Source organism: Pseudomonas sp. FG1, assembly GCF_034313875.1.
Taxonomy (GTDB): Bacteria; Pseudomonadota; Gammaproteobacteria; order Pseudomonadales; family Pseudomonadaceae; genus Aquipseudomonas; species Aquipseudomonas veronii.
On record NZ_JAVIWP010000001.1, the window covers coordinates 1,264,979 to 1,377,951 of the forward strand.

Sequence of the window (112,973 nt, forward strand, 5' to 3'; positions counted from 1 at the left end):
GCCAGATAGTGCGCAAGAATGCCGACCGAGGCGGAAATGGTTCCGAGTTCGCCGACTGTCCAGTTACGTAGAATGCTGACGATCTCGTCGTCCGTCAGGGGCCTTCCCAAGGACTGGTCGCGTAGCAAGAGGGTCGTGATGTCATGCGACGCAGCAGCGCCAGCGGTACGGCGCACGTCCAGCAGATCCTTGATGTAACCGTCAAACTCAAGGGCCACGGCACTCAGGGCCGCCTCGTCTCTGGACAGCGTGGCCGAGTGATTCTTCAGCGTCCACAGGCGCAGCGGTTCATGAAAATCCGCCGGCCAACCCAGCCAGGCACACTGGATCTGCAACGCAAAGATCTGGGCAAATTCGCCGATCAGTTCTGCACGGCCTTCATCCGGTAATGCCTGCACCAGACGAACCGCTATGTCACGGCACGTCGGCGCAAAGGCATCCATATGCTCCGGGCTGAAATAACGCTCGATGAGGTTCCGGTACGCCGTATGTTCGGGCGGATCCATTCCGTTGGGGACCGCGGGGAAACGCGAGACGGCATTGCTGAAGGTTTCATGATCGTTAAGTACGCGCAGCACATCCGCATGCCTGAATAACGACGTATAGCCATATTGACTGTGTGCGACCGGGCAACGGTGGCGCATGTCGTCATAGGCTGTCGTCTGATCCTTTAATACGGCTTCAGACCTGGGATCCCAATCCGGTAGCGATTTCTTGTCCATCGTTTACTCCATAAACCCGTCCCGCTGAGAACCCGGAAACAAGGAAGCAAGGTTTGTCGGCCTACTTGTACTCGGTCGGGACATGTAGGAAATACCCGCTAGACTGAAACCATGCACGACGTCCCTACGTCGGCATCACTTGGGTGAAGTCTGTACGGGCTTATAGGGAAATCGGCTATTAGCTAGCCAGGGGGTTGTGATGAGTAAGCTTCAGCAGTGGGTAAACTCGCAGGGCAGCACTGCGCTGTGGGTGGTGTTCTGGCTCTATGGGGTGGTGCTCAGCAATGTACTGTTTGGCCTGATTCTGGTCGCCTTCAACAAAGTTGCACCCTCCCTGTTTGGTCTAATGCTGCTGGGTTTTGTGGCCTACACCGCGTGCATGCTCAATGCGGTATGGCGCAATGCGGATAATGTCAGTGACCCCCTCTACGGTCAGATCGCTCGTTTCCTCACGGTGGCCTGGTCGATCAACGCGGTATTGGTTTCGGGCTTTCTCTTCCTGGGCCATCTGAATGCCGTTGCCCTCCCCCTGCCGCTGCCTTTTTGATTCCAGATAACCTGGGCCCTCAATGTGGGGTTTGAACGTTAGAGCCCAGGTCATTGCGCCGTTGCGATTATCGCGCCAATTGATTGTCTGCATAGTTGATCAATATCAATTCCATTATTTCTGTCGATCGCCATCACCGTTTCAACGCTATCTCAAGTGCAACAACTCGATCTTCGCTCATGACGCATAGCGGCTCTGTAGAACGTTGAGCGCTGTTCAACCCCTCCCTTCAACAAATTGCCTCAACCGGCGATAGGAAGTCATATTGACTATTTCTTTGTCATTATGACCTTTTTCAATTTAGGTCATAATGACAGTGTTGTTATTTAACTAGTTGATATTAAACAATAAAATTGTTGGCCCGGTTTGTGTATTAGGTAATGAACTTAACGCAAACCCCAAAGGGACAATCTCATGACTCGTACCATCGCGCTCAGTTTCACCCTGTGTACACTGCTGTCTCCGCTATGCCAGGCAGACCAGATAATCCGTGTAGTCCCCGACACAACCGCCGGCAAGGGGGTCGGCGTTTTGACCGGAATGATGGTTGGCGCGGTAGGCGGCCCGATTGGAGCATTAGTCGGCGCAGCTGGCGGTTTTTTTGCCGGCAGTGCGGTGCAAGGAGGCATTGGCAAGTCTGAAACCGCTTATGAAGTGAAAAACGCGCAAGGCGAGATTAGTACGGTGCGCTCACCCAATGGGCGTTTTGAAGTCGGGCAACAGGTCACGCGTAAAGGTGTGCGACTGGTGGCATCTGAGGAGTAAGAGGCTCCCGTCTGCGTCTTCCCAAGCATTCCAGGCCCTCCGTGGAGTTGCACACATAGATGGTTCGGCTAATCCTCACCGATTAGCTGAACATCACGAAAAGAGCCCGCCAAATCGCGGGCTTTTTTTGCATTCGATCCGGGTTTTTATTACGTGACCTTCCCCACTCCAATCTGCCTGATTGGGGTGTTTTTCTGGATTATTCATCCAGTCATCCACGGTTTATCGCCGCGTTGAAGCGGCCTAATCTCGATTCTCCATCGATTCGTGAAGGAGATTCTCCATGGCAGACCATTCCATTAAAGGCAAAGTCGTTCTCATCGCGGGTGGCGCGAAGAACCTTGGCGGTCTCATCGCCCGTGATTTGGCCGCACAGGGTGCCAAGGCTGTCGCGATCCATTACAACAGCGCCGCGTCCAAGGTTGATGCCGATGCCACGGTTGCCGCCGTTCAGGCCAGCGGCGCACAGGCCGTCGCGCTGCAGGGGGATCTGACGACGGCCGGCGCCATCGAGAGGTTGTTCGCCGATACCATCGCCGCGGTCGGCAAACCCGACATCGCCATCAACACCGTTGGCAAGGTGCTCAAGAAGCCGATGGCCGAGGTGAGTGAAGCCGAATACGACGAGATGAGCGCGGTCAACTCCAAGACCGCTTTCTTCTTCCTCAAGGAGGCGGGCAAGCACCTCAACGACCATGGCAAGATCTGCACGATAGTGACGTCGCTGCTGGGCGCCTTCACGCCGTTCTATGCCGCTTATGCCGGCACCAAGGCGCCGGTCGAACACTACACCCGAGCGGCCTCCAAAGAATTGGGCGCCCGCGGCATTTCGGTGACAGCGGTCGGTCCGGGGCCGATGGATACGCCGTTCTTCTACCCGGCCGAAGGCGCCGACGCGGTGGCCTATCACAAGACCGCCGCCGCGCTCTCGCCGTTCAGCAAAACAGGCCTGACCGACATCGAGGACGTGGTGCCTTTCATTCGCCATCTGGTCAGTGACGGCTGGTGGATCACCGGCCAGACCATTCTCATCAATGGCGGGTACACCACCAAGTAAAACCATTATCCGCAGTGTGATCTTCGTCGCCATCCGCTGCTGGGGCGCCGTACAATCGACGCAGAGCAGGCGCCCCTGGGCAGGCTGACGTCGGGACCATCGGCAGGGCAGATCATGGACAGATTCGACCAGTACCGCGTATTCGCCAAAGTGGCCGAGATGGGCAGCTTCATCAAAGCTGCCAACGCGCTGGAGATGCCACGAGCGTCGGTGTCTGCGGCCATCCAGCAGTTAGAGGCTCAACTGGGCGTGCGCCTGCTGCATCGCACGACGCGGCAGGTACGGCTGACACCCGATGGGGAGCAATTGCTCAGCCGTGTGCGCCCGGTGTTGTGCAACGTCGAAGACATCGACCAGTTATTCCAGGCCAGCCAGCGGCAAGTCTCCGGCCGGCTGATCATCGATGTGCCCAGCCGCATTGCCCGCCGCGTCATCGCGCCAGCGCTGCCCGGCCTGTTGCGTTGTCATCCCCTGCTTCAATTGATTTTGGGTTCGACCGACCGGGCCATCGATCTGGTGCAGGAAGGTGTGGACTGTGCGGTGCGCGTTGGCGCGCTGCATGACAGCAGTCTTGTGGTGCGGCCGCTGGGTCAGATTGCCTTGATCAATTGTGCGAGCCCGGCCTATCTGCTTGAGCATGGAGAGCCTCAGCAGCCTGCGCAGCTACTCGACGGACATTGGACCATCGGCTATGCGTCGCCGAAGTCGGGCAAGGAACTGCCTTGGGAATACCTGTCCGGCGACGGCAGCGTGCAGCGGTTCGACGTGCCGAGCCGGGTGATCGTGAACAATGCCGAAAGCTATATCGCTTGCTGCCTTGCAGGGTTGGGGTTGATCCAGATCCCGCGCTTCGACGTCCAACACCTGCTGGACTCACGACAACTGGTGGAGGTCATGTCGAGTTACTGTGCCGCTTCGATGCCGGTATCCCTGCTCTACCCGCACCGCCGGCAGCGTTCGCAGCGACTGGATGTGTTCCACGAGTGGTTCGAGGCATTGATGCGGCCGTATTTGGATAGCCGCCACGTCCCTCTGCATCAATAAAGCCAAATGCTCCACGTGGAACATCGGCATTTTAACCCGCTGAGGCGGCCGCCACACTCTCCAACCGGTAGCCGTATCCATAGATCGTCAACAACTGCCAACCCCGATCCGCGGTTAACCCCAGCTTGTTCCGCAGCCGATAGATATGTGTGTCCAGCGGCCGCGACGAGACCATTTCTTCATGGCTCCAGAACCGCTCATACAGATACTCGCGAGACAGCGGCCGCGCCAGGTTGGCGAACAGGCAACTGGCCAGGCGGTATTCACGTTCGGTCAGGTTGATCGGTTTGCCCGCGCGGGTGACGGTCAGTTCGGCGTCGTCAAAGGTCAGGTCGTTGAAACTTTGCACTTCAGACGTCGCCGACTTTTGCAGACCGTGGCGGCGCAGGACGGCGTTGACCCGGGCTTTGAGTTCATTCGGGCGAAAGGGTTTACTGACGTAATCGTCGGCGCCGCTGTTCAGGGCGGTGACGATATCGCTCTCGGCATCGCGGCTGGTGAGCATGATCACCGCCGGAGGCGATTCCATGTGTTCACGGGTCCAGCGCAGCAAGGCGATGCCGCTGATGTCGGGCAGCTGCCAGTCGAGGATCAGTAGGTCGAAGGTTTCCCGGCGCAGTTGGCGCAGCAGGTCTTCACCGCGTTCGAAGCAATGCACAGACCAGGGCTGTTCCAGGTTGCTGGGGATCTGTCGCAGTGTCTGTTCCACCCGCTGCAATTCAGCGGGTTCGTCATCCAGTATTGCGACACGCATGGGTGGGTCCTTTCTACTTGGAAATATTTCAGCTGTCGGCCGGTCGAAGAGCGGGCGTCCTTGCTGCGCAGATGCCAGTCATTGAATCTGAAGAATTGTGCTCAGATTCAACGACCCTTTGGATCTCTCGGTACGCTGATATCAAAGGGCCGTTAACGCTTTGAAAAACCATGCGACTCAGGGGGAAAGATACCGACTCCCGCGCGTAAGGAAAAGGATCAGTGCCGCTGGCATTGCATAGCCGTGCGGGTAGCTGATACTGCGCCCCGATGTACGGTATGTTTCAACGAACGCACTCAGGAAAAACCCCGGGGCGATCAAAATGAGCTTCACTGGGTTCAGCACCACACCGCGCACCACCTGGAGGGAGAAACCGGGTCTATGACATCTTCAACTGTCCATTTTCAGCAGCGGTGCGGGTTCCTGGCGGTCGCCCTGTGATGCTGTGGCGCAAGGCCGAAAAACGCCAGCCCACCCAGGCGCAGTTGTTGTTCCATGGTCTGTTTCGGGAGTGGCTGTGGATTGGCCTGGTGTTGCTGCCCTTTACTGCATATTTGTCCTTAAGTGCGGGCCTGGCCTTCAATAACCCGCTGTATGACGACCTGCGCCGCCTGACCCCTCTGCCGGTCGATCCACGCATTTTGCTGGTGACCATCGATGACCAGAGCCTGAAAAAGCTCGGCCAATGGCCATGGCCGCGCAGCCTGCATGCCGACGTCATCAACCGTCTGAGCGCTGCCCAACCCGCGGGTATCTTGTTCGATGTGATCTTCAGTGAGCCGCGCAACGCCGCGGATGACCTGCGCCTGGCCAATGCCGTGTGCAACGCCGGGAATGTTTTGCTTCCCCTGGAACGTGATGGCGGCGCGAGCCAGCCGGGCGAACAACTGTTGCCGCTGCTCAATTGCGCCAAGGGGCTGGGCCATATCAACGTCGAAGCAGACAGCGACGGTGCCGTCCGCAGCCTGTATCTGCGTGAAGGCCCGCCTGGGAACACCCTGCCGCAGTTGGCATGGCTGGCGTATACGTTGAGCGGGCAAACCGCGCAAATGCCGGGACGCAGCGAACAACCCAACAGTCAGCGCTGGCATCGGGAATATAGAGTTCGCGTCCCGTCCACGTCTGAGCCGCATGGGTTTCCCAGTGTGTCCTACGCCAGCGTATTGCACGGCGAAGTGCCGGCCGAATTGCTGCGCGACCGCCTGATCCTGGTGGGCGCCAGCGCCTATGGGCTGGGGGACCGTTTTGTGACGCCGCTCTCCTCCACTCCGGATACCACCGCCGGTGTGGAAATCCAGGCCAATGTGCTCAACGGCTTGCTGCAGGAGCGCAGCATCGTCGACCTCCCCGGCTGGCTCGCGGCACTGATCGCCACTGCCTGGGTGGCGTTGTTGCTCGGCCTTTTGCTGTACCGCCCACGCTACGCGCTGTGGATGACCTTGGCTTGCATGGCCGGCGCGTTGCTCGGCGCGTGGGCGCTGTTACGCCTTGGCCATTGGTGGTCGCCCGCGGCCTGCCTGATCGGTATGTTGCTCAGCTACCTGATCTGGAACTGGCGCCGCCTGAGCGTGATCCTTGCCTACTTTGGCTGGGAACTGGCGCGCCTGGACAACGAACCCAAGGTGCTGCCCGAACGCCGCCGAGCGCCCGCGAACAAAGGCGATGTGTTGCAAGGGCGCATCTTTGCCCTGGAGCAGGCCGTCAGCCGCACCCGTGACACCCGACGCTTCATGGCCGATGGCCTTGAGTGCCTGCCGGTGGCGACCCTGATCACCGACCCGCGGGGCAACATCCTGTTGGCCAACCGCATTGCCCGTGAAGTATTCGGCAATGATCTGGTCAACCAAAACCTGCTCGAACAGCTCGCCGACCTGGGTTATCCACCCCTGCATAACGGCGTGCGCCCTGCCTTGTCCGCCCTGGAAATCGTCGAGTTCCGGGACATCCACCAACGCAGCCTGCGCATGGAAATCGCACCCTTGCTGCCCGCCGAAGGCGATGTCGCCCTCGGCTGGCTGCTCAGCCTGACCGACTTGAGCAAGGAGCGCGAAGCCCAGCAACACCGCGAAACCATGCTGCGCTTCCTGTCCCACGACCTGCGCGCGCCGCACTCGGCGATCCTCGCGTTACTGGATGTGCATAACGCGGAGTCGCCGGTGTTTGCCCAGATCGAGCAACAGGTTCGACGCGCCTTGAGCCTCACCGAATCGTTCGTACAACTGGCGAAAGCCGAGGCTGACGGCTACCACTTCCAGCCAAGCCTGTTTGCCATGCTGGTGATGGATGCGTTCGATCAGGTGGCGGTGATTGCGCAGCTCAAGGGTATCCAGTTGATCCACGACCTGGATGAAGCGGATGAAGGCATGGTGTCGGCCGATCAATCCCTGCTCACCCGCGCGTTGTTCAACGTGCTGGAGAACGCGATCAAATACTCGCCGGCCGGCACCACCGTGAGGTTGAGCCACGGCAGCGCGCAAGGTTGGCTGGAGTGTCGCATCAGCGACCAGGGCCCGGGCATTGCGGCAAAGGACTTGCCGGAACTGTTCAGCCAGTACCGCCGCTTCGATTCTGCCCAGGGCAGCGAAGGCCTTGGGTTGGGCCTGACCATGGTCAAGGCCGTTGTGGAGCGGCACGGTGGCCGTATCTGCTGCGAAAGCGTGGTGGGCAAAGGCACCACATTCACCCTGCAGCTGCCCCAGTTGGAAGACTGACTACACGTGCTTTTGCGCTGTGTATAAAAAACCGGTCTCAAGGACCGGTTTTTTTATCCAAAAAAAACTTATGCACGTTTTTAGTATTTTTATGAGTTCAGGAAATATCTAATAAAATCATCTTGTTATGAAGAGAAAATGCCATTTTGCCAACAAACCGTACACAGGTTATCCACAGATGATCAGGCCACCGGCGTGTCCACCGCCACCGGCTCCGGCGGCAGCGAACCCATGGCGCGTTGCTGGGCTTCATTCCAGGCGGCGGCGCGGTCATTCAGTGCGGCAATTGCACGCGGCCCTTCACCTTCGGCGTACATCGGTTCCCCGATCACCACGGTGATGGTGCCAGCACGTTTTGCCCAACCGGTTTTTGGCCAGTATTTGCCGGCATTATGTGCAATCGGCAACACGGGCAGGTGGGCGTTGACAGCCAATGCCGTGCCGCCACGTGAGAACTTGCCGACGGTGCCGTAGGGCACACGCGTACCTTCCGGAAAGATCAGCACCCAGACGCCGTCCTTGAGCAGCTCGTCGCCCTTTTTGGCCACATGCTTGAGCGCCGCCTTGGGGTTGTCGCGGTCGATGGCGATCGGGCGCAGCATCGCCATCGCCCAGCCGAAGAACGGCACATACAGCAGCTCGCGCTTGAGCACTTGGCTCAGGGGCGAGAAGTACGCCGAGAGGAAGAACGTCTCCCACGTGCTCTGGTGGTTCGACAGAATCACGCAGGGCTGATCCGGGACGTTTTCCGCGCCCTTGACCTCGAAGCGGATGTTCAGGAACACCTTGGTCAGCCACAGCGCGCAGCGGCACCAATAGACGTTGATGAAGCGATAGCGCGCCTTGAACGGCAGAAAAGGCGCGATAAAAAAGCTCAGGGTGCACCAGAGAAACGAACTGGTGCCCAACAGCAGGTAAAAGAAGAAGGTTCTGATGGCCTGCAAAATCGACATGGCGGCATTTACCGTTGCGGGACACAGCCCGCCTGTTGAAGGCGCACTCCCGAACAGTCCTTGGTCAGGCAGTCGAGGGCGGCTAGTTGTTGATAAGTTCTGCGGCAACCGCCGCCAGATCGTCAAAAATCAAGGTGCCTACCGGCAGGTTTTTCGCCTGGGTCTTTTCGCCTTTCCCGGTTTTTACCAAAACTGGCTGAGAGTCGACGGCTTTGGCCGCCTCCAGGTCACCGAGGCTATCCCCGACGAACCATAGCCCAGCCAGGGGCACGTTGTAATGTTCTGAAATGGTTTTCAACATGCCAGGCTTGGGTTTGCGGCAATCGCAGCCCTCATCCGGCCCGTGGGGGCAGTACACCACCAGCCCCACCTCACCGCCCTGCTCCGCCACCAACGTGCGCAAGCGCGCGTGCATGGCGTCCAGGGTAGCGATGTCGTAGTAGCCGCGGGCGATGCCGGACTGGTTGGTGGCGACGGCCACCGTCCAACCGGCCTTGCTCAACTGCGCGATGGCCTCGATCGCGCCGGGCAGTGGTATCCATTCCTCCACCGACTTGATGTAAGCGTCGGAGTCGTAATTGATCACCCCGTCCCGATCGAGAATCAGCAGTTTCAACATGATCAGCCCAATACGGAAATGTCAGCGATGTTGATGAACAGACCGCGCAAACGCGCCAGCATGGCGTAGCGGTTTTTCCGCACGCCGGCATCTTCGGCATTGATCATCACCGCTTCGAAGAACGCATCCACCGGCTCGCGCAAGGTGGCCAGGCGCGCCAGTGCTTCGGCGTAGTTGCGTTCGGCGATCAACGGTTTCACCGCATTTTCCGCCTTGGCGATGGCCGAGTTCAGCGAGAACTCCTTGGCATCGGCGAACAGGCCTGGGTCGACATCGGCATTGCCGAGGTTGTCGGCCTTGCTCAACAGGTTCGACACGCGCTTGTTCACGGCAGCCAGGGCGTCGGCTTCCGGCAGTTTGCGGAAGGCCTGCACGGCTTGCACGCGCTGGTCGAAGTCCAGCGCCGAACCCGGTTGCAGGGCACGTACCGACAGGTACACCGAAACGTCCACGCCTTCGTCTTCGTAACGCGCACGCAGGCGGTCGAACACGAACTCCAGCACTTGCTCGGCCAGGCCGGTTTGCTTGACCTTGCCGCCGAACTGGCCGACTGCGAACACCACGGCCTGGGTCAGGTCGAGGTCGAGCTTCTTGTCGATCAGGATCCGCAGCACGCCCAGGGCCGCACGGCGCAGGGCATACGGGTCTTTACTGCCGGTAGGCAGCATGCCGATGCCGAAGATCCCGACGAGGGTATCCAGCTTGTCGGCAATGGCCACGGCCGCACCGGTCAGGGTGGTCGGCAATTCGGCGCCAGCACCGCGCGGCATGTACTGCTCGTTCAGGGCCAGGGCGACATCGTCCGGCTCGCCGTCGTTGAGGGCGTAGTAGTAACCGGCAACGCCTTGCATTTCCGGGAACTCGCCGACCATCTCGGTGGCCAGGTCGCACTTGGACAGCAGGCCGGCGCGCGCAGCCCAGGCCGCGTCACCGCCAATGCGTGGGGCAATGTAGGCGGCCAGTTTGGAAACGCGCACAGCCTTGTCGTAGACGCTGCCGAGTTTTTCCTGGAACACCACGTTTTGCAGGCGCAGGTTGAAGTCTTCGAGCTTCTGCTTCTTGTCTTGCTTGAAGAAGAACTCGGCGTCGGTCAGGCGCGGGCGCACGACTTTTTCGTTACCTGCGATGATCTGCTGCGGGTCCTTGCTTTCGATGTTGGCCACGGTGATGAAGCGCGGCAGCAACTTACCGTCCACGTCCAGCAGGCAGAAGTACTTCTGGTTGTCCTGCATCGTGGTGATCAGCGCTTCTTGCGGCACATCGAGGAAGCGTTCTTCGAACGAGCACACCAGCGGCACCGGCCATTCAACCAGGGCGGTCACTTCGTCCAGCAGGCTTGGCGGCACGATGGCGGTGCCTTCCTGCAGGCGGGCCAGCTCTTCGGTGCGCTTGCTGATCAGCTCGCGACGCTCGTTGGCGTCGGCCAGCACATAGGCGGCGCGCAGGTCGTTGAGGTAGTTGGCCGGCGCGGTGATACGCACGCTTTGCGGGTGGTGGAAGCGGTGACCACGGGAATCGCGGCCGGCTTTCTGGGCAAGGATGGTGCAATCGATGACCTGGTCACCGAGCAGCATCACCAGCCACTGGGTCGGACGCACGAACTCTTCCTTGCGCGCGCCCCAGCGCATGCGCTTGGGGATCGGCAGGTCGTTCAGGGAGTCTTCGACGATGGTCGGCAACAGGCTGGCGGTCGGCTTGCCTTTGATGACCTGGCTGAAACGCAGTTTCGGGCCGCTCTGGTCGATCTCGCTCAGCTCGACGCCACACTTCTTGGCAAAGCCCAGCGCTGCTTGGGTCGGGTTGCCTTCGGCGTCGAAGGCGGCCTGGCGTGGCGGGCCGTCGAGGTTGATGCTGCGATCCGGCTGCTGGGTTTCCAGCGCGGTCAGCAACACCGCCAGGCGACGCGGCGCGGCGTAGACTTTTTTCGCCTCGAACTTCAAACCGGCGCTTTGCAGGCCTTTTTCGATACCGGCCAGGAACGCATCGGCCAGGGTGTTCAGTGCCTTGGGTGGCAGCTCTTCGGTGCCCAGTTCAACCAGAAAATCTTGAGCACTCATTGTGCAGCCTCCAGCTTAGCCAACACTTCATCACGCAGGTCCGGGGTTGCCATCGGGAAGCCCAGCTTGGCGCGAGCCAGCAGGTAGGCTTGGGCGACGGAACGCGCCAGGGTGCGAACACGCAGAATATATTGCTGGCGCGCGGTCACCGAGATGGCGCGGCGGGCGTCCAGCAGGTTGAAGGTATGGGACGCCTTCAACACCATTTCATAGCTCGGCAACGGCAGCGGCTGATCCAGTTCGATCAGGCGCTTGGCTTCGCTTTCATAGAAGTCGAACAGTTCGAACAGCTTCTCGACGTTGGCGTGTTCGAAGTTATAGGTCGACTGCTCCACTTCGTTCTGGTGGAACACATCGCCGTAGGTCACTTTGCCGAACGGGCCGTCTGCCCACACCAGGTCGTAGACCGAATCCACGCCTTGCAGGTACATGGCCAGGCGCTCGAGACCGTAGGTGATCTCGCCGGTCACCGGGTAGCACTCGATGCCGCCCGCTTGCTGGAAGTAGGTGAACTGCGTGACTTCCATGCCGTTCAGCCAGACTTCCCAGCCCAGGCCCCAGGCGCCCAGGGTCGGCGATTCCCAGTTGTCTTCGACGAAACGGATGTCGTGGACCAACGGGTCGAGGCCGACATGTTTCAGCGAGCCGAGGTACAGCTCCTGGAAGTTGTCCGGGTTCGGCTTCAATACCACCTGGAACTGGTAGTAATGCTGCAGACGGTTCGGGTTTTCGCCGTAGCGGCCGTCAGTCGGGCGCCGACTGGGCTGCACATAAGCGGCGTTCCAGGTTTCCGGGCCGATGGCCCGCAGGAATGTAGCGGTGTGGAAAGTGCCGGCGCCTACTTCCATATCGTAGGGCTGAAGTACCACACAACCTTGCTCGGCCCAGTACTGCTGGAGGGCGAGGATCAAGTCTTGGAAGGTACGCACGGCTGGCGTAGGCTGGCTCACGAAATTCACCTGTTACTTGGGCTGCGATTTAAAGAGCGGGAGTATACCCGATTCGGCCGCGCCACCATCCCCTGGAGCCTTATGCCACGCTGCTTTTGGTGTTCTGAAGATCCGCTGTACATGGCTTATCACGATCAGGAGTGGGGAACGCCGCTGCGCGATGCGCAGGGTTTGTTCGAGTTACTTTTGCTCGAAGGGTTCCAGGCGGGCCTGTCCTGGATCACCGTTTTACGCAAACGCGAGCATTATCGAAAGGTCTTGTTCGGTTTTGATGCACAGCGCCTGGCGCGGCTGAGCGATGCCGAGATCGAAGCGTTGATGCTCGACCCAGGCATCGTGCGCAATCGTCTGAAGCTCAACGCCACCCGCCGCAACGCCGCGGCCTGGTTGGCGCTGGAGGACCCGGTGGGGCTGCTGTGGTCGTTTGTCGGCGGCGTGCCCAAGGTCAATCACTTCAAGGACCGCAGCGAAGTCCCGGCGATTACCGCCGAAGCCGAGGCCATGAGCCGCGCGCTGAAAAAAGCCGGCTTCACCTTCGTCGGGCCGACCATTTGCTACGCGTTCATGCAGGCCTCGGGCATGGTCATGGACCACACCCAGGACTGCGACCGTTACGCGGACTTGGCCAACGCCGGTTAGAATGCGTGCTTTGCGCACCACACACGATCAGGAGTGACCTGTGGAAAAGTTTAAAGGCGCCTTGCTGGTAGGCGCTCTCCGGTTGTTTGCCCTGCTGCCCTGGCGCGCCGTGCAAGCCGTAGGTTCGGCGATTGGCTGGATCATGTGGAAAACCCCCAACCGCTCCCGCGACACGGTGCGGATCAACCTCTCGAAATGCTTCCCGGACATGGACCCGGCCGAGCGCGAGCGCCTGGTGGGCCGCAGCCTGATGGACATTGGCAAGTCCCTGACCGAAAGCGCCTGCGCCTGGATCTGGCCGGCCCAGCGCTCCATCGACCTGGTGCGCGAAGTCGAAGGCCTGGAAGTCCTCCACGAAGCCCTGGCCTCGGGCAAAGGCGTGGTCGGTATCACCAGCCACCTGGGCAACTGGGAGGTGTTGAACCACTTCTATTGCAGCCAGTGCAAACCGATCATTTTCTACCGCCCGCCGAAGCTCAAGGCGGTGGATGACCTGCTGCGCAAGCAACGCGTGCAACTGGGCAACCGCGTGGCGGCGTCCACCAAGGAAGGCATCCTCAGTGTCATCAAGGAAGTGCGCAAGGGCGGCCAGGTGGGCATTCCGGCCGACCCGGAGCCGGCCGAATCGGCGGGGATCTTCGTGCCGTTCTTCGCCACCCAGGCGCTGACCAGCAAGTTCGTGCCGAACATGCTCGCGGGCCACAAGGCGGTCGGCGTATTCCTGCATGCCCTGCGCCTGCCGGACGGTTCAGGCTACAAAGTGATCCTGGAAGCAGCGCCGGAAGACATGTACAGCACCGACACCGCCACCTCCTGCGCGGCGATGAGCAAGGTGGTGGAGCGTTATGTCGGCGCCTACCCGAGCCAGTACATGTGGAGCATGAAGCGCTTCAAGAAACGCCCGCCGGGTGAGGCGCGGTGGTACTGACTCAAAGGCAACACAAAACCAATGTGGGAGGGGGCTTGCCCCCGATAGCGGTGGTTCAGTCCAATATGCATTGGCTGACACACTGCTATCGGGGGCAAGTCGAATCGTCGCACCGCCCCTCTCACATTTGAGTTCCGCTCAAGCCTGGCGGTCGAGTTTTTTCAGGAACACCATCATTTCTTTCTCGGCCTGCTTGTCGCCATGGGCCTGGGCCGCTTCAATGCCCTTCCCCCAGGCCAATCGCGCGGCGGCCTGATCGCCCAGCCCGACGTGCGCCTTCCCCAACAACTTCCACGCCGCCGAATACTTCGGATCAAACTCGACACACTTGTGCAGATGCTCGGCGGCCTTGGCGTTGTCCTTCAGGTCCAGATAACCCTTGCCCAGCCCAAAGCGCAGCAGGGCGTTATCGACACCCTTGGCCAGCATTTTCTCCAGGGATTCGAGCATGTCGGTGTACTCCGTTTGATCAGAAAAAGCTCAACCCCACGTGGAACAGCTTCTCCACATCGCGGATATGTTTTTTATCCACCAGGAACAGGATCACATGGTCACCGGTGGCAATTACCGTGTCGTCGTGGGCAATGATCACTTCTTCATCGCGAATGATCGCACCGATGGTGGTACCCGGCGGCAAGCCGATGTCGCGGATGGCCTTGCCGATCACCTTGCTCGACTTCGAGTCGCCATGGGCGATCGCCTCGATGGCTTCCGCCGCGCCGCGGCGCAGGGAATGGACGCTGACGATATCGCCACGGCGCACGTGGGTGAGCAAGGTGCCGATAGTCGCCAACTGCGGGCTGATGGCGATGTCGATATCGCCGCCCTGGATCAGGTCGACATACGCCGGGTTATTGATGATGGTCATCACCTTCTTCGCCCCCAGCCGCTTGGCCAGCAGCGATGACATGATGTTGGCTTCGTCATCGTTGGTCAGGGCCAGGAAGATATCGGCGTCGGCGATGTTTTCTTCCATCAACAGGTCGCGGTCAGAGGCGCTGCCTTGCAGGACTACAGTGCTGTCGAGGGTGTCGGACAAATGCCGGCAGCGCGCCGGGCTCATCTCGATGATCTTCACTTGGTAGCGGCTTTCGATGGCCTCGGCCAAGCGTTCGCCGATCTGCCCGCCACCGGCGATGACGATGCGTTTATACGTCTCATCGAGACGGCGCATTTCGCTCATCACGGCACGAATATTCGCTTTGGCGGCGATGAAGAAGACTTCGTCGTCAGCCTCGATCACCGTGTCGCCCTGGGGCAGGATCGGCCGGTCACGCCGGAAAATCGCCGCGACGCGGGTTTCTACATTCGGCATGTGTTCGCGCAGTTGGCGCAGTTGCTGGCCGACCAACGGCCCGCCGTAATAGGCCTTCACGGCGACCAGTTGCGCTTTGCCGTCGGCGAAGTCGATCACCTGCAACGCGCCGGGAATCTCGATCAGGCGCTTGATGTAATGGGTGACCACCTGCTCCGGGCTGATCAGCACGTCCACCGGGATCGCGTCGTTGTCGAACAGGCCGGCGCGGGTCAGGTACGCGGCTTCACGCACCCGGGCGATCTTGGTCGGGGTGTGGAACAGCGTGTGGGCGACCTGGCACGCGACCATATTGGTCTCGTCGCTGTTGGTCACGGCCACCAGCATATCGGCATCGTCGGCACCCGCCTGACGCAGCACCGTAGGAAACGACGCACGACCCTGCACGGTACGAATGTCCAGGCGGTCGCCGAGGTTGCGCAGGCGCTCGGCATCGGTGTCGACCACGGTGATGTCGTTGGCTTCGCTGGCCAAATGCTCGGCCAGCGTGCCACCGACCTGCCCTGCCCCGAGGATGATGATTTTCATCCGGTTACTCCCTTTGAACCGTTCAGCCGCGTGCGGCGGCGATCTTGATCAGTTTGGCGTAGTAGAAGCCATCGTGTCCGCCTTCCTGTGCCAGCAATTGGCGCCCGTGGGGCTGCTTGATGCCGGCTGCCGTGGCGAGGTCCAGCTCGCGCGCGCCGCTGGTACGGGCGAGGAAGGCTTCGATGACCTCGGTGTTCTCGGTGGGCAAGGTGGAACAGGTGGCGTAGAGCAGGATGCCGCCGACTTCCAGGGTCGGCCACAACGCGTCGAGCAGTTCGCCTTGCAGCACGGCCAGGGCGGCGATGTCGTCGGGTTGGCGGGTCAGCTTGATGTCCGGATGGCGACGGATCACGCCGGTGGCGGAGCACGGCGCGTCGAGCAGGATGCGCTGGAACGGCTTGCCGTCCCACCAGGTGGCGGTGTCGCGGCCATCGGCGGCGATCAGCTCGGCGCTCAGGCCCAGGCGTGCGAGGTTTTCCCGCACGCGCACCAGGCGCTTGGCTTCCAGGTCGACGGCGACGACGCCGGCGAGGTCTTTTTCGACCTCCAGGATGTGACACGTCTTACCGCCGGGGGCGCAGCAGGCGTCCAGCACGCGCTGGCCTGGGGCCAGGTCGAGCAGGTCGGCCGCCAGTTGCGCGGCTTCATCCTGCACGCTGATCCAGCCCTCGGCGAAGCCCGGCAGGCTGCGCACGTCGGTGGCGGCTTCGAGCACGATGCCATCGGTGCTGTACACGCACGGCGCGGCCGCGATGCCCGCATCGGTCAGCAATTGCAGATAAGCATCGCGGCGGTGATGGCGACGGTTGACCCGCAGGATCATCGGCGGGTGTGCATTGTTGGCCGCGCAGATGGCTTCCCATTGCTCGGGCCAGAAGGCTTTCAGGGATTTTTGCAGCCAGCGCGGGTGAGCGGTACGCACCACCGGGTCATGTTCCAGCTCGGCCAGCAGCGCTTCGCTTTCGCGCTGGGCGCGGCGCAGCACGGCGTTGAGCAGGGCTTTGGCCCAGGGTTTTTTCAGCTTTTCGGCGCAGCCGACGGTTTCACCGATGGCGGCGTGGGCCGGCACGCGGGTGTAGAGCAATTGATAGAGGCCTACCAGCAGCAGCGCTTCCACATCGGCATCGGCCGCCTTGAACGGCTTTTGCAGCAGCTTGGCTGCCAGCGCCGACAGCCGTGGCTGCCAGCGCGCGGTGCCGAAGGCGAGGTCCTGGGTGAAGCCGCGATCACGGTCTTCGACCTTATCCAGCTGGGTCGGCAGCGAACTGTTCAGCGAAGCCTTGCCGTTGAGCACGGCGGCCAGGGCCTTGGCGGCGGCCAGACGCGGGTTCATTGGGCGGCCACCCCGAGAAGCGTGCCTACGGCAAATTTCTCACGACGGCTGTTGAACAAATCGCTGAAACTCAGCGCCTTGCCACCGGGCAATTGCAGACGCGTCAGACACAGCGCCTGTTCACCGCAGGCGACCAGCAGGCCGTCCTTGCTGGCACCGATGATTTCACCGGGGGCGCCCTTGCCGTCGGCCAGGGTGGCAGCCAAAACCTTCAAGGCTTCGCCGTTGAGGGTGCTGTGGCAGATCGGCCACGGGTTGAACGCGCGCACCAGGCGCTCCAGTTCCACGGCCGGGCGGTTCCAGTCGAGGCGTGCTTCGTCCTTGTTCAGTTTGTGCGCGTAGGTCGCCAGGCTGTCGTCCTGCACCTCGCCTTCGAGGGTGCCGGCAGCGAGCCCGGCAATCGCCTGGATCACGGCCGGCGGGCCCATCTCGGCCAAGCGATCGTGCAGGCTGCCGCCGGTGTCTTCGGCGGTGATCGGGGTGCTGACTTTCAACAGCATCGGGCCGGTATCCAGGCCCGCTTCCATACGCATCACGGTCACGCCGCTTTCGCTGTCGCCCGCTTCCACGGCGCGTTGGATCGGTGCCGCACCGCGCCAGCGTGGCAGCAGCGAGGCGTGGCTGTTGATGCAACCCAGGCGCGGGATGTCCAGGACGACTTGGGGCAGGATCAAGCCGTAGGCCACCACCACCAGCAGGTCCGGTTTCAGCGCTGCCAACTCGGCCTGGGCCTCGGCGTTGCGCAGGGTCGGCGGTTGCAGCACGGGAATGTGGTGCTCCAGCGCCAGTTGCTTGACCGGGCTCGGCATCAGTTTTTGCCCGCGACCGGCCGGGCGATCCGGCTGGGTGTACACCGCGACGATGTCATAAGGGCTGGCGAGCAGGGCCTTGAGGTGTTCGGCGGCAAATTCGGGTGTGCCGGCAAAAACAATGCGCAGTGGCTCGGTCATGGGCGTTCTCGGTTAAAAGCAGTCACAAAAGAAAAAGGCTTGCCGCAGCAAGCCTTTGGAAGAAGGGCATCAAGCTTGCTGGCGGTGCTTTTTTTCCAGCTTCTTCTTGATCCGGTCACGTTTGAGCGTGGACAGGTAATCGACAAACAGCTTGCCGTTGAGGTGGTCGCATTCGTGCTGGATACACACCGCCAGCAGGCCTTCGGCAACCTGCTCGAAGGGCTTGCCGTCGCGGTCCAGGGCCCTGATCTTCACGCGCACCGGGCGCTCGACGTTCTCGTAGAACTCCGGCACCGACAGGCAGCCTTCCTGGTATTCGCCCATTTCGTCGGTCAGCGCTTCGAACTCGGGGTTGATGAACACCCGTGGCTCGCTGCGATCTTCGGACAGGTCCATCACCACGACACGCTGATGCACGTTGACCTGGGTCGCGGCGAGGCCGATGCCCGGGGCTTCATACATTGTTTCAAACATGTCATCGACCAACTGACGAACCTTATCGTCCACTACGGCCACCGGTTTGGCGATCGTGCGCAGGCGCGAGTCGGGGAATTCGAGGATGTTCAAAATAGCCATAAGCGTAATTGCTGCACATGTGAGGTAAAGGCAAATCGGCGTAGGGATGGACCCGCACGGCCGGTGTGGAACGCTCGGAAGCCGCGAAGGCTATGGCGTTTCACGCGAACGTACATAATAAAGGAGATTCACCCCATGAGGAAATCGCTACTCGTCTTGCTGCTCTGGGCGCCGTTCGCCCAGGCCCTGCTTCCATCGCCCGGCCCGCGCCTGGATCAACCGACGCAACAGGCCATCCAGCGATTTTTGTTACACAATCGCATCCTCGATTCGCCCCTCGATCTCGATAACGCGCCCTACGTTGTCGCGGCAGAGGCCGGGCGCGTGCTGGGGGCCAATGGCGAGCACGTGCATGCCCGCGGCGTCCTGGACCCGGCCCAGCCAAGCTATGGGATTTTCCGCCGAGGCAAGGTCTACACCGACCCCAAAACCCAGGAGCTACTGGGTATCCACGCCGACGACATCGGCACCGCGCACTGGGTGATGGCCGGCGACCTGACCACCCTTGCCGTACAACGGGTCACCCAGGAAGTGCGCCCCGGCGACCGCTTGCTGCGTGCCGAACCGCCGGTTGCGCTGGCCAGCCTGGAAGGCCCGCAGGCCGCGCCGTTTATCGAAGGTCGCATCATCGACGTACCCAAGGGCGTGACGCAGATCGGCGTGCTGGATGCCGTGACCCTGAATAAAGGCCGCCGCGACGGCCTGGTCGACGGCCAACGGCTGAATGTGATCAAGACCGGCGCCACGGTACGCGACGCTCTCAGCGGCGCTCCGGTGAAGCTGGCCGATGAGTACGGCGGCATGCTGCTGGTGTTTCGCACCTACGAAAAACTCAGTTACGGCCTGGTCCTCAATGCCTCGCGGCCACTGGCGGTGATGGACCGTTTCGAGACGGCCCGTCAAACGCAATAAATAGGCTGCTAAATAAGTTACCAACAGAGTTATCCACAGCTTGTTCCGGTCAAGGATGATCAGATGTATCCGATAAACAGCAGTGAAATTTCCCCGGCAGAACTGGAAGCCCGGCTACGCTTGCACAGGCTGCCGGAACTGGGCCCGAAGCGTTTTCGCCGGTTGATCGACGCGTTCGGCTGCGCCTCGAAGGCGCTCAGCGCGCCGGCCAGCGCTTGGCGTTCGCTCGGCTTGCCCGCCGTCAGCGCCGAGGCCCGGCGCAGCCATGAAGTCCGCGAGGGCGCGAGTGTCGCATTGGCCTGGCTGGCGCGTCCGGCCCAGCATTTGCTGATGTGGGACCAGCCTGAGTACCCCGCACTGCTGGCCCAGATCGATGACGCACCGCCGTTGTTATTCGTCGCCGGCGACCCTGCGATCCTGGAAAAACCCCAGTTGGCCATAGTCGGCAGCCGCCGCGCATCGCGCCCCGGCATGGACACCGCCGCCGCCTTTTCCCGCAGCCTGGCGAGTGCTGGGTTTGTCATCACCAGCGGCCTGGCCCTGGGCATTGACGGCGCGGCGCATCAGGCGGCCCTGGAGGTCGGCGGGCAGACCATCGGCGTACTCGGCACCGGCCTGGAAAAGTTTTATCCACAGCGCCACCGACGCCTCGCGGCTGCGATGATTGCCCAGGGCAGCGCGGTGGTTTCCGAGTTTCCGCTGGACGCCGCGCCCCAGGCCGGCAATTTCCCCCGGCGCAACCGCATCATCAGTGGTCTGTCGCTGGGCGTGCTGGTGGTGGAAGCCGGCATCGCCAGCGGTTCGCTGATCACCGCGCGGCTCGCCGCCGAGCAAGGGCGCGAGGTGTACGCGATTCCCGGCTCGATCCATCATCCCGCGGCCAAGGGTTGTCATCAGCTGATCCGCGACGGCGCGGTGTTGGTGGAAACCATCGAGCACATTCTTGAAGGCTTGCGCGGCTGGCAGGCGCTGCCGTGTCCGGTGCCGCTGCCGGCGACTCATCCACTGGTCGCACTGCTGCATGCGGCGCCCCACACCAGCGAAGCCCTGGCGATTGCCAGCGGGCGGCCGTTGTCCCAGGTGCTGGCGAGCCTCACCGAGTTGGAGCTGGAAGGCCAGGTGATCTGCGAAAGCGGGCGTTGGCTCGCGCGCTGCTAGGTTTTGCAGGGAAGATCGGTAAACTGCGCAGAGCTTTAGTCCGGAGAGTGAGTAATGGTCAACAGGTGGCGTGTGCTGGAAGCCGCACGAGAAATTCGCGCAGGCGCGGTGATTGCCTATCCGACCGAGGCGGTCTGGGGCCTGGGCTGTGACCCGTGGAACGAAGCGGCGGTGGACCGGTTGCTGGCGATCAAGAACCGCTCGGTGGATAAGGGCCTGATCCTGGTCGCGGATACTATCCGCCAGTTCGATTTTCTCTTCGAAGACTTCCCGCAGGATTGGATCGACCGCATGGCCAGTACCTGGCCGGGGCCGAACACCTGGCTGGTGCCTCATCAGGACCTGTTGCCGGAATGGGTCACGGGGGAGCATGACACCGTGGCGCTGCGGGTCAGCGATCATCCGCTGGTGCGCGACTTGTGCTCATTGGTCGGGCCATTGATTTCCACCTCGGCCAACCCCCAGGGCCGCCCGGCCGCCCGCACGCGGATTCGCGTCGAGCAGTACTTCCGTGGCCAGGTCGATCTGGTGTTGGGTGGCGCCCTCGGTGGGCGCAAGAACCCGAGCCTGATTCGCGATCTGGTGACGGGTGAGGTTGTGCGGCCGTCCTGAGACCGTGGCGTGGCTATCGCGGGCAAGCCCGGCTCCCACATTCGATCGGTTCCGTCATGACAACACGGTCAAATGTAGGGGCCGGGCTTGCCCGCGATGGCGCCCCTAGCCACGCCAGAAACCCCAAGCCTTACGGCAACAGAATGGTCGACCCGGTCGTGCGCCGCGCCGACAGCTCGGTCTGCGCCTTGGCCGCTTCCGCCAGCGAGAAGCGCTGGTTGATATCGATGCGTACCTTGCCACTCTGGATCATCGAGAACAGATCATCGGCCATGGCCTGCAAGTCCTTGGGGTTGCTGGCGTAGGTCGCCAGGGTCGGCCGGGTGACATACAGCGAGCCCTTGGCCGCCAGAATCCCCAGGTTCACCCCGTCCACCGCGCCCGAGGCGTTACCGAAACTCACCACCAACCCCCGGGGCGCCGCGCAGTCCAGCGAGGTCAGCCAGGTGTCTTTGCCGACGCCGTCGTACACCACTGGGCATTTCTTGCCGTCGGTCAATTCCAGCACGCGCTGTGCGACGTTTTCCTTGCTGTAGTCGATGGTTGCCCAGGCGCCGTGGGATTTGGCCACGGCGGCTTTTTCCGGCGAACTGACCGTGCCGATCAGCTTCACGCCCAGGGCCTTGGCCCACTGGCAGGCCAGGGAGCCCACGCCACCGGCAGCGGCGTGGAACAGGATGGTTTCGCCGCCCTTCAACTCATAGGTCTGGCGCAGCAGGTATTGCACGGTCAGGCCCTTGAGCATCGCGCCGGCGGCTTGTTCGAAGCTGATGTCGTCCGGCAGGTGAACCAGGTTGGCCGCGGGCAATACGTGCAGTTCGCTGTAGGCACCCAACGGCCCGCTGCCGTAGGCCACGCGGTCGCCGACCTTGAATTGGCTGACCTCGCTGCCCACGGCGTCGACCACACCGGCACCTTCGGCGCCCAGGCCCGACGGCAAGGCCGGCGGCGCGTATAAGCCACTGCGGAAGTAGGTGTCGATGAAGTTCAGGCCAATGGCCGCGTTGCGCACGCGAACTTGCTGTGGGCCAGGTTCTGCTGGCGTGTAGTCCACGTACTCAAGCACCTCAGGGCCACCATGGACGCTGAACTGGATACGTTTGGCCATCTGCACTTCTCCTGGGTTCGAATTCGGGTAGCCCCCTATCGGACTCCTAAGCTTGATCTTCGTCAACTGCGACGGAGTTGAGTGCGGTGGTATCCTGTGCGCCCATTTGCCGCCGACGCCCAATGGCCTCGCGTAGCTTTGCCCGATTCAAGGTGATGCCATGACTACCCGCACCGAGGCTGTTAAAGCCTATCTGCTTGATCTGCAAGACCGTATTTGCAGCGCCCTGGAAACCTTCGAGACGGACACTCGCTTTATCGAAGACGCCTGGACCCGGCCAGCCGGTGGCGGCGGTCGCACCCGTGTGATTGAAAACGGTACGGTGATCGAAAAAGGCGGCGTCAACTTTTCCCACGTGTTTGGCAGCGGCCTGCCGCCGTCCGCCAGCGCGCATCGCCCCGAGCTGGCCGGGCGCGGGTTTGAAGCGCTGGGGGTGTCGCTGGTGATTCACCCGCACAACCCGCATGTACCGACTTCCCACGCCAACGTGCGCTTTTTCATCGCTGAAAAAGAAGGTGAAGAGCCGGTGTGGTGGTTCGGCGGCGGCTTCGACCTCACGCCCTATTACGCCAACGAAGAAGACTGCATCCACTGGCACCGCGTGGCCGAACAGGCCTGTGCGCCGTTCGGCGCCGACGTTTATGCGCGCTACAAGGCCTGGTGCGACACCTACTTCTACATCAAGCATCGCAACGAACCGCGCGGCATCGGCGGCCTGTTCTTCGATGACTTGAACGAGTGGGACTTCGACACCTGCTTCGCCTTCATCCGTGCCATCGGCGATGCGTACATCGACGCCTACCTGCCGATCGTGCAGCGCCGCAAGGCCCAGGCCTATACCGAACAGCAGCGCGAATTCCAGGAATTCCGCCGTGGTCGCTACGTTGAATTCAACCTGGTCTACGACCGTGGCACCTTGTTCGGCCTGCAGTCGGGCGGGCGTACCGAGTCGATCCTGATGTCGCTGCCGCCCCAGGTGCGCTGGAGCTACGACTGGAAAGCCGAGGCCGGCAGCGAAGAAGCGCGCCTCACCGACTACTTCCTGCAAGACCGCGACTGGCTCGGCGTGGCTGCGCCCAAGGCGGCGGTCTGATGGACCGTTATGTGGTGTTCGGCAACCCCATCGGCCACAGCAAGTCGCCGTTGATCCACCGCATGTTCGCCGAGCAGACCGGCGAGCAACTGGACTACAGCGCTCTGCTTGCGCCGCTCGAGGATTTCATCGGGTTTGCCCGTGAGTTTTTTCAACAAGGCCGTGGCGCCAACGTCACGGTGCCGTTCAAGGAAGACGCCTACCGCCTGGCCGACACCCTCACCGCACGCGCCGAGCGCGCCGGGGCGGTGAACACCCTGAGCAAGCTGGCCGATGGCAGCCTGCTGGGCGATAACACCGACGGCGCCGGCCTGGTGCGCGACCTGACGGTGAATGCCGGGCTGCACCTGCAAGGGCAACGCATCCTGTTGCTCGGCGCTGGCGGCGCAGTGCGCGGGGCGTTGGAGCCGTTGCTGGCCGAGCGGCCGGCGTCGCTGATCATCGCCAACCGCACCGTGGAAAAAGCCGAAATGCTCGCCGAGTTGTTCGACGATTTGGGCCCGGTGTCTGCCAGTGGTTTCGACTGGCTGTGTGAGCCGGTGGACGTGATCATCAATGCCACTTCCGCCAGCCTGTCAGGCGATGTACCGCCGATTGCGGGCAGCTTGATCGCGCCGGGCAAAACGTTTTGCTACGACATGATGTATGCCAAGGAACCGACCGCATTCTGCCGCTGGGCCACGGAACACGGCGCGGCGGTGGCGATGGATGGCCTCGGCATGCTGGTGGAGCAGGCGGCGGAAGCGTTCTTCCTGTGGCGCGGCGTGCGTCCGGATTCGGCGCCGGTGTTGGCTGAACTGCGCCGCCAATTGGCTTGAAGCAACTCGAAAGGTGGGAGGAGCAAGCCCCCTCCCACCTGTTTGACCGCATTCAGTCTTCGAAATGGATGGGGCAATTGTCGGCGCCTTCCAGCTTTTTCAACTCCTCGACGACCTGCGGCCTGGCCCGGCGCAAGGTCAAGCTACGGCCCATCGCCCTTAATCGCCGCGCTTCCTGGTGCAGCATCTCCACCCCGGAATAGTCGATAAAGTTGATCTGCTGCGCTTCGATTACCACCCGCTCACTCTGCAGGCTTTGCAGGCGAACCTGCAGGTAATGGCTGGCGCCGAAAAAGATCGAGCCACCGACCCGCAACACCTCTTCCTCGCCGTCGCGCCATTGCTGAACCCGCGGCTGCGAGGTGCGCTTGAGGTAGAAAAACAGCGAGGCCAGCACTCCGGCGTAAATCGCGGTTTGCAGCTCCAGCAGCAACGTGGCGATGCAGGTCAGGCTCATCACCACAAACTCGGCGCGACTGACCCGGAACAACGCGCGAATGCCCCGATGATCCACCAGGCCCCAACTGATCAGCAGGATGCTCGCGGCCATGCTCGGGATCGGTATATGTGCGATCAGCGCAGCACCAAACAGTGCGAACAACGCCACCCACAGGGCGGAAAACACCCCCGCCAGCGGCGAGCAGGCGCCTGCTTCATAGCTGAGGCCGGAGCGCGTGAAGGAACCGGCCGACAGGTAGCCGGAGAAAAATCCGCCGACGATATTGGACAAACCCTGCGCTCGAACTTCCTGGTTGGCGTCGAGCAATTGCTGCGAGCGCGCCGCCAGCGAGCGCGCGATCGACAGGCTGGTCACCAGCCCGAGCATGCCCACCGCCACGGCGCTGGGCAGCAGGCGCAAGAGCATGTCCAGGTCCAGCGGCAACGGGCTGAATGGCGGCAGCTTGCCGATAAACGCACTGACCAGCGCCACCTGCCCGAATATCGCCGGCCACAGCCAGGCGGCCAGGCTGCCCAGCGCCAGCGTGATCAACAGCGTCGGCCAGCGCGGCAGCAGGTACTTGAGCAGCGCGCCCGCCAGCAAGGTGCCGAGCCCCAGGGCGAGTGAGGCGTGGTCCCACTCGCCGCCGTGCTCGATCAGTGCCATCAGACTGTTGATCGCCGTGGCCTGGCTCGGCAAATCCAGGCCCAACAGGTTGGGCAGTTGGCCGAGGGCAATCACCACGGCGGCGCCGAGGGTGAACCCCAGCACCACCGAATGGGAGATGAAATTCACCAGCGCGCCGAAGCGCAGCAGGCCGAGCAACCACTGGAACACTCCGGCGAGGAAGGTCAGCAGCAGGATCAAGGTGATGTAGTCCTGTGAACCCGGCACGGCCAGGGGGCTGACGCTGGCGTAGAGCACGATGGATATCGCTGCCGTGGGGCCGCAGATCAGGTGCCAGGACGAACCCCAGAGGCACGCGATCAGCACCGGGATGATCGCGGCGTACAGGCCGTATTCCGGTGGGAGACCGGCGATGAGCGCGTAGGCAATCGACTGCGGCAAGGCCAGCACTGCGCCGCTGAGGCCGACGATCGCGTCCCGGCCGACGCTGGCGCGGGTTTGGCGCGGCAGCCAACTGAGGAAGGGGAAGAGTGTGTGGCGGTTGGGCCGGGGCATCGCAAACTCGGATTGAAAGGTTTGGCTCAGGGTATCAGTACACACCGGCTTTTTGTGGGAGGGGGCTTGCCCCCGATAGCGGACTGACAGTCAATGATGTAGTGACTGATCCGCCGCTATCGGGAGCAAGCTCCCTCCCACATTTGGATAGTGGTGGGCTTTAGAGCTTGGCTTTTACGGCCGCCAATGCATCCTGGCCGTCCACGGTTTTCACGCCGTCGAGCCACTGCACCAGTACCGCAGGGTTGGCCTTGATCCACGCCTTCGCCGCATCTGCGTTGCTGACCTTGTTGTTGACCACCGCGGCCATGATGCTGTTCTCCATCGCCTGGGTGAAACTCAGGTTGGTCAGCAGTTTTCCTACGTTCGGGCAGGCTTGTGCATAACCCTTGCGCGTCAGGGTATACACGCTGCCGGTGTCGCCGAAGTACTTCTCGCCGCCCTTGAGGTAGTGCATTTTCAACTGCACGTTCATCGGGTGCGGGGTCCAGCCGAGGAAGGTGATGAAGCGCTGTTTCTTCACCGCCCGTGAGACTTCGGCGAGCATCGCCTGTTCGCTGGACTCGATCAGCTTCCATTGGCCCAGGTCGAAGTCGTTCTTCTTGATGATCTCCTGCAGCGAGAGGTTTGCCGGCGCGCCGGAGCCGATGCCGTAGATCTTCTTGTCGAACTTGTCGGCGAATGAGTTGAGGTCGGCAAAGTCATGCACCCCGGCGTCCCACACATAGTCCGGCACAGCCAGGGTGAATTCGGTGCCGTCGAGGTTTTTCGCCAACTGCACCACATCGCCGTTGGCCACGAATTTGTCGTAGAAACCTTGCTGCGCCGGCATCCAGTTACCCAGGAACACATCCACCTGGCCGTCCTTGAGCCCGCCGAAGGTGATCGGCACCGCCAGGGTGTCGACCTTGGGCTTGTAACCCATGCCCGTCAGCAGAAAACCGGCGACGGCATTGGTGGCGGCAATATCACTCCAGCCAGGATCGGCCATCCTCACCGTCTCACAACCGGCGTCCGCGTACACGGTGGCGCTGCTCAACGCCGCCATGCCCATTACGCCCAGCACCACAGTCAATTTTTGCATGGCCTTCCCTCTGTTTTATTGGTTTTGGCAGGGTTGTGGATAACGTGCCTTGCGCTCCAGGTCGTCGAGGTCGATATGGTTGCGCATGTATTGCTGACTGGCGTCCACCAGCGGCTGGTGATCCCAGCTCTTCAGCTTGCCCTGGGTCAGCGCCTGGTAGACCAGGCGGCGACGGCGTTGACTGGCGAGCACCTGCTGGTGGATCGCCGGGATGTCCCATTTGGCCCGCGCCTCAAGCAGAAAGGCGGCAAACAGCGCCCGATGCTGCGGCGATTGGCTGAGTTCTTCCTGTTCGCGCGGGTCGTTGTGTATGTCGAACAGTAGGCAGGGGTCGTCTTCGCTGTAGATGAATTTGTAGGCGCCACGGCGAATCATCATCAGCGGGCTGAGGGTGCCTTCGGCCATGTATTCGCCGAATACTTCGTCGTGCCCGCCCTGCCCTTGCAGGTGCTGGACCAGCGAGCGGCCGTCCATGGGCAAGTGCGGTTCGAGTTCGCCGCCGGCCAGTTCCACCAGGGTCGGCAACAGGTCGGCGGTGGAGACCGCCTGGGTCACACGGCACGCCGCGAACTGCCCCGGCGCGCTGATCAGCAGCGGCACGCGGGCGGCCATTTCGAACCAGTGCATTTTGTACCAGAGGCCGCGCTCGCCGAGCATGTCGCCATGGTCGCCGGAGAAAACGATCAGGGTGTCGTCGGCCAGGCCGGTGTCTTCCAGGGTCTGCAGCAGCTTGCCGACATTGCTGTCGATGTAACTGCAGGCGCCGAAGTAGGCGCGGCGCGCATCGCGGATCTTGTCCACTGGCAGCGGCTTGTCCCACAGGTCGTAGACCTTGAGCAGGCGCTGGGAGTGCGGGTCGAGATCGCCCTGGGCCGGGGTTGTGGGCAACGGGATGTCGCTGTCGTCGTACAGATCCCAGAACGATTTGGGAATGGTGTACGGGTCGTGGGGATGGGTCATCGACACGGTGAGGCAGAACGGCTGGTCGCCGCCCTCGCGAATGTGGTCGAACAGGTACTGCTGGGCCTTGAACACCACCTCTTCGTCGAAATCCAGTTGGTTGGTCCGCACGCACGGCCCGGCTTGCAGCACCGAGGACATGTTGTGGTACCAGGTGGGGCGCACGTCCGGCTCATCCCAGTTCACCGCCCAGCCATAGTCGGCGGGGTAGATGTCGCTGGTCAGGCGCTCTTCGTAACCGTGCAACTGGTCTGGCCCGCAGAAATGCATCTTGCCCGACAGCGCGGTGCGGTAGCCAAGACGACGCAGGTAGTGGGCATACGTCGGCACATCGGCGGGGAAATCTGCCGCGTTGTCGTAGGCGCCGATCTTGCTCGGCAACTGGCCGCTGACCAGGGTAAAGCGCGACGGCGCACACAGCGGGCTGTTGCAGTAGGCGGCGTCGAACACCACGCCTTGTGCGGCGAGGCGACTGAGGTTCGGCAACTTGATCGGGGAAGGTCCGTAGAACGGCAGCATCGGCGCGGCCATTTGATCGGCCATGATGAAAAGAATGTTCTTGCGCTTCATGGGTCTTCGGCATTCCATAGGCGGTGTTTATGCGAATGAGCATGCAGCCCATGGAAAATGGGGTAAAGCCCATGAAAGGCAATGTCTAGGATAAGTACAGCTTATGTATAAAGCCTTCGGCGACGTATCCCTCGATCTGCTCCGGGCGTTCGAAGCGGCGGCGCGCCACCGCAGTTTTACCGCTGCGGCGATGGAGCTGGGCACCACCCAGCCGGCCATCAGCCAGCAGATCAAGCGCCTCGAAGAGCAATTGGCGATCCGCCTGTTTGATCGCATCTACCGTGGCATCGAGCTGACCGACGCCGGCGCGCTGCTGTTCGAACATGTCCAGGGCGGTTTGCAGACCATCAACCAGGGCCTGAGCGCGATCACCCAGCAGGACCAGCACGAAGTGCTGCAAGTGGCCACCGACTTCGCCTTCGCCGCCTACTGGCTGATGCCGCGCCTGCATCGCTTCCATGCGGCCAACCCCCAGGTCGACGTCAGCCTGGTGACCAGCGAGCGCAATCACGCCACGTTGCGCAGCGATATCGACGTGGCGGTGCTGTTTGGCGACGGCCGTTTCAAGCAGGGCGACAGCCTGTGGCTGTTCAATGAGGAAGTGTTCCCGGTGTGCAGTCCGCAATGGCTCAAGGACCAGGCCACGCCGCTGACCGTGCAGACCTTGCCCGACTGCCCCTTGCTGCACCTGCGCCAGGAACACACCAGCCAGTGGTTCGACTGGAGCGGCGTGTTCCGCGAACTGGGCATTACCAGCACGCCGACCCCCGGCCAACTGCGCTTCGATAACTACACCCTGTTGATCCAGGCCGCGATTGCCGGCCAGGGCGTGGCCATCGGCTGGCGCCACTTGGTGGACAACCTGCTGGAACAGAAGTGGCTGTGCCGGCCGATCAGCGACACGGTGATCTCACGCTTCGGCTACTACGTGGTGCAGCCGCAGCGCAAACGGCGGGGGCAGTTGGTCGAGCGGTTCGTCGACTGGCTGGTGGCGGAGCAGGCGCGCAGCGCACAGTCGCTGACCGGGCTGGCCCTGCCGTCGATTGCGGTCTAGGGGGGCGATGACCTGAAGGACCACACCGAGTACGCGATCTGGATGGGTGCGATACGCGAACTGAATCTGTCGGCTTTTTAACCTCTCTTATCAGATAAAGCCTGGCCGTTCCCGCAGTAAAAGGCGGAGTGGTTGTAGGATTTATCTCGATTTATTCCAATATATGGGATTGATATTTATATATTGAGATATCGCCGAGCATAGGTTTATATTTGCCCATCTGCTTTTTTCAGCACCCACTCATTTCAGGTGAAGCGATGCCGGCGCAATTGATCGCGCTCGATTGGGGAACCAGTTCCCTTCGTGCTTATAAACTCGGCCCCGCAGGCGTGGTGCTGGAACAACGTGCGTTGGCGTCGGGGATCATGCACCTGCCCAGCCAGCCCCGGGAGATTGCCGGCGTTTGCTGCAGCGATGGCTTCGAGTTGGCATTCGACGCGGCCTGTGGCGATTGGCTCGACGCGCAACCGGGCTTGCCGGTGATCGCCTGCGGCATGGTCGGCAGCGCCCAGGGCTGGAGCGAAGCGGCCTACCGCAACACCCCGGTCGACGTCGCCAGCCTCGGCCAAGCGTTGCACCGCGTGCGCAGTGTGCGCGGCGTCGATGTGCATATCGTGCCCGGCGTGATCGAGCAGGTCGGCTTGCCCAACGTGATGCGCGGCGAAGAAACCCAGGTACTCGGCGTGCTGCAAGGCCTCGGCACCGAGGTCTTGATCGGCCTGCCCGGCAGCCATTCCAAATGGGTCGAGGTGGTCGATGGCTGTATCACCCATTTCGACACCTTCATGACCGGCGAACTGTTCGCGGTGCTGAGCAAGCACAGCCTGCTCGGGCGCACCCAACAACCCGCCGAACACTTCCAGGCGGCGGCTTTCGACCGCGGCGTGCGCGTGGCGCTGTCGGCAGACGGCCAGCGCGGCGTGCTGTCGACGCTGTTCAGCGCACGCACCCTGGGCTTGACCGGCGAACTCGCCCCGGACCAGCAGCCCGACTACCTCTCCGGCCTGTTGATCGGCCATGAACTCGCCGGCTTGCCCGGTGCCGCCAAACATAAGCCGATCATCCTGGTCGGCGCCGCACCGCTCTGTACACGTTACCAGCGTGCCCTCGGCCTCTGCGGCTTCGCCCACGTCAGCCTGGCGCAAGAGGCCAGCGAACGCGGTCTCTGGCAGTTGGCCCTGGCCGCCGGGCTCATTCAACCAGCAATGGAGGCCTGACATGCTCAAGCAAGCACTCACGCAAAACGGTTTGATCGCGATCCTGCGCGGCGTGCGCCCGGACGAAGCCGAGGCGATTGGCCAGGTGCTGTACCGCGCCGGTTTTCGCGTGATCGAAGTCCCGCTCAATTCGCCGGACCCTTACACCAGCATCCGCACCCTGCGTGACAGCCTGCCCGCCGATTGCCTGATCGGCGCCGGCACGGTGTTGACGCCGGCGCAGGTCGAGCAGGTCAAGGCCGCCGGTGGCCAGGTGATCGTGATGCCCCACAGCGACGCCAAGGTCTTGCGTGCCGCGAAAGCCGCCGGCCTGTACCTGTCGCCAGGTGTAGCCACCCCGACCGAGGCGTTCGCCGCGCTGGCCGAAGGCGCCGACGTATTGAAACTGTTCCCCGCCGAGCAAATGGGCCCGGCGGTGATCAAGGCGTGGCTGGCGGTATTGCCGGCGGGCACGCTGTTGCTGCCGGTCGGCGGCGTGAGCCCGGCCAACATGCAGGTGTATTTCGACGCCGGCGCCAGGGGCTTCGGCCTGGGGTCCGGATTGTTCAAGCCGGGCATGTCCGTGGCCGAGGTGGCGAGCAGTGCCCAGGCGTATGTCGCGGCCTGGAATGCCCTGAACTGATCGCAAGCTTGGCGCCTTGGGCGCTGCATCGACAAGAGAGATAAGAAGATGAAAATCACCAAACTGACTACCTTCATCGTCCCACCGCGCTGGTGCTTCCTCAAAGTGGAGACCGACCAGGGCGTCACCGGCTGGGGCGAACCCGTGGTCGAAGGCCGCGCCCACACGGTGGCGGCTGCGGTCGAGGAACTGTCCGACTACCTGATCGGCAAAGACCCACGCAATATCGAAGACATCTGGACCGTGCTCTATCGCGGCGGTTTCTATCGCGGCGGCGCCGTGCACATGAGCGCGCTGGCCGGCATCGACCAGGCGCTGTGGGACATCAAGGGCAAGGCCCTGGGCGTGTCGGTCAGCGACCTGCTGGGCGGCCAGGTGCGTGACAAGATTCGCGTGTATTCGTGGATCGGCGGCGATCGCCCCGCCGACACCGCCCGCGCCGCCAAAGAGGCCGTGGCCCGTGGCTTCACTGCGGTGAAAATGAACGGCACGGAAGAATTGCAGTTCGTCGACAGCTTCGAAAAAGTCGACCTGGCGCTGGCCAACGTTGCCGCCGTGCGCGATGCCGTCGGCCCCAACGTGGGCATCGGCGTCGACTTCCATGGCCGCGTACACAAGCCCATGGCCAAGGTGCTGATGAAAGAGCTGGACCCCTACAAACTGATGTTCATCGAAGAGCCGGTACTCAGCGAAAACTACGAAGCGCTGAAGGAACTCGCACCGCTGACCAGCACCCCGATTGCCCTGGGCGAGCGCCTGTTCTCGCGCTGGGACTTCAAGCGCGTGCTCAGCGAAGGCTACGTCGACATCATCCAGCCGGACGCTTCCCACGCTGGCGGTATCACCGAAACCCGCAAGATCGCCAACATGGCCGAAGCCTACGACGTGGCCCTGGCGCTGCACTGCCCGCTGGGCCCGATCGCGCTGGCCGCCTGCCTGCAGCTGGACGCGGTCTGCTACAACGCGTTTATCCAGGAGCAAAGCCTGGGCATTCACTACAACGAGAGCAACGACCTGCTCGACTACGTGCGCGACCCGGGCGTGTTCGACTATGACCAGGGCTTCGTGAAGATCCCCAACGGGCCGGGCCTGGGCATCGAGATCAACGAGGAATACGTGATCGAACGCGCGGCCATCGGCCATCGCTGGCGCAACCCGATCTGGCGCCATGCCGACGGCAGTTTTGCCGAGTGGTGATGTCTGCCTGAAAAAATGTGGCAAAAAATGTGGGAGGGGCTTGCCCCCGATAGCTGAGTGTCAGTCGACATCTTCGGCGGCTGGTTCACCGCTATCGGGGGCAAGCCCCCTCCCACATTTGAGCCGGTTTGGTCAGTAAGTCCGTCCTCAATAAACATAAGAAGAGACAACCCCATGCACCCTGAATCCCTCACCGGGCAGGCTTCTTTAGTCACGCCTAGCAGAAAGCGCTACTTCATCATGGTGCTGCTGTTTATCACCGTGGTGATCAACTACCTCGACCGCAGCAACCTGTCGATCGCGGCCCCGGCCCTGACCAGTGACCTGGGCATCGACCCGGTGCATGTCGGGCTGATTTTCTCGGCGTTCGGCTGGACCTACGCCGCCATGCAAATCCCCGGTGGCTGGCTGGTCGACCGGGTGCCGCCGCGCATCCTCTACACCGTGGCCCTGCTGCTGTGGTCCATCGCCACTGTGATGCTCGGCTTTGCGGCCAGCTTCATCGCGCTGTTTGTCCTGCGCATGGCGGTGGGCGCCCTGGAAGCGCCGGCCTATCCGATCAACAGCCGCGTGGTCACCACATGGTTCCCCGAGCGTGAGCGCGCCACGGCGATTGGCTTCTACACCTCCGGGCAGTTCGTCGGGCTGGCGTTTCTCACCCCGGTGCTGGCCTGGTTGCAGCACCACTATGGCTGGCACATGGTGTTTGTCACCACCGGCGGTGTCGGCATCCTCTGGGCGCTGATCTGGTACGCGGTGTACCGCGAGCCGAAGGACTTCAAAGGCGCCAACGCCGCTGAAATCGAACTGATCCGTGCCGGCGGCGGGCTGGTGGACATGCAGGCGCAAACCACCAAGGCACCGTTCAGTTGGGTCGACCTGGGCATCGTGCTGAGCAAGCGCAAACTCTGGGGCATCTACCTGGGGCAGTTCTGCCTGAACTCCACGCTGTGGTTCTTCCTGACATGGTTCCCGACCTATCTGGTGAAATATCGCGGGATGGACTTCATCAAATCCGGCCTGCTCGCTTCCCTGCCCTTCCTCGCGGCGTTTGTCGGCGTGCTGTGCTCCGGGATTTTTTCCGACTGGTTGATTCGCCGTGGCGCGTCGGTGGGTTTTGCGCGCAAGTTGCCGATCATTGGCGGGCTGTTGATTTCCACCGCGATCATTGGCGCCAACTACGTGGATTCGACGGCCTGGGTGATTGCGTTCCTGGCGGTGGCGTTCTTCGGCAATGGCCTGGCGTCGATCACCTGGTCGCTGGTGTCGACCTTGGCACCCGCTCGCTTGCTCGGCTTGACCGGTGGCGTGTTCAACTTCATCGGCAACCTGGCGGCGATTGCCACGCCGATCGTGATTGGCTTCCTGGCCAGCGGCGATTCGTTCGCACCGGCGATCACCTATATCGCAGTGCTGGCGTTGCTCGGGGCGCTTTCCTACATCTTGTTGGTGGGCAAGGTCGAACGGATCGAGTTGTAAAAAAACGGGCGACCTTGGGGTCGCCCGTTTTTATTTGCGGCTTACGGCACCGACATTTCGTTGTGGAATATATTCAGCGGGTCCCAGCGCTGCTTGGTACGCCGCAGGCGGCTTTCGATGATCAGGTCGGGGAAGAAAACCGTGTACCACTGGGGGTTCTTGGCGTTCGCCGGGTTGCCGCCGAGGTGCGTCATGTCGAGGTCGGGGTAATTGATGTAGCAGCCCTCGAACTCCGCGTTGAGCGGCACGCCTTGATCGTTGGCGAAGGCGTTGAAAAACAGCCCCTGAATCCAATCGGCATGTGCCTTGTCGGTGGCGGCGCTGGCATCGCGCCAATAACACTGCGGTTGCCACTTGAGGAAAGAGCCGCGCTGGGCCGCGGACGATTCGCGCCGCACTGCCGGATCTGGCTGGTTGATGCGCCCGCCGAACGACTGGATCTGTATGAGACTTTGGGTCAACACGTTCGCCGGGTCGGGCCAGGTCAGCGTGGTCCAGATCGCGGATAACACCTGCGGCGTGAAAATGCCTTTCTGATAGGCCGACTTATAGCGGCCGCGCTGGTTGTCGCCGGAGCCGTTGAGGGTTTGCTGGCACGGCAGCCAGTCGAGACGGCGCACGACGGCCTGCGCCGTGCTCAAGGAGTTGATGACACGCCCGGTGGGGTTGCTTCGCGGCAGGTGGATCACGTGAAACGGTGTCACCGATTCGCTGGCGGCAATGCCGATGGCGTCCAGCATCGTCGTGACAAAATCGTCGAAGGGCGCCTGATCGTTCAACTCGCCGTCTTTGTCCACGTAGTGAATGCCCAGCGTGACGTTGCCGGTGTGCTGGTGGCGCATTTCCAGCTTGGTCGCCAGGCCCCAGGTGTCCGGGTCGGCCTGATGTTGGGCGAACCAGGCTTGATAGGCCACCAGCAATCGGTCGAGCGCCGGTTTGGTCAGCATCGCCCAGTCCCATTCCAGTACCAGCCAAAGCACCTCCTTGGGGGCGTCCGGCAGGTCCTTGAAGTAATAACTGGTGATGATCCCGAATTGCCCGCCGCCGGCACCGCAGCACGCGGCAAACAGGTCCAGTTCGTCCGGGTCGGTGCTCTCCCGGCAGACATGACGCGCTGTCAGGCCGTTGCCCTGGGCGTTGGGCACCAGAATATCGACACCGGACAGCCAGTCGCACACCAGGCCGTGTTTGCGCGAGAGCAGGCCGTAGCCGCCACCGCAGATGTGCCCGCCCAGGCCCACCGAATAACACGAACCCCCGGGCAGGGTCTTGTTGGCCAACGTGTACAGTGCGACGTAGGCGTCCCAGTTCTGCCCGCCGGCTTCCAGGCGAAAGCGGTAGCGATAGGGCAAGGTCGGCATCAACTGGGAGTGCAGTTGGCCGTCGGCGTCGTAGTCCAGTTGCTTCATTTGCCCGATATCCAGAATCGCCAATACCTCATTGGGGTTGTCGGGCATCTTGTTGGCGACGAAACCTTCGTAACAGTGGCCGCCGCTGCGCACGGTAATCCGGCCATTGGCAACGGCCAGGGCCTGCGCCGCGGCGTCGATGATGTCCTGGGGGCTGTAACAGAGGTAAATCAGGTTGGCGCCGTTGGGCGAGGATTGGCCCTGCACGTTGCCCAACGGCCAGCGCAGGTTGAAGCCTTTTTGCAAGGTGGCGTGACGGCGGTCCGATTCGGTGATGAGATCAAATGCCATGATGTACTCCATAGAGCCAAGAATGACTTCTGATGCGGCTAACTTAACGACCGGGAGCGCAAGAAATACCGGGGCTTGCTGAGGTGGTTAGACGGCAATAGGCATGAAGTGCGTTAAGGGGGAACGAACGGTTCGCCCCTTAAGCCTAGCGGAAGAAATCGCGGAACCGTGGCGTCAGTTCAACACGCCTTCCAGAATCTCATAGACGATGCCGGTGCCCACTGCGATCAGCACCACGTCCGGGCCCGAACGGCGCCATTCGTAACCCTCGTAGTACGGCAGGCGTGCCAGGGCACACATACAAAAAAAGGGATTGCGAACACGGTTCGAAATCCCTTGGTCTTGTTGTTTAGGCCACGGTGTTGCCGGTTGATTCCTGTGTATCAGGAACTTTACCTAGCGCATACGAGGCGCTTACTTACGTGCGTTACGGACACCTTCCGACAGCGCCGCGCACAGGCTCAGCACGCCGTCGATGGCTTGCTGGTCGTTGCTGGCGTTGGCGATGTGATCGATCAGCGCCGAACCCACCACCACACCATCGGCCAAGCGCGCGATGGCGGCCGCTTGTTCCGGCGTGCGGATACCGAAACCGATGCTGATCGGCAGGTCGGTATGGCGACGCAGGCGGGCCACGGCTTCTTCGACGTGTTCCAGGGTGGCGGCACCGGCACCGGTCACACCGGCTACCGACACGTAGTACACAAAGCCCGAGCTGCCATTGAGCACGGTCGGCAGGCGCACGTCGTCGGTGGTCGGCGTGGTCAGGCGGATAAAGTCGATGCCTGCCGCCTGGGCCGGGTCGCACAGCTCGCCGTTATGTTCGGGCGGCAGGTCGACCACGATCAGGCCGTCGACGCCGGCTTGCTTGGCGTCGGCAATAAAGGCCGGCACGCCGTATTTGTGGATCGGGTTGAAGTAACCCATCAGCACCAGCGGGGTGTCGCTGTTGTCCTTGCGGAACTCGCGCACCATCTGCAGGGTTTTCGCCAGGTTCTGCTTGGCGCTCAGCGCGCGGATGTTGGCCAGTTGAATAGCCGGGCCGTCGGCCATCGGGTCGGTGAAGGGCATGCCCAGCTCGATCACGTCGGCACCGGCGGCGGGCAAGCCCTTGAGGATCGCCAGCGAGGTGTCATAACCGGGGTCGCCGGCGGTGACGAAGGTCACCAGAGCGGCGCGGTTTTGTTGCTTGAGTTGCGCAAAGCGGGTTTGCAGGCGGCTCATTTAGTGTTTCTCCTGCTGGGACTGTTCCATGTGGTGCATCACGGTCTGCATGTCTTTGTCGCCACGGCCGGACAGGTTGACCACCATCAGGTGTTCCTTCGGCAGGGTCGGTGCGCGTTTGAACACTTCGGCCAGGGCGTGGGCGCTTTCCAGTGCAGGAATAATCCCTTCCAGGCGGCAGCATTTGTGAAAGGCATCAAGCGCTTCGTGGTCGGTCACCGAGGTGTACTGGACGCGGCCGATATCGTGCAACCAGGCGTGCTCAGGGCCGATGCCGGGGTAGTCGAGGCCGGCGGAAATCGAGTGGGCGTCGATGATCTGGCCATCGTCGTCCTGCAGCAGGAAGGTGCGGTTGCCGTGCAGTACGCCCGGTACGCCGCCGTTGAGGCTGGCGGCGTGCTTGCCGGTTTCGATGCCAAAGCCCGCGGCTTCCACGCCGATGATCTCGACGCTGCTGTCATCCAGGAACGGGTGAAACAGGCCCATGGCGTTGGACCCTCCGCCGATGCACGCCACCAGGCTGTCCGGCAGACGGCCTTCCTGGGCTTGCAGCTGGGTGCGGGTTTCCTTGCCGATCACGGACTGGAAGTCGCGCACCATCGCAGGATAAGGGTGCGGGCCGGCAACGGTGCCGATCAGGTAGAACGTGTCGTCGACGTTGGTCACCCAGTCGCGCAGGGCTTCGTTCATCGCGTCTTTGAGGGTGCCGGTGCCGGCGACCACCGGGATCACTTCAGCGCCCAGCAGCTTCATGCGAAATACGTTGGCCTGTTGGCGCTCGATGTCAGTGGTGCCCATGTAGATCACGCATTGCAGGCCGAAACGCGCGGCCACGGTGGCGGTGGCCACACCGTGCATGCCGGCGCCGGTCTCGGCGATGATGCGTTTCTTGCCCATGCGCCGCGCCAGCAGGATCTGGCCGATGCAGTTGTTGATCTTGTGCGCGCCGGTGTGGTTCAGCTCTTCGCGCTTGAGGTAAATCTTGGCGCCGCCGCAGAACTCCGTCAGGCGCTCAGCGAAATACAGCGGGCTTGGTCGACCGACGTAGTCGCGTTGGAAGTAGGCTAATTCCTCGTTGAACGCAGGATCAATCTTGGCCGCTTCGTACTCGCGGGCCAGGTCGAGGATCAACGGCATCAGGGTTTCGGCGACGTAGCGGCCGCCGAATGCGCCGAACAGGCCGTTGGCGTCAGGGCCGTTGCGTAGATCGGTCTGGGACTGAGTCATGGGACGCTCCAGGAAAAGAATTCGGGTGGGAAGCAATGACGCTCACTCTACCCCTGACGCTCAGGGCTGAAAACCGATAAGATCGCTGCAACCTGTCAGGAAAACTCACAGATGAGCCGAGACCTCCCGCCCCTTAACGCCCTGCGCGCCTTCGAAGCCACGGCCCGCCTCAACAGTGTGAGCCAGGCGGCTGAGCAGTTGCACGTCACCCATGGCGCCGTGAGCCGCCAACTTAAAGTGCTGGAAGAACATTTGGGGGTCAGCCTGTTCGTCAAGGAAGGGCGCGGCCTCAAACTCACAGATGCCGGCGTGCGTCTGCGCGATGCGAGTGCCGAGGCGTTCGAGCGGTTAAGGGAGGTGTGCGCGCAAATTACCCAAAGCAGCGCCGATGCACCGTTCGTCCTCGGCTGTTCGGGCAGTTTGCTGGCGCGCTGGTTCATTCCGCGCCTGGGCCGCTTGAATGCCGACCTGCCCGATCTGCGCTTGCACCTGTCGGCGGGTGAAGGTGATCTGGACCCGCGCCGCCCCGGCCTGGATGCCCTGCTGTTGTTCGCCGAACCGCCGTGGCCGGCGGATATGCAGGTGTACGAGCTGGCCAGCGAACGCATCGGCCCGGTCATGAGCCCGCGTTTCGCCGGTTACGAACGCCTGCGCGACGCCCCGGCCACGGCGCTGTGCGGCGAAGCGCTGTTGCACACCACGTCTCGCCCGCAGGCCTGGCCCAGCTGGGCGCAGCAACACGGGATCGAACCCGGTGCGTTAAAACTCGGCCAGGGGTTTGAGCATTTGTATTACTTGCTGGAAGCGGCGGTTGCGGGGCTGGGTGTGGCGATCGCGCCGGAGCCGCTGGTGGCGGAGGACGTGCGCGCCGGTCGCCTGGTGGCGCCGTGGGGTTTCACGCAAACCCCGGCGCACCTGGCGTTGTGGCTACCCAAGCGCGCCGCGGACGGGCGCGCTCGGCAATTGGCGCAATGGCTCAAGGCTGAGCTGTCGCGCCAGCCGGTATAGCCGGCAGATCAGTTACCGCGTTTGCACAAAAGGTAAGCCGCCAGCAGGCCCAGCGCGCCAACGGCAACGCCGGCGGTAGTCCATGGGTGTTCTTGTGCGTAGTCCCGGGTCGCCACGCCGGTTTCGCGGATTTTGACTTTGCTTTCTTCGTAGGCGTCGCTGATCAGGTGGCGAGAATGCTTGAGCGCGTTCTCGGCATTGCTTTTCAGGGCCTTCAGAGTCTTGAGCGACTCATCGGATGCGTCGTCCTTGAGGCTCTCAAGAGACTTGAGCAGGCTCGAAATCTCGGCTTCCATGCTTTCCAGCGACGCTTTGCGTAAAGAGGTGTTGGCCATGTGGACTCTCCTGAAGTGATTGGGTGGCGTGTGTAGATACCGACTACGGCCGTCTCAGAAAGTGCAGTAAATCTGAACTTTCGAGTAGGAACGGTCGCCAGAAGCAGTATGAGCTTTGACTGCTAGGCTTTATTGACGACCCTCAGGAGAAACGCCATGTCTGATCATCACACTTACAAGAAAGTCGAATTGGTGGGTTCGTCCACCACCAGCATCGAAGAGGCGATCAACAACGCCCTGGCTGAAGCCAGCAAGAGCATCAAGCATTTGGAGTGGTTCGAGGTGACCGAAACCCGTGGCCATATCAAGGACGGCAAGGCTGCGCACTTCCAGGTTACGTTGAAGGTGGGGTTCCGAATTGCCAGTAGTTGATCGAAACCGTTGAACTTGCCGGCTGGCCGATTGCCATAACCTGCGCTACAACCAATGGGGGCCGATGCGACCAGCGTCGGCCACGCTCGTTTCGATCAGCGCAAGGGAAGTGACGGATGAAAAAGTTCTTGTTAGCAGTAGGTTTGTTGAGCATGGCGGGCACCGTGCTGGCGGCGGGCAAGCCGTGTGAAGAGCTGAAAAGCGAAATTGCCGCGAAAATCGACGCCAAGGGTGCTTCGGGTTATTCGTTGGAAGTGGTGGCTAAAGGCGCTGCGGCTGACGGCAAGGTGGTTGGCACCTGCGAAGGCGGCACCAAGGAAATCGTCTACAAGCGCGGTTAATCGTGCGTTGCAGACATAAAAAACCGACGCGCGTGCGTCGGTTTTTTTTCGCCTGCCAGATTTAGCCCTTCATCAACTGCGCGAGCAGCTCGTAGGAATGAATCCGGTCGGCGTGTTCGTACAGGTCGCAGGTAAAGATCAGCTCGTCGGCGCCGGTCTGTTCGACCAGTACTTCCAGTTTGGCGCGGATCTTCGCCGGGCTGCCGACCATCGCCAGGCCGAGGAAGCTGCCCACCGCGTCTTTTTCATGGGGTAGCCACAGGCCGTCCATGCTTTCCACCGGCGGACGCTGCACCAGGCTCTGCCCGCGCATCAGCGCCAGGATGCGTTGGTAGACGGAAGTGGCCAGGTAATCGGCCTGTTCGTCGGTATCCGCCGCGACCAACGGAAGGCCGAGCATTACGTAAGGCTTGTCCAGAACGGCCGAAGGCTTGAAGTGATTGCGGTACACGCGAATCGCCTCATGCATCAAGCGCGGTGCGAAATGCGAGGCAAAGGCGTAGGGCAAGCCGCGCTCCCCCGCCAACTGTGCGCTGAACAGGCTGGACCCGAGCAGCCACACCGGGACGTTGGTGCCGGTGCCGGGAACCGCGATCACCCGCTGGTCGGGCGTGCGCGGGCCGAGGTAGGCCATCAATTCGGCCACGTCTTCGGGGAAGTCGTCGGCGCTGCCGGAGCGCTCACGGCGCAGGGCGCGGGCGGTCATCTGGTCGGAACCGGGCGCACGGCCCAGGCCCAGGTCGATCCGGCCGGGGTACAGGCTTTCCAGGGTGCCGAATTGTTCGGCGATCACCAGCGGTGCATGGTTGGGCAGCATCACGCCGCCGGAGCCGACGCGGATGGTCGAGGTGCCGCCGGCCAGGTAACCGAGCAATACCGAGGTGGCCGAGCTGGCGATGCCGTCCATATTGTGGTGTTCCGCCACCCAGAAGCGGTTGTAGCCAAACTTTTCCACATGCTGGGCCAGGTCCAGGGAATTGCGCAACGACTGCGCGGCGCTGCCGTTGGCCCGCACGGGCACCAGGTCGAGGGTCGAGAACTTCACGTCGGACAGCGATTTCATAAGCCTGCTTCTCCAATAAGGGCGCAGGTTTCTTAGACGAACCAAAACCTGCCGCTTCATGTGCATGTTCTATGCAATGAGGGCATATACCCGAGATTCAATAGGTCGTGCGAAATTTCCTACTTTGTTGCTAGGTTTCTCTTACAAGTGAACTTTGCCAAAGCATCTATCCTCAGAACCCTTACTGACGCAAAACCATCGTTTGAGGAGACTGCTATGAGTATCGTTAAAAAAGCATCCGCGCATTGGGAAGGTGATCTGAAGACAGGCCTGGGTTCCATCTCCACGGAAACCGGCGTGCTGCGCGAAGCGCCCTACGGCTTCAAGGCCCGTTTCGAGGGCGGCAAGGGCACCAACCCTGAAGAGTTGATCGGTGCGGCCCACGCTGGCTGTTTCTCCATGGCGTTTTCCATGATTCTCGGCGACGCCGGGCTCAAGGCTGACAGCATCGACACCCAGGCCGAAGTGACCCTGGACCAGGTCGACGGTGGTTTTGCGATCACCGCTGTACACCTGATCCTCAACGCCAAGATTCCCGGCGCGAGCCAGGCGCAGTTCGATGAGCTGAGCAAAAAGGCCAAGGAAGGGTGCCCAGTGTCCAAGGTGCTGAACGCGAAAATCAGCCTGGACGCCACCCTCGTCGACTGACACAGCCTTAGGTGAGAGGGGGCTTGCTCCCTCCCACATTCAGTTGTGCGTTAAATCAGAACTCGTGTTTCCCCGATGTGGTCCTATAGCCTATGCAGCCATAGGCGCACATTCGTGCGCGTGCATTCAGGGAGCTTCACACATGAAACGTTTTGTCTTGGCGATCATCTGCGGTGTATTGGCCACATCGGCTGTGGCCGCGCCCAAAGACTGCGAAGAACTCAGGAAAGAGATCGAAGTGAAGATCCAGGCCAAGGCGATTCCGTCCTACACCCTGGAAATCGTCAGCAAGGAAGAAGCCGACAAGCACGATGTCGCCATGGTCGTAGGCACGTGTGAGAACGGTACCAAGGCAATCATCTACCAGAAGAACAATGACTGATCAGATGCAGTTCACGCTGCGCTCCTGCGCCAATAACTGACGCGCGGCGTTGTACAGCCGGATATTCGGTGTGTAGGACAACGAGCGCCCCTCCAGGCGATAACGCTGGCCTGCCTCGAAGTGGTCGTACTGCAAGGTCATGAAACAGGTCCGGTCCTGGGTCTGCGACAACCCGCCAAAGCTGCCGCCGGTCGGCACTTCGAAATCAAACCGCACCATCAACTCGTGACTGCCCGGCGGGACCTGGAAGAAGCGCCCGTCGTTGAGGCTTTTCCCATCCAGACGTTGGGCCATCACCAGCTTGGCCCCCGGTGTCGGGGTGGCAAAATCGACCCAGGCCTGTTGCGCGTCCATCGGCGGGATGGGTGGTAAAGCACAGGCGCTGAGCAACAGGGCGGCGATGGGAAGCACTAGCTGGCGCATGGCGGGCACTCAACACAAGGAGAGCCTTGAGTATAAACGCGCTACGCCATGGAAAAACGCCGGGCAGTCACGATAGGCTGGCGAGCCAATTACCCAGGAGCAGTCGCGGCATGATCAGGCGTTTTCTTCCAGGGTTGTGGTGGGTGCTGCTCAGCGGTTGTTCCAGCGTCGATTACTACGGCCAATTGGCCAGCGGCCAGTGGCAGTTGCTGCAGGCTCGGGAGCCGGTGGCCAAGGTGATTGCCGACCCGGCGCGGCCGCAGCAGTTACGTGAGCACTTGGTGCAATCGCAAAAGGCGCGCACGTTCGCCAGCGAGCAGTTGCACCTGCCTGACAATCAGAGTTACCGGTTGTACGCCGATATTGGCCGGCCTTATGTGGTCTGGAATGTTTTTGCCACGCAGGAATTTTCCTTGTCGGCGCAAAATCACTGCTTTCCCATCGCTGGTTGTGTCGCCTATCGCGGTTATTACAGCCAGGGCGCGGCGCGGGGTGAGGCGGCGTTGCTCAAGCAACAAGGCATGGACGTGTCGATTGGCGGCGTCGAGGCCTATTCCACCTTGGGTTGGTTCAATGACCCGATCATGAGTTCGATGCTGGGCTGGGGCGATGAGCGCCTGGCCACGTTGATCTTTCACGAACTGGCGCACCAGCGCTTTTACGTGAAGGACGACACCGAGTTCAACGAGTCCTTTGCCACCTTCGTCGAGCAGGAAGGCACGCGCCAATGGCGCGCCGCCCGGGGCCTGGCGCCGATCGGCAGCGCGGCGCTGCAGCAGCGTGACCAATTTACCCAGTTGGTCCTCGATACTCGCAAACGTCTGGAAACACTCTACGCCCAGCCCTTGGCGGCCGATGCGATGCGGCGGGCCAAGGCGGCTGAATTCGAGCGTTTGCGCAGCGACTACCGGCGGGTGCGGGACAGTCAGTGGGGCGGCGACACGCGTTATGACGCCTGGATGAACCTGCCGATGAACAATGCGCGGCTTTTGCCGTTCGGGCTGTATGACCAGTGGGTGCCGGCATTTGCGGCGTTGTTCCGGCAGGAAGGCGGGGATTGGCTGAAGTTCTATGCGGCAGTGGAGCGGATGGGCCAACTGCCGGTGGCACAGCGTAAGGCGGCGTTGAGGCAGTTGGAAGGTGTTGGCCGGTAGGGCCTCATCGGGAGCAAGCCCCCTCCCACATTTGGCCTGCGTACACGGATCAAAATGTGGGAGGGAGCTTGCTCCCGATAGCGCGCTCAAGGCCGCTGCAAAAACGCCTGATGCATCTGCGCCAACGTCTCGAAATGCCAGGTCGGCGCTTCGGCACTCAGCTCTTCGAAACTGCCGAACCCATACCCGACCGCCGCCGAATCCAGCCCATTGCTGCGCGCCCCGATCAAGTCATGCTTGCGGTCGCCGATCATCAAGGTGGTGGCCGGGTCCAGGCGTTCTTCGCGCATCAAGTGGGCGATCAGCTCGACCTTGTTGGTGCGCGTGCCGTCCAGTTCGCTGCCGTAGATCACCTTGAAGTGCTTGGCAAAATCGAAATGACGGGCGATCTCGCGGGCAAATTCCCACGGCTTGGAGGTGGCCACGTACAGCTGGCGCCCTTGGCTGTTGAGGGCTTCGAGCAGCGGCATCACCCCGTCGAACACGCGGTTTTCATACAAACCGGTGACTTTGAAGCGTTCACGGTAGAAATTCACCGCTTCCCAGGCCTTGGCTTCGTCGAAGTCGTAGAACTGCATGAAGGCTTGCAGCAACGGGGGGCCGATGAAATGTTCCAGTTGGGTGATGTCCGGCTCGTCGATACCGAGTTTGCCCAGCGCGTACTGGATCGAACGGGTAATGCCCTCGCGCGGGTCGGTCAGGGTGCCGTCCAGATCGAACAGTACGGTTTGATGGTGCAGAGTCATTGATCGAATCCCTCGGCCAGGTGCAGGTCTTTGAGCTTCACGTAGTTCGCTGCGCTGTAGGTGAAAAACGCGCGTTCCTTGTCAGTCAGTTCGCGGATCTGTTTAACCGGGCTGCCGACGTACAAGAAGCCGCTTTCAAGTCTCTTGCCCGGCGGCACCAGGCTGCCGGCGCCGATGATCACGTCGTCTTCGACCACGGCGCCGTCCATCACGATGCTGCCCATGCCGATCAGGATGCGATTACCGACGGTGCAGCCGTGCAGCATGACTTTGTGCGCGATGGTCACGTCGTCGCCGATCAGCAGCGCAAAACCATCGGGATTGAACGGCCCGGCGTGGGTAATGTGCAGCACGCAGCCGTCCTGCACGCTGGTGCGCGCGCCGATGCGGATGCGGTGCATGTCGCCGCGGATCACCGTCAGCGGCCAAACCGAGCTGTCGTCGCCGATTTCGACATCGCCGATCACCACCGCCGAAATATCGACAAAAGCCCCGGCGCCCAGGGTTGGCGTGTGGTTCTGATAGGTGCGAAGGGTCACGATAGCCTCTCTCTCTTCTGCTGATAGCTGCGGTGGACGTTGATTGTAATTAAGATGGCCCCATCTTTGTTCTTACATGTTTCTTCAGCCAAGGTGCCAACCGTGAGCGCGAACAACCCTCTTCTGCAGCCCTACGACCTGCCGCCGTTCTCGGCGATCCGTGCCGAGCACGTTCAGCCGGCCATCGAACAGATCCTCGCCGACAACCGGCTTGCCATCGAAGGCATCCTGCAAAGCCAGGGGAAAAATCCGACGTGGGCCGGCCTGGTCCTCGCCATGGATGAGCTGAATGATCGCCTGGGTGCCGCCTGGAGCCCGGTCAGCCACCTCAATGCCGTGTGCAACAGCGCCGAACTGCGCGAGGCCTACGAGGCATGCCTGCCGGCGTTGAGCGCCTATTCCACCGAGATGGGCCAGAACCGCGAACTGTTCCAGGCCTTCGAAGCCCTGGCCAGCAGCCCGGAAGCCGGCGGTTTCGACGTGGCGCAAAAAACCATCCTGGAACACTCGCTGCGCGATTTCCGCCTGTCGGGTATCGACCTGCCGCCCGAACAGCAAAAACGCTACGCCGAAGTGCAAAGCAAGCTCTCCGAACTGGGCAGCAAGTTCTCCAACCAGTTGCTGGACGCGACCCAGGCCTGGACCAAACACGTCACCGATGAAGCCACCCTCGCCGGCCTGACCGACTCGGCCAAGGCGCAAATGGCCGCCGCAGCCCAGGCCAAAGGCCTCGACGGTTGGCTGATCACCCTGGAATTCCCCAGCTACTACGCGGTGATGACCTACGCCCAGGACCGCGCCCTGCGCGAAGAAATCTACGCAGCCTATTGCACCCGAGCGTCGGACCAAGGCCCGAATGCCGGTCAGAACGATAACGGCCCGGTCATGGAACAGATCCTCGACCTGCGTCAGGAACTCGCCCAACTGCTGGGCTATGCGTCCTTCTCGGAATTGAGCCTGGCCACGAAAATGGCCGACTCCAGCGACCAGGTGCTGAGCTTCCTGCGCGACCTGGCCAAGCGCAGCAAGCCGTTTGCCGCCCAGGACCTGCAGCAGCTCAAAGCCTACGCCGCCGAACAGGGCTGCGCCGACCTGCAAAGCTGGGACAGCGGTTTCTACGGTGAAAAACTGCGTGAGCAGCGCTACAGCGTGTCCCAGGAAGCCCTGCGCGCCTACTTCCCGATCGACAAGGTGCTTGGCGGCTTGTTTGCCATCGTGCAGCGTCTGTATGGCATCGAGATCGCCGAGCAGAAGGGCTTCGACACCTGGCACCCAGACGTGCGCCTGTTCGAAATCAAAGAAAACGGCCAGCACGTCGGGCGCTTCTTCTTCGACCTGTACGCCCGCGCCAACAAGCGTGGCGGCGCCTGGATGGACGGCGCTCGCGACCGTCGCCGCACCATCGACGGCGTGCTGCAAAGCCCGGTGGCCAACCTGGTGTGCAACTTCACCCCGGCCGACAGCGGCAAGCCTGCCCTGCTGACCCACGACGAAGTGACGACGCTGTTCCACGAATTCGGCCACGGCCTGCATCACCTGCTGACCCGTGTCGAGCATGCCGGCGTGTCCGGCATCAACGGCGTGGCCTGGGATGCGGTGGAATTGCCGAGCCAGTTCATGGAGAACTGGTGCTGGGAGCCGGAAGGCCTGGCACTGATCTCCGGCCATTATGAAACCGGCGAGCCGCTGCCTCAGGACCTGCTGGAAAAAATGCTCGCGGCGAAGAACTTCCAGTCCGGCCTGATGATGGTGCGCCAGTTGGAGTTCTCGCTGTTCGACTTTGAATTGCATGCCACCCATGGCGATGGCCGCAGTGTGGCGCAGGTACTTGAAAGCGTGCGCGACGAGGTGTCGGTGATGCGTCCGCCGGCCTATAACCGCTTCCCCAACAGCTTTGCGCATGTCTTTGCCGGTGGTTACGCTGCGGGTTACTACAGCTACAAGTGGGCTGAAGTGCTGTCGGCCGATGCGTTCTCCAAGTTCGAAGAAGACGGCGTGCTCAACGCCGAAACCGGACGTGCTTTCCGCGAGGCGATCCTGGCCCGTGGCGGTTCCCAGGCGCCGATGGTGTTGTTTGTCGATTTCCGCGGGCGTGCGCCGTCGATTGACGCACTCTTGCGCCACAGTGGCCTGAGTGAGGACGCAGCAGCATGAGTGAAGTACCTGTGAGTACCAAAAAGCAATTTATCGCCGGGGCCGTCTGCCCGGCGTGCAGCGAGCCGGACAAGTTGAAGATGTGGACCGAGGACAACGTGCCGCATCGCGAGTGCGTGGCCTGCGGCTATACCGACACGCTGAATGATCAGGGCTTGTCGGTGCCCAAGGAATTGGGCACGCGGGTCAACACCTCGGCGCTCAAAGCGCCGGACCCGACGGTGCAGTCGGTACAGTTTTTTCCTAATCCCAAGCTGAAGAAAGACTGAGACCCTGTCAGGGGGTTGTCAGCGTTAGCGTGCTTTTCAGAGGTTCGACATGGCTGTTGCCGGCCGTGTTGAACCAGCTTTTCACCGAGCACAGGGCAAACGCGCTGGTGCTGCAATCGCCATTGGCCAAGGCTGTGCGCAACTTGTCGATATCGGCCTTCATCATGTAGCGAACGCCGTCCTTGAAGCCCTTGCTGCTGCCGAAGCCGCCCAGGGTCATTTCGTTCAACGCCTCTTCCTTGCTCCAGCCCTGAACCACCACGCGATACATCGCCGCCATCAGGCCGGTGCGGTCTGAGCCATGCTTGCAGTGCATCAGCACTGCACCGTTGGCTTCGGAGTCGCGGATCGCCCTCAGTGCGGCCAGCACGTCAGCGTCATCGACATGATTTGTACGATAAATCAGCTGGATCTGTCGGATATCAGAATTTTTTAGCCAGCTGTCGTCGGACTCCGGCAGAAAGTTGATCACCGTGCCGACCTTGAGTTTTTCCAGCAGGGGCACGGCATTGCTGTCCGGCAGCGCGCTGCGGTAGAGGGTGGGCGTCATCTGGTGCAGGTTGTATTGATTGCCGACCGGCTGCGCCCATTCGGGGGAGCGAAGGGATGTGCTGTCGTCCGCCCAGGTGTGAGCGCTGGTGAACAGTGCCAGGAACGCAAGGCCGAGGGCCGGTAGCCATTGATGATTGAACATGGGCGACGTAACCGATAGGGGGTTGGCGGGTGATGCCAAGAGTCGGCCAGGCGCGGTCAATGGGGTGTGAGGGGCGCGTCAAAGAAATGTGAATCACCGTCGATGGTGCAGTTTTGACGCTGAATCGATTCTCTTTATACTTAGCCTGCTATCATTTGTAACTATTGATTGCCGCTACGTTCTATCTCCTTGGATCGGTGGGGTCCACCTTGCTGCTGCCAAACCACAAGCTGCTCCTAGAAGCGGCTGATAAACCCGTGACCACATGATGAGGTACACCCATGTCTGATCAAGATCAAGACAACCCCCGGCGCGACTTTTTGCGCAAATCCTTGACCTTGATCCCGGTGGTCACGGTTGCCAGCAGCGGCCTTGGCGGTTCGATGCTGATGGCCATGCCCGCACCGGCCAAAGCCAGCCCCGCTCCGCCGCCGGTCAGCGACAAGGCGTATGAGCCGAGCTATTTCAGCGCCGAAGAATGGGCATTCATCAACGCCGCCGTGGCGCGCCTGATCCCCGCCGATGCCCAAGGCCCTGGCGCCCTGGAAGCCGGTGCGGCGGAATACATCGACCGCCAGATGAACACGCCCTACGCCAGTGGCGCGCTGTGGTTCATGCAAGGTCCGTTCAACGCCGACGCCGCGCCGGAAATGGGCTGGCAGAGCAAGTTGGTACCCAAGGTCATCTATCGCCTGGGCATTGCCGCGACGGATGCCTGGTCGAAAGCGTTCAACGGCAAGGCTTTTGCTGCGCAAGACAGCGCTACCCAGGATGACATGCTGCGCCGCCTGGAGGCTGGCGGTAGTGAGGTGAGTGCCCATTTCGACGCGGTGCCGCCGAAGATGTTCTTCAATTTGCTGCTGCAAAACACCAAGGAAGGCTTCTTCTGCGATCCGATCCACGGCGGCAATAAAGGTCTGGTCGGCTGGACCATGATCGGCTTCCCCGGCGCCCGCGCCGACTTCATGGATTGGGTGGAGCGCAACGAGCAATACCCCTTCCCGGCGGTTTCCATTCGCGGCGAGAGGGCATAAACGTGGCGACCATCATGAAAAAAGTGGATGCGGTGATCGTCGGCTTCGGCTGGACTGGCGCGATCATGGCCAAGGAACTGACGGAAGCGGGCCTCAACGTGGTAGCGCTAGAGCGCGGCCCGATGCAGGACACTTACCCGGACGGCAACTATCCCCAGGTCATCGACGAATTGACCTACAGCGTGCGTAAAAAACTCTTCCAGGACATCTCCAAGGAGACGGTAACGATTCGCCATAGCGTGAATGACGTCGCCCTGCCCAACCGTCAGCTCGGCGCCTTTTTGCCGGGCAACGGCGTCGGCGGTGCGGGCCTGCACTGGTCGGGTGTGCATTTTCGCGTCGACCCTATCGAGTTGCGCATGCGCAGCCACTACGAAGAGCGCTACGGCAAACATTTCATTCCCAAGGACATGACTATCCAGGACTTCGGCGTCAGCTATGAAGAGCTGGAGCCGTTTTTCGACTACGCCGAAAAAGTCTTCGGCACCTCCGGCCAGGCCTGGACCGTCAACGGTCAGTTGGTCGGCGAAGGCCGTGGCGGCAACCCGTATGCGCCGGATCGTTCCAACCCGTTCCCGTTGGAGGCGCAGAAGAACACGGTGTCGGCGCAGCTGTTTCAGAAAGCAGCCACGGCAGTCGGTTACAAACCCTACAACCTGCCATCAGCCAATACCTCGGGGCCATACACCAACCCCTATGGCGCGCAGATGGGCCCGTGCAACTTCTGCGGTTTTTGCAGTGGCTACGTGTGCTACATGTACTCCAAGGCGTCGCCGAACGTGAACATCCTGCCAGCGTTGCGCCAGGTGCCGAACTTCGAGCTGCGGCCGAATTCCCACGTACTCAAGGTCAACCTCGACAGCACCAAGAGTAAGGCAACCGGCGTGACCTATATCGACGCCCAGGGGCGGGAATGCGAGCAGCCGGCCGATTTGGTGATTCTCGGCGCGTTCCAGTTCCATAACGTGCGCTTGATGCTGCTGTCGGGGATCGGCAAGCCCTACGACCCGATCAGCGGCGAAGGCGTGGTAGGCAAGAACTTCGCCTACCAGAACATGGCGACCATCAAGGCCTTCTTCGACAAGGACACCCACACCAACAACTTTATCGGTGCTGGCGGCAATGGCGTGGCCATCGATGACTTCAACGCCGACAACTTCGACCACGGGCCCCATGGCTTCGTCGGGGGCTCGCCGATGTGGGTCAACCAGGCCGGCAGTCGGCCGATCGCCGGCACCTCCAACCCACCCGGTACTCCGGCGTGGGGCAGCGCCTGGAAGCGTGCCACCGCTGATTACTACACCCATCAGGTGTCGATGGATGCCCACGGCGCGCATCAATCCTACCGCGGTAACTACCTCGATCTGGACCCGGTGTACCACGATGCCTACGGCCTGCCGCTGCTGCGCATGACCTTCGACTGGCAGGAAAACGACATCAAGATGAACCGCTTCATGGTCGAGAAAATGGGCAAGATCGCCGAAGCGATGAACCCCAAGGCCATTGCCGTGCTGGGCAAGAAGGTCGGTGAGCATTTCAATACCGCGTCCTATCAGACCACCCACCTCAACGGCGGCGCGATCATGGGCACCGACCCGAAAACCAGTGCGTTGAACCGCTACCTGCAGTGCTGGGATGTACACAACGTGTTTGTCCCCGGCGCGTCCGCTTTCCCACAAGGTCTAGGTTACAACCCTACCGGCCTGGTGGCGGCGTTGACCTACTGGTCGGCGCGAGCGATTCGCGAGCAGTACCTGAAAAATCCCGGCCCACTGGTTCAGGCATAAGGAACGATGACCATGAAAGCACGTGTTATCGCCTCCTTTGCGGCGTCCCTGGCGTTGCTCGGCAACTGCTCGGTGAGCGCCGCCGACACCGACCTGATCAAGCAAGGCGAATACCTGGCCCGCGCCGGCGACTGCGTCGCCTGCCACACAGCCAAGGGCGGCAAGCCGTTCGCTGGCGGCCTGCCGATGGAGACCCCCATCGGCGTGATCTATTCCACCAACATCACCCCGGACAAGACCGGCCTGGGCGCCTACAGCTTCGCGGACTTCGACAAGGCCGTGCGCCATGGCGTCGCCAAGAGCGGCAGTACGCTTTACCCAGCGATGCCCTATCCGTCTTACGCCCGCGTCAGTGAAAGCGACATGCAGGCGCTGTATGCGTACTTCATGAAGGGCGTGGAACCGGTCGCCCAGGAAAACCGGGCCAGTGACATTCCCTGGCCCTTGAGCATGCGTTCGCCGTTGGCGGCGTGGCGCTGGATGTTTGCCCCGCCCGTGGCGGATACCCCGGAAGTGGCGGGCGCCGATCCAGTGATCAGCCGTGGCGCTTACTTGGTCGAGGGCCTCGGCCACTGTGGCGCGTGCCATACGCCGCGGGCGCTGACCATGCAGGAAAAAGCCTTGAGTGCGGCCGACGGCAGCGCTTTTTTGTCCGGCAGTGCGCCGCTGGAAGGTTGGATCGCGAAAAGCCTGCGTGGCGACCACAAGGACGGCCTCGGCAGTTGGAGCGAAGAGCAACTGGTGCAATTCCTCAAGACCGGCCGCAGTGATCGCAGCGCGGTGTTCGGCGGCATGAGCGATGTGGTCGTCCACAGCATGCAGTACATGTCCCAGGACGACCTGACCGCGATCGCCCGCTACCTCAAGAGCCTGCCGGCGATGGACCCTCAAAACCCGCCGCACCAGTACGACAAGCAGGTGGCCGAAGCGCTGTGGAACGGCGATGACAGCCGGCCGGGCGCGTCGGTGTATATCGACAACTGCGCCGCCTGCCATCGCACCGACGGTCATGGCTACACGCGGGTGTTCCCGGCGCTGGCGGGCAACCCAGTGGTGCAGACGGCGGATGCCACGTCGCTGATCAACATCGTGTTGAACGGCGGCACATTGCCGGCCACCCACACTGCGCCGTCCACCTTCACCATGCCGGCGTTTGCCTGGCGCCTGTCGGACCAGGAAGTGGCGGATGTCGTCAGCTTCGTGCGCGGTAGTTGGGGTAACAAAGGTGCTGCGGTGAAGGCCAGTGACGTGGCCGACCTGCGCAAGAATGACATGCACACGACGTCAGGCGACGACCTGGGGCAAGTCACGCAACCGCACTGACCGCCAAACGGCACTGGTCATCCAGCTAGCGCCCCTATACTGTATATAAAAACAGTATAGGGGCGTTTTCATGTCTGCACCTCTGCCGCCCCGTGGCCGGGGCACGGCGACCAACCTGCACAATCGTTTCGCGCCCACCGTCAGCGTGGTCGAGGACGACGGCTGGTACCAGGAGGTGCCGCCGACCCAGGGCACCGAAGTGCGTATCGAAACGGCCAAGACCATCATCACGCGCAACAACTCGCCGGACTTGCCGTTCGATCGCTCGATCAATCCTTATCGCGGGTGTGAGCATGGCTGACTGTAGTGTCTGATTGGTACATATGAGTGCGGGGTGATTTTGCGACATATATAGAAGGGAGGTGAGCTGCCACGTGTAGAGGTGGTTTCTCCCTAGGAACATTTAGTGACAAACGGCGCAATCCAGCAGCAGTAAGGCCTACACGGATGTTCCGCGTTTCATACACATTTTACCCACAGCGTTATCCGCAGGTAGTGCGTTGATAAGCCCCCCAAAACGCATTATCTTGTGTTTCGCCTCTCTACGGGACCCTACATGTTGGGGTTCACGCACCCTTTCCCCCTAAAAACTACGGTTGAATCTCTTTTGTTGGAGCGGACAGCTGCGTCTGAACATATGCGTCGCAGTGCCTCCATAGGGCCTCTTGAGGGCCTCAGGAAACGTTAAAGCGTTAATAGCGGCAACGGGGAGGGGGAAGGAAAGAAAATAGCTAGGAATGCATCAGGGAGGCTTGCAGGGGCACAGCGAAGCATATATAGTGGCCACACAAATGCAGAAACCCCAAATTAATGGGGTCTCAGCTGAAGATGTCTGCGAGTAGTCACGTTTCTGTCGGCAAACGTGGCGTGGCTACCCGCACCCTCTGACGCATGCGTTTGAGCACGGTTCAAGAGAAGGACGCCATTAAAGCCAATTGACGGCTGTTCAGTCAACTGTCAATTGATCGGCGGTCGTTTCTTGACATGTGCGACTAACCTCAAGCAAAGAGAGATAATCGCTATGAATAGCTTCGATCGCACCACCGCTGGAAAGAAAACCATCCCTGTCCGTCAGTATCGTCGGTTCCGTTTCGGCGAATGGGAGGATGTTTGCCATCACCACCGTAGCCCGCCGCGTTAACGGGTGAAAGTCGCCACCAAGCTTGTGCTGATTTGGTGGCTTCCTGCGGTAATTTCCCTACCGGTGAGTCCTTCGCCACTCGCAACACCTCAGGCCTTCCCGGTCTGTCCTTAAACACATCCCAAGCGCCCATAAGCCGGCACGGCCTATCAGCTGAGTAAAATTGATAGCTAAGTGCTATCCATAAGACTCCGGCAATGGAGCACTACGTGCCTCTGTATATTACAACGCTATATATGTACCTGTATGAGCGCTCATATCCTACTGATTTCAATAGATATTTATTCTGATGGCATCAGGCTATCTGCGGCGGTAAGATCGGCCAACTACGTACCGATAGGGATTCGCCATGAGAGCAGGGATAGCAGCGGCAATATTACTGATTAGCTCAGGATTGACTGGGTGCGCGGCAAACCATCCCCCCCTGCCACCGATGGCTCCAGATCCAACGCCCGCAGATTTAGCTGCCGCCGACTACGGACAGTACCCTCAACAGTATGAAGCAGTAGTGAAGAGGTGGACGGAAGACAGCATGAAAGATCCGGCATCAGTCATTTTCAAGAAGATCAGCAAGCCCCGAAAAGAGTACATGTTTGCAGCTAGAAAGGCTGTGTATGGGTACTCCGTCTGCACTTTGCTCAACGCGAAGAACTCATACGGTGGCTACACCGGTAACCAAGTGTATTGGCTCATGATTCGCGACGGTATTGTACAACGGGCAACGAATCTAACAGACAGCCTAAACCGTGGCGCACCGGGCATCATTTCTATTGGTCACTACGCCAACTGCGACGACGGAAAATAATCCGGGCTTTCAGGGAAAGCGGCGGAAGTGATTATTCTGTGAATTCCTTTTTCGCCGCTGGAAATGGGGTGCAACTCGATGAGCGATTGGGGCTCCCTGACTGAAAATAATGATGGGTAGCCAGATACCTACCTGAGCTGCTTAACGCGCCATCACGTCAGGTCGGGTAAGGCTGACCAAAGCAAAAATAACCTTCACCTGCCGCTGAGCGTGGTGCTGTGGGTGTTATCTGACATAACGAAGCCCGCTCAGGGCGGGCTCTGTGGGGCGTTACAGTTAGCCTTTCAAAGTACGTTGAACGGTGCTTAAACTCACTCCAAGTGCCTTGGCCGTATCACGGTAGGACGCCCCGTTGGCGACGTGTGTACGGATTGCATCGGCGTTGGTGGTCTTCACACCACCCTTGTAGGCGCCTCTCGCCTTAGCCGTGGCGATACCCTCCCGCTGACGCTCACGAATCATTGAGCGTTCGAACTGGGCAACGGCACCCATCAGGCTCAACATCAGGTCTTGGTTAGCGTTCTGCTCGCTGGTGAATAGAAGGTTCTCCTTGTGGAACTGGATGTTCACGCCACGGGCCTTGAGGTCACTCACCAGCCCCAGCAAATCAACCAAGCTACGAGCGAGCCTGTCAATCGAGTGGACATGGATCGTGTCGCCCTCACGAACGTATCGAAGCATTTCCTGTAGAGCAGGACGCTCAGTAGTGGAACCTGACACCTTGTCTTCAAACACCTGGGCGAAGGTCATGCCATCCAGTTGGCGAGCGGTAGTCTGATCGACCGTTGAAACGCGCTTGTAGCCAACATCTGCCATTTCCTTGCTCCTGTATTCATCTGGGTCTAGAGGCTGTCATTCTGGCTCTCATGCCCGGTGAAAACAACGCTGGAGCCCACGAAACTGTATTCATCCGACAAGTGGTCAACAGGGTGTACCCTGCTGAACACGAATCGGTCAGCCTGATACTGCATAAGCGCATTTGAGCCCTCCCTAGCCCTATGCTCTTGCGAATTAACTTATGACTGAATCTCGCCCCTTTGTTCAAACTGACTTAGGAACTGTCCAAGCTCCTTTGTTTTATTGAGACGTTCGGTGTCCAATATCTTCTGATCCAGAATCAGCTCAATTCCCGTCTTGAGGGCTGGAAAGAAACTCAGGCATTCAGATTCAGATTGATTGTGAACGCCACTACTGAGCACGCCATACATTTTATGATGCTCGACTAGATAACTTGGCAGCTGATCCTTCAGCAACTTAATACGCTCATTCATTCGTGCCTTTTTGTAGACCTCTTCGTTCCATCCCTCTTTTGAAGAGGCGACACCGTGAGCATCACTTATCAATGACTCAAAAATTCTCCGAAGGTAAACTAACGAGCCAGCACCAACGCCGTGAGCAGACAGCCCAATCGCCTTCGTGAATTCTTTGAACAAACCATCACCTAAGACTTTCCTGTACTTTTTTGCATGGAATATATTTGAGTCCGCACTCGATGGAAACTGCCCGACCTTCTGAATGCCTGAATCCGCAGCGCACCTGAATTTATAAATTGCTACGTGATCCCGATTCCTTGAGCAGACAGCATTAATAGTCCGATACGGACGATCCATCCAATTATCCATGACGATCCGGCTACCATAATCGTCGGTATTGCAATTGAAGACTGAAGCGGACTTGCATTCAGTGCAATAGGTATCAAGATGTCCCTCGTACCTGAATAGCGCGATTATAGCTTCGAGAGTTTCTTCTTCAACAGGATAGGGAGAATATAGCGGAATCTCTAGGCAAAACTCTTCAGGGGTTGGAAACTTTTTGACTGCCATAGTTAACTCCAGAACGACTCAAAATGTTTAACCTCATACGCTGACCCAGTACAGCTACCTGACTTCCAGCGAGTTATCGCAACTCAATGGCACCAGCAGGTGCTTGTTCAAGACAGACCATCGATTGATCCCTGCCTTGTCGAGCACCTTGGACAGGTCGTGTGGTTTTTGTTTCTCGATTGCCCTTGCGATCTGATCCAGTTTCTCCACGGAGAGCCTCTTGCCCATGACATTCATGATCGCAGGAAAGACTTTGTTCGCCATTTCCTGCAGGTCTTCGACTTTCTTGGTCGTGAAGATCGTCAGGTAGGCTTGGTGTGGTGCTGCACCCTTCTTGAGCGTTTGGATACGGACAAGGAACGGTTGATCTGGGCAACGTCTACGGAGTACCTGTTTGAATTTCACCATGTGCTCAAGCAATGCATGGCTTTGTTCAGGTTTATCGTAGAAGACTGAATGTTGGTATGACCACTGGTAGCCGCGAAGGACTGTCAGATACTTTCTCTTGGTCTTCTCTTCACTGGTTTCACTCACACACTGATCTCCCTCTACAGATGAACATACTGACTCGGAGCCCCCCTCCTATACTTGCGAACTCAATCGCCCTTCTACGTCACTAGCCAACAAATGCTGGAGCCAGCGTCAACAATGGCGTGCGTGGAAGCTAAGAATGGCGAATCAGGGACCAATTTTGGACACGATTATGCATTAGTAGTGCGGTAAACCTCAAACCGGATCGCAACAAAGCCTTTGTTAAACGATCGCCCTAGAAACCGGCCATCCCGCGAGTCGTCACTCTCCGCCACAATGAAAAAACCATATGTCCTATATGGGTTTAATAGACGTTTCAGGGAGGTTATTGGCATGTCAACGCAAGGGCTTCTTCATCACAGGCGACAACAGCGGTATTGGTGCTTTCCACTGCACTCCCTTGAGTGTTTCGAGTTCTTCCGGAGTAAAGGCGTCGGGCATTGTTGATGGCACTCTGCGACTCTTACCGGCGATCCTGACTGGCCCTTTAACAACGTTGAAGCGTTTATCTGGTGGGCTGCTGATGGTGGCTTGGAACTCCGTAACCTTGCCCTTGAGAGCAGGCTTAACCGCCGTGCTGAGGGTCTTTCCCTCGAAGTCAATCACCAGCGTTTCAAAGATGTTAGACAGGTACCGATTGATCCTTGCACGCTCCAGTGCAGCCGCCTCGCTACGGTCGTTCAACATCCACTCCACACGGTTGCCAATATCCAACCCGGCAATGGTAAAGGCGTCTTCCAGCTCTGATAGTTGCGTTTCAGTGGCTGCCAGCTTGGCACGTGCATCCTTGTCGTCTCCCTTGGCCTTGGTGAGCATGTCCAGCAGCACAGATTGCCGGTCTGAGTCGTCTTCGTCCATGAGGCGCTGTTGTGTCTGGCTGGTACGTGTGGCGATCTTCTCTATCAGCGCCAGTAACGCGTCACGCTCACGACGAAGGGTCTTTAGGTCTTCACTGGACTGCATGAAGTAGGTGCGAAGATTGGTCCAGTGCTCAAACTTGAACAGCAAGCGGCGTAGGTGCTCACCTCGGATACTGCGAATTCCTGGCCCTGTGCAACTGTTGCTCATGCTGGCGGTACAGTGGAAATACTCCTTGCCGGTCTTGAACATGAACCGGACGCTACCGCCACAAGCTGCACACTTCACCAAGCCTCTATAGATGTTGAGATTGCTGGCGTCTTGCTTACCGGCGAAGGGTTTACGCTTGTTAATGACAGCTTGCACCTCGGCGAACAGGTTCTTGTCCACGACCACCGGGTAATAGTCAGTCAACACCCGGTCGGATGGCATGTTCTTCCCGGCCTGTTCGCTGTAGTTGGTTATGGTGTGTTCACCGATCAAGCGACGGTTCTTCAACAGGTATTGCACTTGGTGAATCTTCCAGCCTGAACCGAACTGCTCGTTAACCCTTCTGCACGACTCAGCCACACCGTATTGAAGGGACGCGGTGAACAAGGCCCGTATCTGTTCGGCAATGTCCTCCTTTACCTTGAACCGGCGTTCTCCATCAATTCGCTCAACCTCAAGCCATTGGGCAACCTTGTCCGTCGTCACGTCGCCCGCCTCCATACGAACATGAGCCTTGGCCCAACCAGCACGGCCAAAATCACTCTTCCGTTTTGACTCGGCGTTGGCACGTTCCATATCGACAAGAATGGTCATGAGGCCACCGAGGTCGAGTGTTCCAGGCGTATACACCTGTAGGCGGTCGGCAATGCCAATCCTCAAGCCAGCACCTAGGATTTCAAAGAACAGGGGGACGGCGTGAGCGAGTTGCATCCTCGACATACGGTCGGCGTTCTCAAACAGGAGAAGGCTACCGGGTGGAATCTCGCCACGTTTTGCACGGTTGATGAAATCACGGAGCTTTCCTTCGTGAGCATTCTTACCCCGAAAGCTGGTCATGCCGGGGTCGGTGATCTCTTCCACCAATGTCATGTCGTAATGCTTGCAGAAAGCCTCTTGAGCCGCACGCTGACGGGCTTCGGTTGATCCGTCTGATTGGCGGTCTGTACTCCACCGCATGTATGAATAGACATTGCCTGACATTGGGTTCACCGTACATTGGTTCTTTTCAGAGAGTATAGCTGCATCTACTGCTATGCGCGGCCCAGCCATGCCTATTGGGACCTGTCGCCGGGGCTGGATTTCGAAACCAAACTGATCGCCAAGACCAACGCCGCCGATGTGCTCGAACAGCAGCTGTCCAAGCCCGGCTACGTGTGTGCGCCGATCAACCTGGGTTCCAACACCGATCCGTACCAGCCGATCGAGCGCGAGTACAAGATCACCCGGCAAACCCTCGAAGTGCTGCTGCGCTATCGGCACCCGGTGACCATCATCACCAAGGGCTCGCTGATCCTGCGCGATCTCGACCTGCTCACCGAACTGGCGCGCCAGCGGCTGGTGGCGGTGATGATCAGCCTCACCAGCCTCGACGACGAACTCAAGCGCATCCTGGAGCCGCGCACGGCGGCGCCCAAGGCGCGGTTGCGGGCGATCCGGGTGATGCGCGAGGCTGGTATCCCGGTGGGGGTGCTGTGTTCGCCGATGATCCCGATGATCAACGACAGCGAGCTGGAGAGCCTGCTCACCGAAGCCCATGCAGCCGGTGCGCAAAGTGCGGCGTATATGATGCTGCGCCTGCCGCTGGAGGTGGCGCCGCTGTTCGAGGAGTGGCTGGCGGCGCATTACCCGCAGCGCGCGGCCCATGTGATGAGCCTGGTACGCCAGGTGCGGGGTGGGGGCGTGTATGACAGTCGCTTCGGCGTGCGTATGCGCGGAGAGGGGCCGTTTGCCGATCTGCTGGCGCAGCGCTTCAGCAAGGCAATCAAGCGCCTTGGGCTCGACCGTCGGGAAGGCTTCAATCTGGATTGCACGGCGTTCTGCCCACCGGGCAGGCAGATGGCGTTGTTGTAGACTATTGGGCAAATACGCACTGTGATCGTAGAGGTGGTCGCGTTTTGACATCACTGAAACCCGCGATCTAGAGCGGTTGATTCAGTTTGAGTTAAGTTTCGACGGCTACTTTGTTCAGCGAGTGACTGACGAGTTGGCACCCGGCTTTGCGACGTTCTAAAACTATTCCATCGGCCCGGCGTCGAATTGACCTGAACCCTCCCCTGCATTAATCAAGAGGATGAATCATGAGTGACAAGGATAAACAGCCGTTGGCTGCGTCGGCTTCAGCCGCTCAAGTGGCGGAGTCCGCCGATGCAGCGCTAAAGCACATCGTTGACGGCTTTTTGCATTTCCATCACGACGTCTTCCCTCAGCAAGAAGAACTCTTCAAGAAACTCGCCACGGCCCAGAACCCTCGGGCGATGTTCATCACCTGCGCCGACTCGCGCATCGTGCCCGAGCTGATTACCCAGAGCTCGCCCGGCGACCTGTTCGTGACCCGTAACGTCGGCAACGTGGTGCCCCCCTACGGGCAGATGAACGGCGGTGTTTCCACGGCCATCGAATACGCGGTCCTTGCCCTGGGCGTGCAGCACATCATCGTGTGCGGGCACTCCGACTGCGGCGCGATGCGCGCGGTGCTCAACCCCGCGAGCCTGGAGAAGATGCCGACGGTCAAGGCCTGGCTGCGGCACGCCGAAGTCGCCAAGACCATGGTTCACGACAACTGCGACTGCGCCAATGAAGGCGAGAGCATGAAGATGCTGACCGAAGAAAACGTCATCGCCCAGTTGCAGCATTTGCGCACCCACCCGTCCGTGGCCTCGCGCATGGCCAATGGTCATTTGTTTATCCATGGCTGGATCTACAACATCGAGACCAGTGAAATCCGCGCCTACGATGCGGAAAAGGCGGCGTTTCGACCGCTGAACGGCACCGAGCCAATCCCCTCCGCGACGCCTAAAGCGCGCTTCTAACACACTTCCCTGCCGGGTAGAGCGGTGGCTGCCATGGATGCAGCCAGGCTTTGCCGCGCCCGGCGAATGCCTCGGGAGAGTCATCATGCGTGCTGCTCAATTAAAAGCTGTGTTGCCTCGGGAGCTGCTGGCCTCCGTGGTAGTGTTTCTGGTCGCCCTGCCCTTGTGCATGGGGATCGCGATCGCTTCCGGCATGCCGCCGGCCAAGGGCCTGATCACCGGCATCATCGGGGGCCTGGTGGTGGGCTGGATGGCGGGGTCGCCGTTGCAAGTCAGCGGGCCGGCGGCGGGGTTGGCGGTGTTGGTGTTCGAACTGGTGCGCCAGCACGGCATGCCGATGCTCGGGCCGATCCTGCTGCTGGCCGGCTTGCTGCAACTGCTGGCCGGGCGTTTGCGCCTGGGCTGCTGGTTCCGTGTCACGGCGCCGGCGGTGGTCTACGGCATGCTGGCGGGGATCGGCGTGCTGATTGTGCTGTCGCAGGTCCATGTGATGCTCGACGGTGCGCCCCAGCCATCAGGGCTGGATAACCTGGCGGGCTTCCCGGCCGCGTTGGCAGCGGCGGTGCCTACCCTGGGCGGCGGCCTTGGCTGGCAGGCCGGTTTGCTGGGGCTGTCGACCATGTTGGTGATGTACCTGTGGGATAAGTTCCGCCCGCAACCGCTGCGGTTTGTGCCGGGCGCCTTGTTGGGTGTGGGCCTGGCAACGCTGGCCAGCCTGGTACTGGCGTTGCAGGTCAAGCGCGTGGAGGTGCCGGAAAACCTCGCCGACGCCATCGATTGGCTGCGCCCCAGCGACTTGCTGAACCTGGCCGATCCCCAATTGTTGATCGCCGCGTTCGCCGTGGCGTTTATCGCCAGTGCCGAAACCCTGCTCTCCGCCGCCGCAGTCGACCGCATGCACAGTGGTCAGCGTTCTGACTTCGATAAGGAATTGTCCGCGCAAGGCGTGGGCAACATGCTCTGCGGCCTGGTCGGCGCCTTGCCGATGACGGGTGTGATCGTGCGCAGCTCGGCCAACGTGCAGGCCGGCGCCACCACGCGCTTGTCGGCGATGTTCCATGGCGTGTGGCTGCTGGGGTTCGTGCTGTTGCTGTCGAGCGTGCTGCAAAGCATTCCGGTGGCGAGCCTGGCGGGCGTGCTGGTGTACACCGGGATCAAGCTGGTGGACGTCAAGGCGTTCCGCGCGTTGGGCCGCTACGGGCGGATGCCGATGTTTACCTACGCGGCCACGGCGCTGGCGATCGTCTTTACCGACCTGCTGACCGGCGTGTTGGTGGGTTTCGGGCTGACGTTGCTGAAACTGGCGTTCAAGGCTTCGCGCCTGAAAATCAGCCTGATCGATTTGCCCGGCCACGGTGAAATGGAATTGCGTTTGAGCGGCGCGGCGACTTTTCTGAAAGTGCCGGCATTAACCCGGGTGCTGTCGACGGTGCCGGCGGGAAACACCCTGCATGTACCGCTGAACAACCTCAGTTACATCGACCATTCTTGCCTGGAGTTGCTGGAGGAATGGGGTCGGGCCAATGCGGCCAAGGGCGCGAAGCTGGTGATCGAGGCGCGGGGGTTGAAGCGTCGCTTGGAAGGTCGGGTGCGGACCACGACGAGGATCGGTTCGGCGCCGTTTACCAACTGACGGAACCGGATCAAAAATGCGGGAGGGGGCTTGCCCTCTCCCGCATGTGTTTAGCGTCAGGTCGAAGATTCAGGCCTGCTGATCCAGTTCCAACTCAATGCCCAACTTGCGCGACAGGCACGGCCAGCGCTTCCACGCTGCTTCCGTTGCCAGGCTTTTGAGCTGCTCGCGGTAGGCCTCGACCGATTCCAGCGCAAAGCTGTCTTCGCTGAGCATTTTATCTACTGCATGGTGTACGGCTTCGTCCAACTGGTTGGCAAAGGTTTCACCGATCAGTTGATGGGCAATCAGATTGGCCACGGTGGTGTCCGCTGGAATCAACGGTTGGCCGAAATGCGTGATATACAGGTCATTGACCTCTTCGACCAGGCGATGGGCCAGGTAGGCCTCGTCCAGCAGGCCGTCGAGACCGATATGGCCCGCCAGAATCGCGGGCGGTTGCAGGAAAAACTGCTCGGCAATCTTCAGTACCGGCTTGACCTGGCTTTCGATACCGGCCTCGCGGGCTACGTCGTTGGCGGCGTCCAGCAGGTCTGGGACGAGGTCGACGTAGGCAGTGACAAAGCGTGTCATGACGAGGTTACGATCACCCTCCGCCAGGGTAATGGCCGAATGCAGGTGCGGTAATTGTTTCTCGAGTTGCTGGGCCAGTTGGCCGGTGCTGGCTTCGTGTTGATGGGCAAGGGAAATCTGCTCGCGCAATGCGGCGGTGTTCATGAAAGCTCCAGTGAAGCAGGCGTAGGAAAAGGGAAAGGACAAGGTAGTTCGTTTATACAAGCGTCTAAGACGCATTTGTCATAATTATTTCATGGTTATGCGCCGCTGTTATATCGAATTGCCATCGTTCGTCGGATAAACGATTCCGCCCCCCGGTCTTATGGGCCCCGTCCGTCTGTTTCAGCTCATTTGCCCCTGCACATTGCGGGGTGGCAGGTGCTGTCTATACTCGGTTTTGTACGCGATTAGCTGATGACGCCAGACTGCATAAGCAGGTGAGGCTAAGCGGTTGTAAGCAGTATGGAAGCCGCTCCCTTCGACGCAGGTGCACACCGGCGGGATAACAAGAACGATAAGGGGAACCCGCAATGACGCGACATCCACATGTTTGGATGGGCCTCCTGTTGTGGTCAGTATTCGGTCAGGCGCATGCCGCCTGGACAACGAATATGGCGCCAGGGGCGACAGAAGTCAGTCACGCCGTGTTCGACCTGCACATGACCATTTTCTGGATCTGTGTAGTGATCGGCATTGTCGTATTTGGCGCGATGTTCTGGTCGATGATCCTTCACCGCCGGTCTACGGGCCAGGTGGCCGCCAAGTTCCACGAAAGCACCACCGTGGAAATCCTCTGGACCGTAGTGCCCTTGCTGATCCTGGTGGCCATGGCCATTCCGGCGACCAAGACTCTGATCAACATCTACGACAGCACGGAATCGGACATCGATATCCAGATCACCGGCTATCAGTGGAAGTGGCATTACAAATACCTCGGCCAGGATGTGGAGTTCTTCAGCAACCTGGCCACTCCCGCCGAGCAGATCCACAACAAGGCCACCAAAGGCGAACATTACCTGCTGGAAGTCGACCAGCCGCTGGTGCTGCCGGTGGGCGCCAAGGTGCGTTTTCTGGTGACCGCCGCGGACGTGATCCACTCCTGGTGGGTGCCGGCCTTTGCGGTCAAGCGCGATGCCATCCCCGGTTTCATCAACGAGGCCTGGACCCGTATCGAGAAGCCCGGCATCTACCGGGGCCAGTGCGCCGAGCTGTGCGGCAAGGACCACGGCTTCATGCCCATCGTGGTCGAGGTCAAGTCCAAGGCCGACTACGACACCTGGCTCGGCGAGCGCAAGGCTGAGGCCGCTCAGCTCAAGGAGCTGACCTCCAAGGAGTGGACGCTGGACGAACTGGTCGCCCGTGGCGACAAGGTCTACCACACCAGCTGTGTGGCCTGTCACCAGGCCGAAGGCCAGGGCCTGCCGCCGATGTTCCCGGCACTCAAAGGCTCGCCGATCGCCACCGGAAGCAAGGAAGACCACCTGCACCGCGTCTACTTCGGCAAGCCCGGCACCGCCATGGCCGCCTTCGGCAAGCAACTCTCGGAAGTGGATATCGCCGCGGTGGTGACCTACGAGCGCAACGCCTGGGGCAACAACAAAGGCGACATGGTCACGCCCAAAGACGTGCTGGCTCTGAAACAGGCGGAAAGCAAATGACTCACTTCATTGCGAATGCGCTGAACCGCCCCGCCCACTCGTTTGCAGGAGAACGGCCATGAGCGCTGTGATCGATGACCACGGCCACGCCAGTGACCATGCCCACGGCCCCGCCAAGGGTTTGATGCGCTGGGTGCTGACCACCAACCACAAAGACATCGGCACGATGTACCTGTGGTTCGCCTTCACCATGTTCCTGCTCGGCGGCTCGTTCGCCATGGTGATCCGCGCCGAGCTGTTCCAGCCCGGCCTGCAGATCGTCGAGCCGGCGTTCTTCAATCAGATGACCACCATGCACGGCTTGATCATGGTGTTCGGCGCGGTGATGCCGGCGTTCGTCGGCCTGGCCAACTGGATGATCCCGCTGATGATCGGCGCGCCGGACATGGCCCTGCCGCGCATGAACAACTTCAGCTTCTGGTTGCTGCCGGCGGCGTTCCTGCTACTGGTCTCGACCTTGTTCACCCCGGGCGGCGGGCCGAATTTCGGCTGGACCTTCTACGCCCCGCTCTCCACCACCTACGCCCCGGAAAGCGTGACGTTCTTCATCTTCGCCATCCACCTGATGGGCATCAGTTCGATCATGGGCGCGATCAACGTGGTCGCCACCATTCTCAACCTGCGCGCACCGGGTATGACCCTGATGAAAATGCCGCTGTTCGTGTGGACCTGGCTGATCACCGCTTTCCTGCTGATCGCGGTGATGCCGGTGCTGGCCGGTTGCGTGACGATGATGCTGATGGACATCCACTTCGGCACCAGCTTCTTCAGTGCCGCCGGCGGTGGTGATCCGGTGTTGTTCCAGCATGTGTTCTGGTTCTTCGGCCATCCCGAGGTGTACATCATGATCCTGCCGGCCTTCGGCGCCGTCAGCTCGATCATCCCGACCTTTTCGCGCAAACCGCTGTTTGGCTACACCTCGATGGTCTACGCCACGGCGAGTATCGCGTTCCTGTCGTTCATCGTGTGGGCGCACCACATGTTCGTGGTCGGCATTCCGCTGGTGGGCGAGTTGTTCTTCATGTACGCCACCCTGCTGATCGCCGTCCCGACGGGGGTGAAGGTGTTCAACTGGGTCAGCACCATGTGGCAAGGCTCGCTGACGTTCGAGACGCCGATGCTGTTTGCGGTGGCGTTCGTGATCCTGTTCACCATCGGCGGTTTCTCCGGCTTGATGCTGGCCATCGCGCCGGCAGACTTCCAGTACCACGACACCTACTTCGTGGTGGCGCACTTCCATTACGTACTGGTGCCTGGCGCAATCTTCGGCATCTTCGCCTCGGCTTACTACTGGCTGCCGAAATGGACCGGCCACATGTACGACGAAACCCTGGGCAAGCTGCACTTCTGGCTGTCTTTCGTGGGCATGAACATGGCGTTCTTCCCGATGCACTTCGTCGGGTTGGCCGGCATGCCGCGTCGGGTGCCGGACTACAACCTGCAGTTCGCCGACTTCAACATGGTCTCGTCCATCGGCGCGTTCATGTTCGGTGCCACGCAGATCTTCTTCCTGTTTATCGTGATCAAGTGCATCCGCGGCGGCCCGCCCGCGCCGGCCAAGCCGTGGGACGGCGCTGAAGGCCTGGAGTGGAGCGTGCCCTCGCCCGCGCCGTACCACACCTTCACCACGCCACCGGAGGTCAAATGAACCGGCTTCCACAAATCCCCTCCCACACTGTCGGGTGATCGCCATGGCTGACTCCGTGCCACTCAAGCGCCTGGTCACCCGTCTGTTGATCCTGGTGCTGGCGATGTTCGCTTTCGGCTTTGCCCTGGTGCCGATCTACGACGTGATGTGCAAGGCGTTCGGCATCAACGGCAAGACGGCCGGGCAGTATGAGGGCGAGCAGATCGTCGATCCGTCGCGCCAGGTGCGGGTGCAGTTCCTGTCCACCAATGCCATCGACATGGTCTGGGAGTTCCATTCCAAGGCCGATGAGATCGTGGTCAACCCCGGCGCGGTCAACGAGATGCTCTTCGTGGCCTACAACCCCAGCGACAAGCCGATGACCGCCCAGGCGATCCCGAGCATTTCCCCGGCTGAAGCGGCGATGTACTTCCACAAGACCGAGTGTTTTTGCTTCACCCAGCAAGTGCTGCAACCCGGTGAGCGCATCGAAATGCCGGTGCGCTTCATTGTCGATCGCGACATGCCCAAGGATGTGAAGCATTTGACCCTGGCGTACACGCTGTTTGATATCACTGCGCGCCAACCGCCCGTGGCTGTCCATAGCGGCGGCTAGCTACTGTTTGCCCGCTCAATCAGGAGAGCGAATACATGTCGACTCATGATACGTACTACGTACCAGCGCAAAGCAAATGGCCGATAATTGCCACGGTTGGCCTGCTGATCACCGTGTATGGCCTGGGCGTGTGGTTCAACGACCTGAAGGCTGCGCGCCCGGAATCCCACGGGCCGTGGATCTTTTTCGTCGGTGGCCTGTTACTGGCCTACATGCTGTTCGGCTGGTTCGGCGCGGTGATCAAGGAAAGCCGCGCCGGGTTGTACAGCGCGCAGATGGACCGCTCGTTCCGCTGGGGCATGACCTGGTTCATCTTTTCCGAAGTGATGTTCTTTATCGCGTTCTTCGGCGCGCTGTTTTATGTGCGGCATATGTCGGCGCCGTGGTTGGCGGGCGAAGGCTCCAAAGGCATCGCGCATATGCTGTGGCCGAATTTCGAGTTTGTCTGGCCGCTGCTCAACAACCCCGATCCCACGCTGTTTCCCGCGCCCGAAGGCACCATCAGCCCGTGGGGCCTGCCGTTGGTCAACACCATCCTGCTGGTGAGTTCCAGCGTGACCATCACCATCGCCCACCATGCGCTGCGCAAAGGCCATCGCGGTGCGCTGAAGCTCTGGCTGGCGATCACGGTGCTGCTGGGCCTGGGGTTTCTTGGGTTCCAGGCCGAGGAATACATCCACGCCTACAAAGAGCTGGGCCTGACGTTGGGCTCCGGCGTGTACGGCGCGACCTTCTTCATGCTCACCGGTTTTCACGGGGCCCACGTGACCATCGGCACGATTATTTTGTTCGTGATGCTGATGCGTATCTTGCGCGGGCACTTCAATGCCGAGCACCAGTTCGGTTTCGAGGCGGCCAGTTGGTATTGGCACTTTGTGGATGTGGTCTGGATCGGCCTGTTTTTCTTCGTGTATGTGCTGTGAGGCGCGCTACCAAGGCGCATGTGACACCAGCTGGCCGCTGAAAAAGCCCCAGGCGATCAACGCCACGGTGATCACGGCCAGTACGACACGCACGGTCAAAGCGGTGACGAGGCGGTTGGAGTGGCCCTCGTCCTTGACCAGAAAGAACAAGCCACTGAACAGGCTCGCGACGGTCGCGATGAGCATCAGGGCAATGGCGGCTTTGAGCATGGTCTGGCTCCAGGGCTTATAGGGGAGGGGCGATGAAATCCAGTATAGCCAGTGCCATCCAGCGCTTTCGCCCCGGTATCGCGCCGACGTTGGTGGTGCTCGTGTTGCTGCCGCTGATGGTGGGCCTGGGGTTCTGGCAACTGTCGCGCGGCCATGAAAAACAGCTGATGGTGGACAGCTACGCCGAGCGCCGCGCCGCTGAGCCGGTGGGCAGTGCGCAACTCGACAGCATGGCTGATCCGGCCTTCCGTCGCGTGCATCTGCGCGGCCAATTCGACGGCGAGCACAGTGTGTTGCTCGACAACCGCATGCGTAATGGCAAGGCCGGCGTCGAGCTGCTGCAACCGTTTCACGACCAGGCCAGCGGCCTGTGGCTGCTGCTCAATCGCGGCTGGTTGCCCTGGCCGGATCGGCGCGCGCCGCCCGTCTTCAGCACGCCGGAACAGCCGGTGAATCTTGACGCCTGGGTGTATGTCGCGCCCGGCGAAACCTTCCAGTTGCACGCCGACCCGGCGACCACGCACTGGCCGCGCCTGCTCACCGCGCTGCATCCGGCGACGTTGTGGGCCGAGCTGGGGCGCAGCGGTTTTGCCTACGAACTGCGCGCCGAAGCCGGCCCCGGCACCTACGACACCACCTGGCCCATCGTTGCCATGGGCCCGGAAAAACACCTGGCCTATGCGGTGCAATGGTTCGCCATGGCGTTGGCGCTGCTGAGCCTTTACCTCTACCTCGGATGGCACAACGCAAAGGAGAAGCACCATGGGAGCGGCCATGAATCCACTCAACATGTCTGATGCGCCAGCGACGCCCGACCGGCGCAAAGGCCGCTGGCAGCTGATCCTGATCCTGCTGATGGTGATCGGCCCGATGGCGCTCGCCACCTTTATGTACAAGCTGCAGTTCTGGGTGCCGGACAGTCGCAGTTACCACGGCGAACTGATCGGCAACGGCCAGACCCGCGCCGATATCGGTGTGCAGGCGGACGAACAGCGCTGGCAGTTGCTCGTCACGGCGCCCAGCGCCTGCGCCGCCGAGTGCCGGCAACTGGTGTACCTGGCGCGGCAGCTGCAGATCGGCCTCGGCCGCGATGCGTCCCGGGCCAGTCATGCCCTGGCCAGTGCGCAGCCGGTCGGCGCCGATTACGAGGCCAGGCTCAAGGCCGAATACCCGCAATTGCAACGCTACCCGCTGGACCTGACGACCTTCGGCAAAGCCGCCGCCGCACCGGGCGAGGCGCAACTGTGGATCGTCGATCCCCACGGCAACCTGGTGCTGCGCTACGACACGACGGTCAAGGGCAAGGACTTGCTCAACGACCTGCGCCACCTGCTGAAACTGTCGAACATCGGATAAGGGCATCGTCATGGCCAAACCTGGATTTCGCCTCGCGCTGTTTGCCACCTTGCTGGCGCTGATTGTCGTATTGCTCGGCGCCTATACGCGCCTGACCCACGCCGGCCTGGGTTGCCCGGATTGGCCGGGCTGCTACGGCTTTATCAGCGTGCCGCAAAGCGACGCCCAGTTGGCCCATGCCGAGTTGCATTTCCCGGACACGCCGGTGGAGGCCGACAAAGGCTGGAGCGAGATGGTCCATCGTTACTTTGCCGGCACCCTGGGCCTGCTGATCGTGCTGCTGGCGGCGCGCTCGTGGCAGCATCGGCGTGACCCCGGCCAGCCGGTGAAGTTGCCGCTGTTCCTGTTGGCGGTGGTGTTCGCCCAGGCGGCGTTCGGCATGTGGACGGTGACGCTCAAGCTCTGGCCACAAGTGGTGACCGGGCATCTGTTGGGCGGCTTTGCGACCTTGAGCCTGTTGTTTCTGCTGACCCTGCGCCTGTCCGGCGTGCTGCCCGCGCTGATCGTGCCCAAGCGCCTGCAATATTGGGCCACCGCCGGCCTGGTGCTGGTGATCGGCCAGATCGCACTGGGCGGCTGGGTGAGTTCCAACTACGCGGCGGTGGCCTGTATCGATTTGCCCACCTGCCATGGCCAGTGGTGGCCGGCGGCGGACTTTGCCAATGGCTTCCACCTGACCCAGCACATCGGCCCCAATTACCTCGGCGGCCAGCTCGACAGCGACGCGCGCACGGCCATTCACCTGACCCACCGCATCGGCGCGCTGCTGGTCACCCTGGTATTGCTGGGCCTGGCCTGGCAGCTGCGCGCGGTGGGCATGACCCGGCTCGCGGGCCTGCTGCTGATCGCCCTGGCGGCACAGATCGGCCTGGGCCTGAGCAACGTGTATTTCCACCTGCCGCTGCCGGTGGCGGTCGGTCACAACGCCGGTGGCGCAGCCTTGTTGCTGACCCTGGTACTGGTCAATTACCACGCCCGTACCAGCCTGGTCCGGGTGCGCCGCCAGATGCCGTTCGGCTGGCGCTTCAGCCCGCGTAAACACGTATCGGGCCTTATCACCCTCAAAGGAGAGATGCCATGGCGACCTTGATCGGCGCGCGTCACGGCCAGGCGATCTGGCGTGACTACCTGGAGCTGACCAAGCCGAAAGTGGTGGTGCTGATGCTCATCACCTCGCTGGTGGGCATGTTCCTCGCCACCCGCGCCGGGGTGCCGTGGGCGGTGCTGATCTTCGGCAATCTGGGGATCGCCCTGTGTGCCGGTGGCGCGGCGGTGGTCAACCACGTCGTCGATCGGCGCATCGATACGCTGATGGCGCGCACGCAAAAGCGCCCGATCGCCCAGGGGCGTGTGTCGCCCGGGGCGGCGCTGGCCTTTGCTTTGTTTCTGGCTGTTGCCGGGTTGGCGCTGCTGCTGGCGTTCACCAACCCGCTGGCGGCCTGGCTGACGCTGGCTTCGTTGCTCGGTTATGCGGTGATCTACACCGGCTTTCTCAAGCGCGCGACGCCGCAGAACATCGTCATCGGTGGCCTGGCCGGCGCGGCACCGCCGCTGTTGGGCTGGGTTGCGGTCACCGGGCATGTCAGCGCCGAGCCGCTGCTGCTGGTGCTGATCATCTTCGCCTGGACCCCGCCGCACTTCTGGGCCCTGGCCATTCACCGCAAGGAGGAATACGCCAAGGCCGATATTCCGATGCTGCCGGTCACCCATGGCGAGCACTACACCAAGGTGCATATCCTGCTCTACACCTGCGTCCTGCTGGCGGTGAGCCTGATGCCCTACGTCATCCATATGAGCGGCCTGCTGTACCTCGGATCTGCGCTGGTGTTGGGCGCACGCTTTCTGCAATGGGCCTGGGTGCTGTACCGTGGCGCTCAGCCGCACGCGGCGATCAACACGTTCAAGTACTCTATCTGGTACCTGTTCCTCCTGTTTATCGCCCTGCTCGTAGACCACTACTTATTGTTGAACCTATGACCCGAACTCAAAAAACTGTCTTCATTCTGGTGGCCATTGTCGCGTTGATCATGGGCCTGACCGTCAACAAGGTGCTCTCGGGCAAGGGCCAGGGCGACCCGACCGCCTTGATCGATGCCGGCATCATCCTGCTGCCGCAAAGCCGCCAATTGCCGCCGGTGACCATGACCAACCAGGACGGCCAGCCGGTACTGGTCAACGAGTTGAAGGGCAAGTGGAGCCTGCTGTTCTTCGGCTACACCTTCTGCCCGGACATCTGCCCCACCACCCTCGCCCAACTGCGCCAGATCAAGAGCGAGTTGCCCAAAGAAGCTGTGGATAAGTTGCAGGTGATCCTGGTCAGCGTCGACCCGAACCGCGACACGCCGACTCAGCTCAAGCAATACCTGGGCTATTTCGACCCGCAATTCGAAGGCCTGACCGGCGCGAATGTGGACGATGTGCAGAAGGTGTCGAACGCGGTGAGCATCCCGTTCATTCCGGCGGACACGACCAAGCCGAACTACACGGTCGACCACAGCGGCAACCTCGCGCTGATCGGTCCGGATGGCACCCAGCGTGGGTTCATTCGTGCGCCGCTGAACAACCAGAAGCTGGTGGCGCAGTTGCCAGGGCTGTTGCAGCGCAAATAACAGGCAACACAAAACACAGGTGGGAGGGGGCTTGCTCCCGATGGCGGTGGGTCAGTCAACGTATGCATCGACTGAACTGCCGCTATCGGGGGCAAGCCCCCTCCCACATTGTTTGATCTGCGGTGTGTTGGGGAGCGAGTCGGATCAGAACGCTGGCTTGATCGCGCCTTTGTACTTCTCTTCGATGAACTTCTTCACTTCAGGCGTGTGCAGGGCTGCGACCAGCTTCTTCACGGCGTCCGAGTCTTTGTTGTCTTCGCGGGTCACCAGGATGTTCACGTAAGGCGAGTCGCTGCCTTCGATGACCAGAGCGTCCTTGGACGGGTCCAGTTTGGCTTCCAGCGCGTAGTTGGTGTTGATCAGCGCCAGGTCGACCTGGGTCAGCACGCGCGGCAATGTGGCGGCTTCCAGTTCGCGGAACTTGAGTTTTTTCGGGTTGGCGGTGATGTCCTTGATGGTCGACAGGATGTTGGTCGGGTCCTTCAGGGTGATCAGGTTGTGCTTGGCCAACAGCAACAGCGCGCGGCCGCCGTTGGTGGCGTCGTTCGGGATCACGACGTTGGCGCCGTCAGGCAGGTCGGCCAGGGTCTTGTACTTGCTGGAGTAAGCGCCCAGGGGCTCGAGGTGGACCGCGCCGACGCTCACCAGGTGTGTGCCCTTGGCTTTGTTGAACTCATCCAGGTACGGCTGGTGCTGGAAGAAGTTGGCGTCCAGGCGCTTTTCGGCCACTTGTACGTTGGGCTGCACATAGTCGGTGAAGACTTTGACCTGCAAGTCCACGCCCTCTTTGGCGAGTGCCGGCTTCACGAATTCGAGGATTTCCGCGTGGGGCACCGGCGAGGCGGCAACCGTGATGGTCTCGGCGTGGGCCGAAAACGCGGCGACGGCGGCGAAAGCAACCAGTAGTTTTTTCATCCAGCAAGCTCCTTGTTCGGGCATTTATCGGCGTATAGCCGGCAATAGCCGTTATTTTCGAGAAAAATGCACCACCAGCTTGTCGCCGACGGTTTGCAGAATTTGCACCAGGATCAACAACAGCACCACCGTGACGACCATCACATCGGTCTGGAAGCGCTGGTAGCCGAAACGGATGGCCAGGTCGCCCAGGCCGCCGGCACCGACGACGCCGGCCATGGCGGTGTAGGACACCAGTGTAATCGCCGTCACCGTAATCGCCGCGAAAATGCCGGGGCGGGCCTCAGGCAATAAAGCATGGGTGATGATCTGGCGCGTGCTGGCCCCCATGGACTGGGTGGCTTCGATGATGCCGCGGTCCACTTCACGCAGCGCGGTTTCCACCAGGCGCGCAAAGAACGGCGTTGCGCCCACGACCAGCGGCGGAATCGCACCGGCCACACCCAGCGAAGTGCCGGTGATCAGCACGGTGAACGGGATCATCACGATCAACAGGATGATGAACGGCAGCGAGCGCAGGATGTTCACGCTCAGCGACAGCAACGCGTACAGGCCTTTTTGCTCGAACAGCTGGCGCGGGCTGCACAGAAACAGCAGCACGCCCAAGGGCAAGCCGAGCAGCACGGTGAAGAACAGCGAACCGAACAGCATGGTCATGGTGTCGCCGGTGGCGAGCCAGATTTCGGACCAGTCGATATTGGCGAAGAAACTCATCAGGACTTCCATTAGCGCAGCACCTCCATGTGGACGTCGGCGGCGGTAAAGCGGGCAATGGCCGCTTCCATGTCACCGCCGGTGATGGCGAGGGTCAGTTGCCCGTAGGGGATGTCTTTGATGCGGTCGATGCGCCCGGCGAGGATGCTGTAGTCCACACCCGTTTCGCGGGCGATGTTACCCAGCAGCGGTGCGTAGGTCGCTTCGCCCTGGAACGTCAGGCGCACGATGCGGCCCGGTACGTGGGCGAAGTCATCGCGCTGCTCGCTTTCGTCGACCTGATCGGCTTCCTGGACAAAGCGCTTGGTGGTCGGGTGCTTGGGGTGCAGGAACACGTCGGCCACCGAGCCTTGCTCGACGATCACGCCGGCATCCATCACGGCCACCTGGTCGCATACGCGGCGGATCACGTCCATTTCGTGGGTGATCAGTACGATGGTGAGCTTCAACTCGCGGTTGATCTCGGCCAGCAGTTGCAACACCGAGGCGGTGGTCTGCGGGTCAAGGGCGCTGGTGGCTTCGTCGCACAGCAGGATTTTCGGCTTGGTTGCCAGGGCGCGGGCAATGCCGACGCGCTGCTTCTGGCCGCCGGACAGTTGCGCCGGGTACTTCTTGGCGTGGTCCGACAGGCCGACGCGCGCCAGCAGTTCGGCGACGCGCTGGTCGATGGCCTTGCGCGACAATTCGCCGGCCAGTGTCAGCGGCAGCGCCACGTTGTCGGCGACGGTCTTGGAGGCCAGCAGGTTGAAGTGCTGGAAAATCATCCCGACCTGCTGGCGGAAACGGCGCAGGCCGTTGGCATCCAGGGCCGTGACTTCTTCGCCATCGACGTTGATCTGGCCGCCGCTGGGTTGCTCGAGGCGATTGATCAGGCGCAACAAGGTACTTTTTCCCGCACCGGAGTGGCCAATCAGACCAAACACCTGGCCGTTCTCGACGCGCAGGTTGGTGGGGTGAAGCGCGGGGATTTCCTTACCGGCGACGCGGTAGGTTTTATGGACGTTATGAAACTCGATCACGTAGCGAACCTTGTGGGGCGCATGGAAAAGGGATCAGCGGTTAGCCGGGCGCGCATTTTAGCCTGTCCGTATAGCGGTTCTTAGCATTTATTTCGCATTCAACCAGCGATTTGGCAATAACGCGATCAAAGGTCATAAAAAAGGAACGGTGCAAATTCGTGTCAGTCACTACTTCAGCAACTCGATTTCCCGGGTGCCGTGCCTGGGGTTTTGCTCAAACGAGCCGGGGACCGCTCTGGCCACTTTGAATAAGGAGTTTTGTCTGATGAGTACCAACAAGCCAGCCATCCCGCCGAAGAGTGAACTGGCGGGCACCGATACCCTGGACCGTGGCAACACCAACGCCAAGCTGCAGGCCCTGGAGGCATTCCGTAGCGACGCGACCGGCCAGGCGCTGCGTACCAACCAAGGCGTGAAGATTTCCGATAACCAGAACACCTTGAAAGTCGGTGCCCGCGGCCCCTCGCTGCTGGAAGACTTCATCATGCGTGAAAAAATCACGCATTTTGACCATGAACGTATCCCGGAGCGCATCGTGCATGCGCGCGGTACGGGCGCGCATGGCTATTTTCAGACCTATGAGAACCATTCGGCGCTGAGCAAGGCCGGTTTCCTGCGTAACCCCGAGCATAAAACCCCGGTATTCGTGCGTTTTTCCACCGTGCAGGGCCCACGTGGTTCGGGCGATACGGTGCGCGACGTGCGCGGTTTTGCCGTGAAGTTCTTCACCGAGGAAGGCAACTTCGACCTGGTGGGCAACAACATGCCGGTATTTTTCATTCAGGATGCGATCAAGTTTCCCGACTTTGTGCATGCGGTAAAGCCTGAGCCGCACAATGAAATGCCTACCGGAGGCTCGGCCCACGATACGTTCTGGGATTTTGTCTCGCTGCAGCCGGAATCGGCGCACATGGTGATCTGGGCCATGTCTGACCGGGCTATTCCGAAAAGCCTGCGTGCCATGCAGGGGTTCGGTATTCACACCTTTCGCTTGATCAATACCGAAGGTAAATCGAGCTTCGTGAAATTCCACTGGCATCCAACAGTCGGCACCTGTTCCCTGGTGTGGGACGAAGCGCAAAAGCTTGCCGGTAAAGATACCGATTACCACCGTCGCGACCTGTGGGAAGCGATTGAGGGCGGTGACTACCCTGAGTGGGAGTTGGGTGTACAGATCGTTGCGCAAGAAGACGAGCATAAGTTCGACTTCGACCTGCTCGATCCGACCAAGATCATCCCCGAAGAGTTGGTGCCGATTACGCCGCTGGGCAAGATGGTGCTTAACCGCAACCCCGACAACTTCTTTGCCGAAGTCGAGCAAGTCGCCTTTTGCCCTGGCCATATCGTGCCGGGTATCGACTTCACCAACGACCCGCTACTGCAAGGCCGCCTGTTTTCCTACACGGATACCCAGATCAGCCGACTCGGTGGGCCGAACTTTCATGAGCTGCCGATCAATCGGCCTATAGTGCCTTTCCATAATGGTCAGCGGGATGCCCAGCATCGCACTGTGATCGATAAGGGCCGGGCTGCGTATGAGCCGAATTCGATCGATGGCGGTTGGCCGAAAGAAACGCCGCCCGCGGCTCAGGAGGGTGGTTTCGAAACCTATTACGAGCGCGTCGATGCCAACAAGGTGCGCGAGCGCAGTGAGTCGTTTGGCGATCACTTCTCCCAGGCCACGCTGTTTTTTAACAGCATGAGCCACCATGAGAAAGAGCACATCATTGCGGCCTACAGTTTTGAGTTGGGCAAGGTGGAGCGCGAGGTTATCCGTGCCCGTCAGGTCAATGAGATTTTGGCCAACATCGACCTGGAACTGGCCAGGCGCGTTGCACAGAACCTGGGCCTGCCCGCACCGACCAAAGGCACGGTGCCGCCGCGCAAGGCGTCGGTGAAAGCGTCGCCGGCGTTGAGCCAGGTGAACCTGCTGTCGGGCGATATCAAAACGCGCAAAGTGGCGATTCTGGCGGCCGATGGTGTCGACGGCGCGGCAATTGCCGCATTGAAGAAAGCGCTGCAAGCCGAGGGCGCACACGCCAAGTTGCTCGGGCCGACCTCGGCGCCGGTCACCACGGCCGATGGCAAGCATCTGGCGGTGGATGCGTCGATGGAAGGCCTGCCCTCAATTGCGTTTGATGCGGTGTTCGTGCCTGGCGGTAAGGCGTCGATCAAGGCGTTGAGTGGGGATGGCGTGGCGTTGCACTACCTGCTGGAGGCCTACAAGCACCTGAAGGCGATTGCCGTGGCCAGTGACGCGCAGCCCTTGCTCGACCTGCTCAAGCTCGAGGCGGATGCGGGGTTGATCGTGGGGGCGGATGCCAAGGCGTTCAAGGCGTTCTTTAAAGCGATTGCCCAGCATCGGGTCTGGGAGCGTGAGCCGAAGGCCAAGGCCGTTCCGGCTTAAGTCATCTGCTGGTGGTTAGATCGCCATCGGGGGCAAGTCGAATCGTCGCACCGCCCCTCCCACACTTTGAATGTATTCACCGTTCAAAATGTGGGAGGGGCTTGCCCCCGATGGCTTTATTCCGCCTTGCGCGGAATCAGCACAACCTGCGCCGGAATAGTCTTCAGGATCTGCCGGTGAATCGTCAGGTCGTAGCCCGAATCAATGCGCTTGACCCGTTTGCTCAGCAAGGTCGCCAGCCACGGGTAATCCTGGGTGCGCGGTGCCTGGATGGTCACATCGCACTGGTAATTCACCACGTCGGTGGCGATGGCATCCAGCTGATGGCGCAGCTCTTCGATGTCTGTGAGGTTCAGCGCCACGGTGGTGCTCTGCGCGGCCGGGTCGATGACCTTGGCGACGGGCTTGGTTTCGGCGGCCTTGAGGGCGGCCTCGGCTTTGTCCAGCTCGGCTTTGCGCGCGTGGGTGATGGCGCTGTTGACGCCACCGGTCAACGCCGGAGCCTTGGGCATCAATGCGCGGGCGCGGCTGAGGGCGGTAGCGGCGGCGTTGACATCACCTTTTTGCAACACGATCTGACTGCGTTGCAGGTAGGCTTCGGCCAGTTGACGCTGGTAAGCCTCGAGCGCCGGATCGTTGGGCGACTGGGCTTGCAGCGCGGCCAGTTGGTCTTCGGCGGTGGCCAGCTCGCTGCTGGCCAGGTTTTGCTCCAGTTGCGCGATGGCGACAGCGCGTGCGTCCGGGGCCTCGGGGGCGGCGGGCGGGGTACTTTGACAAGCGCCCAGCAGCAGGGAAAATGCGGCAAGGAGCAGATAACGGGAGGTGAACGGCTTCATTCCTGCGACTCTCTATTTGCGCAAAAAGCGAGCAAGTCTACACCCCTCGACGGGGCAGGACAAAACTCAGCAGAAACAGGGCGGCCGCCGTGACCACAATCGACGGCCCTGCCGGCGTGTCCTTGAACCAGGACAGCGCCAGGCCCCCACACACTGCCAGCATCCCCAGTACGCTGGCGCCGATCGCCATCTGTTCCGGCGAGCGGGCGTGGCGCTGGGCGGCGGCTGCGGGAATGATCAGCAGTGACGTGATCAACAATACGCCGACAATCTTCATCGCGACAGCGATCACCACGGCGATCAACAACATCAAGGTCATGCGCAGCGCGGGCACGGGCAAGCCTTCCACCGTGGCCAGTTCTTCATGCACGGTGATTGCCAGCAGCGGGCGCCACAGCGTCACCAGCAGCACCAGCACGGCTGCGCTGCCGCCGAGAATCCACGCAAGGTCCGTGGGGCTGATCGCCAGCAGGTCGCCGAACAGGTAAGCCATCAGGTCGATGCGTACTTCATGCATGAAGCTCAGCACCACCAGGCCCAGGGACAGGGTGCTGGGCGCCAGGATGCCCAGCAACGTGTCGGAGGCCAGCGGCTGGCGCTGTTGCAGGGTCACCAGCAGCACCGCCAGCAGCAGGCAGCCAACGGTCACGGCGATGGTCGGGCTCACATCCAGCAGAAAGCCCAGGGCCACGCCCAGCAATGCGGCGTGGGACAAGGTGTCGCCGAAATAGGCCATGCGCCGCCAGACCACGAACGAGCCCAGCGGGCCCGCCACCAGCGCCAGAGCCAAGCCTGCCAGCAGGGCGTAGAGCAGAAAATCAGCCATGCTTGCAGCTATCTCCATGAACGTGAGTGTGGGGTGTGGCGGGATCGTCGACCACGGCGCCATGCAGGTCATGGGCGTGGTCGTGATGGTGGTGATAAATCGCCAGGCTCTGCGCGTTCTTGCCGAACAGCTCGACGAACGCCGGATCGCCGCTGACTTGCTCCGGATGGCCGGAGCAGCACACGTGGCGGTTGAGGCACACCACTTGGTCGGTGGTGCTCATCACCAGGTGCAGGTCGTGGGAGACCATCAGCACGCCGCAGCCAAGGCGGTCGCGCAGGCGGGTGATCAAGCTGTACAACTCGGCCTGGCCGGCGACGTCGACGCCCTGCACCGGTTCGTCGAGCACCAGCAGTTCCGGCTCGCGCAACAGGGCGCGGGCCAGTAACACGCGCTGCATTTCACCGCCGGAGATGCTTTGCACCGGGCTGTCGATGACCTGTTCGGCACCGACCTCCTTGAGCGCGGCTTGCGCGCGGGCGCGGTCCACGCCCGGCACCAGGCGCAGGAAGCGCAGCACCGACAAGGGCAGCGTCGGGTCCACGAAGAGTTTTTGCGGCATATAACCGACACGCAGCTTGGGCTTGCGCCACACACTGCCGGTGTCGGGCTTGAGCAGGCCGAGTACGGCGCGCACCAGGGTGGTCTTGCCGGCGCCATTGGGGCCGATCAGCGTGACGATCTGCCCCGGTTCGACGCTCAGCGCGATGTTATCCAGCACGTTTTGCCCAGCGAACGTGACCCCGACCTGCTCCAGGCGGATTAACGCGTTGCTCATCAAGCCCCCTGGCAACCGGCGCAGAGTCCGACGACTTCGACGGTTTGCCCTTCCACCTTGAAGCCGACGTCGGCGGCGCTCTGGATGATGGCGTCGCTGATGCTGCTTTGCTCAAGCTCAATGGCGGCGTGGCACTTGCGACAGATCAGGAACTGACCCTGGTGCGCGTGTTCCGGGTGGTTGCAGCCGACGAAGGCGTTGAGTGACGCGATGCGGTGTACCAGGCCGTTGTCCAGCAGGAAATCCAGCGCGCGGTACACCGTGGGCGGCGCGGCGCGGCGACCGTCCTGCTCGCTGAGCACGCCGAGGATGTCGTAGGCGCCCAGCGGCTTGTGGCTCTGCCAGACCAGTTCCAGCACGCGCCGACGCAGGGCGGTCAGGCGCAGGCCCTGCCGTGCGCAGAGGGTGTCGGCCTCCGACAGCGCGGTATGCACGCAGTGAGAGTGGTCGTGGGGACGGCTGGCAAGCGGTGTTATAGGCATGAGCGGCGACAGATATTTGATAGAGACGTTATTATGTTACCCGTTCCTACGCCATTGAGTGGTCATCGTGTCCCGACTTTTTCCCGTTTTTGTCGTATTTGTCGCCAGTTTGCTCACCGCGGGTGCCGCTCAGGCGGAGGTCAAGGTGCTGACCAGCATCAAGCCGCTGCAGTTGATTGCCGCGGCTGTGCAGGACGGCGTGGCGGTTCCCGAGGTGTTGTTGCCGCCGGGGGCCTCGCCGCATAACTATGCGTTGCGCCCATCCGACGTGCGGCGCGTGCAGTCGGTAGACCTGCTGTATTGGATCGGCCCGGACATGGAAGGCTTCCTGCCCCGCGTCCTCAAGGGGCGCAGCCTGCCGACGGTGGCCGTGCAGGATCTTCCGGGCATGAAACTCCGTCGTTTCGCCGAAGATAGCCATTCCCACGCCGACGATGCCGACGAACATGACCACGATCATCGCCCAGGCACTTTGGACGCACATCTGTGGTTGTCGACGCTCAACGCCCGGGTGATTGCCGCACGCATGGGCGCCGACCTCAGCGCCGCGGACCCGGCCAATGCCGAGCGCTACCAGCTCAACGTGAAGGCGTTCGTGAGCCGACTGGATGCGTTGGACGCGCGCTTGAAAGCGCGGATGGCCGGCATCCACGACAAGCCTTACTTTGTGTTCCACGAAGCCTTTGATTATTTCGAAGAGGCCTACGGCCTCAAGCACGCCGGTGTGTTCAGCGTGGCCGCCGAAGTGCAGCCCGGTGCCCAGCATGTGGCGGCGATGCGTACACGTTTGCAGGAAGTCGGCAAGACCTGCGTGTTCAGTGAGCCGCCGCTGCGTCCGCGCCTGGCGGAAACGCTGGTGGCCGGTTTGCCGGTGAAATTGGCGGAGCTGGATGCGTTGGGCGGGTACACCCCGGCTTCCGCTCAAGGTTACGAACAGGTGCTGGACAAGCTGGGCAATGACTTGGCGGGCTGCCTGGAGTCGCTCTGAAAGCCCAGGCATAACGTCTGTAGGAGGGAGCAAGAAGCTCCCTCCCGCATTTTAGAGCGCGAACGGCAGCTGGATCGCGACCTGCTGGCGCTGCGCCAGCCGATGCTCGAACTCCGCCGGGTCATGAATCAACACATCCTGCCCGGCAAATGACTCCGCCGCGATCAGGCGTGACAACCAGAACCGCACGCACGCCACGCGCAACATCGTCGGCCACAACTCGGCTTCTTTCGCGGTAAACGGGCGCAACCCCGCATAAGCCCCGAGCAGTGCGCGGGCGCGCTGGCCGTCGAGTACGCCGTTGGCGTCCGAGCACCAGTCATTCAGGGCGATCGCCACGTCGTACAGCATCGGGCCCGAGCAGGCGTTGTAAAAGTCGATCAAGCCCGTCAGGTGCGTGCCTTCGAACATCGCGTTGTCGCGAAACAGATCTGCGTGAATATTCGCGCGCGGCAGGGCGAGGATCTGCGCCTTGTGGGCCTCGATCTCATCCAGTGCGTCGCGCAGCAGGCGTTGCGGCGCTGCGTCCAGGTGCGAAATCAACTGCGCGCCTTCGCTGAGCATCCAGTCCAGCCCGCGATCGGTCTTGCGCTCCAGCACCTTGTCGCCCTGGGTCGCCAGGTGCAGATGGCCAAGCAGGTCGCCGACCTGGGCGCAGTGCTGGGCATTGGCGTCCTTGATGTGCTTGCCGGCCAGGCGCGGTTGCAGCAGCGCCGGTTTGCCGGCCAATTCGCGCAGGGCCACGCCGTCGGTGGTGCGCAGGGCGTAAGGCACCGGCAAGTCGGCGTCGTGGAGCACGTCGAGCAGTTCGATGAAGAACGGCATTTCCTGCACCGGGCCGCGCTCGACCAGGGTCAGGACGAACTCACCCTGTTCCAGGCTGATGAAGAAATTGGTGTTTTCGCTACCCGCGGCGATCCCCTGGAAATCAAGCAGGCGGCCGAGCCCGTAAGGGGCAAGAAAGGTTTCCAGCTCGGGCCGAGCCAGGGGGGTGAACACAGACATGGTTAAAACTGCCAGTACGGGCGCCGCGGTGTGCGGCGCCAATTGAAGTTAAGAAATCATTTCCATTCGAAGATCTTCCATGACGGGATCAGCATATCCGGTTGGTCAGAGCGGATGAAATTCGCATCGGTTCCGTCCGCGCGCACCAGGAAATACGGTGGGAAGCCTTTCTTCGTTATCTTGATTGCGTACAGGAAACCGTTTTGACGGTACTCCTGAATGGTTCTGTCGCCCTCTGTGCGAATGGTAACTTCCGGATCACCCGAAGGCGCACTGTCGGCCGCCATGGCAACCATCGGAGCGAATGCAAACAAGCCGGTCAACAGCAGGCGATTGAATGAGCGCATGATAACCTTGTCCCTTTGTTGTCTGTGGTCCGGCTATTCTAGCGCCTGACCCGCCGAAAAGGTTGATCCTGCTCATGAGCCAAGCCCCCCTCGTCCTGGTGGACGGTTCTTCATATCTGTACCGCGCCTTCCACGCGCTGCCACCGCTGACCACTTCCAAAGGCCTGCCGACCGGTGCGGTCAAGGGCGTGTTGAACATGCTCAAGAGCCTGCGCAAGCAGTACCCGGACAGCCCGTTCGCGGTCGTGTTCGACGCCAAGGGTGGGACCTTTCGCGACGAAATGTACGCTGAATACAAGGCCAACCGCCCAAGCATGCCCGACGACATGCGCCTGCAGATCGAGCCCCTGCACCAGAGCGTGATCGCCCTGGGTTTCCCGCTGTTGTGCGTCGAAGGCGTCGAAGCCGATGACGTGATCGGCACCCTGGCCCGCAGCAGCGCAGCCGCGGACCGCCCGGTGGTGATCTCGACCGGCGACAAAGACATGGCGCAGCTGGTGGACGGGCACATTACCTTGGTCAACACCATGACCGGTAGCGCCATGGATGTGGAGGGCGTAAAGGAGAAATTTGGCGTCGCTCCGGAGCAGATTATCGACTATCTGGCGTTGATGGGCGATTCGTCCGACAACATTCCTGGCGTTCCGGGCATTGGTCCGAAGACCGCTTCTGGCTTGCTGGTGGGCGTCAATGGCGGCCTGAAAGAGCTGTATGAAAATCTGGATATTGTGCCGAGCCTGCCTATCCGTGGGGCCAAGACCCTGCCGGCCAAGCTGCAAGAGCATAAGGACATGGCATTCCTTTCCTATCAGCTGGCGACGATCAAGATCGACGTGCCGCTGGACGTGGGCCTGGATGATCTGCACCTGATCGAGCCGGATCGCGAAAAACTCCTGGAGCTGTACACCCTCCTGGAGTTCAAAAGCTGGTTCGAGGAAGTGCAGCGCGACGCCAAACGCACCGGCTTGGAGGTGGCGGCTCCGGTCGCCGAGAATGCGCCGGTCGTCAGCACCGAGCTCAAGTACGAAACCATCCTCGATCAGGCGCGTTTCGATGTGTGGCTGAAGAAGCTCGGCGAGGCCAAGCTGTTCGCCTTCGATACCGAGACCACCGGCATCGATGCGCAGCAAGCGCAGCTGGTTGGGTTGTCGTTCGCGGTGCAGCCCTATGAAGCGGCCTACATCCCGCTGACCCATTCCTACATGGGCGTGCCGGAGCAGCTGGACCGCGACACGGTGCTGCGCGCGCTCAAGCCGATCCTCGAAGACCCGAGCAAGCTCAAGGTGGGCCAGCACGCCAAGTTCGACATGAATATCCTCGCCAACTGTGCCATCGGTGGCGATCAGAATTGTGGCATCACGGTGCAGGGCATTGCCTACGACACCATGCTCGAATCCTACGTCCTCGACTCCACCGCCACGCGGCATGACATGGACAGCCTGGCTCAGAAATACCTGGGTCACACCACGGTGAGCTTCCAGGATATTGCGGGTAAAGGCGCCAAACAGCTGACCTTTGACCAGATCTCCCTCGAACAGGCCGGCCCTTACGCGGCTGAAGATGCCGACGTCACCCTGCGTCTGCACCAGACCTTGTTCGAAAAACTCCAGGCGATCCCCAGCCTGGTCAGCGTGCTGACCGATATCGAGATGCCGTTGGTGCCGGTGCTGGCGCGTATCGAGCGCCAGGGCGCGCTGGTGGATGCCAAGTTGCTCGGCGTGCAGAGTGTTGAGCTGGGCGAGAAGATGGTCGAGCTGGAGCGTGAGGCATTTGCCATCGCCGGTGAGGAATTCAACCTGGGCTCGCCCAAGCAATTGGGCGCGATCCTCTACGAAAAACTCGGCCACCCGGTTCTCAGCAAGACCGCCAAGGGCCAGGCGTCGACCGCCGAAGCGGTGCTTGCCGAACTGGCCGAGCAGGATTTCCCGCTGCCCAAGGTGCTGATGCAGTACCGCTCCATGAGCAAGCTGAAAAGCACCTACACCGACCGCTTGCCTGAGCAGATCAACCCGCGCACCGGGCGCATCCATACCTCGTATCACCAGGCGGTGGCGGCCACCGGGCGTTTGTCGTCGAGTGATCCGAACCTGCAGAACATTCCGATCCGCACCGCTGAAGGCCGGCGAATTCGTCAGGCGTTCGTCGCGCCAAAAGGCTACAAGCTGCTGGCGGCGGACTACTCGCAGATCGAGCTGCGGATCATGGCGCACCTGGCCAAGGACGAAGGCTTGCTGCACGCCTTCCGCAATGACCTGGACGTACACAAGGCCACCGCCGCCGAAGTATTTGGCGTGGAGCTGGGCGCGGTCACCACCGATCAGCGTCGCAGCGCCAAGGCGATCAACTTCGGCCTGATCTACGGCATGAGCGCGTTTGGCCTGGCCAAGCAGATCGGTGTCGATCGTAAACAGTCCCAGGCCTATATCGACCGTTATTTCGCCCGCTATCCGGGCGTGCTGGCCTATATGGAGCGCACCCGCGCCCAGGCGGCCGAGCAGGGTTATGTCGAGACGATCTTCGGTCGCCGCCTGTACCTGCCGGACATCAACGCGAAGAACCCGGCGCTGCGCAAAGGCGCCGAGCGCACGGCGATCAACGCGCCGATGCAGGGCACGGCGGCGGATATCATCAAGAAAGCCATGGTGGCGGTGGATAACTGGCTGACCGCGTCGGGCCTGGATGCCAAAGTCATCCTGCAGGTACACGATGAACTGGTGCTGGAGGTTCGCGAGGATCTGGTCGATCAAGTGCGTGAAGAGATCCGCCAGCACATGAGCCACGCGGCGACGCTGGATGTGCCGCTGCTGGTGGAAGTGGGCGTGGGTGATAACTGGGACGAAGCGCACTGATAGCGCGGTTCTGCCACCGCCGAGGGTGGTGGCAGAACGCTTTAGACCCGAAAACGCCGTCGCTTATTGCAAATAGTTTTTTGTACGTGCCGGAACTTAACTCATGAAATGCCACTCAGAGTTACTGAATGGGCGGTGAAGCCCTTCAATGCTCCTATGTTGTGTTAAGTGTTGGCAGATATCTGGACCCCGCCCTAGCGGTCCGGAGCTTGAACCCCGAACTTCCCCTCCCCATACGAAGTCCGGGGTTTTTTTTGCCTGCGCAAAAGTCACTCCGCGGTTTCTGCGCCCTTGTCGGCCAATTCCATCCAGTCGGCCAGCACGGTGTAGGCTTCTTCCAGGCCCAGGCGCTTTGGTGCCGAGAACAGCTGGATGGTGATGGTGTCACCCCAACCTTTGCGGATTTCCGCCTGCACCTTCAACAGCGTGTTCTTGGCGGCGCCATAGGTCAGTTTGTCGGCTTTGGTCAGCAGGATATGCATCGGCATGCCGCTGGCGACTGCCCAGTCGAGCATCAGCAGGTCGAAGTCGGTCATTGGATGACGGATGTCCATCATCAGGATCAAACCCTTCAAACTCTCCCGGCCACCCAGGTAAGCCTCGAGGTGACGCTGCCAGTGCAGCTTCAGCGGGATAGGTACTTTTGCATAACCGTAGCCCGGAAGGTCGACCAGACGCCGATCATCGTCTAGCTTGAAGAAGTTGAGCAGCTGCGTGCGGCCCGGGGTTTTCGAGGTGCGCGCCAGGCTGGCATGGGTCAAGGTGTTCAGGGCGCTGGATTTGCCCGCGTTGGAACGGCCGGCAAAGGCGACTTCAAAGCCCTCGTCATCGGGGCATTGGTCCACTTTGGCGGCGCTGAGCATGAACGTGGACTGTTGGCACAGGCCGAGGATGGGGTTCTTGAGTTGCATGAGATTTCCGATGTGGGCGGTGCCGAAAAAGGGTGCGGCAAGCGGTGTCGTTTCCGTTTCAGTAGCGCCAGTATATAATGCCGCAGATTTTGTGTGTGCTTTGTCCCAGCGAAGGATGAAGTTCACGGGAGTGATAGACCTTTATTGCGCATTAGAACGCAAAACGCTCCCAAACCCTGAAAAGGTCGATGTATGACCAGATGGTTGCTTGCTGTCGGTGTCTTGATGCCGCTTTACGGCGCTCAGGCTACACAGGAACCGGAAGCGGTGTACAACCGAGTTTGCGTGGCTTGCCATGCCGGCCAACTGCCGAACGCCCCGAAGCGGGGTGACCAGGTAGCCTGGGCGCCCAGACTGGCGCAAGGCATGGACACGCTGGTGCAACACGTGACCCAGGGTTTCAAGGCAATGCCGCCGCGTGGTTTGTGCATGGACTGCAGTACCGAGGATTACCAGGCCATCATTGAGTGGATGGTGAGTAAACCCGGTTAGATAACTCTTAAACCCTTAGCCGTAGTTGGATTAGCTGATGAACAAACTGATCGTGAGTCTGCTGTTGACCTTGGGCATCACCGGTGTTGCCCATGCTGCAGGCGACGCTGCTGCGGGTCAGGCGAAAGCCGCCGTGTGTGGTGCTTGCCATGGACCGGATGGTAATAGCCCGGCGCCGAACTTCCCTAAACTGGCCGGCCAGGGTGAGCGTTACCTGACCAAGCAGATGCACGACATCAAGGACGGCAAGCGCACGGTCCTGGAAATGACCGGCTTGCTGACCAACCTCAGCGATCAGGACCTGGCCGATATCGCGGCCTATTTTTCCAGCCAGAAAGGCAGTGTGGGAGCTGCTGATCCGAAGCAAGTGGCCCGTGGCGAAGAACTGTTCCGTGGCGGCAACCTCGACAAAGGCATGCCTTCCTGCATCGGTTGCCACTCGCCTAACGGCGTGGGCAACGCCGCTGCGGGCTTCCCGCATGTGGGTGGCCAGCATGCGCAGTACGTCGCCAAGCAACTGACGGACTTCCGTGAAGGTAATCGCACCAACGACGGCGATACCAAAATCATGCAGAGCATTGCCGCCAAGCTGAGCAACAAGGACATCGAAGCGGTTTCCCAATACATTCAGGGGCTGCACTGATCGAGGGCTGCGTTAACGCTCGATTAATCCGTTGATGCAAGCATAAAAAGGGCGGCCTAGGCCGCCCTTTTTTGTGGCCGGTGCCGTTACACTAACGAACTCATGCCCGCGCAGACCTGTCACAACAAAGGTCGCGTGAGGCGACTTTATTTGTCCAGGAGTAAAGCATGCGTAATCTGATCCTCAGCGCCGCTCTCGTCACCGCCAGCCTCTTCGGCATGACCGCACAAGCCGCCGACGTGCCGCTTGAAGCCGGTAAAACCTACGTGGAATTGGCCAACCCCGTGCCGGTTTCGGTGCCGGGCAAGATCGAAGTGGTGGAGCTGTTCTGGTACGGCTGCCCGCATTGCTACGCCTTCGAGCCAACCATCAACCCATGGGTTGAGAAACTGCCCAAGGACGTGAACTTCAAACGCATCCCTGCCATGTTCGGCGGCCCATGGGATGCCCACGGCCAACTGTTCCTGACCCTGGAAGCCATGGGTGTCGAGCACAAGGTTCACAACGCTGTCTTCGAGGCGATCCAGAAACAAGGCAAGCGCCTGACCAAGCCTGAGGACATGGCTGACTTCGTCGCGACCCAAGGTGTCGACAAGGACAAGTTCCTGGCCACCTTCAATTCCTTCGCCATCAAGGGCCAGATCGAAGCCGCCAAGAAACTCGCCGTGGCTTATGGCGTGCAAGGCGTTCCGACCATGATCGTCAACGGCAAGTACCGTTTCGACCTGGGCACCACCGGCGGTCCTGAAGCGACCCTCAATGTGGCCGACCAGTTGATCGCCAAAGAACGCGCCGCCAAGTAAGGGGCCTGCCATGCGTCGCTGGGGTACCGAACGCGTTGTCGGTCTGCATGACCCGCAGGTCAACGAAGCTCACCTGGAATCCACGGGCCTGCCGGCGGACAGCCGCCTGCGGCTGCTCAGCTTCAATATCCAGGTGGGTATCAGTACCGAGAAGTACCGGCACTACCTCACCCGTGGCTGGCAGCACTTGCTGCCCCACAACGGGCGGGCGGGCAACCTGCAGAAGATCGGCGACCTGTTGGGCGACTTCGACCTGGTCGCCCTGCAGGAAGCCGACGGCGGCAGCATTCGCTCCGGCTACATCAACCAGGTGGAACACCTGGCCCAGTTGGGTGCATTTCCCTACTGGTATCAGCAACTCAATCGCAACCTCGGGCGTCTGGCGCAGCACAGCAACGGCGTGCTCAGCCGCCTGAAGCCATCGGCCATCGAAGATCACCCATTGCCGGGCCCCAAGGGTCGTGGCGCGATCCTCGTGCGTTTTGGCCAAGGTCCGGAAGCCCTGGTGGTGGTGATGATGCACCTGGCGCTCGGGGGACGTACCCGCAACCTGCAGTTGGCCTACGTGCGTGAGTTGATTGGCGGCTACAAGCATCAGGTGTTGATGGGTGACATGAACACCCATGCCATCGACCTGCTGCAGAATTCCCCGTTGCGTGACCTTGGGTTGCTGGCGCCGCAAGTCGAAGCCACGTTCCCCAGCTGGCGCCCGCAACGCTGTCTTGACCACATCCTGCTCAGTCCGACCCTCACGCTTGAAAGTGTGCAGGTGCTGGCGCAGCCCATCTCCGATCACCTGCCGGTCGCGGTAGAGATTCGTCTGCCGGGTTCGCTCACGGTGGATGCATTGCCCGCGTTGAGCCCCGGCCCTCGCGGACCCCTTGCATGAGCGACGAAGCCCAGCGCTGGAAAGAGAAATACCTTAAAAGCATCGATCAACAAGACAAACTCGAACGCCGCTGGGCCGCCCGCCTCGACCTGCTGCGCCGAGGCTTGGTGCGCAGTACGTTGGCCGCTGAAGGCACCGACCGTGCGGTCGATCAATGCATGAAGGAAATGCGCGACGTGGTGCGCAGCGACGACATGGATGCCGCCCTCGCCGCATTGCTGCCGCGCCTGGAAAAAGCCGTACTGGATTCGGAGCAGCGTCGCGAAACCCGGATTGACCAGATGAGCAGCGCGCTCACGGCCCTGGTTGCGCAGTTGCAGAAACTGCCGCTGCCCCGCGAGGTGGCCCGCCCGTTGAAAACCTTCGCCAAGCAGCTGGATAGCCGCGTGGGCCAGGCGCGCGAGATCCCGCTGTTGCTCAGTGAGTTGAGCAACCTGCAAGGGCAGGCGTTGAATAACCTGGAACCGGACGGCGAAACCCCACGCCCCGGTCCCGGCCTGTTGCAGCGTCTGTTTGGCGCCAAGGAAGTTGCGAGTGAGGCGCCGACCGGCGAGCCCGCGCCGCCGCCTTCTGCGCCTTCTGCGCCCGCCGCCGCCAGGCCGGTGCCCGAACCCGTCGCCGAGGCGGCACCGCCGCCCCAGTCCGACGAGTTGGCCCAGGCCCTGCGGGCGTTCGCGCCGTTGCCGCAAGGCTCGGCCCCGCCGCCCCCGCCGCCCCCGCCGGAACCGGTGGCAGCGGCCAAGGCGGCCGAGGCCGTGAGCCCGGTCGTCGCCCCCGAAGCCGCGCCCCAGCCCACGCCGATCGCCCGGCCCGTCGAAGTGGCGGCGCCCGCCGCGCTTCCAGCTGCGGCGCCAGAACCTGGCGCCGAAAGCGCACTCGCCGCGCTTATCGAACCACCGCCGGTTCAGGTCGATGCACCGCAACAAACCGTCATCGGCAGCCTGTCACTGCCGCCGGTGCTGGACGCGCCGGACCCGGACGAGCTGCTGGCGGACGCAATCTACGCCCTGCCCGATTCGCCGGAGCCGTCCTACAGCTCCGTGGCCAAACACATTGAAGACACCTTGCTTGGCCTGCTGGAAGACCTGTCCCTGCCCGAGCGCCACCGGCCGCAGGCCGAAGCCATGCGCGAGCGCCTGGCCCATGGTTTGAACTGGTACGAACTGCTGCCGATCCTCGATGACCTGGCCACGCTGATGCTGGCGATCACCGACAGCGGCCAGCATGAGTTCGAGGCCTACCTCAAGCAGCTCAACGAACGCCTCGAAGCGTTCCAGGGCCATCTGCAGACGGCCAGTGAAGGCTATGCCGACAGTCGCTCGGCCGCCCGTGAGCTGGACACGCAAATCCGCGAACAGGTCGACGGCCTGCAAAACAGTGTGCAGGGCGCCGCCGACCTGGACAGCCTCAAGCAGGTATTGGAAAGCCACCTTGAAGGCCTGCTCGGCACCATGGACCAGCACCAGCAGCAGCGTGACCTGCGCGAGCAGGAAGTGGCGGAGCGCTTGAAAGGGCTCGCCGAACGCGTCGCCAATATGGAGCAGGAGGCCCAGGGTTATCGCGATCACCTCGAAGTACAGCGCCAGAAAGCGTTGGTCGATCCGCTTACCGGCTTGCCCAACCGTGCCGCGTGGAGCGAGCGCCTGGACCATGAGGTCAACCTCTGGCATCAGCGCGGCAACAGCCTGTCGCTGGCGATGCTGGACCTCGATCACTTCAAGCGTATCAACGACGGTTACGGGCATCTGGCCGGGGACAAAGTGCTGAAAATCATCGCCAGCGTGCTGCGCAAGCGCCTGCGCCCCGGCGACTTCATTGCGCGCTTCGGCGGCGAAGAGTTTGTGTTGCTGATGCCCGACTCATCCCTGGCGAATGCCCTCGCCGCCGGCGAAGCGCTGCGCGCGGCGATTGAAGTCTGCCCGTTCCACTTCAAGGGCGAGCCGGTGACGATCACGGTGTCGATGGGCGTGGCGCAGTTCCAGCCCGGCGAGCGCAGCGACCTGGCGCTCAAGCGCGCCGACGAGGCGTTGTACCGGGCCAAGGCAGCGGGACGTAACCGGGTGCAGGCGGCCTAAAAGATGTTCCATTTTGTAATTTGACGTTCGGGCCACAAACGGTACGTTACACTGTTGCATTATCGTCTTCAGCGTAACGTTATCCGCCATGAAATCCGTGTACTTCGCCTTTGTGTTCCTCCTGCTCAGCGGCTGCGCCAGCGGCCCGCGCCTGGATACCAGCCACCCTTCGGTCAACCATGACAACCGCGTGCAGTTCGTGGTCGTCCATTACACCTCGACCAACCTCGAACGCTCCCTGGCGCTGCTGACCCATGGTCAGGTCAGCAGCCATTACCTGATCGGCGACGACGCTTCGGGCACCATCTACAAGCTGGTGGATGAAAGCCAGCGCGCCTGGCATGCCGGGGAAAGCGAGTGGATGGGCCGCACCTGGCTGAACTCCAGCTCCATCGGGATCGAGATCGTCAACCCGGGGTTCCGCGACACGCCGACGGGCCGCGTGTGGTACCCGTATTCCGAAGCGCAGGTGAAATCCCTGGAGGTGTTGCTCAAGGACATCAGCACGCGCAACGGCATCGACCCCAGAAACATCATCGGTCACAGCGACATCGCGCCGCTGCGCAAGCTGGACCCGGGGCCGTTGTTCCCATGGAAGCGCCTGGCCGAGAAAGGCTTGGGCGTCTGGCCCGACGCGCAGGCAGTGGCACGCTTCCAGGCGCAGTACGCCACGGACCTGCCGAGCATCACTTGGTTCCAGGAAGCGTTGGCGCACCTGGGCTACCAGACGCCGCAGACCGGTGAGCTGGACGTCGCCACGCGCCATGTGCTCGCCGCGTTCCAGATGCACTTCCGCCCTGCGCTGTTCGATGGCACGCCGGATGCCGAGAGTGCCGCGATCCTGCGTGCCCTCGACCGGCGTTAATTGCTACAGCGGCAACGCCATGTAGAACTGCGTGCCCTGCCCCGGCCGCGAATACACGCCCATGCGGCCGCCGTGCAGTTGCACGATCTCCTTGCACAGCGCCAGCCCCAGGCCGGCGCCGCCTTTCTTGCGGCCCACCTGCACGAAGGGTTCGAAGATGCGCCCTTGTTGACCATAGGCGATACCTTCGCCGTTGTCCTCGACGCTGATGATCACCCGCTCGCCATGGCGTCGTGCCTGCAGACGGATCTGCCCGCCCTCGGCGGTATGGCGCAGGGCGTTGCCCAACAGGTTGTCGAGCACGCGTTCCAGTTGCGCCTGGTCGGCATACAGCCGAGGCAGGTCGGGCTGGGCTTCTACCAGCAGTTCGATGTGTTGTGCATTCGCCGGCTCGGCAAAGCGCGCCCGTGCGTGCTCCAGCAGGTCGGTGACATCGCACGGGGCCAGGGTGAGTTTTTGCATGCCGTTCTGGTAGCGCGAAAAGTTGAGCAGGTCATTGATCAACTGCATCAGGCGCTGCATTTCTTCATTGACCGTATCCAGCAGGTCCGCTTCACGGGACTCCGCGGGAAACTTCGCGCGTTCGCGGAACAAGCCGAAGGCCATGTGCATGCCGGTCACCGGCGTGCGCAATTCGTGGGAGGCGCGCAACACGAACTCGCTGCGTACCCGTTCAAAGGCGCGCTGTTCGGTGACGTCATGCAGCACCATCACGGCACCGAGGATATGCCCCTGGGTGTGGCTCACCGGCGTCAGGCTGTAGGTCAGCAGGCGCAGTTCGCCCTCGACTTCCACTTCCAGGTCGTCCGGCGCGCGCTCCAGGCTGCCGCCGCGCAGCACCAGTTGCAACTGATCGTCCATTTCCGGGCGACCCAGCGCCTCGCCCAGGCCCTGGCCGAGACGTTCCTCGTCCCAGCCCAACTGGCGCTGTGCCACTGGGTTGAGGTGCTCCAGGCGGCCTTGCCGGTCAATCATCAACAGGCCGTCGTCGATACTGTCGAGCACCGCTTGCAGGCGCTGCTGGCCGGCGAGCAACTCATCGATATTGGTTGCCTGATGCTGGCGCAAGGCTTCGGCCATGATGCCGAAGCGTCGGGTCAGTTGGTTCATTTCCGCTGCCGAAGAAATGGGCAGGGTCACTTCGAAATCGCCTTGCCCGATCTTGTCGGCGGCCTTGGCCAGTGCTTCGATCGGCCCGCCAAACCGTCGGGCGATGCCATGGGCGGTAACAAAACCGATGATCAACACCGCGAGGCCAACCAACCCCAGCAGCCCGGCGATCAACAAGGCGCGCTCGCGGGATTTATGTTCGCTGGCGCTGATGTTTTCCAAGGCCTGCTTGTGCTCGGCGATCAGGCCGTTGCGCAGGACATTGAAGGTTTCGGTGATTTTCTCTTTGCTGCCGGGCGGTGGGGACGCTTGTTGAGACTCGTCAAAAGCCGCCAGGAAGCGCTGATAGTCGGCCCGGGCCCGGCTGAAACCGCTGCTGTTCCCGTCGCGCTGTTCATGCGCAATGCCTTGGTCGAGCAGCTCGAAGTAACGCTGTTCGGACGCTTGCAGCGCCTCGGGATTGGGGCGCTGTTCGAGCATCATCATCAACTGATCGCCCAGGCTCTGGCGCAGTTTGAGTCCCAGGTCGAGGGTGATGAAGTTGCTGCGGATCGACGACTCCTGGGTCTTGGCCATCTGCATCACGCTCACCAGGCCCAGGATCAACCCCAGCAGGGCGACGGTGATCAGCGCTGAGATACTCAGGAATAACCGAGTGCGCAATGTCATCGCTAACTTCATAGGGTGCCGCTCACAGGTTGTACTGTTTGCGTTTGCGGTACAGCGTCGACGCGTCGATGCCCAGGGTGCGGGCCGCCTGATCCAGGGTGTCGCTGGTGGCAAGTACCGCGCCGATATGCGCTTTTTCCAGCTCGTCCAGGCTCAACGCTGCACCGATACGGGGGGCATTGTTGGTCGGCTGTTCGGCCATCCCGAGGTGGCTGATTTCGACTTTTTCCTGCGGGCAGATAATGCTCGCGCGCTCCACCACGTTGCGCAGCTCACGGATATTGCCCGGCCAGCGGTAGTTGAGCAGCGCTTCGCGTGCCTCATCGCTGAAGCCCCGCGCCGGTCGCGCGTATTCCTTGACGAAGCGGGCGAGGAAGCGGTCGGCCAAGGCCAGGATGTCTTCGCTGCGTTCGCGCAACGGCGGCAGGTGCAAGGTGATGACGTTGAGGCGGTACAGCAAGTCTTCGCGGAAGCGGCCGTCGCGCACCATGTCTTCGAGATTCAGGTTGGTGGCCGCGAGGATGCGTACATCGGCGCGCCGGGTGACCGGGTCGCCCACGCGCTCGTATTCCTTGTCCTGGATAAAACGCAGCAACTTGGGTTGCAGAGTGAGGGGAAAATCGCCGATCTCGTCGAGAAACAGCGTGCCGCCATCCGCCTGGTTGACCCGGCCCAAGGTGCTTTCGCTGGCGCCGGTAAAGGCTCCGCGGCTATGGCCGAACAGTTCGCTTTCCATCAGCTCCGCCGTCAGCGACGGGCAGTTGATGGTGACGCAGGATTTCTTCGAGCGCTTGCTCCAGCCATGAATGGCCCGCGCCAGCTCGCCTTTACCGGTGCCGGACTCGCCGAGGATGAGGATGTTGGCGTCAGTCCCGGCCACTTGGCGCGCAGTTTCCAGCACCGCCATCATCGCCGGGCTGTGGGAGTCGAGACCGTCTTTCGGTTGGCGCACTTCGCCTTCCAGTGCTTCCAGGCGCGCGGAGAGCTGGCGCACTTCCAGCTGTTTGGCGGTGGCCAGGCGCAGTTGGTCGGGGCTGCACGGTTTGACCAGATAATCAGCCGCGCCGGCCTGGATGGCATCCACGGCGGTGTCGACGGCGGAATGCGCGGTCACAATCACCACGCGCATCCACGGCGCCTGGATACGCATCTGCGCCAACACATCCAGGCCGTTGTCCTCGCCCAGGCGCAGGTCGAGGAAGCACAGGTCGAACACCTGGCGTTGCATCAAGGCATCGGCCTGGGCGGCGCTGTTGGCGGTGGCTACGGTGTAGCCCTCATCTTCCAGGCAATAACGGAAGGTACGAAGGATTGCGGATTCGTCGTCCACCAAAAGAATGCGGCCTTGAAGTTCCTTGGCTGATTCCATCTGTCCCGCGCTCCTTAATATGAATGATGGTGTTTAGTCCCGGAATAATCGGGCAAGTTGCATGGTTCATTCTGATCGATAAAACGCAACGTCGTGCAGCTATCTGCCTGCATTCCTACAAAGCCTGCGCCCAATGGCGTTTTCATGCCTTCTTGCCACTTCGGCAACGCACGATGGGTTTTCTATCCGTCGATCCGACCGCTGGCGATCGTGCATTTCGCACGGCGCCCAGGCGGCCATCGTGCAGGATGCTGGGCTTTGCTCCGGTCGCATATATCTAACTGATTGATTTAGTTGAATATTATTTTGTAAAAAAACTGGCATGCGCTCTGCAATAGCTCTCCTAACGAATAATCAAAATGCGGGAGAAAGCAGCATGACTCGCCCAAGCCTCAGCTCACTGCATGTATCGCCACTGCGCTTGCAACAAGGCCTGTTCGCCAGCCTGGCCTTGATGGTCACGTTGATTGGCGGCCAGCAACTGCAGCATTGGCAGCAGAGTCAGCAGCAAACCCCGCATTTCGAACGTCCGGCGATGACCCAGACCCACTTTCGTTCCATTGATAGCCGTTCCGTTGGCAGCGTTTCTGCCGATGTAACCGTTCCCCAACTGCGGATGGTTGACCAGGCGTCTGCCCTGAATGAACTGCCATCCCAGGAACGTTGGGTGTTCTAGGCAATAAAAGGTCGCTTGAGTTGAGCGATTGCACGGCAGTACCGCTGTCACCCCCTATAAAAGCGTAAGGAGAATCACCATGTTGAGTTGGGCAATCACATTTCTGATCATCGCCATTGTGGCTGCAGTCCTGGGCTTCGGTGGTATCGCGGGCACCGCCACGGGTATCGCCAAGATCCTGTTTGTGGTCTTCCTGGTGATGTTCATCGCTTCGTTCTTCTTTGGTCGTCGTGGCCGAGGCTGAATATGACCCGTTTGTCCCTCAAAACCATGGCTGCCGTCCTGCTCCTGGGCGGCAGCGGCTTGGCGATGGCCGCTCACGACGGCCAGAGCCGCGCCAACGAATTGCTCGGCGCGGACCCGCAGTACCGTGAAACCTGGCAAAGCGTGGTGAAGAAAGAAGAGCGCCTGCCGGAATGGGTCATGAACCTGTCCGGCGCCGCCGAGCAAATGAATGCCGTCGAAGAAGGTGGCGACAAGTACTTGGTCGGGCCGCTCTGCGAAACCGCAGACACCTGCCGAAACAAGCGCCTGATCGTCGCCTTCAGTTACGACAAGGAAGATGCCTACGCCATGTTGGTGGAAGTCCCGGCCGGCCTGCCGGCGGACAAATCCCCGACCCGGCACGCCGATTACCGGTTTATCGGTAAGCCGGACGCAGGCATGCAAAAGCTGCTGATGGAGCAGCTTAAGAAAGATCCGAATTGGTACTAGGTTCCGTCTGATGCATTTGTCGTCTACGGGACCGGCGTCCATAGAAAGAAGCCTGTGCGCTTCTTTCTGTTTGCATCGCTCGCCAAGGGTGATGCATGACCAGGGGGCCGGGTTGCTCTGATCCTTCGCGATCGGCGCGACCTACGGGGACAGGGAGTGCCTGCGCAAGGGCCGGGTCAGGTGAAAAGCTGCGACGCAAGTCCACACGCTCTCGAGCTTGCTGGACTTGCGGCGCGCTTATGACGTTCATCCCCGCCTCTTATGCCGCTCATAGCCGAGAGTCTTCTTTTCGCCCGAGCCCAATCATTACTGGGTATGTCGGGGCGACCATCTATCGAGAAAATTTTGCCCGCGCCATAGGACATTTCAGTCAATGTACCGCTGAAAGCACGGGCATTTTTGCCAACGCTCCCAGGTTGTCCTGAATCTCTGAGCGAGCCTGATTTGACCGGTTCACGGCATATTCACCGGGCAAAATGTCGCATTTGAACTGACCGTTCGGACAGTTATTCTTAAAAAAAGCCATGCCGATTCGGCATAGGGTAGGCGTTTACGGCATTAGACGTCGCCTCCTTGCATGGGAATAGTTGCGCCTTTTTTCGCCTGCCAGTAAGCCATTTCGGCCATGCGGCGGTGACCTTCTACGGAGGCAGATGCACACACTTTTTCGCTTCCGGGCGTTGCAGCTGGCGCATTTGCCTTAAGTTCACTTGAAGTAAGGGTAATGACATGAAGAAGGCAAAGCTAAGCCTCGCCTGGCAGATCCTCATCGGTTTGGTGCTGGGTATCGCAATCGGTGCCGTGCTCAACCATTTCAGTGCTGAAAAGGCCTGGTGGATCAGTAATGTGCTGCAGCCAGCGGGCGATATCTTTATCCGCCTGATCAAGATGATCGTGATCCCGATTGTGATTTCTTCGCTGATCGTCGGCATTGCCGGTGTCGGTGACGCGAAAAAGCTCGGGCGCATCGGTGTCAAAACCATCCTTTACTTCGAAATCGTCACCACCATCGCCATCGTGGTCGGCCTGTTGCTGGCCAACGTGTTCCACCCCGGTGCGGGCATCGACATGAGTACGCTGGGTACCGTGGACATCTCCAAGTACCAGGCGACCGCGGCGGAAGTGCAGCATGAGCATGCGTTCGTCCAGACCATCCTCAACCTGATCCCGTCGAACATCTTTGCCGCCGTCGCGCGTGGCGAGATGCTGCCGATCATCTTCTTCTCCGTGCTGTTCGGCCTGGGCCTGTCGAGCCTCAAGCCTGAGCTGCGCGAACCGTTGGTGACGATGTTCCAGGGCGTGTCCGAGAGCATGTTCAAAGTCACCCACATGATCATGAAATACGCGCCTATCGGTGTGTTCGCGCTGATCGCGGTGACCGTCGCCAACTTCGGCTTCGCTTCCCTGCTGCCACTGGCCAAGCTGGTGATTCTGGTTTACGTCGCCATCCTGTTCTTCGCCTTTGTGGTCCTGGGCCTGATCGCACGCCTGTTCGGCTTCTCGGTGATCAAGCTGATGCGTATCTTCAAGGATGAGCTGGTGCTGGCCTACTCCACCGCCAGTTCGGAAACCGTGCTGCCGCGTGTGATCGAGAAGATGGAAGCCTACGGCGCGCCGAAGGCCATCTGCAGCTTCGTGGTGCCGACCGGTTATTCGTTCAACCTCGATGGTTCGACCCTGTACCAGAGCATCGCGGCGATCTTTATCGCCCAGCTGTATGGCATTGATTTGTCGGTCGGCCAGCAACTGATGCTGGTGCTGACGCTGATGGTCACCTCCAAGGGCATCGCCGGTGTGCCGGGCGTGTCCTTCGTGGTGTTGCTGGCGACGCTGGGCAGCGTGGGCATTCCGTTGGAAGGCCTGGCGTTCATTGCCGGTGTCGACCGCGTCATGGACATGGCGCGTACCGCGCTCAACGTGATCGGCAACGCCCTGGCGGTACTGGTCATCTCCCGTTGGGAAGGCATGTACGACGATGCCAAGGGCGAGCGCTACTGGAACTCCCTGCCGCACTGGCGCACCAAGCAAGTGCTGCCGGTCGGTGAGACCAGCCGCGGCTGAGGCCAGCCTGATGCGAACAAACCCCGGGAAATCCGGGGTTTGTCGTTTCTGCCAGCCCCGCTATCATTCGCCCCATCTTTCGGGGGATTCAACTGATGCTCAATGGCCTGTGGCTTGGCTTCTTTGTCGTGGCAATGGTGTCAGCACTGGCGCAATGGCTGGTGGGCGGTAACGCTGGGATTTTTGCGGCGATGGTGGAAAGCATTTTCGCCATGGCCAAATTGTCGGTGGAGGTCATGGTGTTGCTGTTCGGCACCCTGACGTTATGGCTGGGGTTTTTGCGCATCGCCGAAAAAGCCGGGATCGTCAATTGGTTGGCCAAGGCCCTGGGCCCCCTGTTCCGCCGGCTGATGCCGGAAGTGCCGGCCGGCCACCCGGCCATCGGCCTGATCACCCTCAACTTCGCCGCCAACGGCCTGGGCCTGGACAACGCCGCCACGCCCATCGGCCTGAAAGCCATGAAGGCGTTGCAGGAACTCAACCCGATCCCCAATACCGCGAGTAACGCGCAGATTCTGTTCCTGGTGCTCAACGCGTCCTCGCTGACGCTGTTGCCGGTGACCATCTTCATGTACCGCGCCCAGCAAGGCGCGGCCGACCCGACGCTGGTGTTCCTGCCGATCCTGCTGGCCACCAGCGCGTCGACCCTGACGGGCTTGCTCTCGGTGGCGGTGATGCAGCGCCTGCGGCTGTGGGACCCGGTGGTGCTGGCCTATTTGATCCCGGGCGCACTGCTGCTGGGCGGCTTCATGGCATTGCTGGCGACCTTGTCCGCCACGGCGCTGGCCGGGCTGTCGTCGATCCTCGGCAACCTGACGCTGTTTGGCCTGATCATGCTGTTCCTGCTGGTCGGCGCGTTGCGCAAGGTGAAGGTGTACGAGGCGTTTGTCGAAGGGGCCAAAGAAGGCTTCGACGTCGCCAAGAACCTGCTGCCATACCTGGTGGCGATGCTTTGCGCGGTGGGCGTGTTGCGTGCGTCCGGCGCGCTGGACTTTGGCCTGGAAGGCATTCGTCATGTGGTGGCCTGGACCGGCCTGGACACGCGCTTCGTCGACGCGCTGCCGACCGCGATGGTCAAGCCGTTCTCCGGCAGTGCCGCACGGGCGATGTTGATCGAGACCATGCAGACCCAGGGCGTCGACAGCTTCCCGGCATTGGTGGCGGCGACGGTTCAGGGCAGTACCGAGACCACCTTCTATGTGTTGGCGGTGTATTTCGGCTCGGTGGGCATTCAGCGGGCAAGGCATGCGGTGGGTTGTGCATTGCTGGCGGAGTTTGCTGGTGTGGTGGCGGCGATTGCGGTGTGCTACTGGTTTTTCGGTTAAGGCTTGGATAGCTATCGGGAGCAAGCTCCCTCCCACATTCAACCGTATTCATCCTGGCGAAACGCGGTCAACTGTGGGAGGGAGCTTGCTCCCGATAAGGCCCTCAGCGCTTCGGTGCAGTGTTGCCCTGCGCCACCACCCAATCCACCACCTGCTTGTTCAACTGATCCCCCGCCTGCCCAAACCCGGCCACCACCGCCGGCACTTTGTTGTCGCTGACCGGCTGGCGCACTTCAAACCGGCGGCTGGCAATGATCCGCTGATCACTGCCGCGCACCAGCCGCGCATCCAGGCGGATCACCACTTCCACCGCATTGCCGCGGTATTCGCTCTGGAACGCCTGCAATTGCCCGCCCAACTCGTAGTCGGCCTGCAGGTTGGTCTCGTCGCTGCTCAGCAGTGTCACCCGGCCATCGCGCTGGAAGCCATCCATGAAGCGGTTACGCAGCAGCACCGGCGCCGGGTCGCTCCAGCGTGAGTTGGCGTAGCTGCTGATCAGATCACCCTGGGGCACCACGGCAATGCGCGAGCTGTCGAGGAACTCGCTGGTCTGCGGCTTGGTCACGCGCAGCGACCAGGCTACCGGCGCCGCTTGGGTGGTCGCCGGGGCCGAGGCCAGGCGATAGACGTCGGACGGATCGGGCTTGGGCAGGATCGAGCACGCGCTGACCAGCGCCAGGGCCACGGGGGCGATCAGTTGGTAAGCACGCTTCATGGCGTGAACTCCTTGTTCTTGTCGCTGCCCAGCAGGTAACCGCTGGGGTTGGCTTCCAGGCGGCGGGAGATGGCGCGCAGCGAACCGAGGGTTTCGCGCAGTTCGCGCACGGCCGGCGCCAGTTCGTTGAGGCCCTGCATGCCGCTGTTCACCGAGTCCTTGTTATCGGTCAGCAAGGTATTGATGGTCGCGGTGCTTTGCTCAAGGGATTTCATCGCTTGTTCGGCGCTGCCAAAGACCTGCTTGCCTTGATCGTTGAGCAGGCCGTTGGCATTGCGCATCAGCGCAGTGGTCTGCTCCAGGGCGGCACCGGCCTGCTTGCTGACCTGCATCAGTTGCTGCATCACCACCTTGATATCACCGCGCTGCTCGGCAATCGCGCCGGTGGTTTGTTCCAGGTGGTCCAGGGTGTTGCTGATGCGCTCGACATTCTGCGCGGAGAACATTTCGTTGGCGTTGTGCAGCAGCAGGTTGATGCTGGTCATCAGGTCGTTGCTGTTGGTCAGCAACCGCGCGATTGGCGATGGCGAGGCAATGATCTCCGGCAGGTTGCCGTCCTTGCCCTTGAGTTTCGGGCTTTGCGGTGTGCCACCGCTGAGCTGGATGATCGATGTGCCGGTGATGCCGGTCAGCGCCAGTTTGGCCTGGGTGTCTTCCTTGATCGGCGTCTGCCCGGAGAGGCGGATGCGCGCGAGCACGCGGCGCGGGTCTTTGGGGTCCAGGCGCAGGCTGATGACATCGCCCACCTTGATCCCGCTATACTGCACCGAGCTGCCCTGGGACAGGCCGCTGACCGCCTCGTTGAAAATCACTTCGTAATCCTGGAACGCGGTGTCGACGCTGGACTTGGCCAGCCACAGGCCGAACAGCATCGCGCCGACCACCACAATCACACTGAACAGACCGATCATCACATGATGGGCTCGGGTTTCCATGTCATACCTCGTTGAGCGGTTGAGCGGCATCCAATGCCGCGCGGCCCCGGGGGCCGTGGAAATATTCGTGAATCCAGGCGTCGTCGGTTTCCGAGACGACATCGATGGCATCGGCCACCAGCACTTTCTTCTGTGCCAGCACCGCCACGCGGTCGGTGATGGTGTACAGCGTGTCCAGGTCATGGGTGACCAGGAACACACTCAAGCCCAGCGCATCGCGCAGGGTCAGGATCAGTTGGTCGAATTGCGCGGCGCCGATCGGGTCGAGCCCGGCGGTGGGTTCGTCGAGGAACAGGATGTCCGGGTCCAGCGCCAGGGCGCGGGCCAGGGCTGCACGCTTGATCATGCCGCCGGACAGCGACGCCGGGTATTTGTCGGCCGCCGACAACGGCAACCCGGCCAGGGCCAGTTTGACCGCAGCCAGGTGCTCGGCGTCGGCGCGGCTCAGGCCGGCGTGTTCGATCAGCGGCAGCGCGACGTTCTCGGTCACCGTCAGCGAGGAAAACAGCGCGCCCTTCTGGAACAGTACGCCAAAGCGTCGTTCCACCAGGGAGCGCTCATGCTCTGGCAGGTTCGACAAGTCCTTGCCGAATACCCGCACCTCGCCTGCGCTGGGCCGGCGCAGGCCGACGATGCTGCGCAGCAGCACCGACTTGCCGCTGCCGGAACCGCCGACCACGGCGAGGATTTCGCCCTTGTACAGATCCAGGTCGAGGTTTTCATGCACGCTCTGGCTGCCAAAGCGATTGCACAGCCCACGGACTTCGATCACCGCCTCGCTGGGCGCTCGGGGTCGGCGACTCACCAGCTCATCTCCATGAAGAACAGCGCGGCGACCGCATCCAGCACGATCACCACAAAAATCGATTGCACCACGCTGGAGGTGGTATGGGCGCCGACCGACTCGGCGCTGCCGCTGACCTTGAAGCCTTCCAGGCAACCGATGGCGGCGATCAGGAAGGCGAAGAACGGCGCTTTCACCATGCCCACCAGGAAATGCTTCACGCCAATGTCCGACTGCAGCAGCGAGAGGAACATCGCCGGCGAAATATCCAGGGTCAGCGCACACACCACCCCGCCGCCGACAATCCCCGAGAGCATCGCCAGGAACGTCAGCATCGGCAGCGACACCAGCAGTGCCAGTACCCGAGGCAATACCAGCAACTCCATCGGGTCCAGGCCCAGGGTGCGGATCGCGTCGATTTCTTCGTTGGCCTTCATCGAGCCGATCTGTGCGGTAAAGGCACTGGCGGTGCGGCCGGCGATCAGGATCGCGGTGAGCAAGACGCCGAATTCCCGTAGGAAGGAGAACGCCACCAGGTCCACGGTGAAAATCGTCGCGCCAAAGCTCTTGAGTACCGTGGCGCCGAGGAATGCCACCACGGCGCCCACCAGAAACGTCAGCAAGGCGACGATGGGCGCGGCGTCGAGGCCGGTCTGTTCGATATGCGCAACCATCGGCGTCACGCGCCAGCGCTTGGGCCGGAAAATGCTGCGGGCGAAGGTTTCCAGGATCAGGCCGATAAAGCCCAGCAGTTGCTTGCTGTCCAGCCACACTGTGTCCACCGCGGCACCGATGCGCGCCAGTAACTGGATGCCGGCGGCTTCTTCCGGCGCTTTTTCCGGTACGCAGAAATCGTTCAGGGAGCGGTAGACAGTCTTGAGCAGCGCGCGGTCGGCGGCGGACAGGCTGCAATCGGTCTGCTCGGCGGATTGCTCGATGCGGTCCGGGCCCAGCAGCTCCACCAACAGTGAGGCGCCGGCTGTGTCGAGGGCACCGAGGCCATTGAGGTCGATGCGGGCACCGGCGTCGTATTGGCCGTCGAGTTTGTCCGACAGTTTTTTCAGGTTTGTGTAGTGGGCAAGCGTCCAGTCCCCCGTAATCCTGAGTAACGGGGGGCGGTGGACGTATCGAGGTGGGCTGTGCCGGCCGAGGTACGAGTGGTCATAAGCTCCGAGCTTGTCTGGCTATCCACAATGCCTACGTAATAACACGATACAGCTTACTTTGGGTTGTCCGTTTGTGCTGTGTCAGTCACTTTGAAGCGCAGCACACCGATCACCTGCCCGTCCTCGGTCAGCACCCGGACTTGCCAGCGCCCCACGGAGTCGGCCGGGAAGTTCTGCTTGTGGGTCCAGGCGCGGTAGCCTTCCTTGCGCCCGCCGTGGATATCCAGGGCGATGCGGTCGACTTCCTGGCCGTTGAATTTCCACACATGGTAGATCCGCTCATCCAGCCCGCGCGGGGCATTGATCGCGGTATAGGCATACAGCCCGCCGCTGCGCAGTTGGGCGGCGCTGACCTCTTTGAGATCGTCGCCGGGTGTGCGGTCTTGCAACTGGGTGCTGATCGCCACTTCGGTCATCCACAAGGTGGCCGGTGGAACCCAACTGCGTAGGAACCATCCGGCGCAGCCAATCGCGGCCGTGACCCCGAGCAACATCGCCCAGCCTTTGACGCTGCGCAGCGGCAGGCTTACGGCCAGGCTCGGGATCGACAGGACCATGGCCACGCCGAGGGCCAGCTTGTAACTCTCGGCGGTGGTCAGGTGCAGGATGATCGGCAGCGCGGTGAGCAGCGCGGCGAACAGGGTCAAGGTGTGCAAGGCGAGGAACAGCGAGCGTTTGGGCGCCAGCCACTTGTAGTACAGCGGGTCGGTGATCGACACCAGCGCCGCCGCGCCGAGCAGCCCGGTGAAGATCGATTGGCCGCTGTTCCAGGTGGTGGTGATGAAAAAGAACGGCAGCACGAAAAACAGACTTTCCTGGTGGATCATCTGGGTGGCGTAGCGCAGCAGCGGTTCGGGGATCTCGCGCTTGAAGAGTTTGGTGAACAGCTGGGTAAAGCTGTTTTCCAGCATCAGCCACAGCCAGCTCACCAGCATGATCACCGCGATCCAGCTGGCCATGCCCTGCTGGCGGTCCACCAGGATGAAGCTGCTCACCCCCGAGATGAAACCGCCGAGTGCAATCACCCCTGGGTAGCGCTTCATCAGTTCGAGGATGCGCTGGATGTAGTGGTTCAGGTTCGGCATTCGGCGGTCACAGTCTTTGTAGGAAAAATCCCAGACAGAATAACGTCTTAGCCCTGGGTGCGGTGCCTCATTACGCGATCCGTTTGCGATAACTGCGCACGCCGATCACTCCAATCGCGATCAGCCCGAGCACACCGGCGCCGATCCAGTTCAGCATGTCGTAGCTCAGCAGCGGTTTCTCGATGCGCCAGTAGCCCGGCTGCTTGAAGAGTTCGCGCATGGCCTGGTTGGTCTGCGCCAGGCTCACGGCCTTGATGCGTTTGACCGGGTCGCTGAAGTGGCCGTTGTCGTAGTCGCCCGAGGCGCTCCAGTAATAGTCGGCCAGCGCGCTGTTGCCCTGCACGGCCCAGGCCTGGCGTGCGATGGCGGCGTTTTGCAGGCGGGCGAATGCCGCCGGGTCGAGGCCGTCCTTGAGCAGTTGGGCCGTGAGGTCTTGCAACACCTGTTCGGCTTCGGCGAGGTTTTCCCGTTCGAGGTCGGCATTCAGGCTGAGGAAACCGACGCCGCCGAGCACTTCGCGTTCGCTCCACGGGCCGTAGGACAAAGCGTGCTTGAGGCGCAGTTGGCGATACAGCGCCCAGTCGAGGTAGTCCTTGAGCAGGTTGTAGGTTTCGTCATGCTGGTCGTCGAGTACCGGCTCGGGGAACAACCAGTGCAGTTTGGCGCCGTTGCCGACCCAGCCATGGATCAGGTCGCGGCGGTTGGCGGCGGCGTGCTGGATTTCCGGCAGGGCCAGATGCTCGGTGGGCTCGACCGGGACAAGTTGGCCATAAGTGCGTTCCAGATAGGCCGGCAGCAGTTTGTCGAGGTCGCCGACGATGATCAGCGTCATGTTGTTGGGGGCGTACCAGTTTTTGCGCAGTTGCTCCAACTGGTCGCGGGTCAACTGGCCGGCCTCGGCGCGTTCGGCGCACTTGAGGCCCAGTTCGACCGCCAATTGGTTGCTGGCGGTGTGGCCCAGGTCCTGGCGGTCCAGCAGGCGTTGCAGGTGCGAGTAATGGCCGCCGTCTTCGCGCTCGACCACCTGCTTGGCGGCATTGATATGGGCATCGGTCAGTTCGGTGCGGGTGAGGATCGCCCGCAGCAGGTCCAGGACCTTGCGCTGGTTTTGCGCGGGCGCCTCGATCACGAAGGTGGTGTCGGCGTTGCTGGTGTAGGCGTTCCACTCGCCGCCCAGGGCTTGCATGCGTTCTTCGAGGTCGCCTTCGCCGCCGCCGTCGATACCGCTGAACAACAAGTGTTCGAGCAGGTGCGGCAGTTCCTTGTCTTCGCAGCGGAAGTCATCCAGGCCCACGCCGACCACCAGGCGAATCGCCACATGCCCGCGTTCGGTGCCCGGTTTGAGCAGCAGCTGCAGGCCGTTGGGCAAGGTGTAACCCTCGACGTGCAGGCGGTCAAAGGCAAAGGCATGTGCAGAGCCCATGAGCAGGCAGGCGAGTAACAGGCGACGCATAACTGGCTTCCTGGCGAGTGAGGTCAGTGTTAACTGACTTCAGCGGCCGTCTTACGTTCAGGGCGAATGTGTGATGTCGGCAATATCTTCGGCGGACAGCGCGCCGGTGTCGGACGTTTCCAAGACTACATAAGCACTGCTGCAAAACAATGAGTTCAAGCGTTTCATGTCGGCAATCAGTTCCAAATGCAGGGAACTGGTCTCCAGGCTCTGTACGATCTTGCGTTGCAGGCGGCTGACGTGGGCATGGGCCAGGCGCCGCTCCTGGGCGCGGAAGCGGCGTTTCTCGCGCAGCAATTGGCGCGCGCTTTCCGGGTCGGCACTGAGGAATACCGACAGGCCCAGGCGCAGGTTGGCAATCAGTTGGCTGTGCAGGCCGGTGAGTTCTTCCAGGCCCACTTCGGAGAACTGGCGACGCTGGGACGTTTTCTGCTGCTGGACTTTGCGCAGCATGCGTTCGATCAGGTCGCCGGCCAGTTTCAGGTTGATCGACAGCTCGATGATCTCGGCCCAGCGGCGGTTGTCCTGTTCGCTGAGGTCTTCGCGGGGCATTTGCGCCAGGTAGAGCTTGATCGCGCTGTAGAGCGCCTCGACGTCGTCGCTGAGGCTGCGCATTTCCTGGGTGATGGCCGTCTGTTTGCCGCGCAGCACTTCGAGCATCGCGGTGAGCATGTTGTCGATCAGGTCGCCCAGGCGCAGGGTTTCCCGCACCGCGTTGGCCAGCGCCAGGCTTGGCGTGGCCAGGGCGGCGAGGTCCAGGTGGCGCGGCGTGGCCTTGCCGTTGGCCTCTTCCCGTTCGGGCAGCAACCACGCGCAGACCCGGGCCATCGGGCCGATGCTCGGCAGCAGGATCAGGCAGCGACTGACGTTGTAGAGCAGGTGGAAGCTGATGACCATGCCTTGGGCGCTGTAATCCAGGCCGTCCATCCACAACACGAGCGGGTCGAGCACCGGGATGATCAGCAACAGGCCGATCAATTTGTACAACAGGCTGCCCAGGGCCACCTGGCGTCCGGCGGCGTTCTGCATGTTGGTGCTGAGGAAGGCGAGCACGCCGCTGCCGATGTTGGCGCCGATCACCAGGCCGATGGCCACGTGCAAGCCGATCAGTCCGGCGCCGGCCAGGGTGGCGGTCAGCAGTACGGCGGCGAGGCTGGAGTAGGAAATCATCGCGAACAACGCGCCGACCAGCGCATCGAGCAGGATGTCGCCGGTCAGTGAGGCGAACAGCACCTTCACGCCCTGCGCGTGGGTAATCGGCCCGGCGGCTTCGACGATCAATTGCAGGGCGAGGATGATCAGCCCGAGGCCGATTCCGACCCGACCCAGTTGCCCGGCCCGTGTCTGCTTGCGCGAGAGGAAGAAGATCACCCCGAGAAAGATCAGCAGCGGCGACAACCAGGACAGGTCCAGGGTGAGCACCCGGGCCATCAGCGCCGTCCCGACGTCGGCGCCGAGCATGGTCGCCAGGGCAGGCATCAGCCCCATCAGTCCCTGGCCGACAAACGATGTGACCAGCATGGCGGTGGCGTTGCTGCTCTGCACCATGGCCGTCACCAGGATACCGGCGACGAACGCCAGCCAGCGCTTGGACATGTTTTGCCCGATGACGTGGCGCAGGTTGGAACCGTAGACCCGCAGGATGCCGGTACGGACGATATGCGTGCCCCAGATCAGCAGGGTCACGGCGGAAAGCAGATTGAGCAAGGTCAGCATGCTCGGCCCCCCGTGTGGGTGGGCTCCAACAGGAGCCAATGAGAATTGCCGCGTGCCGTTCTACGTCTTGTACTTAAGCTGTAGTTGGCGAAAGGGCTGTGCGCCAGCATCGCATAGCTAAAGTCGGGTTTGAAACAAAACTGTCATGAAGTCAGTTTTGTGCAGATGAAAAAATGGGGCGCGAACGCCCCATTTCAGCAGCGGATCAAGATTATTGACCCGGAATGTCCTTGCGCAGTTTCACAGGGTCCTGCTGTTTCTTCTTTTTCGCGATGGCGGTACGCATCTTGATGTTCACCGCTTCCACCGCCAGCGAGAACGCCATGGCGAAGTAGACGTAGCCTTTAGGCACATGCACGTCGAAGGATTCGGCGATCAGCACGGTACCCACCACGACCAGGAACGACAGCGCCAGCATCTTCAGCGACGGGTGCTTGTCGATGAAGTCACTGATGGTGCCGGCCGCGGCCATCATCACCAGCACCGCGACCACGATCGCCGCGATCATCACCGGTACGTGGGACACCATGCCGACGGCAGTGATCACCGAGTCCAGGGAGAACACGATGTCGATGATCGCGATCTGGATGATGGTGTAGATGAACTTGCCACCGGCGCCTTTGGGCTCTTCGTGGGTTTCGTCTTCACCTTCCAGGGCGTGGTACATCTCCTGGGAGCTTTTCCACAGCAGGAACAAACCACCGAAGAACAGGATCAGGTCGCGCCCGGAAATGCCCTGGCCGAAGACCACGAACAGGTCGTCGGTCAGGCGCATGACCCAAGTGATGGACAGCAGCAACAGGATTCGCGTGACCATGGCCAGGGCCAGGCCGAAGATCCGGGTACGTGCCTGCATATGCTTGGGCATGCGGCTGACCAGGATCGAAATCATGATGATGTTATCGATGCCCAGAACGATCTCGAGGGCCGTCAGGGTGAAGAAGGCAATCCAGATTTCCGGATTGGTCAGCCATTCCATGTGTATTCCTTTAAGCGAGTGTTAAACCGCGCCAGCTGCAGCGCCGCGCGGTGAGTCGGTACGATTATAGAGTGCTGAACAGCGGAAAAATCCCCATCAGCAACGCCGCGAACATTATGCACAGGCACACCAGCACTGCCCACTTCAGGGTGAAGCGCTGGTGATCGCCGAATTCGATACCGGCCAGGGCCACTAGCAGGTAAGTCGATGGCACCAACGGGCTGAGCAAGTGTACGGGTTGGCCGACGATGGAGGCGCGGGCCATTTCTACGGCGGTGATGCCATAGTGACTGGCGGCTTCTGCCAGCACCGGCAGTACGCCATAGTAGAACGCATCGTTGGACATGAAGAAGGTGAACGGCATGCTCACCAGCGCGGTGATCACCGCCAGGTAAGGGCCCAGGGCTTCTGGAATGACCGCCAGCAGGCTCTTGGACATGGCGTCGACCATGCCGGTGCCCGACAGGATGCCGGTGAAAATCCCTGCAGCGAAGATCAACCCCACCACGGCCAGTACGCTGCCGGCATGGGCGGCGACGCGGTCTTTCTGCTGTTGCAGGCACGGGTAGTTGACGATCATTGCGATACTGAACGCCACCATGAACAGCACCGGCAGTGGCAACAGGCCGGCGATCAACGTACACATCAGCGCCAGGGTCAGCACGCCGTTGAACCAGATCAGCTTCGGACGGCGGGCATCCGGGTATTGCGACACGCTGATTTCGCTGTGGTCGATCTCGTCGCCCTGCAGGTGCAGTTCACCCAGGCGCGCACGTTCGCGCTTGCCATACATATAAGCGATCACCAGGATCGCGACCACGCCGGCGGCCATGGCCGGGATCATCGGGACGAAGATGTCTGACGGGTCCACGTGCAGCGCACTCGCGGCGCGAGCGGTCGGGCCGCCCCAGGGCGTCATGTTCATCACGCCACCGGCGAGGATGATCAGGCCGGCCATGATCCGTGGGCTCATGCCGATGCGCTGGTACAGCGGCAGCATCGCGGCCACGCAGATCATGTAGGTGGTGGCACCGTCACCGTCGAGGGACACCACCAAGGCCAGCACGGCGGTGCCGACCGAGACTTTCAGCGGGTCGCCCTTGACCATCTTGAGGATCTTGCGCACGGCCGGGTCGAACAGGCCGGAGTCGATCATCAGGGCAAAGTAGAGGATGGCGAACATCAGCATCACGCCGGTTGGCGCGAGCTTGGTGATGCCTTCGAGCATCATCGGGCCGATCTTCGGCGCAAAACCGCCGAACAGCGCGAACAGAATCGGCACGATGATCAGGGCGATCAGCGCGGACAGGCGCTTGGTCATGATCAGGAACATGAACGTGATGACCATGGCAAAGCCAAGGAAAGTCAGCATAGGAATACTCCAGGCGTAGCGCGGCTAAGGAATGGCGAACCGGGTGGGGTCAGCGCAGAACGAGAGGCACGAGGCTTACGGGTGGAGTGGGGGCGAACAGGCGGGAACGGGCGGACATCGGGAATCACCATTGTTGTTGTTAACAGCCGGTCTGTTGCCGGCAGTGGGGGCGATCCTAGACGCGTAAGCTTTCAGCCAGCTTTCGTTGATCAAACAGGTGAGGTGGAAATGACACACGGTCTCCAGGCCTGCGCAGATCAACATGTGGGAGGGGGCTTGCTCCCACATTCAGCTGGTGTATGCGCAAACTTTCAGGGCAGTTCGAGGCCGCCCGCTGCTTTGTGCAGTTTGCGCAGATGTTCGCCAATCTGCTTGAGGTTGGCTTCGCACGCGGCAATCTCGGCGGCGCGGGACGGGTCCAGCAGCGCCCTCACCTCTTTATCCAGTTCGCCGGTCAGGGATTGCAGCTGTTTCTGGCGCTCGGCACTTTCCGATTCCAGCCGCTTGGACTCCGAAGGTTGCGGCAAGCCGTAGCCACCGCTGCCCAGCAGTTCTGCCGGGCGGCTGAGGAAGCCGCTGTTGGCGAGGATTTGTTGCAAGGTGGCGTTGGCTTTCTCCATGCCGCCGTTCTTCAGCTCGCGGGCGCCGAGGTAGCGTTGTTTGACTTCGTCCTGGGCCAGCATCAATTGTTTGCGAAAGCTTGCCTGTTCCAGCAGCAGTAATGCGGCGCTGGTGCGCAGGTCGGCCTGCTCGAACCAGTGGCGGCGCTCTTGCGCGCTCAGGGACAGCCAGTCTTCGACCTGGGTCTGTTGGATCGGCAGGCGCTTGCGCAGCACGTCGAACATCGCTTGGTAGCGCTCGCGGAACGAGTCGAAGTGATAGCCCAGGCGCAGCGCCTCGCGCTTGTCGTTCAACACGCTGGTATCGGCCAGGCCGCGCGCCTGCAGGACCTCCAGCAGCCCATTGGGCGTGATGTTGTCCAGACCGGTCAGTTTCGGGTTGGCGCTGCCGCTGCGTAACAGTTTCAGGCCTTCGACCGCGCAGTTGTTGGACAGGAAGAAGTAGTTGCCGTCGTAGCTCCAGTGCATTTCGGCCGCGTGTTCGACGGTGTCCTCGATCTCCCGGCGCGTCAGCTTCAGCGGCACCGAGGCGAGGCCGCGCAATTCGGTCTTGGTGTACTCGTCGATGACCTGGGCCAGCGGCAACACGAACAGCCGTGACGGGTACTTGCCCACCAGGCCATCCCAGCTCGACAGTTGTACGTCACCGACAAAGGCGCGGTAGGACAACACCAGATGCTGGTCCAGATCCAGCCGACAGTCCGGGCCGCGAGGGCGCCCCGGCGCGCAGATCACCAGGCGCAACATGCTGTGGCCCCAGCGACTGACCAGGTTCTGGTTGGCTTCGGCGAGCAGGTAATCGATTTCGTAGACCCGTTCCGGGTCGACATGGCCCAGGGGCGTCTTGGCGAAATCGTTGCCGGCGTTGAGGAAGGCGTAGGTCTTGGCGCAGGTGTCTTGCGCGGGCGGCGCCCAGCCAAAGTGTTCCTTGTAATAGCGGAACAGCGCGGGGCGGCGGCAGGCGTAGCTCGGGTCGAGGAGGAAATATTCCATATTGACCGCGACGAACTCCAGTGGACTGCTGGTTTCGTAGAGGTCCGGGCTGCGCGCGACCTGGCGGTTGTGCTGCTCGCGCTCACCGCGGCGGCCGACGTATTGCGGCCAGCCGGCGAGGTCGAGCAGGCGCGGGTCGTCGCTGAGGGTGAAGCGGCGGTCGTTCTGGCCACGGCATTGATCGGGCAGGCCGACCAGGCCGGTGATGCTGTTCTGGCGGCTGCAGCGGCGGATCAGCGCGCGCTCGTCGCTGGGCCACAGGCGCGCACGGTCGTAGATGTGGGTCAGTTCATGCAGCACGGTGGCGAGCATTTCCCGGCGCACGGTGCCGTGGGGGCGGTTGGTCTTGCGGGTGGCGGCGCTGCCGTCGGTCAGGCTGGCGAGCAGGTTGCGGTTGAGGTCCAGCTCGGACACCAGGGAGGCCTGGCCGTAAGCGTTGGCGGGCATCTTGTCGGTCCAGCCGACATCGATGCGCCGGTCCAACTGTTCGATGAAGCGCGGCGGCAGTGAGCGCAGCGCTTCATCGAGCAACGCCTGGCTGGCCTGCTGTTCGGCTGGGCTCAAACCTTCGGTAATGAGCCGCAGTTGCAGGCTGGCCTGGGCTGCGCCGGCACACAACAGCACAGCCCCGGCCAGGAGCCAGGCGATGAGACGCCTCACAGCGCGAGAATGGCTTCGGCGAGGGTCTGGTCGCTGGCATCACGGGCTTCCGGCACGCGGGTGCGCAGGGTGTCGAAGGCGGCTTCGAGTTGTGCGCCACGGATCTCGCCGTTGCTGGCGACGAAGCTGGCGGCGTCATCGTGGGCTTCGCGCACGATTTTGGAGTCGCGGATGGAGGTGGTGGTGTCCGAGGTGAAATCAATGGTGCGCGCGGAAGCGCGGACGATGATGTTACTGGTGGCCTTCAAGGTCTGCGCGTGGGCGACATCGGTCAACAACAGCAGGCCGAGAGCGGCGGCGATCAGCGGGCTACGCATGGAATGACTCCGAAATACAAAGATGATTATTGGACGAGAATTGCTTGCGCCAGTTCAAGGTCGCTGGCGTTAAGTTTTGGTTGGCTGCGGCGCAGACGATCCAGCGCTGATTCCAGCCGAGCCCCCCGCCATCGGCCGTCAGTGGCAATGAATGCGGCAGCGTCATCCTGGGCGGCCAGCACCCACTTTCGGTCAAACGGCGCGGAGGTCACTTTGCTGGTGGCATAAGCGCTCACCACAGTGCTCTGGGTGGACAGATCAAAGGCCGAAGCCAATGGCGACCAGCCAGCAGCAAACATCACGGGAACCAGCAATAGGCGGTATGAAAAAGCCATGGGACTCGACAACTGAAAGCGAGCGCCAAGGCTAGCGCAATGCCCGGGCGAGAGCCAGCGTCGAGGCATCCGGGAGCGGCTGGCGCGCCCTTGTTCCGACGGGTTTTCAGATGGCCAGAATGGCCTGGGCCAGTTGTGCGTCTGTCGCAGCGCTCAGTTGCGGCGCTTGCTGGCGGATCTGCGCCAGGGCGCTTTCCAGTTTGACCCCACGAATGGCGCCTTGGCTGGCGACGAAGCTGGCGGCGTCGTCACGGGCGGCGCGCACGACCTTGTTGTCACGCAGGGAGGAGGTGGCATCGGAGCTGGCATCGGAGGTGGCTTTCAATGCGCCGAC

108 protein-coding genes and 5 pseudogenes (2 of these 113 running past the window's edge) are annotated in these 112,973 nt (G+C 61.4%); 57 read left to right on the forward strand and 56 right to left on the reverse strand.

All coding sequences use genetic code 11. The features are described from left to right. A protein-coding gene (locus tag RGV59_RS05960; protein WP_102618202.1) for a cytochrome P450 crosses the window boundary here: on the reverse strand, positions 1-722 show its 5' portion. The gene continues 481 nt to the left of window position 1, outside the view; the window shows 722 of its 1,203 coding nt (coding positions 1-722); it begins with the start codon at positions 720-722; its stop codon lies off the left edge, out of view. Positions 723-921: 199 nt separating this feature from the next. Here RGV59_RS05960 and RGV59_RS05965 point away from each other — a divergent pair, with 199 nt between their 5' ends. The 4 genes from RGV59_RS05965 to RGV59_RS05980 all read left to right on the forward strand — a co-directional run bounded on the left by RGV59_RS05965 (position 922) and on the right by RGV59_RS05980 (position 4,135). Then, positions 922-1,269: a hypothetical protein gene (locus RGV59_RS05965; RefSeq protein WP_017848951.1), complete on the forward strand. Its 348-nt coding sequence runs from the start codon at positions 922-924 to the stop codon at positions 1,267-1,269. A 414-nt stretch (positions 1,270-1,683) separates the two neighbouring features. Beyond that, on the forward strand, positions 1,684-2,034 hold the full coding sequence (locus tag RGV59_RS05970) for a hypothetical protein (protein WP_046381569.1): 351 nt from the start codon (positions 1,684-1,686) through the stop codon (positions 2,032-2,034). A 283-nt stretch (positions 2,035-2,317) separates the two neighbouring features. Further along, positions 2,318-3,091, forward strand: a complete 774-nt coding sequence (locus RGV59_RS05975) for an SDR family oxidoreductase (RefSeq protein ID WP_126585915.1) — start codon at positions 2,318-2,320, stop codon at positions 3,089-3,091. A gap of 114 nt (positions 3,092-3,205) precedes the next feature. Beyond that, positions 3,206-4,135, forward strand: a complete 930-nt coding sequence (locus RGV59_RS05980) for a LysR family transcriptional regulator (RefSeq protein WP_017848954.1) — start codon at positions 3,206-3,208, stop codon at positions 4,133-4,135. A 31-nt stretch (positions 4,136-4,166) separates the two neighbouring features. Here the strand turns inward: RGV59_RS05980 and RGV59_RS05985 are convergent, their stop codons facing one another. Beyond that, positions 4,167-4,889 (reverse strand): response regulator transcription factor, encoded by a 723-nt coding sequence (locus RGV59_RS05985; RefSeq protein WP_017848955.1) that lies wholly within the window; start codon positions 4,887-4,889, stop codon positions 4,167-4,169. Between the two features lie 437 nt (positions 4,890-5,326). Between RGV59_RS05985 and RGV59_RS05990 the strand changes: the two genes are divergently transcribed. Next, positions 5,327-7,600, forward strand: coding sequence for a CHASE2 domain-containing protein (locus RGV59_RS05990; RefSeq protein WP_322246918.1), 2,274 nt, complete (start codon positions 5,327-5,329; stop codon positions 7,598-7,600). A gap of 182 nt (positions 7,601-7,782) precedes the next feature. Here RGV59_RS05990 and RGV59_RS05995 read toward each other — a convergent pair whose 3' ends face one another. The 4 genes from RGV59_RS05995 to glyQ all read right to left on the reverse strand — a co-directional run bounded on the left by RGV59_RS05995 (position 7,783) and on the right by glyQ (position 12,179). Further along, positions 7,783-8,553 (reverse strand): lysophospholipid acyltransferase family protein, encoded by a 771-nt coding sequence (locus RGV59_RS05995; RefSeq protein ID WP_017848958.1) that lies wholly within the window; start codon positions 8,551-8,553, stop codon positions 7,783-7,785. A gap of 82 nt (positions 8,554-8,635) precedes the next feature. After that, entirely contained in the window at positions 8,636-9,175 is a 540-nt protein-coding gene (gene gmhB, locus RGV59_RS06000) for a D-glycero-beta-D-manno-heptose 1,7-bisphosphate 7-phosphatase (protein ID WP_169850580.1), read from the reverse strand. Continuing rightward, positions 9,175-11,229, reverse strand: coding sequence for a glycine--tRNA ligase subunit beta (gene glyS, locus RGV59_RS06005; protein ID WP_017848960.1), 2,055 nt, complete (start codon positions 11,227-11,229; stop codon positions 9,175-9,177). The genes gmhB and glyS overlap by 1 nt, the downstream gene beginning before the upstream one ends. Next, the gene (gene glyQ / locus RGV59_RS06010) at positions 11,226-12,179 is read right to left on the reverse strand and encodes a glycine--tRNA ligase subunit alpha (RefSeq protein ID WP_003213601.1); all 954 of its coding nucleotides are present in this window, start codon (positions 12,177-12,179) and stop codon (positions 11,226-11,228) included. The genes glyS and glyQ overlap by 4 nt, the downstream gene beginning before the upstream one ends. 81 nt (positions 12,180-12,260) lie before the next feature. Between glyQ and RGV59_RS06015 the strand changes: the two genes are divergently transcribed. Both RGV59_RS06015 and RGV59_RS06020 read left to right on the forward strand, forming a co-directional pair. Continuing rightward, a complete protein-coding gene (locus RGV59_RS06015) occupies positions 12,261-12,818 on the forward strand; it encodes a DNA-3-methyladenine glycosylase I (RefSeq protein WP_017848961.1) in 558 nt (185 codons plus the stop codon). Positions 12,819-12,858: 40 nt separating this feature from the next. After that, positions 12,859-13,746: a lysophospholipid acyltransferase gene (locus RGV59_RS06020; protein WP_017848962.1), complete on the forward strand. Its 888-nt coding sequence runs from the start codon at positions 12,859-12,861 to the stop codon at positions 13,744-13,746. Between the two features lie 138 nt (positions 13,747-13,884). Here the strand turns inward: RGV59_RS06020 and RGV59_RS06025 are convergent, their stop codons facing one another. The 5 genes from RGV59_RS06025 to def form a co-directional block, all read right to left on the reverse strand. After that, positions 13,885-14,196 (reverse strand): hypothetical protein, encoded by a 312-nt coding sequence (locus tag RGV59_RS06025; RefSeq protein ID WP_102618199.1) that lies wholly within the window; start codon positions 14,194-14,196, stop codon positions 13,885-13,887. 19 nt (positions 14,197-14,215) lie between these two features. Next, positions 14,216-15,589, reverse strand: coding sequence for a Trk system potassium transporter TrkA (gene trkA / locus RGV59_RS06030; RefSeq protein ID WP_017848964.1), 1,374 nt, complete (start codon positions 15,587-15,589; stop codon positions 14,216-14,218). Positions 15,590-15,611: 22 nt separating this feature from the next. After that, on the reverse strand, positions 15,612-16,922 hold the full coding sequence (rsmB, locus tag RGV59_RS06035) for a 16S rRNA (cytosine(967)-C(5))-methyltransferase RsmB (protein ID WP_017848965.1): 1,311 nt from the start codon (positions 16,920-16,922) through the stop codon (positions 15,612-15,614). Next, on the reverse strand, positions 16,919-17,872 hold the full coding sequence (gene fmt / locus RGV59_RS06040; RefSeq protein WP_102618197.1) for a methionyl-tRNA formyltransferase: 954 nt from the start codon (positions 17,870-17,872) through the stop codon (positions 16,919-16,921). Before fmt ends, rsmB begins: the two co-directional genes overlap by 4 nt. A 69-nt stretch (positions 17,873-17,941) precedes the next feature. Then, positions 17,942-18,448, reverse strand: a complete 507-nt coding sequence (gene def / locus RGV59_RS06045; protein ID WP_017848967.1) for a peptide deformylase — start codon at positions 18,446-18,448, stop codon at positions 17,942-17,944. 135 nt (positions 18,449-18,583) lie between these two features. Here def and RGV59_RS06050 point away from each other — a divergent pair, with 135 nt between their 5' ends. From RGV59_RS06050 to RGV59_RS06060, 3 genes are all read left to right on the forward strand, one after another. Continuing rightward, positions 18,584-19,360 (forward strand): peptidoglycan-binding protein, encoded by a 777-nt coding sequence (locus RGV59_RS06050; RefSeq protein ID WP_126585917.1) that lies wholly within the window; start codon positions 18,584-18,586, stop codon positions 19,358-19,360. Between the two features lie 63 nt (positions 19,361-19,423). Further along, entirely contained in the window at positions 19,424-20,518 is a 1,095-nt protein-coding gene (dprA, locus tag RGV59_RS06055; protein WP_126585918.1) for a DNA-processing protein DprA, read from the forward strand. A gap of 54 nt (positions 20,519-20,572) precedes the next feature. After that, positions 20,573-21,130 (forward strand): L-threonylcarbamoyladenylate synthase, encoded by a 558-nt coding sequence (locus RGV59_RS06060; RefSeq protein WP_017848970.1) that lies wholly within the window; start codon positions 20,573-20,575, stop codon positions 21,128-21,130. Between the two features lie 130 nt (positions 21,131-21,260). Here the strand turns inward: RGV59_RS06060 and RGV59_RS06065 are convergent, their stop codons facing one another. After that, positions 21,261-22,238, reverse strand: coding sequence for an NADPH:quinone reductase (locus RGV59_RS06065; RefSeq protein ID WP_017848971.1), 978 nt, complete (start codon positions 22,236-22,238; stop codon positions 21,261-21,263). A 160-nt stretch (positions 22,239-22,398) separates the two neighbouring features. On the opposite strand from RGV59_RS06065, the gene hemF reads away from it, so the two are divergent. Both hemF and aroE read left to right on the forward strand, forming a co-directional pair. Further along, positions 22,399-23,331 carry an oxygen-dependent coproporphyrinogen oxidase gene (gene hemF, locus RGV59_RS06070; RefSeq protein ID WP_017848972.1) on the forward strand — a complete coding sequence of 311 codons (933 nt, stop codon included), beginning with the start codon at positions 22,399-22,401 and terminating at the stop codon, positions 23,329-23,331. Beyond that, positions 23,331-24,149 carry a shikimate dehydrogenase gene (aroE, locus tag RGV59_RS06075; protein ID WP_017848973.1) on the forward strand — a complete coding sequence of 273 codons (819 nt, stop codon included), beginning with the start codon at positions 23,331-23,333 and terminating at the stop codon, positions 24,147-24,149. Before hemF ends, aroE begins: the two co-directional genes overlap by 1 nt. 52 nt (positions 24,150-24,201) lie before the next feature. On the opposite strand, the gene RGV59_RS06080 is transcribed toward aroE, so the two are convergent. The 3 genes from RGV59_RS06080 to betC all read right to left on the reverse strand — a co-directional run bounded on the left by RGV59_RS06080 (position 24,202) and on the right by betC (position 28,384). Next, positions 24,202-25,770 carry a SulP family inorganic anion transporter gene (locus RGV59_RS06080; protein WP_102618195.1) on the reverse strand — a complete coding sequence of 523 codons (1,569 nt, stop codon included), beginning with the start codon at positions 25,768-25,770 and terminating at the stop codon, positions 24,202-24,204. Positions 25,771-25,930: 160 nt separating this feature from the next. Further along, positions 25,931-26,854: a choline ABC transporter substrate-binding protein gene (choX, locus tag RGV59_RS06085; protein WP_102618194.1), complete on the reverse strand. Its 924-nt coding sequence runs from the start codon at positions 26,852-26,854 to the stop codon at positions 25,931-25,933. Between the two features lie 15 nt (positions 26,855-26,869). Then, a complete protein-coding gene (gene betC / locus RGV59_RS06090) occupies positions 26,870-28,384 on the reverse strand; it encodes a choline-sulfatase (protein ID WP_102618193.1) in 1,515 nt (504 codons plus the stop codon). A 103-nt stretch (positions 28,385-28,487) separates the two neighbouring features. Between betC and RGV59_RS06095 the strand changes: the two genes are divergently transcribed. From RGV59_RS06095 to RGV59_RS06120, 6 genes and pseudogenes are all read left to right on the forward strand, one after another. Continuing rightward, positions 28,488-29,438 (forward strand): choline sulfate utilization transcriptional regulator, encoded by a 951-nt coding sequence (locus RGV59_RS06095; RefSeq protein WP_017848977.1) that lies wholly within the window; start codon positions 28,488-28,490, stop codon positions 29,436-29,438. A gap of 3 nt (positions 29,439-29,441) precedes the next feature. Continuing rightward, positions 29,442-29,519 (forward strand): annotated as a pseudogene (locus tag RGV59_RS06100) (4,5-dioxygenase); the annotation flags it as partial. A 176-nt stretch (positions 29,520-29,695) separates the two neighbouring features. Then, a complete protein-coding gene (locus RGV59_RS06105; protein ID WP_102618192.1) occupies positions 29,696-30,655 on the forward strand; it encodes a 2-dehydro-3-deoxygalactonokinase in 960 nt (319 codons plus the stop codon). Between the two features lies 1 nt (position 30,656). Then, the gene (locus RGV59_RS06110; protein ID WP_017848979.1) at positions 30,657-31,277 is read left to right on the forward strand and encodes a 2-dehydro-3-deoxy-6-phosphogalactonate aldolase; all 621 of its coding nucleotides are present in this window, start codon (positions 30,657-30,659) and stop codon (positions 31,275-31,277) included. 48 nt (positions 31,278-31,325) lie between these two features. Beyond that, a complete protein-coding gene (gene dgoD / locus RGV59_RS06115) occupies positions 31,326-32,474 on the forward strand; it encodes a galactonate dehydratase (protein WP_003170741.1) in 1,149 nt (382 codons plus the stop codon). A gap of 174 nt (positions 32,475-32,648) precedes the next feature. Further along, positions 32,649-33,953 (forward strand): MFS transporter, encoded by a 1,305-nt coding sequence (locus RGV59_RS06120; RefSeq protein ID WP_046381554.1) that lies wholly within the window; start codon positions 32,649-32,651, stop codon positions 33,951-33,953. A gap of 41 nt (positions 33,954-33,994) precedes the next feature. Here the strand turns inward: RGV59_RS06120 and RGV59_RS06125 are convergent, their stop codons facing one another. The 4 genes and pseudogenes from RGV59_RS06125 to trpB form a co-directional block, all read right to left on the reverse strand. Then, entirely contained in the window at positions 33,995-35,653 is a 1,659-nt protein-coding gene (locus tag RGV59_RS06125; protein ID WP_102618191.1) for a BBE domain-containing protein, read from the reverse strand. Between the two features lie 174 nt (positions 35,654-35,827). Further along, positions 35,828-35,947, reverse strand: a pseudogene (locus RGV59_RS06130) (RcnB family protein); the annotation flags it as partial. 120 nt (positions 35,948-36,067) lie between these two features. After that, positions 36,068-36,877, reverse strand: coding sequence for a tryptophan synthase subunit alpha (gene trpA / locus RGV59_RS06135; protein ID WP_046381551.1), 810 nt, complete (start codon positions 36,875-36,877; stop codon positions 36,068-36,070). Then, the gene (gene trpB / locus RGV59_RS06140) at positions 36,878-38,104 is read right to left on the reverse strand and encodes a tryptophan synthase subunit beta (protein ID WP_017848984.1); all 1,227 of its coding nucleotides are present in this window, start codon (positions 38,102-38,104) and stop codon (positions 36,878-36,880) included. It lies immediately after the preceding gene. A 111-nt stretch (positions 38,105-38,215) separates the two neighbouring features. Here trpB and RGV59_RS06145 point away from each other — a divergent pair, with 111 nt between their 5' ends. After that, positions 38,216-39,112, forward strand: a complete 897-nt coding sequence (locus RGV59_RS06145; RefSeq protein ID WP_017848985.1) for a LysR family transcriptional regulator — start codon at positions 38,216-38,218, stop codon at positions 39,110-39,112. A gap of 8 nt (positions 39,113-39,120) precedes the next feature. Here RGV59_RS06145 and RGV59_RS06150 read toward each other — a convergent pair whose 3' ends face one another. Continuing rightward, positions 39,121-39,447, reverse strand: coding sequence for a DUF883 family protein (locus tag RGV59_RS06150; RefSeq protein ID WP_010565821.1), 327 nt, complete (start codon positions 39,445-39,447; stop codon positions 39,121-39,123). Between the two features lie 156 nt (positions 39,448-39,603). On the opposite strand from RGV59_RS06150, the gene RGV59_RS06155 reads away from it, so the two are divergent. Together RGV59_RS06155 and RGV59_RS06160 are read left to right on the forward strand one after the other, a co-directional pair. Then, entirely contained in the window at positions 39,604-39,819 is a 216-nt protein-coding gene (locus RGV59_RS06155; protein ID WP_017848986.1) for a dodecin, read from the forward strand. Between the two features lie 116 nt (positions 39,820-39,935). Next, a complete protein-coding gene (locus tag RGV59_RS06160; RefSeq protein ID WP_017848987.1) occupies positions 39,936-40,160 on the forward strand; it encodes a DUF1161 domain-containing protein in 225 nt (74 codons plus the stop codon). 61 nt (positions 40,161-40,221) lie between these two features. Here the strand turns inward: RGV59_RS06160 and RGV59_RS06165 are convergent, their stop codons facing one another. After that, positions 40,222-41,223 (reverse strand): LLM class flavin-dependent oxidoreductase, encoded by a 1,002-nt coding sequence (locus RGV59_RS06165; RefSeq protein WP_017848988.1) that lies wholly within the window; start codon positions 41,221-41,223, stop codon positions 40,222-40,224. A gap of 216 nt (positions 41,224-41,439) precedes the next feature. Here RGV59_RS06165 and RGV59_RS06170 point away from each other — a divergent pair, with 216 nt between their 5' ends. Together RGV59_RS06170 and RGV59_RS06175 are read left to right on the forward strand one after the other, a co-directional pair. Then, complete coding sequence (locus tag RGV59_RS06170) at positions 41,440-41,871, forward strand: OsmC family protein (RefSeq protein ID WP_017848989.1); 432 nt, start codon at positions 41,440-41,442, stop codon at positions 41,869-41,871. Between the two features lie 142 nt (positions 41,872-42,013). Continuing rightward, positions 42,014-42,253 carry a DUF1161 domain-containing protein gene (locus RGV59_RS06175; protein ID WP_017848990.1) on the forward strand — a complete coding sequence of 80 codons (240 nt, stop codon included), beginning with the start codon at positions 42,014-42,016 and terminating at the stop codon, positions 42,251-42,253. Here RGV59_RS06175 and RGV59_RS06180 read toward each other — a convergent pair whose 3' ends face one another. Beyond that, positions 42,254-42,676: a hypothetical protein gene (locus RGV59_RS06180; RefSeq protein WP_046484391.1), complete on the reverse strand. Its 423-nt coding sequence runs from the start codon at positions 42,674-42,676 to the stop codon at positions 42,254-42,256. 110 nt (positions 42,677-42,786) lie between these two features. On the opposite strand from RGV59_RS06180, the gene RGV59_RS06185 reads away from it, so the two are divergent. Beyond that, positions 42,787-43,830: an aminopeptidase gene (locus RGV59_RS06185; RefSeq protein ID WP_102618189.1), complete on the forward strand. Its 1,044-nt coding sequence runs from the start codon at positions 42,787-42,789 to the stop codon at positions 43,828-43,830. Between the two features lie 86 nt (positions 43,831-43,916). Here the strand turns inward: RGV59_RS06185 and RGV59_RS06190 are convergent, their stop codons facing one another. After that, positions 43,917-44,576: an HAD family hydrolase gene (locus tag RGV59_RS06190; RefSeq protein WP_079442550.1), complete on the reverse strand. Its 660-nt coding sequence runs from the start codon at positions 44,574-44,576 to the stop codon at positions 43,917-43,919. Continuing rightward, on the reverse strand, positions 44,573-45,115 hold the full coding sequence (locus RGV59_RS06195; protein WP_017848994.1) for a gamma carbonic anhydrase family protein: 543 nt from the start codon (positions 45,113-45,115) through the stop codon (positions 44,573-44,575). The genes RGV59_RS06190 and RGV59_RS06195 overlap by 4 nt, the downstream gene beginning before the upstream one ends. A 54-nt stretch (positions 45,116-45,169) precedes the next feature. On the opposite strand from RGV59_RS06195, the gene prlC reads away from it, so the two are divergent. Further along, positions 45,170-47,269 carry an oligopeptidase A gene (gene prlC, locus RGV59_RS06200; RefSeq protein ID WP_169884429.1) on the forward strand — a complete coding sequence of 700 codons (2,100 nt, stop codon included), beginning with the start codon at positions 45,170-45,172 and terminating at the stop codon, positions 47,267-47,269. After that, positions 47,266-47,538: a YheV family putative zinc ribbon protein gene (locus RGV59_RS06205; RefSeq protein ID WP_017848996.1), complete on the forward strand. Its 273-nt coding sequence runs from the start codon at positions 47,266-47,268 to the stop codon at positions 47,536-47,538. Before prlC ends, RGV59_RS06205 begins: the two co-directional genes overlap by 4 nt. 7 nt (positions 47,539-47,545) lie before the next feature. On the opposite strand, the gene RGV59_RS06210 is transcribed toward RGV59_RS06205, so the two are convergent. Beyond that, on the reverse strand, positions 47,546-48,232 hold the full coding sequence (locus RGV59_RS06210; RefSeq protein ID WP_017848997.1) for a tyrosine-protein phosphatase: 687 nt from the start codon (positions 48,230-48,232) through the stop codon (positions 47,546-47,548). 281 nt (positions 48,233-48,513) lie between these two features. On the opposite strand from RGV59_RS06210, the gene RGV59_RS06215 reads away from it, so the two are divergent. The 5 genes and pseudogenes from RGV59_RS06215 (at position 48,514) to RGV59_RS06235 (ending at position 54,322) form a co-directional block, all read left to right on the forward strand. Then, entirely contained in the window at positions 48,514-49,266 is a 753-nt protein-coding gene (locus RGV59_RS06215) for a gluconate 2-dehydrogenase subunit 3 family protein (RefSeq protein ID WP_017848998.1), read from the forward strand. A gap of 2 nt (positions 49,267-49,268) precedes the next feature. Further along, positions 49,269-51,053, forward strand: a complete 1,785-nt coding sequence (locus tag RGV59_RS06220; protein WP_026140283.1) for a GMC family oxidoreductase — start codon at positions 49,269-49,271, stop codon at positions 51,051-51,053. 12 nt (positions 51,054-51,065) lie between these two features. After that, positions 51,066-52,376, forward strand: coding sequence for a c-type cytochrome (locus RGV59_RS06225; RefSeq protein ID WP_102618188.1), 1,311 nt, complete (start codon positions 51,066-51,068; stop codon positions 52,374-52,376). 70 nt (positions 52,377-52,446) lie between these two features. Continuing rightward, a pseudogene (locus RGV59_RS06230) lies at positions 52,447-52,674 on the forward strand (radical SAM protein); the annotation flags it as partial. Positions 52,675-54,049: 1,375 nt separating this feature from the next. Further along, positions 54,050-54,322, forward strand: coding sequence for a hypothetical protein (locus tag RGV59_RS06235; RefSeq protein WP_322246919.1), 273 nt, complete (start codon positions 54,050-54,052; stop codon positions 54,320-54,322). A 276-nt stretch (positions 54,323-54,598) separates the two neighbouring features. On the opposite strand, the gene RGV59_RS06240 is transcribed toward RGV59_RS06235, so the two are convergent. The 4 genes from RGV59_RS06240 to RGV59_RS06255 form a co-directional block, all read right to left on the reverse strand. Beyond that, the gene (locus tag RGV59_RS06240) at positions 54,599-55,138 is read right to left on the reverse strand and encodes a recombinase family protein (protein ID WP_322246920.1); all 540 of its coding nucleotides are present in this window, start codon (positions 55,136-55,138) and stop codon (positions 54,599-54,601) included. A 200-nt stretch (positions 55,139-55,338) separates the two neighbouring features. Continuing rightward, on the reverse strand, positions 55,339-56,145 hold the full coding sequence (locus RGV59_RS06245) for a short-chain dehydrogenase (RefSeq protein ID WP_322246921.1): 807 nt from the start codon (positions 56,143-56,145) through the stop codon (positions 55,339-55,341). Between the two features lie 54 nt (positions 56,146-56,199). Continuing rightward, positions 56,200-56,679 (reverse strand): hypothetical protein, encoded by a 480-nt coding sequence (locus tag RGV59_RS06250; RefSeq protein ID WP_322246922.1) that lies wholly within the window; start codon positions 56,677-56,679, stop codon positions 56,200-56,202. Positions 56,680-57,012: 333 nt separating this feature from the next. Continuing rightward, positions 57,013-58,725: a recombinase family protein gene (locus RGV59_RS06255; protein WP_322246923.1), complete on the reverse strand. Its 1,713-nt coding sequence runs from the start codon at positions 58,723-58,725 to the stop codon at positions 57,013-57,015. A 30-nt stretch (positions 58,726-58,755) separates the two neighbouring features. On the opposite strand from RGV59_RS06255, the pseudogene RGV59_RS06260 reads away from it, so the two are divergent. From RGV59_RS06260 to RGV59_RS06270, 3 genes and pseudogenes are all read left to right on the forward strand, one after another. Further along, positions 58,756-59,595: pseudogene (locus tag RGV59_RS06260) on the forward strand (PA0069 family radical SAM protein); the annotation flags it as partial. A gap of 227 nt (positions 59,596-59,822) precedes the next feature. After that, positions 59,823-60,554 carry a carbonic anhydrase gene (locus RGV59_RS06265; protein WP_017849002.1) on the forward strand — a complete coding sequence of 244 codons (732 nt, stop codon included), beginning with the start codon at positions 59,823-59,825 and terminating at the stop codon, positions 60,552-60,554. 85 nt (positions 60,555-60,639) lie between these two features. Beyond that, positions 60,640-62,187, forward strand: a complete 1,548-nt coding sequence (locus tag RGV59_RS06270; RefSeq protein ID WP_079442554.1) for a SulP family inorganic anion transporter — start codon at positions 60,640-60,642, stop codon at positions 62,185-62,187. Between the two features lie 69 nt (positions 62,188-62,256). On the opposite strand, the gene RGV59_RS06275 is transcribed toward RGV59_RS06270, so the two are convergent. After that, a complete protein-coding gene (locus RGV59_RS06275; RefSeq protein ID WP_046381543.1) occupies positions 62,257-62,904 on the reverse strand; it encodes a hypothetical protein in 648 nt (215 codons plus the stop codon). A 368-nt stretch (positions 62,905-63,272) separates the two neighbouring features. Here RGV59_RS06275 and coxB point away from each other — a divergent pair, with 368 nt between their 5' ends. The 4 genes from coxB to RGV59_RS06295 are packed head-to-tail and all read left to right on the forward strand — an operon-like array spanning position 63,273 to position 67,566. After that, positions 63,273-64,400, forward strand: coding sequence for a cytochrome c oxidase subunit II (coxB, locus tag RGV59_RS06280; protein WP_026140284.1), 1,128 nt, complete (start codon positions 63,273-63,275; stop codon positions 64,398-64,400). Positions 64,401-64,458: 58 nt separating this feature from the next. Beyond that, on the forward strand, positions 64,459-66,048 hold the full coding sequence (gene ctaD / locus RGV59_RS06285; protein ID WP_017849006.1) for a cytochrome c oxidase subunit I: 1,590 nt from the start codon (positions 64,459-64,461) through the stop codon (positions 66,046-66,048). 43 nt (positions 66,049-66,091) lie between these two features. Beyond that, the gene (locus RGV59_RS06290) at positions 66,092-66,643 is read left to right on the forward strand and encodes a cytochrome c oxidase assembly protein (RefSeq protein WP_026140285.1); all 552 of its coding nucleotides are present in this window, start codon (positions 66,092-66,094) and stop codon (positions 66,641-66,643) included. A gap of 35 nt (positions 66,644-66,678) precedes the next feature. Then, positions 66,679-67,566 (forward strand): cytochrome c oxidase subunit 3, encoded by an 888-nt coding sequence (locus RGV59_RS06295; RefSeq protein WP_017849008.1) that lies wholly within the window; start codon positions 66,679-66,681, stop codon positions 67,564-67,566. Between the two features lie 6 nt (positions 67,567-67,572). Here RGV59_RS06295 and RGV59_RS06300 read toward each other — a convergent pair whose 3' ends face one another. Further along, positions 67,573-67,776 (reverse strand): twin transmembrane helix small protein, encoded by a 204-nt coding sequence (locus RGV59_RS06300; protein ID WP_017849009.1) that lies wholly within the window; start codon positions 67,774-67,776, stop codon positions 67,573-67,575. Between the two features lie 32 nt (positions 67,777-67,808). Here RGV59_RS06300 and RGV59_RS06305 point away from each other — a divergent pair, with 32 nt between their 5' ends. Genes RGV59_RS06305 through RGV59_RS06325 form a run of 5 tightly spaced genes read left to right on the forward strand, consistent with a single transcriptional unit; the run spans position 67,809 to position 71,741 of the window. Continuing rightward, positions 67,809-68,573 (forward strand): SURF1 family protein, encoded by a 765-nt coding sequence (locus tag RGV59_RS06305; RefSeq protein ID WP_102618187.1) that lies wholly within the window; start codon positions 67,809-67,811, stop codon positions 68,571-68,573. Then, positions 68,539-69,132 carry a hypothetical protein gene (locus RGV59_RS06310; protein WP_026140286.1) on the forward strand — a complete coding sequence of 198 codons (594 nt, stop codon included), beginning with the start codon at positions 68,539-68,541 and terminating at the stop codon, positions 69,130-69,132. The genes RGV59_RS06305 and RGV59_RS06310 overlap by 35 nt, the downstream gene beginning before the upstream one ends. 10 nt (positions 69,133-69,142) lie before the next feature. After that, a complete protein-coding gene (locus RGV59_RS06315) occupies positions 69,143-70,222 on the forward strand; it encodes a COX15/CtaA family protein (protein ID WP_102618186.1) in 1,080 nt (359 codons plus the stop codon). Further along, the gene (gene cyoE, locus RGV59_RS06320) at positions 70,210-71,109 is read left to right on the forward strand and encodes a heme o synthase (protein ID WP_046381540.1); all 900 of its coding nucleotides are present in this window, start codon (positions 70,210-70,212) and stop codon (positions 71,107-71,109) included. The genes RGV59_RS06315 and cyoE overlap by 13 nt, the downstream gene beginning before the upstream one ends. After that, positions 71,106-71,741, forward strand: a complete 636-nt coding sequence (locus RGV59_RS06325; RefSeq protein WP_017849014.1) for an SCO family protein — start codon at positions 71,106-71,108, stop codon at positions 71,739-71,741. Before cyoE ends, RGV59_RS06325 begins: the two co-directional genes overlap by 4 nt. A 144-nt stretch (positions 71,742-71,885) precedes the next feature. Here RGV59_RS06325 and RGV59_RS06330 read toward each other — a convergent pair whose 3' ends face one another. Genes RGV59_RS06330 through RGV59_RS06340 form a run of 3 tightly spaced genes read right to left on the reverse strand, consistent with a single transcriptional unit; the run spans position 71,886 to position 74,389 of the window. After that, positions 71,886-72,656 (reverse strand): MetQ/NlpA family ABC transporter substrate-binding protein, encoded by a 771-nt coding sequence (locus tag RGV59_RS06330; RefSeq protein WP_017849015.1) that lies wholly within the window; start codon positions 72,654-72,656, stop codon positions 71,886-71,888. 51 nt (positions 72,657-72,707) lie between these two features. After that, a complete protein-coding gene (locus RGV59_RS06335; RefSeq protein WP_017849016.1) occupies positions 72,708-73,382 on the reverse strand; it encodes a methionine ABC transporter permease in 675 nt (224 codons plus the stop codon). Beyond that, a complete protein-coding gene (locus tag RGV59_RS06340) occupies positions 73,382-74,389 on the reverse strand; it encodes a methionine ABC transporter ATP-binding protein (protein ID WP_102618185.1) in 1,008 nt (335 codons plus the stop codon). The genes RGV59_RS06335 and RGV59_RS06340 overlap by 1 nt, the downstream gene beginning before the upstream one ends. Before the next feature lie 244 nt (positions 74,390-74,633). Between RGV59_RS06340 and katE the strand changes: the two genes are divergently transcribed. Continuing rightward, the gene (gene katE, locus RGV59_RS06345) at positions 74,634-76,796 is read left to right on the forward strand and encodes a catalase HPII (RefSeq protein ID WP_260473880.1); all 2,163 of its coding nucleotides are present in this window, start codon (positions 74,634-74,636) and stop codon (positions 76,794-76,796) included. 116 nt (positions 76,797-76,912) lie between these two features. Here the strand turns inward: katE and RGV59_RS06350 are convergent, their stop codons facing one another. The 4 genes from RGV59_RS06350 to zur are packed head-to-tail and all read right to left on the reverse strand — an operon-like array spanning position 76,913 to position 79,718. Beyond that, a complete protein-coding gene (locus tag RGV59_RS06350; protein WP_017849019.1) occupies positions 76,913-77,632 on the reverse strand; it encodes a PA5502 family lipoprotein in 720 nt (239 codons plus the stop codon). A gap of 37 nt (positions 77,633-77,669) precedes the next feature. Next, complete coding sequence (znuB, locus tag RGV59_RS06355) at positions 77,670-78,458, reverse strand: zinc ABC transporter permease subunit ZnuB (protein WP_079442557.1); 789 nt, start codon at positions 78,456-78,458, stop codon at positions 77,670-77,672. Continuing rightward, a complete protein-coding gene (gene znuC / locus RGV59_RS06360; RefSeq protein ID WP_017849021.1) occupies positions 78,451-79,236 on the reverse strand; it encodes a zinc ABC transporter ATP-binding protein ZnuC in 786 nt (261 codons plus the stop codon). The genes znuB and znuC overlap by 8 nt, the downstream gene beginning before the upstream one ends. Beyond that, the gene (gene zur, locus RGV59_RS06365; RefSeq protein ID WP_026140288.1) at positions 79,236-79,718 is read right to left on the reverse strand and encodes a zinc uptake transcriptional repressor Zur; all 483 of its coding nucleotides are present in this window, start codon (positions 79,716-79,718) and stop codon (positions 79,236-79,238) included. The genes znuC and zur overlap by 1 nt, the downstream gene beginning before the upstream one ends. Positions 79,719-79,776: 58 nt before the next feature. Here zur and RGV59_RS06370 point away from each other — a divergent pair, with 58 nt between their 5' ends. Further along, positions 79,777-80,706 carry a zinc ABC transporter substrate-binding protein gene (locus tag RGV59_RS06370; protein ID WP_017849023.1) on the forward strand — a complete coding sequence of 310 codons (930 nt, stop codon included), beginning with the start codon at positions 79,777-79,779 and terminating at the stop codon, positions 80,704-80,706. 51 nt (positions 80,707-80,757) lie between these two features. Here the strand turns inward: RGV59_RS06370 and RGV59_RS06375 are convergent, their stop codons facing one another. Both RGV59_RS06375 and RGV59_RS06380 read right to left on the reverse strand, forming a co-directional pair. Then, complete coding sequence (locus RGV59_RS06375) at positions 80,758-81,711, reverse strand: homoserine kinase (protein WP_126585921.1); 954 nt, start codon at positions 81,709-81,711, stop codon at positions 80,758-80,760. A 56-nt stretch (positions 81,712-81,767) separates the two neighbouring features. Then, positions 81,768-82,058, reverse strand: a complete 291-nt coding sequence (locus RGV59_RS06380) for a DUF2782 domain-containing protein (protein ID WP_017849025.1) — start codon at positions 82,056-82,058, stop codon at positions 81,768-81,770. A 74-nt stretch (positions 82,059-82,132) separates the two neighbouring features. Between RGV59_RS06380 and polA the strand changes: the two genes are divergently transcribed. After that, positions 82,133-84,907: a DNA polymerase I gene (polA, locus tag RGV59_RS06385; RefSeq protein WP_126585922.1), complete on the forward strand. Its 2,775-nt coding sequence runs from the start codon at positions 82,133-82,135 to the stop codon at positions 84,905-84,907. A gap of 269 nt (positions 84,908-85,176) precedes the next feature. On the opposite strand, the gene yihA is transcribed toward polA, so the two are convergent. Further along, positions 85,177-85,818 carry a ribosome biogenesis GTP-binding protein YihA/YsxC gene (gene yihA, locus RGV59_RS06390; RefSeq protein ID WP_017849027.1) on the reverse strand — a complete coding sequence of 214 codons (642 nt, stop codon included), beginning with the start codon at positions 85,816-85,818 and terminating at the stop codon, positions 85,177-85,179. Between the two features lie 192 nt (positions 85,819-86,010). On the opposite strand from yihA, the gene RGV59_RS06395 reads away from it, so the two are divergent. The 6 genes from RGV59_RS06395 (at position 86,011) to RGV59_RS06420 (ending at position 91,585) form a co-directional block, all read left to right on the forward strand. Further along, positions 86,011-86,310: a c-type cytochrome gene (locus tag RGV59_RS06395; protein ID WP_126585923.1), complete on the forward strand. Its 300-nt coding sequence runs from the start codon at positions 86,011-86,013 to the stop codon at positions 86,308-86,310. A gap of 37 nt (positions 86,311-86,347) precedes the next feature. Then, positions 86,348-86,953 carry a c-type cytochrome gene (locus RGV59_RS06400; RefSeq protein WP_017849029.1) on the forward strand — a complete coding sequence of 202 codons (606 nt, stop codon included), beginning with the start codon at positions 86,348-86,350 and terminating at the stop codon, positions 86,951-86,953. 167 nt (positions 86,954-87,120) lie between these two features. Continuing rightward, the gene (gene dsbA, locus RGV59_RS06405) at positions 87,121-87,756 is read left to right on the forward strand and encodes a thiol:disulfide interchange protein DsbA (RefSeq protein ID WP_017849030.1); all 636 of its coding nucleotides are present in this window, start codon (positions 87,121-87,123) and stop codon (positions 87,754-87,756) included. A 10-nt stretch (positions 87,757-87,766) separates the two neighbouring features. After that, a complete protein-coding gene (locus RGV59_RS06410) occupies positions 87,767-88,645 on the forward strand; it encodes an endonuclease/exonuclease/phosphatase family protein (RefSeq protein WP_126585924.1) in 879 nt (292 codons plus the stop codon). Further along, positions 88,642-90,720 (forward strand): GGDEF domain-containing protein, encoded by a 2,079-nt coding sequence (locus RGV59_RS06415; RefSeq protein WP_126585925.1) that lies wholly within the window; start codon positions 88,642-88,644, stop codon positions 90,718-90,720. The genes RGV59_RS06410 and RGV59_RS06415 overlap by 4 nt, the downstream gene beginning before the upstream one ends. Before the next feature lie 88 nt (positions 90,721-90,808). Next, on the forward strand, positions 90,809-91,585 hold the full coding sequence (locus RGV59_RS06420; protein ID WP_017849033.1) for an N-acetylmuramoyl-L-alanine amidase: 777 nt from the start codon (positions 90,809-90,811) through the stop codon (positions 91,583-91,585). 3 nt (positions 91,586-91,588) lie between these two features. Here RGV59_RS06420 and RGV59_RS06425 read toward each other — a convergent pair whose 3' ends face one another. Both RGV59_RS06425 and algB read right to left on the reverse strand, forming a co-directional pair. Next, the gene (locus RGV59_RS06425) at positions 91,589-93,376 is read right to left on the reverse strand and encodes a KinB sensor domain-containing domain (protein WP_102618542.1); all 1,788 of its coding nucleotides are present in this window, start codon (positions 93,374-93,376) and stop codon (positions 91,589-91,591) included. A 10-nt stretch (positions 93,377-93,386) separates the two neighbouring features. After that, positions 93,387-94,733: a sigma-54-dependent response regulator transcription factor AlgB gene (gene algB / locus RGV59_RS06430; RefSeq protein WP_017849035.1), complete on the reverse strand. Its 1,347-nt coding sequence runs from the start codon at positions 94,731-94,733 to the stop codon at positions 93,387-93,389. Positions 94,734-95,109: 376 nt separating this feature from the next. Between algB and RGV59_RS06435 the strand changes: the two genes are divergently transcribed. The 5 genes from RGV59_RS06435 (at position 95,110) to RGV59_RS06455 (ending at position 99,509) form a co-directional block, all read left to right on the forward strand. After that, positions 95,110-95,409, forward strand: a complete 300-nt coding sequence (locus tag RGV59_RS06435; RefSeq protein ID WP_017849036.1) for a hypothetical protein — start codon at positions 95,110-95,112, stop codon at positions 95,407-95,409. Between the two features lie 79 nt (positions 95,410-95,488). After that, a complete protein-coding gene (locus RGV59_RS06440) occupies positions 95,489-95,653 on the forward strand; it encodes a DUF1328 domain-containing protein (protein ID WP_003170804.1) in 165 nt (54 codons plus the stop codon). Positions 95,654-95,655: 2 nt separating this feature from the next. After that, a complete protein-coding gene (locus tag RGV59_RS06445) occupies positions 95,656-96,123 on the forward strand; it encodes an inhibitor of vertebrate lysozyme family protein (protein ID WP_046381532.1) in 468 nt (155 codons plus the stop codon). Between the two features lie 729 nt (positions 96,124-96,852). Then, entirely contained in the window at positions 96,853-98,184 is a 1,332-nt protein-coding gene (gene gltP, locus RGV59_RS06450) for a glutamate/aspartate:proton symporter GltP (RefSeq protein WP_017849038.1), read from the forward strand. A 95-nt stretch (positions 98,185-98,279) separates the two neighbouring features. Continuing rightward, the gene (locus tag RGV59_RS06455; protein WP_017849039.1) at positions 98,280-99,509 is read left to right on the forward strand and encodes a nucleoside recognition domain-containing protein; all 1,230 of its coding nucleotides are present in this window, start codon (positions 98,280-98,282) and stop codon (positions 99,507-99,509) included. Positions 99,510-99,612: 103 nt separating this feature from the next. Here RGV59_RS06455 and RGV59_RS06460 read toward each other — a convergent pair whose 3' ends face one another. The 13 genes and pseudogenes from RGV59_RS06460 to RGV59_RS06520 all read right to left on the reverse strand — a co-directional run. Continuing rightward, positions 99,613-100,224 carry an ABC-type transport auxiliary lipoprotein family protein gene (locus RGV59_RS06460; RefSeq protein ID WP_126585926.1) on the reverse strand — a complete coding sequence of 204 codons (612 nt, stop codon included), beginning with the start codon at positions 100,222-100,224 and terminating at the stop codon, positions 99,613-99,615. Further along, on the reverse strand, positions 100,221-101,159 hold the full coding sequence (locus RGV59_RS06465; protein ID WP_046381529.1) for an MlaD family protein: 939 nt from the start codon (positions 101,157-101,159) through the stop codon (positions 100,221-100,223). The genes RGV59_RS06460 and RGV59_RS06465 overlap by 4 nt, the downstream gene beginning before the upstream one ends. A gap of 1 nt (position 101,160) precedes the next feature. Then, positions 101,161-101,964: an ABC transporter ATP-binding protein gene (locus RGV59_RS06470; protein ID WP_017849042.1), complete on the reverse strand. Its 804-nt coding sequence runs from the start codon at positions 101,962-101,964 to the stop codon at positions 101,161-101,163. Next, positions 101,961-103,108: pseudogene (locus tag RGV59_RS06475) on the reverse strand (MlaE family lipid ABC transporter permease subunit). The gene RGV59_RS06470 and the pseudogene RGV59_RS06475 overlap by 4 nt, the downstream one beginning before the upstream one ends. 54 nt (positions 103,109-103,162) lie before the next feature. Then, a complete protein-coding gene (locus RGV59_RS06480) occupies positions 103,163-104,194 on the reverse strand; it encodes a DUF5924 family protein (protein WP_017849044.1) in 1,032 nt (343 codons plus the stop codon). A 70-nt stretch (positions 104,195-104,264) separates the two neighbouring features. Then, positions 104,265-105,647: a M16 family metallopeptidase gene (locus tag RGV59_RS06485; protein ID WP_126585927.1), complete on the reverse strand. Its 1,383-nt coding sequence runs from the start codon at positions 105,645-105,647 to the stop codon at positions 104,265-104,267. Between the two features lie 57 nt (positions 105,648-105,704). Then, a complete protein-coding gene (locus RGV59_RS06490) occupies positions 105,705-107,363 on the reverse strand; it encodes a Na/Pi cotransporter family protein (RefSeq protein WP_017849046.1) in 1,659 nt (552 codons plus the stop codon). A 211-nt stretch (positions 107,364-107,574) separates the two neighbouring features. Then, positions 107,575-108,342, reverse strand: coding sequence for a TerC family protein (locus tag RGV59_RS06495; protein WP_017849047.1), 768 nt, complete (start codon positions 108,340-108,342; stop codon positions 107,575-107,577). 64 nt (positions 108,343-108,406) lie between these two features. Then, positions 108,407-109,714: a CitMHS family transporter gene (locus RGV59_RS06500; protein WP_017849048.1), complete on the reverse strand. Its 1,308-nt coding sequence runs from the start codon at positions 109,712-109,714 to the stop codon at positions 108,407-108,409. 311 nt (positions 109,715-110,025) lie between these two features. Continuing rightward, entirely contained in the window at positions 110,026-111,987 is a 1,962-nt protein-coding gene (locus RGV59_RS06505; RefSeq protein ID WP_026140291.1) for a DUF4105 domain-containing protein, read from the reverse strand. Next, positions 111,984-112,304 (reverse strand): DUF2388 domain-containing protein, encoded by a 321-nt coding sequence (locus RGV59_RS06510; protein ID WP_017849050.1) that lies wholly within the window; start codon positions 112,302-112,304, stop codon positions 111,984-111,986. Before RGV59_RS06510 ends, RGV59_RS06505 begins: the two co-directional genes overlap by 4 nt. A 26-nt stretch (positions 112,305-112,330) precedes the next feature. Continuing rightward, complete coding sequence (locus RGV59_RS06515; RefSeq protein ID WP_026140292.1) at positions 112,331-112,639, reverse strand: DUF2388 domain-containing protein; 309 nt, start codon at positions 112,637-112,639, stop codon at positions 112,331-112,333. A gap of 106 nt (positions 112,640-112,745) precedes the next feature. Continuing rightward, positions 112,746-112,973, reverse strand: partial view of a DUF2388 domain-containing protein gene (locus tag RGV59_RS06520; RefSeq protein WP_017849052.1) — the 3' portion only. Its footprint extends 93 nt past the window's final position; only the last 228 of its 321 coding nucleotides appear in the window; the start codon falls outside the window, past its right edge — the gene reads right to left on this strand; it ends in the stop codon at positions 112,746-112,748.

Coding starts and splice junctions, on each gene's coding strand:
- cyoE (WP_046381540.1), top strand. CDS start 70,210: ATGGCGACCTTGATCGGCGCGCGTCACGGCCAGGCGATCTGGCGTGAC.
- prlC (WP_169884429.1), top strand. CDS start 45,170: ATGGCCCCATCTTTGTTCTTACATGTTTCTTCAGCCAAGGTGCCAACC.
- RGV59_RS06240 (WP_322246920.1), bottom strand. CDS start 55,138: ATGGCAGATGTTGGCTACAAGCGCGTTTCAACGGTCGATCAGACTACC.
- RGV59_RS06185 (WP_102618189.1), top strand. CDS start 42,787: ATGATCAGGCGTTTTCTTCCAGGGTTGTGGTGGGTGCTGCTCAGCGGT.
- RGV59_RS05985 (WP_017848955.1), bottom strand. CDS start 4,889: ATGCGTGTCGCAATACTGGATGACGAACCCGCTGAATTGCAGCGGGTG.
- RGV59_RS05970 (WP_046381569.1), top strand. CDS start 1,684: ATGACTCGTACCATCGCGCTCAGTTTCACCCTGTGTACACTGCTGTCT.
- RGV59_RS05980 (WP_017848954.1), top strand. CDS start 3,206: ATGGACAGATTCGACCAGTACCGCGTATTCGCCAAAGTGGCCGAGATG.
- RGV59_RS06105 (WP_102618192.1), top strand. CDS start 29,696: ATGCCGGCGCAATTGATCGCGCTCGATTGGGGAACCAGTTCCCTTCGT.
- fmt (WP_102618197.1), bottom strand. CDS start 17,872: ATGACCGAGCCACTGCGCATTGTTTTTGCCGGCACACCCGAATTTGCC.
- zur (WP_026140288.1), bottom strand. CDS start 79,718: ATGCCTATAACACCGCTTGCCAGCCGTCCCCACGACCACTCTCACTGC.
- yihA (WP_017849027.1), bottom strand. CDS start 85,818: ATGCAACTCAAGAACCCCATCCTCGGCCTGTGCCAACAGTCCACGTTC.
- trpA (WP_046381551.1), bottom strand. CDS start 36,877: ATGAGCCGCCTGCAAACCCGCTTTGCGCAACTCAAGCAACAAAACCGC.
- RGV59_RS06125 (WP_102618191.1), bottom strand. CDS start 35,653: ATGGCATTTGATCTCATCACCGAATCGGACCGCCGTCACGCCACCTTG.
- RGV59_RS06165 (WP_017848988.1), bottom strand. CDS start 41,223: ATGAAATCGCTGTCCGACGTGAAGTTCTCGACCCTCGACCTGGTGCCC.
- RGV59_RS06410 (WP_126585924.1), top strand. CDS start 87,767: ATGCGTCGCTGGGGTACCGAACGCGTTGTCGGTCTGCATGACCCGCAG.
- def (WP_017848967.1), bottom strand. CDS start 18,448: ATGGCTATTTTGAACATCCTCGAATTCCCCGACTCGCGCCTGCGCACG.
- coxB (WP_026140284.1), top strand. CDS start 63,273: ATGACGCGACATCCACATGTTTGGATGGGCCTCCTGTTGTGGTCAGTA.
- RGV59_RS06455 (WP_017849039.1), top strand. CDS start 98,280: ATGCTCAATGGCCTGTGGCTTGGCTTCTTTGTCGTGGCAATGGTGTCA.
- RGV59_RS06510 (WP_017849050.1), bottom strand. CDS start 112,304: ATGCGTAGCCCGCTGATCGCCGCCGCTCTCGGCCTGCTGTTGTTGACC.
- polA (WP_126585922.1), top strand. CDS start 82,133: ATGAGCCAAGCCCCCCTCGTCCTGGTGGACGGTTCTTCATATCTGTAC.
- RGV59_RS06435 (WP_017849036.1), top strand. CDS start 95,110: ATGACTCGCCCAAGCCTCAGCTCACTGCATGTATCGCCACTGCGCTTG.
- RGV59_RS06255 (WP_322246923.1), bottom strand. CDS start 58,725: ATGTCAGGCAATGTCTATTCATACATGCGGTGGAGTACAGACCGCCAA.
- RGV59_RS06120 (WP_046381554.1), top strand. CDS start 32,649: ATGCACCCTGAATCCCTCACCGGGCAGGCTTCTTTAGTCACGCCTAGC.
- RGV59_RS06095 (WP_017848977.1), top strand. CDS start 28,488: ATGTATAAAGCCTTCGGCGACGTATCCCTCGATCTGCTCCGGGCGTTC.
- RGV59_RS06180 (WP_046484391.1), bottom strand. CDS start 42,676: ATGCGCCAGCTAGTGCTTCCCATCGCCGCCCTGTTGCTCAGCGCCTGT.
- dgoD (WP_003170741.1), top strand. CDS start 31,326: ATGAAAATCACCAAACTGACTACCTTCATCGTCCCACCGCGCTGGTGC.
- znuB (WP_079442557.1), bottom strand. CDS start 78,458: ATGGCTGATTTTCTGCTCTACGCCCTGCTGGCAGGCTTGGCTCTGGCG.
- RGV59_RS06425 (WP_102618542.1), bottom strand. CDS start 93,376: ATGAAGTTAGCGATGACATTGCGCACTCGGTTATTCCTGAGTATCTCA.
- RGV59_RS06190 (WP_079442550.1), bottom strand. CDS start 44,576: ATGACTCTGCACCATCAAACCGTACTGTTCGATCTGGACGGCACCCTG.
- RGV59_RS06500 (WP_017849048.1), bottom strand. CDS start 109,714: ATGCTGACTTTCCTTGGCTTTGCCATGGTCATCACGTTCATGTTCCTG.
- RGV59_RS06480 (WP_017849044.1), bottom strand. CDS start 104,194: ATGCCGAACCTGAACCACTACATCCAGCGCATCCTCGAACTGATGAAG.
- RGV59_RS06325 (WP_017849014.1), top strand. CDS start 71,106: ATGACCCGAACTCAAAAAACTGTCTTCATTCTGGTGGCCATTGTCGCG.
- aroE (WP_017848973.1), top strand. CDS start 23,331: ATGGACCGTTATGTGGTGTTCGGCAACCCCATCGGCCACAGCAAGTCG.
- RGV59_RS06265 (WP_017849002.1), top strand. CDS start 59,823: ATGAGTGACAAGGATAAACAGCCGTTGGCTGCGTCGGCTTCAGCCGCT.
- RGV59_RS06495 (WP_017849047.1), bottom strand. CDS start 108,342: ATGGAATGGCTGACCAATCCGGAAATCTGGATTGCCTTCTTCACCCTG.
- RGV59_RS06065 (WP_017848971.1), bottom strand. CDS start 22,238: ATGGCCAAACGTATCCAGTTCAGCGTCCATGGTGGCCCTGAGGTGCTT.
- RGV59_RS06295 (WP_017849008.1), top strand. CDS start 66,679: ATGTCGACTCATGATACGTACTACGTACCAGCGCAAAGCAAATGGCCG.
- RGV59_RS06395 (WP_126585923.1), top strand. CDS start 86,011: ATGACCAGATGGTTGCTTGCTGTCGGTGTCTTGATGCCGCTTTACGGC.
- RGV59_RS06050 (WP_126585917.1), top strand. CDS start 18,584: ATGAGGAAATCGCTACTCGTCTTGCTGCTCTGGGCGCCGTTCGCCCAG.
- RGV59_RS06335 (WP_017849016.1), bottom strand. CDS start 73,382: ATGGAAGTCCTGATGAGTTTCTTCGCCAATATCGACTGGTCCGAAATC.
- RGV59_RS06025 (WP_102618199.1), bottom strand. CDS start 14,196: ATGCTCGAATCCCTGGAGAAAATGCTGGCCAAGGGTGTCGATAACGCC.
- RGV59_RS06400 (WP_017849029.1), top strand. CDS start 86,348: ATGAACAAACTGATCGTGAGTCTGCTGTTGACCTTGGGCATCACCGGT.
- RGV59_RS06515 (WP_026140292.1), bottom strand. CDS start 112,639: ATGGCTTTTTCATACCGCCTATTGCTGGTTCCCGTGATGTTTGCTGCT.
- RGV59_RS06350 (WP_017849019.1), bottom strand. CDS start 77,632: ATGAAGCCGTTCACCTCCCGTTATCTGCTCCTTGCCGCATTTTCCCTG.
- RGV59_RS06150 (WP_010565821.1), bottom strand. CDS start 39,447: ATGGCCAACACCTCTTTACGCAAAGCGTCGCTGGAAAGCATGGAAGCC.
- RGV59_RS06225 (WP_102618188.1), top strand. CDS start 51,066: ATGAAAGCACGTGTTATCGCCTCCTTTGCGGCGTCCCTGGCGTTGCTC.
- RGV59_RS06145 (WP_017848985.1), top strand. CDS start 38,216: ATGAGCCGAGACCTCCCGCCCCTTAACGCCCTGCGCGCCTTCGAAGCC.
- RGV59_RS06465 (WP_046381529.1), bottom strand. CDS start 101,159: ATGGAAACCCGAGCCCATCATGTGATGATCGGTCTGTTCAGTGTGATT.
- RGV59_RS06160 (WP_017848987.1), top strand. CDS start 39,936: ATGAAAAAGTTCTTGTTAGCAGTAGGTTTGTTGAGCATGGCGGGCACC.
- RGV59_RS05975 (WP_126585915.1), top strand. CDS start 2,318: ATGGCAGACCATTCCATTAAAGGCAAAGTCGTTCTCATCGCGGGTGGC.
- RGV59_RS06205 (WP_017848996.1), top strand. CDS start 47,266: ATGAGTGAAGTACCTGTGAGTACCAAAAAGCAATTTATCGCCGGGGCC.
- RGV59_RS06300 (WP_017849009.1), bottom strand. CDS start 67,776: ATGCTCAAAGCCGCCATTGCCCTGATGCTCATCGCGACCGTCGCGAGC.
- betC (WP_102618193.1), bottom strand. CDS start 28,384: ATGAAGCGCAAGAACATTCTTTTCATCATGGCCGATCAAATGGCCGCG.
- ctaD (WP_017849006.1), top strand. CDS start 64,459: ATGAGCGCTGTGATCGATGACCACGGCCACGCCAGTGACCATGCCCAC.
- RGV59_RS06015 (WP_017848961.1), top strand. CDS start 12,261: ATGCCACGCTGCTTTTGGTGTTCTGAAGATCCGCTGTACATGGCTTAT.
- RGV59_RS06440 (WP_003170804.1), top strand. CDS start 95,489: ATGTTGAGTTGGGCAATCACATTTCTGATCATCGCCATTGTGGCTGCA.
- RGV59_RS05965 (WP_017848951.1), top strand. CDS start 922: ATGAGTAAGCTTCAGCAGTGGGTAAACTCGCAGGGCAGCACTGCGCTG.
- RGV59_RS06310 (WP_026140286.1), top strand. CDS start 68,539: ATGGGAGCGGCCATGAATCCACTCAACATGTCTGATGCGCCAGCGACG.
- RGV59_RS06170 (WP_017848989.1), top strand. CDS start 41,440: ATGAGTATCGTTAAAAAAGCATCCGCGCATTGGGAAGGTGATCTGAAG.
- RGV59_RS06290 (WP_026140285.1), top strand. CDS start 66,092: ATGGCTGACTCCGTGCCACTCAAGCGCCTGGTCACCCGTCTGTTGATC.
- RGV59_RS06175 (WP_017848990.1), top strand. CDS start 42,014: ATGAAACGTTTTGTCTTGGCGATCATCTGCGGTGTATTGGCCACATCG.
- trkA (WP_017848964.1), bottom strand. CDS start 15,589: ATGAAAATCATCATCCTCGGGGCAGGGCAGGTCGGTGGCACGCTGGCC.
- RGV59_RS06080 (WP_102618195.1), bottom strand. CDS start 25,770: ATGCCCCGGCCCAACCGCCACACACTCTTCCCCTTCCTCAGTTGGCTG.
- RGV59_RS06215 (WP_017848998.1), top strand. CDS start 48,514: ATGTCTGATCAAGATCAAGACAACCCCCGGCGCGACTTTTTGCGCAAA.
- choX (WP_102618194.1), bottom strand. CDS start 26,854: ATGCAAAAATTGACTGTGGTGCTGGGCGTAATGGGCATGGCGGCGTTG.
- RGV59_RS06210 (WP_017848997.1), bottom strand. CDS start 48,232: ATGTTCAATCATCAATGGCTACCGGCCCTCGGCCTTGCGTTCCTGGCA.
- RGV59_RS06110 (WP_017848979.1), top strand. CDS start 30,657: ATGCTCAAGCAAGCACTCACGCAAAACGGTTTGATCGCGATCCTGCGC.
- RGV59_RS06245 (WP_322246921.1), bottom strand. CDS start 56,145: ATGGCAGTCAAAAAGTTTCCAACCCCTGAAGAGTTTTGCCTAGAGATT.
- RGV59_RS06315 (WP_102618186.1), top strand. CDS start 69,143: ATGGCCAAACCTGGATTTCGCCTCGCGCTGTTTGCCACCTTGCTGGCG.
- dprA (WP_126585918.1), top strand. CDS start 19,424: ATGTATCCGATAAACAGCAGTGAAATTTCCCCGGCAGAACTGGAAGCC.
- RGV59_RS06415 (WP_126585925.1), top strand. CDS start 88,642: ATGAGCGACGAAGCCCAGCGCTGGAAAGAGAAATACCTTAAAAGCATC.
- RGV59_RS06375 (WP_126585921.1), bottom strand. CDS start 81,711: ATGTCTGTGTTCACCCCCCTGGCTCGGCCCGAGCTGGAAACCTTTCTT.
- algB (WP_017849035.1), bottom strand. CDS start 94,733: ATGGAATCAGCCAAGGAACTTCAAGGCCGCATTCTTTTGGTGGACGAC.
- RGV59_RS06380 (WP_017849025.1), bottom strand. CDS start 82,058: ATGCGCTCATTCAATCGCCTGCTGTTGACCGGCTTGTTTGCATTCGCT.
- rsmB (WP_017848965.1), bottom strand. CDS start 16,922: ATGAACCCGCGTCTGGCCGCCGCCAAGGCCCTGGCCGCCGTGCTCAAC.
- RGV59_RS06490 (WP_017849046.1), bottom strand. CDS start 107,363: ATGCTGACCTTGCTCAATCTGCTTTCCGCCGTGACCCTGCTGATCTGG.
- RGV59_RS06235 (WP_322246919.1), top strand. CDS start 54,050: ATGAAAGATCCGGCATCAGTCATTTTCAAGAAGATCAGCAAGCCCCGA.
- RGV59_RS06485 (WP_126585927.1), bottom strand. CDS start 105,647: ATGCGTCGCCTGTTACTCGCCTGCCTGCTCATGGGCTCTGCACATGCC.
- RGV59_RS06270 (WP_079442554.1), top strand. CDS start 60,640: ATGCGTGCTGCTCAATTAAAAGCTGTGTTGCCTCGGGAGCTGCTGGCC.
- RGV59_RS06155 (WP_017848986.1), top strand. CDS start 39,604: ATGTCTGATCATCACACTTACAAGAAAGTCGAATTGGTGGGTTCGTCC.
- RGV59_RS06330 (WP_017849015.1), bottom strand. CDS start 72,656: ATGAAAAAACTACTGGTTGCTTTCGCCGCCGTCGCCGCGTTTTCGGCC.
- RGV59_RS06420 (WP_017849033.1), top strand. CDS start 90,809: ATGAAATCCGTGTACTTCGCCTTTGTGTTCCTCCTGCTCAGCGGCTGC.
- hemF (WP_017848972.1), top strand. CDS start 22,399: ATGACTACCCGCACCGAGGCTGTTAAAGCCTATCTGCTTGATCTGCAA.
- trpB (WP_017848984.1), bottom strand. CDS start 38,104: ATGACTCAGTCCCAGACCGATCTACGCAACGGCCCTGACGCCAACGGC.
- RGV59_RS06060 (WP_017848970.1), top strand. CDS start 20,573: ATGGTCAACAGGTGGCGTGTGCTGGAAGCCGCACGAGAAATTCGCGCA.
- glyS (WP_017848960.1), bottom strand. CDS start 11,229: ATGAGTGCTCAAGATTTTCTGGTTGAACTGGGCACCGAAGAGCTGCCA.
- dsbA (WP_017849030.1), top strand. CDS start 87,121: ATGCGTAATCTGATCCTCAGCGCCGCTCTCGTCACCGCCAGCCTCTTC.
- RGV59_RS06460 (WP_126585926.1), bottom strand. CDS start 100,224: ATGAAGCGTGCTTACCAACTGATCGCCCCCGTGGCCCTGGCGCTGGTC.
- RGV59_RS06275 (WP_046381543.1), bottom strand. CDS start 62,904: ATGAACACCGCCGCATTGCGCGAGCAGATTTCCCTTGCCCATCAACAC.
- RGV59_RS05995 (WP_017848958.1), bottom strand. CDS start 8,553: ATGTCGATTTTGCAGGCCATCAGAACCTTCTTCTTTTACCTGCTGTTG.
- RGV59_RS06305 (WP_102618187.1), top strand. CDS start 67,809: ATGAAATCCAGTATAGCCAGTGCCATCCAGCGCTTTCGCCCCGGTATC.
- znuC (WP_017849021.1), bottom strand. CDS start 79,236: ATGAGCAACGCGTTAATCCGCCTGGAGCAGGTCGGGGTCACGTTCGCT.
- RGV59_RS06445 (WP_046381532.1), top strand. CDS start 95,656: ATGACCCGTTTGTCCCTCAAAACCATGGCTGCCGTCCTGCTCCTGGGC.
- gltP (WP_017849038.1), top strand. CDS start 96,853: ATGAAGAAGGCAAAGCTAAGCCTCGCCTGGCAGATCCTCATCGGTTTG.